Origin of the sequence: Halomonas aestuarii (genome assembly GCF_001886615.1) — a bacterium.
Lineage (GTDB): Bacteria > Pseudomonadota > Gammaproteobacteria > Pseudomonadales > Halomonadaceae > Halomonas > Halomonas aestuarii.
In genome coordinates, this window is sequence record NZ_CP018139.1 from 1,300,105 (window position 1) to 1,412,058 (window position 111,954).

At 67.8% G+C, this 111,954-nt stretch carries 99 protein-coding genes, 5 tRNA genes, 3 rRNA genes and 1 pseudogene (1 of these 108 only partly in view); 41 read left to right on the forward strand and 67 right to left on the reverse strand.

From position 1 onward, the window contains the following. Positions 1-515, forward strand: partial view of a DODA-type extradiol aromatic ring-opening family dioxygenase gene (locus BOX17_RS05925; RefSeq protein ID WP_071942674.1) — the 3' portion only. It extends 295 nt beyond the left edge of the window; the window shows 515 of its 810 coding nt (coding positions 296-810); its start codon lies beyond the left edge, outside the window; the stop codon is at positions 513-515. Between the two features lie 161 nt (positions 516-676). Here BOX17_RS05925 and BOX17_RS05930 read toward each other — a convergent pair whose 3' ends face one another. Next, positions 677-1,504, reverse strand: a complete 828-nt coding sequence (locus BOX17_RS05930; RefSeq protein ID WP_071942676.1) for a 3-oxoadipate:acetyl-CoA acetyltransferase — start codon at positions 1,502-1,504, stop codon at positions 677-679. Positions 1,505-2,142: 638 nt separating this feature from the next. On the opposite strand from BOX17_RS05930, the gene BOX17_RS05935 reads away from it, so the two are divergent. Both BOX17_RS05935 and BOX17_RS17150 read left to right on the forward strand, forming a co-directional pair. After that, on the forward strand, positions 2,143-3,303 hold the full coding sequence (locus BOX17_RS05935; RefSeq protein ID WP_125925531.1) for a DcaP family trimeric outer membrane transporter: 1,161 nt from the start codon (positions 2,143-2,145) through the stop codon (positions 3,301-3,303). 245 nt (positions 3,304-3,548) lie between these two features. Continuing rightward, a pseudogene (locus BOX17_RS17150) lies at positions 3,549-3,653 on the forward strand (IS481 family transposase); the annotation flags it as partial. A 34-nt stretch (positions 3,654-3,687) separates the two neighbouring features. Here the strand turns inward: BOX17_RS17150 and BOX17_RS05940 are convergent. The 8 genes from BOX17_RS05940 to BOX17_RS05975 all read right to left on the reverse strand — a co-directional run bounded on the left by BOX17_RS05940 (position 3,688) and on the right by BOX17_RS05975 (position 9,383). Continuing rightward, a complete protein-coding gene (locus BOX17_RS05940; RefSeq protein ID WP_071942679.1) occupies positions 3,688-4,089 on the reverse strand; it encodes a nuclear transport factor 2 family protein in 402 nt (133 codons plus the stop codon). Between the two features lie 29 nt (positions 4,090-4,118). Next, positions 4,119-4,319, reverse strand: coding sequence for a hypothetical protein (locus tag BOX17_RS05945; RefSeq protein ID WP_071942681.1), 201 nt, complete (start codon positions 4,317-4,319; stop codon positions 4,119-4,121). Positions 4,320-4,588: 269 nt separating this feature from the next. Beyond that, a complete protein-coding gene (locus BOX17_RS17155) occupies positions 4,589-4,852 on the reverse strand; it encodes a carboxymuconolactone decarboxylase family protein (RefSeq protein WP_164508627.1) in 264 nt (87 codons plus the stop codon). Between the two features lie 119 nt (positions 4,853-4,971). Next, complete coding sequence (locus BOX17_RS05955; RefSeq protein WP_071942683.1) at positions 4,972-5,766, reverse strand: alpha/beta fold hydrolase; 795 nt, start codon at positions 5,764-5,766, stop codon at positions 4,972-4,974. Between the two features lie 78 nt (positions 5,767-5,844). After that, positions 5,845-7,047 carry a 3-oxoadipyl-CoA thiolase gene (pcaF, locus tag BOX17_RS05960; RefSeq protein WP_071942685.1) on the reverse strand — a complete coding sequence of 401 codons (1,203 nt, stop codon included), beginning with the start codon at positions 7,045-7,047 and terminating at the stop codon, positions 5,845-5,847. Between the two features lie 13 nt (positions 7,048-7,060). Continuing rightward, positions 7,061-7,834 carry a CoA-transferase subunit beta gene (locus BOX17_RS05965; RefSeq protein ID WP_071942686.1) on the reverse strand — a complete coding sequence of 258 codons (774 nt, stop codon included), beginning with the start codon at positions 7,832-7,834 and terminating at the stop codon, positions 7,061-7,063. Further along, positions 7,834-8,664 carry a CoA transferase subunit A gene (locus tag BOX17_RS05970; RefSeq protein WP_071942688.1) on the reverse strand — a complete coding sequence of 277 codons (831 nt, stop codon included), beginning with the start codon at positions 8,662-8,664 and terminating at the stop codon, positions 7,834-7,836. Before BOX17_RS05970 ends, BOX17_RS05965 begins: the two co-directional genes overlap by 1 nt. 206 nt (positions 8,665-8,870) lie before the next feature. Then, positions 8,871-9,383 (reverse strand): lyase family protein, encoded by a 513-nt coding sequence (locus BOX17_RS05975; protein ID WP_244272248.1) that lies wholly within the window; start codon positions 9,381-9,383, stop codon positions 8,871-8,873. Positions 9,384-9,763: 380 nt separating this feature from the next. On the opposite strand from BOX17_RS05975, the gene BOX17_RS05980 reads away from it, so the two are divergent. From BOX17_RS05980 to BOX17_RS05990, 3 genes are all read left to right on the forward strand, one after another. Further along, positions 9,764-10,555: an IclR family transcriptional regulator domain-containing protein gene (locus BOX17_RS05980; protein WP_208858098.1), complete on the forward strand. Its 792-nt coding sequence runs from the start codon at positions 9,764-9,766 to the stop codon at positions 10,553-10,555. A gap of 27 nt (positions 10,556-10,582) precedes the next feature. Then, entirely contained in the window at positions 10,583-11,533 is a 951-nt protein-coding gene (locus tag BOX17_RS05985) for an AEC family transporter (RefSeq protein ID WP_071942690.1), read from the forward strand. Positions 11,534-11,906: 373 nt separating this feature from the next. Next, positions 11,907-12,710 (forward strand): SDR family NAD(P)-dependent oxidoreductase, encoded by an 804-nt coding sequence (locus tag BOX17_RS05990; RefSeq protein ID WP_071942692.1) that lies wholly within the window; start codon positions 11,907-11,909, stop codon positions 12,708-12,710. A 25-nt stretch (positions 12,711-12,735) separates the two neighbouring features. Here BOX17_RS05990 and BOX17_RS05995 read toward each other — a convergent pair whose 3' ends face one another. The 18 genes from BOX17_RS05995 to BOX17_RS06085 all read right to left on the reverse strand — a co-directional run bounded on the left by BOX17_RS05995 (position 12,736) and on the right by BOX17_RS06085 (position 32,430). Then, positions 12,736-14,511, reverse strand: a complete 1,776-nt coding sequence (locus BOX17_RS05995) for an ABC transporter substrate-binding protein (RefSeq protein ID WP_071946687.1) — start codon at positions 14,509-14,511, stop codon at positions 12,736-12,738. Positions 14,512-14,578: 67 nt separating this feature from the next. Then, positions 14,579-15,316 carry a sulfite exporter TauE/SafE family protein gene (locus BOX17_RS06000; RefSeq protein ID WP_071942694.1) on the reverse strand — a complete coding sequence of 246 codons (738 nt, stop codon included), beginning with the start codon at positions 15,314-15,316 and terminating at the stop codon, positions 14,579-14,581. Between the two features lie 121 nt (positions 15,317-15,437). Further along, positions 15,438-16,028 (reverse strand): malonic semialdehyde reductase, encoded by a 591-nt coding sequence (locus BOX17_RS06005; protein ID WP_071942696.1) that lies wholly within the window; start codon positions 16,026-16,028, stop codon positions 15,438-15,440. A gap of 50 nt (positions 16,029-16,078) precedes the next feature. Next, positions 16,079-16,942, reverse strand: coding sequence for an intradiol ring-cleavage dioxygenase (locus tag BOX17_RS06010; RefSeq protein WP_071942698.1), 864 nt, complete (start codon positions 16,940-16,942; stop codon positions 16,079-16,081). Positions 16,943-16,946: 4 nt separating this feature from the next. Further along, entirely contained in the window at positions 16,947-17,855 is a 909-nt protein-coding gene (locus tag BOX17_RS06015) for an NAD(P)-dependent oxidoreductase (protein WP_071942700.1), read from the reverse strand. Beyond that, a complete protein-coding gene (locus tag BOX17_RS06020; RefSeq protein WP_071942702.1) occupies positions 17,852-19,219 on the reverse strand; it encodes an amidohydrolase family protein in 1,368 nt (455 codons plus the stop codon). The genes BOX17_RS06015 and BOX17_RS06020 overlap by 4 nt, the downstream gene beginning before the upstream one ends. Beyond that, on the reverse strand, positions 19,216-20,295 hold the full coding sequence (locus tag BOX17_RS06025) for a maleylacetate reductase (protein WP_071942704.1): 1,080 nt from the start codon (positions 20,293-20,295) through the stop codon (positions 19,216-19,218). The genes BOX17_RS06020 and BOX17_RS06025 overlap by 4 nt, the downstream gene beginning before the upstream one ends. A 40-nt stretch (positions 20,296-20,335) precedes the next feature. After that, positions 20,336-21,910 carry a sugar ABC transporter ATP-binding protein gene (locus tag BOX17_RS06030; protein ID WP_071942706.1) on the reverse strand — a complete coding sequence of 525 codons (1,575 nt, stop codon included), beginning with the start codon at positions 21,908-21,910 and terminating at the stop codon, positions 20,336-20,338. Next, a complete protein-coding gene (locus tag BOX17_RS06035) occupies positions 21,907-22,866 on the reverse strand; it encodes an ABC transporter permease (RefSeq protein ID WP_071942708.1) in 960 nt (319 codons plus the stop codon). Before BOX17_RS06035 ends, BOX17_RS06030 begins: the two co-directional genes overlap by 4 nt. 11 nt (positions 22,867-22,877) lie before the next feature. Next, positions 22,878-23,888: an ABC transporter permease gene (locus BOX17_RS06040; protein WP_083582088.1), complete on the reverse strand. Its 1,011-nt coding sequence runs from the start codon at positions 23,886-23,888 to the stop codon at positions 22,878-22,880. Between the two features lie 200 nt (positions 23,889-24,088). Continuing rightward, positions 24,089-25,027: a sugar ABC transporter substrate-binding protein gene (locus BOX17_RS06045; protein WP_071942710.1), complete on the reverse strand. Its 939-nt coding sequence runs from the start codon at positions 25,025-25,027 to the stop codon at positions 24,089-24,091. Between the two features lie 470 nt (positions 25,028-25,497). Next, positions 25,498-26,289 (reverse strand): M48 family metallopeptidase, encoded by a 792-nt coding sequence (locus tag BOX17_RS06055; RefSeq protein WP_071942714.1) that lies wholly within the window; start codon positions 26,287-26,289, stop codon positions 25,498-25,500. A 14-nt stretch (positions 26,290-26,303) separates the two neighbouring features. Then, positions 26,304-26,735, reverse strand: a complete 432-nt coding sequence (aroQ, locus tag BOX17_RS06060; protein WP_071942716.1) for a type II 3-dehydroquinate dehydratase — start codon at positions 26,733-26,735, stop codon at positions 26,304-26,306. A gap of 35 nt (positions 26,736-26,770) precedes the next feature. Beyond that, entirely contained in the window at positions 26,771-29,752 is a 2,982-nt protein-coding gene (gene glnE / locus BOX17_RS06065; RefSeq protein ID WP_071942718.1) for a bifunctional [glutamate--ammonia ligase]-adenylyl-L-tyrosine phosphorylase/[glutamate--ammonia-ligase] adenylyltransferase, read from the reverse strand. 75 nt (positions 29,753-29,827) lie between these two features. Then, positions 29,828-30,199: a diacylglycerol kinase gene (locus tag BOX17_RS06070; RefSeq protein WP_071942720.1), complete on the reverse strand. Its 372-nt coding sequence runs from the start codon at positions 30,197-30,199 to the stop codon at positions 29,828-29,830. A 19-nt stretch (positions 30,200-30,218) separates the two neighbouring features. Continuing rightward, positions 30,219-31,652, reverse strand: a complete 1,434-nt coding sequence (dacB, locus tag BOX17_RS06075) for a D-alanyl-D-alanine carboxypeptidase/D-alanyl-D-alanine endopeptidase (protein WP_071942722.1) — start codon at positions 31,650-31,652, stop codon at positions 30,219-30,221. Positions 31,653-31,684: 32 nt separating this feature from the next. Next, positions 31,685-32,014, reverse strand: a complete 330-nt coding sequence (locus BOX17_RS06080; RefSeq protein ID WP_071942724.1) for a DMT family transporter — start codon at positions 32,012-32,014, stop codon at positions 31,685-31,687. After that, positions 32,011-32,430: a PACE efflux transporter gene (locus BOX17_RS06085; protein WP_071942726.1), complete on the reverse strand. Its 420-nt coding sequence runs from the start codon at positions 32,428-32,430 to the stop codon at positions 32,011-32,013. Before BOX17_RS06085 ends, BOX17_RS06080 begins: the two co-directional genes overlap by 4 nt. Positions 32,431-32,548: 118 nt before the next feature. On the opposite strand from BOX17_RS06085, the gene BOX17_RS06090 reads away from it, so the two are divergent. Next, positions 32,549-33,442: a LysR family transcriptional regulator gene (locus BOX17_RS06090; protein WP_071942728.1), complete on the forward strand. Its 894-nt coding sequence runs from the start codon at positions 32,549-32,551 to the stop codon at positions 33,440-33,442. A 6-nt stretch (positions 33,443-33,448) separates the two neighbouring features. Here BOX17_RS06090 and trmB read toward each other — a convergent pair whose 3' ends face one another. Then, the gene (trmB, locus tag BOX17_RS06095; RefSeq protein WP_071942730.1) at positions 33,449-34,138 is read right to left on the reverse strand and encodes a tRNA (guanine(46)-N(7))-methyltransferase TrmB; all 690 of its coding nucleotides are present in this window, start codon (positions 34,136-34,138) and stop codon (positions 33,449-33,451) included. 188 nt (positions 34,139-34,326) lie between these two features. Between trmB and BOX17_RS06100 the strand changes: the two genes are divergently transcribed. The 3 genes from BOX17_RS06100 to BOX17_RS06110 all read left to right on the forward strand — a co-directional run bounded on the left by BOX17_RS06100 (position 34,327) and on the right by BOX17_RS06110 (position 37,006). Then, a complete protein-coding gene (locus tag BOX17_RS06100) occupies positions 34,327-36,219 on the forward strand; it encodes a beta-ketoacyl synthase (protein WP_071946691.1) in 1,893 nt (630 codons plus the stop codon). Further along, a complete protein-coding gene (gene coaD, locus BOX17_RS06105) occupies positions 36,216-36,695 on the forward strand; it encodes a pantetheine-phosphate adenylyltransferase (protein WP_071942731.1) in 480 nt (159 codons plus the stop codon). The genes BOX17_RS06100 and coaD overlap by 4 nt, the downstream gene beginning before the upstream one ends. Before the next feature lie 62 nt (positions 36,696-36,757). Further along, positions 36,758-37,006, forward strand: coding sequence for a YfhL family 4Fe-4S dicluster ferredoxin (locus tag BOX17_RS06110; RefSeq protein WP_071942733.1), 249 nt, complete (start codon positions 36,758-36,760; stop codon positions 37,004-37,006). 129 nt (positions 37,007-37,135) lie between these two features. On the opposite strand, the gene BOX17_RS06115 is transcribed toward BOX17_RS06110, so the two are convergent. Continuing rightward, on the reverse strand, positions 37,136-37,459 hold the full coding sequence (locus tag BOX17_RS06115) for a hypothetical protein (protein WP_071942734.1): 324 nt from the start codon (positions 37,457-37,459) through the stop codon (positions 37,136-37,138). A 188-nt stretch (positions 37,460-37,647) separates the two neighbouring features. Between BOX17_RS06115 and BOX17_RS06120 the strand changes: the two genes are divergently transcribed. The 4 genes from BOX17_RS06120 (at position 37,648) to BOX17_RS06135 (ending at position 41,742) form a co-directional block, all read left to right on the forward strand. Beyond that, positions 37,648-38,274 carry a porin family protein gene (locus BOX17_RS06120; RefSeq protein WP_071942736.1) on the forward strand — a complete coding sequence of 209 codons (627 nt, stop codon included), beginning with the start codon at positions 37,648-37,650 and terminating at the stop codon, positions 38,272-38,274. A gap of 112 nt (positions 38,275-38,386) precedes the next feature. Beyond that, positions 38,387-39,748 (forward strand): MATE family efflux transporter, encoded by a 1,362-nt coding sequence (locus BOX17_RS06125; RefSeq protein WP_071942738.1) that lies wholly within the window; start codon positions 38,387-38,389, stop codon positions 39,746-39,748. A gap of 84 nt (positions 39,749-39,832) precedes the next feature. Beyond that, the gene (locus BOX17_RS06130; RefSeq protein WP_071942740.1) at positions 39,833-41,143 is read left to right on the forward strand and encodes a short-chain fatty acid transporter; all 1,311 of its coding nucleotides are present in this window, start codon (positions 39,833-39,835) and stop codon (positions 41,141-41,143) included. Positions 41,144-41,238: 95 nt separating this feature from the next. Then, positions 41,239-41,742: an acyl-CoA thioesterase gene (locus tag BOX17_RS06135; protein ID WP_071942742.1), complete on the forward strand. Its 504-nt coding sequence runs from the start codon at positions 41,239-41,241 to the stop codon at positions 41,740-41,742. 127 nt (positions 41,743-41,869) lie between these two features. On the opposite strand, the gene BOX17_RS06140 is transcribed toward BOX17_RS06135, so the two are convergent. Both BOX17_RS06140 and BOX17_RS06145 read right to left on the reverse strand, forming a co-directional pair. Next, on the reverse strand, positions 41,870-42,001 hold the full coding sequence (locus tag BOX17_RS06140) for an entericidin A/B family lipoprotein (protein ID WP_071942744.1): 132 nt from the start codon (positions 41,999-42,001) through the stop codon (positions 41,870-41,872). A gap of 98 nt (positions 42,002-42,099) precedes the next feature. After that, entirely contained in the window at positions 42,100-42,846 is a 747-nt protein-coding gene (locus tag BOX17_RS06145) for a sulfite exporter TauE/SafE family protein (RefSeq protein WP_071942746.1), read from the reverse strand. Between the two features lie 133 nt (positions 42,847-42,979). On the opposite strand from BOX17_RS06145, the gene BOX17_RS06150 reads away from it, so the two are divergent. Further along, entirely contained in the window at positions 42,980-43,411 is a 432-nt protein-coding gene (locus tag BOX17_RS06150; protein ID WP_071942748.1) for an HIT domain-containing protein, read from the forward strand. Here the strand turns inward: BOX17_RS06150 and BOX17_RS06155 are convergent. Both BOX17_RS06155 and BOX17_RS06160 read right to left on the reverse strand, forming a co-directional pair. After that, on the reverse strand, positions 43,400-43,756 hold the full coding sequence (locus BOX17_RS06155) for a hypothetical protein (RefSeq protein WP_071942750.1): 357 nt from the start codon (positions 43,754-43,756) through the stop codon (positions 43,400-43,402). The genes BOX17_RS06150 and BOX17_RS06155 overlap by 12 nt on opposite strands. Next, positions 43,753-44,301, reverse strand: a complete 549-nt coding sequence (locus BOX17_RS06160; protein ID WP_071942752.1) for a hypothetical protein — start codon at positions 44,299-44,301, stop codon at positions 43,753-43,755. Before BOX17_RS06160 ends, BOX17_RS06155 begins: the two co-directional genes overlap by 4 nt. Positions 44,302-44,426: 125 nt before the next feature. On the opposite strand from BOX17_RS06160, the gene BOX17_RS06165 reads away from it, so the two are divergent. Together BOX17_RS06165 and BOX17_RS06170 are read left to right on the forward strand one after the other, a co-directional pair. Next, positions 44,427-45,572: a glycerate kinase gene (locus BOX17_RS06165; RefSeq protein WP_071942754.1), complete on the forward strand. Its 1,146-nt coding sequence runs from the start codon at positions 44,427-44,429 to the stop codon at positions 45,570-45,572. A 120-nt stretch (positions 45,573-45,692) separates the two neighbouring features. Then, positions 45,693-46,166 (forward strand): Dps family protein, encoded by a 474-nt coding sequence (locus BOX17_RS06170; protein ID WP_071942756.1) that lies wholly within the window; start codon positions 45,693-45,695, stop codon positions 46,164-46,166. Between the two features lie 85 nt (positions 46,167-46,251). On the opposite strand, the gene BOX17_RS06175 is transcribed toward BOX17_RS06170, so the two are convergent. After that, positions 46,252-47,703: a DNA recombination protein RmuC gene (locus BOX17_RS06175; RefSeq protein WP_071942758.1), complete on the reverse strand. Its 1,452-nt coding sequence runs from the start codon at positions 47,701-47,703 to the stop codon at positions 46,252-46,254. A gap of 164 nt (positions 47,704-47,867) precedes the next feature. Between BOX17_RS06175 and BOX17_RS06180 the strand changes: the two genes are divergently transcribed. Continuing rightward, the gene (locus BOX17_RS06180; protein ID WP_071942760.1) at positions 47,868-48,188 is read left to right on the forward strand and encodes a hypothetical protein; all 321 of its coding nucleotides are present in this window, start codon (positions 47,868-47,870) and stop codon (positions 48,186-48,188) included. A 117-nt stretch (positions 48,189-48,305) separates the two neighbouring features. On the opposite strand, the gene BOX17_RS06185 is transcribed toward BOX17_RS06180, so the two are convergent. Continuing rightward, positions 48,306-49,769, reverse strand: a complete 1,464-nt coding sequence (locus BOX17_RS06185; protein WP_071942762.1) for an aminoacyl-histidine dipeptidase — start codon at positions 49,767-49,769, stop codon at positions 48,306-48,308. Between the two features lie 32 nt (positions 49,770-49,801). After that, positions 49,802-51,997 carry a tRNA(Met) cytidine acetyltransferase TmcA gene (locus BOX17_RS06190; RefSeq protein ID WP_071942764.1) on the reverse strand — a complete coding sequence of 732 codons (2,196 nt, stop codon included), beginning with the start codon at positions 51,995-51,997 and terminating at the stop codon, positions 49,802-49,804. A 349-nt stretch (positions 51,998-52,346) separates the two neighbouring features. Between BOX17_RS06190 and dctP the strand changes: the two genes are divergently transcribed. From dctP to BOX17_RS06210, 4 genes are all read left to right on the forward strand, one after another. Beyond that, entirely contained in the window at positions 52,347-53,450 is a 1,104-nt protein-coding gene (gene dctP, locus BOX17_RS06195; RefSeq protein WP_071942766.1) for a TRAP transporter substrate-binding protein DctP, read from the forward strand. A gap of 106 nt (positions 53,451-53,556) precedes the next feature. Continuing rightward, positions 53,557-54,060, forward strand: coding sequence for a TRAP transporter small permease subunit (locus BOX17_RS06200; RefSeq protein ID WP_071942768.1), 504 nt, complete (start codon positions 53,557-53,559; stop codon positions 54,058-54,060). Further along, a complete protein-coding gene (locus BOX17_RS06205) occupies positions 54,057-55,385 on the forward strand; it encodes a TRAP transporter large permease (protein ID WP_071942770.1) in 1,329 nt (442 codons plus the stop codon). The genes BOX17_RS06200 and BOX17_RS06205 overlap by 4 nt, the downstream gene beginning before the upstream one ends. Before the next feature lie 220 nt (positions 55,386-55,605). Continuing rightward, positions 55,606-57,237, forward strand: coding sequence for an ABC transporter permease (locus BOX17_RS06210; RefSeq protein WP_086830800.1), 1,632 nt, complete (start codon positions 55,606-55,608; stop codon positions 57,235-57,237). Here BOX17_RS06210 and BOX17_RS06215 read toward each other — a convergent pair. Continuing rightward, entirely contained in the window at positions 57,154-58,338 is a 1,185-nt protein-coding gene (locus BOX17_RS06215; RefSeq protein WP_071942774.1) for an ABC transporter ATP-binding protein, read from the reverse strand. The genes BOX17_RS06210 and BOX17_RS06215 overlap by 84 nt on opposite strands. A 238-nt stretch (positions 58,339-58,576) precedes the next feature. Here BOX17_RS06215 and BOX17_RS06220 point away from each other — a divergent pair, with 238 nt between their 5' ends. After that, entirely contained in the window at positions 58,577-59,608 is a 1,032-nt protein-coding gene (locus BOX17_RS06220) for a Fe(3+) ABC transporter substrate-binding protein (RefSeq protein WP_071942776.1), read from the forward strand. Positions 59,609-59,818: 210 nt separating this feature from the next. Here the strand turns inward: BOX17_RS06220 and polA are convergent, their stop codons facing one another. Then, on the reverse strand, positions 59,819-62,578 hold the full coding sequence (polA, locus tag BOX17_RS06225; protein ID WP_071942778.1) for a DNA polymerase I: 2,760 nt from the start codon (positions 62,576-62,578) through the stop codon (positions 59,819-59,821). 160 nt (positions 62,579-62,738) lie between these two features. Here polA and BOX17_RS06230 point away from each other — a divergent pair, with 160 nt between their 5' ends. The 3 genes from BOX17_RS06230 (at position 62,739) to speA (ending at position 66,039) form a co-directional block, all read left to right on the forward strand. Further along, positions 62,739-63,038: a DUF2782 domain-containing protein gene (locus BOX17_RS06230; protein ID WP_086830704.1), complete on the forward strand. Its 300-nt coding sequence runs from the start codon at positions 62,739-62,741 to the stop codon at positions 63,036-63,038. A gap of 122 nt (positions 63,039-63,160) precedes the next feature. Further along, the gene (locus BOX17_RS06235) at positions 63,161-64,120 is read left to right on the forward strand and encodes a homoserine kinase (protein ID WP_071942780.1); all 960 of its coding nucleotides are present in this window, start codon (positions 63,161-63,163) and stop codon (positions 64,118-64,120) included. Further along, on the forward strand, positions 64,117-66,039 hold the full coding sequence (gene speA, locus BOX17_RS06240; protein WP_071942782.1) for a biosynthetic arginine decarboxylase: 1,923 nt from the start codon (positions 64,117-64,119) through the stop codon (positions 66,037-66,039). The genes BOX17_RS06235 and speA overlap by 4 nt, the downstream gene beginning before the upstream one ends. 84 nt (positions 66,040-66,123) lie before the next feature. Here the strand turns inward: speA and BOX17_RS06245 are convergent, their stop codons facing one another. The 9 genes from BOX17_RS06245 to BOX17_RS06285 form a co-directional block, all read right to left on the reverse strand. Continuing rightward, positions 66,124-66,789: a fumarylacetoacetate hydrolase family protein gene (locus BOX17_RS06245; protein WP_071942784.1), complete on the reverse strand. Its 666-nt coding sequence runs from the start codon at positions 66,787-66,789 to the stop codon at positions 66,124-66,126. A gap of 103 nt (positions 66,790-66,892) precedes the next feature. Next, complete coding sequence (thpD, locus tag BOX17_RS06250) at positions 66,893-67,900, reverse strand: ectoine hydroxylase (RefSeq protein WP_071942786.1); 1,008 nt, start codon at positions 67,898-67,900, stop codon at positions 66,893-66,895. Between the two features lie 237 nt (positions 67,901-68,137). Further along, positions 68,138-68,213: transfer RNA gene (locus BOX17_RS06255), tRNA-Thr, on the reverse strand. Between the two features lie 43 nt (positions 68,214-68,256). Then, a tRNA-Gln gene (locus BOX17_RS06260) sits at positions 68,257-68,331 on the reverse strand. Between the two features lie 6 nt (positions 68,332-68,337). Beyond that, a tRNA-Phe gene (locus BOX17_RS06265) sits at positions 68,338-68,413 on the reverse strand. Positions 68,414-68,503: 90 nt separating this feature from the next. Then, positions 68,504-68,776, reverse strand: coding sequence for an oxidative damage protection protein (locus BOX17_RS06270; RefSeq protein ID WP_071942788.1), 273 nt, complete (start codon positions 68,774-68,776; stop codon positions 68,504-68,506). Between the two features lie 21 nt (positions 68,777-68,797). Then, positions 68,798-69,889 (reverse strand): A/G-specific adenine glycosylase, encoded by a 1,092-nt coding sequence (gene mutY / locus BOX17_RS06275; RefSeq protein WP_071942790.1) that lies wholly within the window; start codon positions 69,887-69,889, stop codon positions 68,798-68,800. An 85-nt stretch (positions 69,890-69,974) separates the two neighbouring features. After that, positions 69,975-72,320: an AsmA family protein gene (locus BOX17_RS06280; RefSeq protein WP_071942792.1), complete on the reverse strand. Its 2,346-nt coding sequence runs from the start codon at positions 72,318-72,320 to the stop codon at positions 69,975-69,977. Then, complete coding sequence (locus BOX17_RS06285) at positions 72,317-72,769, reverse strand: acetyl-CoA sensor PanZ family protein (RefSeq protein ID WP_071942794.1); 453 nt, start codon at positions 72,767-72,769, stop codon at positions 72,317-72,319. Before BOX17_RS06285 ends, BOX17_RS06280 begins: the two co-directional genes overlap by 4 nt. A gap of 192 nt (positions 72,770-72,961) precedes the next feature. On the opposite strand from BOX17_RS06285, the gene hisB reads away from it, so the two are divergent. The 4 genes from hisB to hisF all read left to right on the forward strand — a co-directional run bounded on the left by hisB (position 72,962) and on the right by hisF (position 75,831). After that, positions 72,962-73,555 carry an imidazoleglycerol-phosphate dehydratase HisB gene (gene hisB, locus BOX17_RS06290; protein WP_071942796.1) on the forward strand — a complete coding sequence of 198 codons (594 nt, stop codon included), beginning with the start codon at positions 72,962-72,964 and terminating at the stop codon, positions 73,553-73,555. Positions 73,556-73,586: 31 nt separating this feature from the next. Further along, a complete protein-coding gene (gene hisH, locus BOX17_RS06295) occupies positions 73,587-74,228 on the forward strand; it encodes an imidazole glycerol phosphate synthase subunit HisH (protein ID WP_071942798.1) in 642 nt (213 codons plus the stop codon). 79 nt (positions 74,229-74,307) lie between these two features. After that, a complete protein-coding gene (gene hisA / locus BOX17_RS06300) occupies positions 74,308-75,054 on the forward strand; it encodes a 1-(5-phosphoribosyl)-5-[(5-phosphoribosylamino)methylideneamino]imidazole-4-carboxamide isomerase (protein ID WP_071942800.1) in 747 nt (248 codons plus the stop codon). Between the two features lie 3 nt (positions 75,055-75,057). After that, a complete protein-coding gene (gene hisF, locus BOX17_RS06305) occupies positions 75,058-75,831 on the forward strand; it encodes an imidazole glycerol phosphate synthase subunit HisF (protein ID WP_071942802.1) in 774 nt (257 codons plus the stop codon). A gap of 84 nt (positions 75,832-75,915) precedes the next feature. On the opposite strand, the gene BOX17_RS06310 is transcribed toward hisF, so the two are convergent. Together BOX17_RS06310 and BOX17_RS06315 are read right to left on the reverse strand one after the other, a co-directional pair. Further along, positions 75,916-76,500 carry a YjaG family protein gene (locus tag BOX17_RS06310; protein ID WP_071942803.1) on the reverse strand — a complete coding sequence of 195 codons (585 nt, stop codon included), beginning with the start codon at positions 76,498-76,500 and terminating at the stop codon, positions 75,916-75,918. Positions 76,501-76,526: 26 nt separating this feature from the next. Then, positions 76,527-76,820 (reverse strand): MGMT family protein, encoded by a 294-nt coding sequence (locus BOX17_RS06315; RefSeq protein WP_071942805.1) that lies wholly within the window; start codon positions 76,818-76,820, stop codon positions 76,527-76,529. Positions 76,821-76,881: 61 nt separating this feature from the next. Here BOX17_RS06315 and BOX17_RS06320 point away from each other — a divergent pair, with 61 nt between their 5' ends. Next, entirely contained in the window at positions 76,882-77,574 is a 693-nt protein-coding gene (locus tag BOX17_RS06320; protein ID WP_071942807.1) for a type 1 glutamine amidotransferase, read from the forward strand. Between the two features lie 3 nt (positions 77,575-77,577). On the opposite strand, the gene mnmH is transcribed toward BOX17_RS06320, so the two are convergent. The 5 genes from mnmH to BOX17_RS06345 form a co-directional block, all read right to left on the reverse strand. Next, positions 77,578-78,699 (reverse strand): tRNA 2-selenouridine(34) synthase MnmH, encoded by a 1,122-nt coding sequence (gene mnmH, locus BOX17_RS06325; protein ID WP_071942809.1) that lies wholly within the window; start codon positions 78,697-78,699, stop codon positions 77,578-77,580. Then, positions 78,696-79,733 (reverse strand): selenide, water dikinase SelD, encoded by a 1,038-nt coding sequence (gene selD / locus BOX17_RS06330; RefSeq protein ID WP_071942810.1) that lies wholly within the window; start codon positions 79,731-79,733, stop codon positions 78,696-78,698. Before selD ends, mnmH begins: the two co-directional genes overlap by 4 nt. A 50-nt stretch (positions 79,734-79,783) precedes the next feature. Continuing rightward, the gene (gene radA / locus BOX17_RS06335) at positions 79,784-81,172 is read right to left on the reverse strand and encodes a DNA repair protein RadA (RefSeq protein ID WP_071942812.1); all 1,389 of its coding nucleotides are present in this window, start codon (positions 81,170-81,172) and stop codon (positions 79,784-79,786) included. 137 nt (positions 81,173-81,309) lie between these two features. Beyond that, complete coding sequence (locus tag BOX17_RS06340) at positions 81,310-81,756, reverse strand: copper resistance protein NlpE N-terminal domain-containing protein (protein ID WP_071942814.1); 447 nt, start codon at positions 81,754-81,756, stop codon at positions 81,310-81,312. A 105-nt stretch (positions 81,757-81,861) separates the two neighbouring features. After that, positions 81,862-82,755, reverse strand: a complete 894-nt coding sequence (locus tag BOX17_RS06345) for an AEC family transporter (protein ID WP_071942816.1) — start codon at positions 82,753-82,755, stop codon at positions 81,862-81,864. A gap of 121 nt (positions 82,756-82,876) precedes the next feature. On the opposite strand from BOX17_RS06345, the gene hisC reads away from it, so the two are divergent. Continuing rightward, the gene (gene hisC, locus BOX17_RS06350; protein WP_071942818.1) at positions 82,877-83,932 is read left to right on the forward strand and encodes a histidinol-phosphate transaminase; all 1,056 of its coding nucleotides are present in this window, start codon (positions 82,877-82,879) and stop codon (positions 83,930-83,932) included. Then, positions 83,923-84,366, forward strand: coding sequence for an SMU1112c/YaeR family gloxylase I-like metalloprotein (gene gloA2, locus BOX17_RS06355; RefSeq protein ID WP_083582090.1), 444 nt, complete (start codon positions 83,923-83,925; stop codon positions 84,364-84,366). The genes hisC and gloA2 overlap by 10 nt, the downstream gene beginning before the upstream one ends. A 215-nt stretch (positions 84,367-84,581) precedes the next feature. Here the strand turns inward: gloA2 and rrf are convergent. From rrf to BOX17_RS06400, 9 genes are all read right to left on the reverse strand, one after another. Continuing rightward, a 5S ribosomal RNA gene (gene rrf, locus BOX17_RS06360) occupies positions 84,582-84,697 on the reverse strand. Between the two features lie 83 nt (positions 84,698-84,780). Continuing rightward, positions 84,781-87,668, reverse strand: a 23S ribosomal RNA gene (locus tag BOX17_RS06365). A 194-nt stretch (positions 87,669-87,862) separates the two neighbouring features. Continuing rightward, positions 87,863-87,938 (reverse strand) — tRNA-Ala (locus BOX17_RS06370). Positions 87,939-88,058: 120 nt separating this feature from the next. Then, positions 88,059-88,135: transfer RNA gene (locus BOX17_RS06375), tRNA-Ile, on the reverse strand. Between the two features lie 94 nt (positions 88,136-88,229). Then, positions 88,230-89,767, reverse strand: a 16S ribosomal RNA gene (locus BOX17_RS06380). Together the 16S, 23S and 5S rRNA genes with 2 tRNA genes alongside form the textbook arrangement of a ribosomal RNA operon. 539 nt (positions 89,768-90,306) lie before the next feature. Then, positions 90,307-93,150, reverse strand: a complete 2,844-nt coding sequence (locus BOX17_RS06385; RefSeq protein WP_071942820.1) for an FAD-binding and (Fe-S)-binding domain-containing protein — start codon at positions 93,148-93,150, stop codon at positions 90,307-90,309. 2 nt (positions 93,151-93,152) lie between these two features. Continuing rightward, the gene (locus BOX17_RS06390) at positions 93,153-93,818 is read right to left on the reverse strand and encodes a LutC/YkgG family protein (protein WP_071942822.1); all 666 of its coding nucleotides are present in this window, start codon (positions 93,816-93,818) and stop codon (positions 93,153-93,155) included. Then, positions 93,815-95,308 (reverse strand): LutB/LldF family L-lactate oxidation iron-sulfur protein, encoded by a 1,494-nt coding sequence (locus BOX17_RS06395; protein WP_071942824.1) that lies wholly within the window; start codon positions 95,306-95,308, stop codon positions 93,815-93,817. The genes BOX17_RS06390 and BOX17_RS06395 overlap by 4 nt, the downstream gene beginning before the upstream one ends. Then, complete coding sequence (locus BOX17_RS06400) at positions 95,305-96,060, reverse strand: (Fe-S)-binding protein (RefSeq protein WP_071942826.1); 756 nt, start codon at positions 96,058-96,060, stop codon at positions 95,305-95,307. The genes BOX17_RS06395 and BOX17_RS06400 overlap by 4 nt, the downstream gene beginning before the upstream one ends. Positions 96,061-96,397: 337 nt before the next feature. On the opposite strand from BOX17_RS06400, the gene BOX17_RS06405 reads away from it, so the two are divergent. Genes BOX17_RS06405 through BOX17_RS06415 form a run of 3 tightly spaced genes read left to right on the forward strand, consistent with a single transcriptional unit; the run spans position 96,398 to position 100,470 of the window. Continuing rightward, positions 96,398-97,171 carry a GntR family transcriptional regulator gene (locus BOX17_RS06405; RefSeq protein ID WP_071942828.1) on the forward strand — a complete coding sequence of 258 codons (774 nt, stop codon included), beginning with the start codon at positions 96,398-96,400 and terminating at the stop codon, positions 97,169-97,171. A 10-nt stretch (positions 97,172-97,181) separates the two neighbouring features. Continuing rightward, positions 97,182-99,095 (forward strand): sensor histidine kinase, encoded by a 1,914-nt coding sequence (locus BOX17_RS06410; protein WP_071942830.1) that lies wholly within the window; start codon positions 97,182-97,184, stop codon positions 99,093-99,095. Further along, positions 99,088-100,470 (forward strand): sigma-54-dependent transcriptional regulator, encoded by a 1,383-nt coding sequence (locus BOX17_RS06415; RefSeq protein ID WP_071942832.1) that lies wholly within the window; start codon positions 99,088-99,090, stop codon positions 100,468-100,470. The genes BOX17_RS06410 and BOX17_RS06415 overlap by 8 nt, the downstream gene beginning before the upstream one ends. On the opposite strand, the gene BOX17_RS06420 is transcribed toward BOX17_RS06415, so the two are convergent. The 3 genes from BOX17_RS06420 to BOX17_RS06430 all read right to left on the reverse strand — a co-directional run bounded on the left by BOX17_RS06420 (position 100,446) and on the right by BOX17_RS06430 (position 103,117). Next, positions 100,446-101,117 (reverse strand): metal-dependent hydrolase, encoded by a 672-nt coding sequence (locus tag BOX17_RS06420; protein ID WP_071942834.1) that lies wholly within the window; start codon positions 101,115-101,117, stop codon positions 100,446-100,448. The genes BOX17_RS06415 and BOX17_RS06420 overlap by 25 nt on opposite strands. An 80-nt stretch (positions 101,118-101,197) precedes the next feature. Further along, positions 101,198-101,746: a gamma carbonic anhydrase family protein gene (locus BOX17_RS06425; RefSeq protein ID WP_071942837.1), complete on the reverse strand. Its 549-nt coding sequence runs from the start codon at positions 101,744-101,746 to the stop codon at positions 101,198-101,200. 30 nt (positions 101,747-101,776) lie between these two features. Then, the gene (locus tag BOX17_RS06430) at positions 101,777-103,117 is read right to left on the reverse strand and encodes a sodium-dependent transporter (RefSeq protein ID WP_071942838.1); all 1,341 of its coding nucleotides are present in this window, start codon (positions 103,115-103,117) and stop codon (positions 101,777-101,779) included. Between the two features lie 105 nt (positions 103,118-103,222). Here BOX17_RS06430 and prlC point away from each other — a divergent pair, with 105 nt between their 5' ends. The 5 genes from prlC (at position 103,223) to BOX17_RS06455 (ending at position 110,980) form a co-directional block, all read left to right on the forward strand. Further along, positions 103,223-105,271, forward strand: a complete 2,049-nt coding sequence (gene prlC / locus BOX17_RS06435; protein WP_071942840.1) for an oligopeptidase A — start codon at positions 103,223-103,225, stop codon at positions 105,269-105,271. Positions 105,272-105,433: 162 nt separating this feature from the next. Continuing rightward, positions 105,434-105,679 (forward strand): YheV family putative zinc ribbon protein, encoded by a 246-nt coding sequence (locus BOX17_RS06440; protein ID WP_071942842.1) that lies wholly within the window; start codon positions 105,434-105,436, stop codon positions 105,677-105,679. A gap of 7 nt (positions 105,680-105,686) precedes the next feature. After that, positions 105,687-107,405: a Na/Pi cotransporter family protein gene (locus tag BOX17_RS06445; RefSeq protein WP_071942844.1), complete on the forward strand. Its 1,719-nt coding sequence runs from the start codon at positions 105,687-105,689 to the stop codon at positions 107,403-107,405. 318 nt (positions 107,406-107,723) lie between these two features. After that, positions 107,724-108,707 (forward strand): TAXI family TRAP transporter solute-binding subunit, encoded by a 984-nt coding sequence (locus BOX17_RS06450; protein ID WP_071942846.1) that lies wholly within the window; start codon positions 107,724-107,726, stop codon positions 108,705-108,707. Between the two features lie 95 nt (positions 108,708-108,802). Beyond that, a complete protein-coding gene (locus BOX17_RS06455) occupies positions 108,803-110,980 on the forward strand; it encodes a TRAP transporter permease (RefSeq protein WP_071942848.1) in 2,178 nt (725 codons plus the stop codon). Positions 110,981-111,073: 93 nt separating this feature from the next. Here the strand turns inward: BOX17_RS06455 and metF are convergent, their stop codons facing one another. Further along, positions 111,074-111,922: a methylenetetrahydrofolate reductase [NAD(P)H] gene (gene metF, locus BOX17_RS06460; RefSeq protein ID WP_071942850.1), complete on the reverse strand. Its 849-nt coding sequence runs from the start codon at positions 111,920-111,922 to the stop codon at positions 111,074-111,076. Between the last annotated feature and the right edge of the window lie 32 nt (positions 111,923-111,954).

Here is a 111,954-nt window from a genome sequence, read left to right on the forward strand (position 1 = left end):
TGGAGAAGGTCGGGATATCAGCACGGCTCGATGACCGGCGGGGCTTCGACCACGGGCTGTTCGTCCCGCTCAAACTGATGTACCCGGAGGCGAACATTCCCTGCGTGCAGCTGTCACTGGTCAGCAGTCTGGATGCCGCGACCCACCTGGCCATCGGCAAGGCGCTGCAGGCGCTAGACGTCGACGACCTGATGGTGATCGGGTCCGGATTCTCCTTCCATAACATGCAGGCGTTCTTTGCCCCCAACACCCCGAACAGCCAGGCCCGCAACCAGGAGTTCGAGGACTGGCTCGAGGAGACCTGCTCCTCGACGGAGATCGAGGAGGCTGAACGCGCCGAACGCCTTATCCACTGGGAGCGCGCCCCGCACGCCCGTTTCTGCCATCCTCGAGAGGAGCATCTACTCCCGCTGCATGTCTGCTACGGCCTGGCGGGCCAGCCCAGCGAGACGCATATCGCCACCAAGGTTCTCGGGAAGACGTCGGGGATGTTTCATTGGCGTGTGGCCCCATGAGCAGTCCCCGTTAATCCGAGGGCCCTTACGCCTCACTCTGAAAGAACCCTCGATTGATGCGGACCAAACTCGCTGTGTGCCGTGCCTGTCGGGCCAGAGTCGACTGCCGGCGTCGATCGAGCGTGAGGTCCAGCGCACCGAACTCCTCGGATGACGCTCCATCATACGGGCAAACTGAGGATCTCCCGGGCCTGTTGCCAGGTGGCCACCGGCCGCTCGTATTGCTCGCACAGCGCCACAGTGCGCTCGACCAGGGCCGCATTGGAGGGGGCCAGGGTATCGCGGCCGAGGCGCACGTTGTCCTCGAGCCCCGTGCGGGTGTGGCCGCCCGCGGCAATGGACCACTCGTTGAGCACGATCTGGTTGGGCCCGATACCGGCGCCGCACCACTGGGCGTCAGGCGCGATCCGGTTCAGGGTCTCGATGTAGAAGTCGAAGGTCGGCTTGTCCACCGGCATGGCGTTCTTGACGCCCATCACGAACTGCACGTAGAGCGGTGCCTTAAGCTTGCCCTGCTTGGAAAGACTGACCGCCTGGTGGATGTGCGACAGGTCGAAGGCCTCGATCTCGGGCTTGATGTCGTACTTGAGCATCTCGTCGGCGAGCCACTCCACCAGCTGGGGCGGGTTCTCGTAGACCCGATTGGGGAAGTTGTTGGAGCCCACCGAAAGGCTCGCCATGTCGGGCTTGAGCGGCAGCATGCCGCCGCGCGCTTCTCCCGCCCCGGAGCGACCACCGGTGGAGAGCTGGATGATCATGCCCGGGCAGTGGGCCCTCAGGCCTTCCATCAGCTTGGCGAACTTGTCGGGATCGGAGGTGGGCGTCTGGTCATCGTTGCGCACATGGCAGTGGGCGATGGTGGCGCCGGCCTCGAAGGCCGCCTGGGTGCTCTCGATCTGCTCCTCGATGGTGACGGGGATGGCAGGGTTGTTTTCCTTGCGCCCCACGCTGCCGGTGATGGCGACACAGATGATGCAGGGAGTGGTCATGGGAACCTCGCGTGACGTCCGAGTGCTCGCTCGGAGCATCTGGATGAGTGGTAAGGATGGGGCAGTGGCCGACGTGAATGCCGCCCATGGGTGGGGCTTGCCCCGCCCCTGCGCAGCCCGGGTTGATGGATGATGGTATCGAAGGACTCCTGGTCTGCTGTATCAAGCCCCAGCGACAGGCAGCGCTCATGGAGGCTAACCTCGCCTGACGGCATATCCGTCTGACTAGAGGGATGGTGGGTCATGGGGCATTCCCTGATGCTTGACGTCCGTATCTTCAAGGTTCGGCGCGTCTCCGCGAAGCAGAAGTTGCCTCGACACCCGTTCAAGCTTAGTTCCGGAAGCAGCGATATAACATAACAGCTTACCGTTCCAGCACTGATCTTTTGGCTTAAGGGCACGAGCGCCACCGCCCGGGTGGCCAGGACGCAAGACATGAGCAGACCTGGCAGAACGGTTCCTCATCCTTTTGTCGTAAACCAGGGTAGGCCGATTGTCACCCGCGGTCGAGGTCGTTATGGTACGTTCTGACGCCGAACGCGTGTTCGTCATGCGAACACATTACGTTTACGTCAAGGTTACCACAACAATTGATCTGCCCTCTTGCAAGGGCAGCCACGCATAGAAAGGAACCGCTAGTGACAATTCAAAAAAGCGTAAAGCATGCCACCATTTTTACCGCCGGCGCCCTGGCTCTCGCCGTGGCCAGCGCTTCACACGCCGTCGATTTCGAGGTGGGTGACACCAAGGCCAGCGTCTATGGCTATGCCAAACTGGATATCATCTACGACGTGGATGCTGACCTGGGCAACTCCATCGGCCATAAGAATATTGCCCTGGATGGCGAGCCCAGCCAGGACGGCCATTTCAACATGCATGCTTACCAGAGCCGTATCGGCTTCCAGACCACCACGCCGGTCTCTGGCAGCGACCTGGTGACCCGGATCGAGGGTGATTTCTACGGCAGCGGCGGCGGCTCCTTCCGCCTGCGCCACGCCTACGGCTCCTGGAACGGCATACTGGCTGGCCAGACCTGGAACAACTTCTACGGCTTCGTCGCCGGCAGCCCGAGCATCGACTTCACAGGTCCTCCCGGCGTCGCCGACCAGGCCCGCCAAGCCCAGTTGCGCTATACCACCGGCAACTTCTCAGTGGCCATCGAGGATCCGGACACCCGTGGCGGCTCCGAAGATACCGTCGATGCCACTCAGGTCAGCGAGGATGTCGCCAAGAGCAGCATGCCGGACCTGACCGCGCGCTATACCGACACCTCCGGCCCCTTCAAGTACTCCGCGTCCGCCGTGCTGCGCAGGCTCGAGTTCGATGCCGAAGGCGACGCCACCGCTACAGTGGATGACGACTCCACCTTCGGCTGGGGCATGGCCCTGGAAGCCGCCATGGACGTCTCCGAGGCGCTGACCCTGCGCGCCGGCGTCACCCACGGCGACGGCATCGGCGGTTACATGAACGTCAGCCCGCAGACCTCTCCGGCCTACCTGGCCGCCGATGGTGAACTCGAGACCCTCGAGAGCACCGGCGGTACCATCGGTGCCAGCCTCAAGGCCGGCCCGGGCGCCATCAACGCCTCCTACAACGTGGCAACCGTCGACTTGGACGATGCCGACTACTATGACGATGACGCCGACGACACCTACGAGACCGTCTACCTGAACTATATCTGGTCGCCGGCCGAGCGCATCAGCTACGGCATCGAGACCAGCTGGGCCAGCCGTGAGACCAAGGGTGGCGACGAGGGTGACGCCGTCCGCATCCAGGGCATGGTGATGTACAGCTTCTAAGCCGACCCGATGGCGGGGCCTGCTCCGCCATCATTGCGATAGCGCTTTACAGTACAAGCCACTGTGTATTCGATCCTTGCGCCCCGGCCCTTAAGCCGGGGCTTTTTCGGGTCCATCGCATTTGCCGGGAAAGCTGACCTTTTCCCCAGAAACCGGCCCACCGGCAATGTGCGATGTCCGCTACGTTTACCCTGATAGCACCGGCTGGCTCAGCCAGCGGCATGCCTTTCGATTGCCGGGCCTGCCTTCATCAGTACAACTGGCACCGCCCGCATGCCCGCCTGGACTGCCAGCCTCCTGTCAGCCGGGTGGGGCTTTCCGTGAACAGCCCGGAGGGGTTACACATCTAGCCATGGTTCCGTGAAATCCGGCGATTCGTCACAACTACGGTTTCGCCCACGCAGCCCTACTGCTATGAGCCGCGGTCTTATTGGTGATTTTCCAGACCCCTTCGCTCTTCATCAGGGCGATCACGTCCACCCAGGAATCCGACAGGTCCTCAGTGTTATCGAACCCCAGCAGGACACTGGCGATATCTCCGGCCTGGGTCACCGCAATGAAGCGCCCCTTGACCGGCCGGTGGCTGGTTGCCCATCGCTCGAAGCGGTCGCTGACAAGGCCCTTACCCAACGCCCCTTGGGCATCGATGGCAAAAATCCAGGCGTCCTCATGGAAGGCTTCCCTGAGCTTTTCACTCCCTCCTTGAAAGCCATCCACATACAGCTGAACAACCCGAACGATCTGATCGTAATCAGGGGCTTGACCAACAGAAACTGTGCGATTCAAGACGCTACTCCTTTCATGTTTCAAAACGTTCATACGAAACCATGGGCTCTCAGTTCCGCCAGACTTATCGGCACACTTCGACTGCCTATGATTCGGCCGAAGCGCTCCGGGGACCAGAGCTTGGCCAGCACCGGCATGGCCGCCTGCACGAAGGCGATGCCCAGTCCGATGTTCACGGTGACCGCCATCATCGCCAGGAAGCTCTCCGGCAGGCTGGTGGAAATGGCCACTTCGCGCCGTTGAACCCCAGCACCGTCAAGCACAGGTAGAGCCCGAGGCACCGCAGCAGGCCGGAGACCAGCATGACCTGCCGCCATTGTCCCGACTCGCCCATCGTCGCTGCCTCACCGCTCAACCTGCTCCTCCTTGCCTGCCTGCAGTGGCGATTGCTCCTGCTGGCCCAATGTGAAACGAATGAAGCCGGCACTCGGGCCGGCTTCGTATCGCGCCATCACGGAGCCATCTTAGTGCCCGAATCAATGGTCAAGCCGCAGCGCGATCAGTCTGTCTTCCTGCCCCACCCCAGCTCCTTGGCCAGCGCGAAGGCATGGTTGGCCGCCGGCACGCCGCCATAGATGGCGACATGCATCAGCACCTGACGCAGCTCCGCCTCAGTCAGCCCGATACGCTTGGCGGTCTTGAGGTGCAGGGTCAGCTCCTCACGGCCCAGCGCGGCCAGGATGCCGGTCGTGATCATGCTGCGCTCGCGACGTGTCAGGTCGTCATTGCTCCACAGCTCGCCCCAGGCCAGGCGGGTGATCATCTGCTGGAAGGGGCATCCAGGCTGGTGGCATTCTCGGTGGAGCGTGCCACGTGCTGCTCGCCCAGCACCTGCTTTCGAGTCTCGAGGCCAGTGGCATAACCCACCCCTTTAGCGCCCACCTATCCCAAGTCAACTGCCATCACCGCCAGCAGTTTCTCGGCGAACAGGCTCGGCACCTCCACGGAGGGCACGTGGCCGACGCCCTCGAAGATCTCCAGCGGCGCGCCGTCACACTCGGCCGCCAGGGCCTCCAGCGTCGCCGGCGGGGTCGCCATGTCCTCGCTGCCACCGAACAGCTGGACCCTGACACCCTTCCCCGAGAGCTTCCCCGTGAAGGTATCGCGACCCAGCATCTCGCACAGCAGCGCGTAGGCGTCATCGTCGCCACGGCCCATCTGGGTGCACCAGCCGGCCTTGAGGGCCGGCTCGGCCTGGAAGCAGGCCGGGGCGAACCAGCGGGGCACGATCTCCTCGGACATCGCCGCCAGGCCTTCCTGGCGCACGCGCCTGGCGCGGGTGTTCCACAGCTCGGCGTTGCCGATCACCGCTCCGGTGTTGGTCAGGGTGGCTGAGAGCAATCGCTCGCCGTGCTCGGCCAACAACTGCTGGCCCACCACGCCGCCGACGGAGGTCCCGGCGAAGTGGAAGCGCTCGGCACCGGCATGGTCGGCCAGCGCTAGGGCCTCGCCCGCCAGGTCGGCCGGGGTGATCGGCCCCTCGCCCCAGGCCTGGCTGGCGCCGTGGCCGGGAAGGTCCCAGGTCAGCACGCGGTAACGCGGCAGCAGCATGGGCAGGACGTCGTCCCACACCGCCTGGCTCATGCCCAGCGGATGGGCCAGCATCACCAGGGGATTGTCCTCGGCGCCGAGCAGGCGATAGGCCACGCTGCGGCCATGGATGGTCAGAAATGCCATGTCAGTCTCTCCGTTCGTTGCAACTAGAAAAGCCGGCGAGTGCTGACTGCCGGCTTACATGCTGTCCTGCGGTATCGCCTAGGCCCGCTCGATCAGGGTGGCGATGCCTTGCCCCACGCCCACGCACATGGTGCACAGGGCATAGCGCTTGCCGCTCTTCTGCAGCTCATGGGCGGCGGTCAGCAACAGACGCGCGCCGGACATGCCCAGCGGATGACCGAGCGCGATGGCACCGCCGTTGGGATTGACCCGTGGGTCGTCGTCGGCGATGCCCAAGTCACGCAGGCAAGCGAGCGCCTGGGCGGCGAAGGCCTCGTTGAGCTCGATAACGTCGATCTCGTCGAGCGACACACCGGTGCGCTCGAGCAGCTTGTTCACCGCGGGCACCGGGCCAACCCCCATGATGCGCGGCTCGACGCCGGCGGTGGCCATGCCAAGGATCCTCGCCATGGGCGTGAGGCCGTGCTTCTGCACGGCGGCGGCGCTAGCGACCAGCATGGCCGCGGCGCCGTCGTTGACCCCGGAGGCGTTGCCGGCGGTGACGCTGCCACCCTCGCGGAAGGGAGTGGGCAGGCTCGCGAGCTTCTCCAGGCTGGTCCCGCGCAGGTGCTCGTCCTGGTCGAAGATCAGCGGGTCCTGCTTGCGGCGAGGGATCTCGATGGCGGTGATCTCCTCGGCGAACCGCCCTGCATTTTGTGCGGCCGCGGCCTTCTGCTGGGAGCGCAGGGCGAAGGCATCCTGGTCCTCGCGGGCGATGGCGAACTGCTCGGCCACGTTCTCGGCGGTCTCGGGCATGGAGTCCACACCATAGGCCTGCTTCATCAGCGGGTTGATGAATCGCCAGCCGATGGTGGTGTCCTCGATCTTCTGGCTGCGGGAGAAGGCGCTGTCGGCCTTGCCCATCACGAAGGGCGCGCGGGACATGGACTCCACGCCGCCGGCCAGGGCCAGCTCCATCTCGCCGGCCTTGATGGCACGGAAGGCTGTGCCCACAGCATCCATCCCGGAGCCGCACAGGCGGTTCAGGGTGGTGCCTGGTACCGAGGTGGGAAGCCCGGCAAGCAGCGCCGACATGCGCGCCACGCTACGGTTGTCCTCGCCGGCCTGGTTGGCGCAGCCTATGAAGACATCGTCGATGGCCGCCGGATCGAGCCCCGGGGCCTCTGCCAGCACCGCCTTGTAGATGCTGGCCGCCAGGTCGTCGGGGCGCACGCTGGAGAGGGTGCCGCCGAAGCGGCCCACGGCACTGCGCCGCGGATGACAGAGGAATACGTCGCTCATTGAGGATCTCCTGTTAGTCGCCGGCGTGCTGGCGTTCGGTGCGTGCCTTCAGCTCGCGCAGGACTTCGAGCTCGCGCTCGGAGGGCTCTGGGGTGCTCTCGAGCTCGCCGGCGAAACGGATCTCCCAGCCGGTGGCCTCGACCACGTCCTCGCGGCTGACGCCCGGATGCAGCGAGACCACCGTGAGCTCCTTGGTCTCGGGATCCGGCTTCATCACGCAGAGGTCCGTGATGACGCGAGTAGGCCCCTTGCCGATGTTCGGCACACCGTCGCGGCCCTTGCCGTCTCGACCGAAGCCCAGGGTGGTGACAAAGTCCACGTCCTTCACGAGGGCCCGCTTGGAGTGCTTCAGGGTGATGAAGACCTCGCCCGCGTTGGTGGCGATCTCCGGCGCCCCGCCACCGCCCGGCAGGCGAACCTTGGGATCATGGTAGTCGCCGATCAGGGTGGTGTTGAGGTTGGCGTAGCGGTCGATCTGCGCGGTGCCCAGGAAGCCCACGCTGATCTTGCCACCCTGCAGCCAGTAGCGGAACATCTCCGGCACCGCGACCGTGGTCAGGGCCGACTCGCAGAGCTCGCCGTCGCCGATGGAGAGCGGCAGCACTTCCGGCTTGGTCTGCAGGGTGCCGGACTCGTAGATCAGCACCACGTCGGGGGCATGGGTCAGGCGCGCCAGGTTGGCCGCCTCGGAGGGCAGGCCGATGCCGACGAAGCAGGTCATGCCGTTTTCGAGTGCCCGGGCGGCGGTGACGGTCATCATCTCCGAAGACGTGTACTCGATGCTCATCAGGCCTCTCCTCCTGCTTTGTAGACGTTCTCGTCGAGCCACCGGGTGAAGGCGTCGCGGTCGCGGGCGATAGCATCCCACTCCTTGTAGAAGCGGTTGTCGCGCGGGTAGTAGCCGTGGGCATAGGAGGGAAGCGCGCCCTTCTCGGCCACGGCGATGGCATCGATGGCCCAGCCCGGGATGATGCAGGTATTGGGATGGTAGTCTGACTCGACGGTCAGGTCCTCGACGATTTCCTCGACGGTGACGATGCTCTGTCTCGCCGCCAGCACAGCCTCCTTCTGTACGCCGACGATGCCCTCCACCAGCACGTTGCCGGCCCGGTCGGCCTTCTGGGCATGGACGATGGAGACATCCGGACGCACCGCCGGCACCGCCGCCAGGCGCTCGCCGGTGAAGGGGCACTCGATGAACTTGATCTGATCGTTGACATTGGGAAGCTCACTGCCCACGTAGCCGCGCAGCACGGCCAGCGGCAGCCCGGCGGCCCCGGCCTCGAAGGCGCAGGCCATGGCGGCGTGGCTGTGCTCCAGGATCTCGATCTTGCGCGGCCAGCCCTTCTCCACGGCGTCGCGCAGGCGATGCAGGGAGCCCACGCCCGGGTTGCCACCCCAGGAGAAGATCACCTTCCTCGCGCAGCCCGCGCCGATCAGTTGATCGTAGATCAGGTCGGGGGTCATGCGAACCAGGGTCAGATCGCGCTTCTTCTGGCGGATCACCTCGTGACCCGCGGCGAAGGGAATCAGGTGGGTAAAGCCTTCCATGGCCACGGTGGCGCCGTCCTCGACGTAGCGCGCGACCGCGTCATGCAGGCTGAGAAACTCGGCCATGATGGTTCGCCTCTTGCTGTTGCGTTCCGAAGGCCACCGACAGGACATCGGCCGGCCCAATTAAGTTCGTTATGTGAACATTGGTTTGTATGGCGAACAAATTACTCCCATCGAATTCGGTCGTCAAATCCTGCCGAGCGCGCAAGAAAAAGGGAGGCCAGGCCTCCCTCACGTTTACCCCGCGCAAATGTCTCACTTGCAGTTGATTACTTGCCCTCTAACCAGACGATGGCACGCTTTACCTGGGCGCGACTGCTACCAAGGTATAAGGCTGGATCACTGGCCCGCTCGAGGCCCGCCCGCTCGACACGCCCCGCCACCTCCTCGTGCTCCATCAGGACCTCGGCATAGGGACGGTCCGTCAGGCGTGCCGCTTCGGCGGCCTCGGCAATGATGCGCTTGGCGGCGTTCTGGCCCACGACCGGGGCCAGCTGACGTGAGACCGGCTCGGCCATGATGCCGCCGCCCGCCACCGCCAGGTTGCGCCGCATCGCCTCCGGTTGCACCGCCAGCCCTTCCAGCAGCACCGCGGTCTGCTCCAGCGCGCCTTCCAGCAGCAGGGCACTGTCGAGCATAGGTGCCCACTCGGCATGCCACTCTCCCAGGCCCCGCTCAAGGGGCTGAGCCGCTGAATTGAGGATCACCGTGACATGGCCATGCACCTGGCGGGCCGATCCGCGGATCAGCGCGCAGCGTACCGGATTGCGCTTGTGCGGCATCGATGAGGACTCCCCCATGCCGGGAGCCACCGGCTCGGCCACCTCGCCGATCTCGGTCTAGCTCAGCAGTGACACGTCCAGGGCCAGCTTCTCGGCGGCGCCGGCGGCGGCATCCAGCCCCGTGGGCCTCCTAGACCTCGGCCAGGGCCAGCTCGAAGGCCAGCATGGCGTCGACCATGGCTCGAGCATTGCACTCGGCCAGCGCCTGCTGGCTCATGAAGGGGTGCTGGATCAGGGCGTCAGGCATGGAGGTCTCTCCGGTAGTAGCATGAGGCGTAGGCCAGGGGGCTTCCCCTATGGTCGCACACATGTTCGCATTTCGAACAAATATGCTAGATTAGCCCCAGGTTTTCCGGCAACACGACCAAGGACAACGACGGATGGAAACGTCCCTGCAGGACGAGGCCCTGAGCCCCGACGATCGTGACTTCGTGACCGCACTGGCCAGCGGCCTCGAGGTCATCCTGGCCTTCGACGAGGCCCACACGCGCATGACACTCAGCGAGGTGGCTGCGCGCACTGGCATGAACCGTGCCCGGGCGCGACGCTTCCTGCTGACCCTGCATGCCCTGGGCTATGTCCGCAAGCAGCAGCGCCACTTCGAGCTGGCCCCCAAGGTGCTGAACCTCGGCTATGCGTTCCTCTCGGCCAACAACTATCGCAGCGTGGTCCAGCAGATCCTCGAGGACATCACCACCGAATGTGGCGAGTCCTCATCGCTGGGCATGCTGGACGGCGACGACGTCACCTATGTGGCGCGCTCCTCCTCACGCCACCGGCTGATGGCCATCACCCTCTCCGTGGGGACGCGCCTGCCCGCGGCCCATACCTCCATGGGGCGGGTATTGCTGGCCCAGCTGCCGGAGGCCGAGCTCGACGCTTTCCTGGCGCGGGTGGTCCTCGAGCCACATACCAACAAGACCATCACCGACAAGGCCGAGCTCAAGCGCTGCATCCTCGAGGTGCGCCAGCAGGGCTACGCCATCGCCGACCAGGAGCTCGACTCCGGGTTGCGCTCGGTGGCCGTGCCGGCCTTCGATGCCAACGGCCGGCTGCTGGGCGCTATCAACATCAGTACCAATGCTGCTCGTATCGATTACGACACCCTGGTCCGCCAGTACCTGCCACTGCTGCAGGAAAAGGCTCGCCAGATTCGCGCCAGCGTCAGCTGACCCCACCTGCAATCCAAGGACGGCCAAGTGCTTGAGATCCTGGCGATCACGCTGCCGATATTCCTGCTGATAGGTGCTGGTTACACCGCGGCGCGCACCGGCCTTTTGAGCCGCGACAACATGCAGGGCGTGGGCACCTTCGTCATGTACCTGGCCCTGCCATCGCTGATCATCCGCGCCTTGACCGACCACCCGCTGTCGGAGGTATTCAACCCGACCTACCTGCTCGCCTATGTGCTGGGTTCGCTGGCGGCGTTCCTGCTGGGACTGGCGATCTCCGTGGGGGTGCGTGGCAAGACCCTTGATGCCGGCGCCATCCACGCCCTTGGGATGTCGGCCTCAAATAGCGGCTTTATCGGTTATCCCGTGGCGATGATGGCGATCGGCCCTCCGGCGGCTATCTTCATGGCGCTCAACATGGTGGTGGAGACACTGATCATCATCCCTACGGCGCTGATACTTGCCGAGGCCAGCCGCCAGAACGGCAATGGAGTCGGGCAGGTGGCGCGCCAGACCCTTGCTCGCCTGACACGCAACCCGGTGCTGATCGGACTGTTGATCGGCATCCTCCTCGCCCTGACCGGTCTGAGGCTGCCGGGCCCGCTATCCCAGGCTGTCAGCATGCTGGCCGACGCGGCGGGCCCCGCGGCACTGTTCACCATCGGCGGCATGCTCCATGGCCTCAAGGTGCGTGGCATGGCCATGGATGTCAGCCAGGTGGTACTGGGCAAGCTGTTCCTTCACCCCCTGTCCGTGCTGGGCCTCTTCCTGTTGCTGCCCCACCCGGACCCGCTGCTGATCGCCGGCGGCATGCTGTTCGCCAGCGCCCCCATGATCAGCGTCTACCCGCTGTTCGGTAAGCAGTATGGCCAGGGCGACACCAGCGCCGCGGGCCTGATGGTCAGCACCCTCGCCTCCTTCGTGACCATCAGCCTGATGATCTGGCTGCTGACGCAATTCGGCCTGCTGCCGGTCTGATACCCGCTATCAGCAAGCTGACACCTCGCCTGGGACCATTACCGGACTCTGGCGGCCCGACACCCTGGCAGCCTGGCTGCTGTCCGTTTCTCCCCCGGCGGCAATGCAGCGTTCCTCTGTTCAGTCAGCATGACGAACATCGCCCGGTGCCCCCTGAAAAATCCAATCTGGTCAGATTGGCCATGGCGGCAACTGTCATTGCCGGACCGGCCTGCAGACAATACGGGGCAGCAAGGACACACAGCGCACCGCTCACGCGAAAGCTCGCCGTGGAGGACTCCTTGTAGACACCGGCTCCATGCGCCAAGAGATACGGGCCACCAGGTCAGCGGTGGTATGGAGAGACCCACAACAAGATTTCCGAGGTGACACGATGGACAAGACTCGACTTGCAGGAAAGAACTGCCTGATCACAGGCGCCGCGCGGGGCATGGGTGCCGCCGTTGCCGAACACTATGCGGCACAGGGTGCCAATGTGTGCGTGGCCGATCTCAACACCGACGGGTGCAATGAGGTCGTGGCACGCATCAAGGAGAAGGGTGGCAATGCCATCGCCGTGAAGCTCAACGTTACCGAGCGTGACCAGATGAAGGCGGCCGTCAAGGCCACCGTCGATGCCTTCGGCAGCCTCAACGTCATGGTCAACAACGCCGGCATCAACAAGCCACTGATGTTCATGGACATCACGGAAGAAAACTGGCACCAGATCATGGACGTCAATGCCCTGGGTTGCCTGATCGGGATGCAGGAAGCCGCCAGGCAGATGATCGACCAGGGCAAGGAGAACGGTCCCTACAAGATCATCAATGTCGGCTCCATCCTGTCCCGCCAGGCCTTCGATGATGTGGTGCCCTACTCCTGCAGCAAGCACGCCGTGCTGGCGATGATCAACGGCGGCGCCAAGGCGCTGGTGGACCACAACATCACCGTCAACGGCTATGGCCCGGGCGTCGTTCGCACCGAGCTGTGGGAGCAGCTGGACAAGGACCTCGTCAGCATCGGCAAGTTCGACAAGCAAGGCCAGTCCATGGACGAGCTCGCCGAGAAGATGATCCTGATGAAGCGCTACTCCTACCCGGAGGACGTGGTCGGTACCGCCTCCTTCCTGGCCAGCCAGGAGTCGGACTACATGACCGGCCAGCTGCTGATGATCGACGGCGGCATGATCATGCAGTGAGGCCACCGGCCTCCCGGCGGGTGGCTCAGTAGTATTCCCTGTCGCGCATCAATCGATCGGCCCTGTCCTGCGCAATGGACAGGGCCTTCTTGATGGAGCGGCGCCCGTCGAGCACCTCGAATATCTCGTGCCCGGCAATGCCGATCAGCTCCGTGATCCCCGGCACCGGGGGGCGTGGCCAGGCCTGCAGGATGTCCTTCCGCGCCATCTCGTCCACCACGCCGATGAGCGGTGAAAGCGAAGATACCTCCGGGTCGCGACTGACACTGAAGCGCGGGGTGACCAGGCTCCCGTTCATGACATAGAGCTTCGACAGGCCGGCCGAGGTCAGCGTCTTCAGGGCGCTCCAGGCGGCTTCGATGCGTGCCTCGGAGAGGTTGGCCGGAATGGCCAGCGCATAGCCGCCGATCGGGGTGATCGGGGCACCATGGTTACCGACCGGGTGGGGCAGGTACCCGGTATTGCCCCAGGCAGGCGACGTCTGGTTGAGCTCGAACAGGGGGGCCAGCAGCGTGTAACTGTAGGCCATGCAGGACTCACCCGAGGCATAGGACCTGGCACGCTCGTACCAGGCCATGTTGAGGATGTTCGGCGGCGAATATTTCAGGATATCCAGCATGTATTCACAGGCGCGAAAGGCCGCATCCGTCTGGAACATCGGCCGATACTCCTCGCCTGACACGTGCTGGAAGTCATAGCCGTTCCGGGTGCGCCGAAGGTTCATGATCGGCTGGCCGAACTTCGCCATCAGGAAGGTGAACGTATGGCCCAGCGGCGTTCCCCTGGCGGCGTTCCAGGCGATGCCGTAGCGCCCCTTGCCGGGATCATGCAGTCGCCTGGCGACCTTGATCAGTTCCTCGGTGGTCGTCGGGGGCGCCAGGTGTTCCCGCTCGAAGATATCCTTTCGATAGCACAGCAGCTCCGGCGTCGTCTGGACCGGAATGCCGTACTGCCTGCCGGCATACTGCGAGCTCTGGATGGCCATGGGGTGGAAATCGGACAGGTCATGGCCGTCCCGCGCCAGCAGGCGGTCCAGCGGCAGCAGCATGTCCTGGGATGCCAGCTCCCCGAACCAGGGGAGGTCACAGGCGATGACATCGTACCGGGAGTTGGGCAGGCAAGCGTTGGAGAGGATCTCCGCGCGTAGCCCGTCGATCGACTTCGCCTTGTTCTTGATCTCCACCCCGAAGACCGCCTCCAGCTGCCGCTTGAGGTTGTGCATGGCCATGAAGGTCGGGTCGGCATGGACCAGGACGCGCAGTCCCCCTCTCAGCTCGAGGCGCTGGGAGAGCACGGCGGGCGGCGGGATGACGGCGGAAGTCTCGTCGACCTTTCCCAGCAGGATGCGACTGTCCGGGCCGGCGCCCGCCTCCACCCCGAAGGTGTCACCCAGCAGGGACTTGATCCGGAGGGCATAGGCTTCCCACTCGTCGATCAGCGCCGCAGACGGGTGGAGGGACACCGTCTTGCCCGACTTGGTCCGGGGACGCGACAGCAGCAGCCCCCGCTTGAGGAGGCTCTCGATGCCGCGCTTGGCCGTGCCATAGGACAGGCTGGAGGCATCGGCCAGCGAGGTGGGCGTCGTGAGTCGTCCCGCCAAGTGGTTGCGCATGATGTGGATCATCATGCGCATCTCCCGATACCCATGGGTCATGGAGAGCGCCTGCTCGGTTTCCTCCTCGAGCTGCTCGATGAAATCGATGAACCGCGCAAGCTCCGTGTTCGAGAGCTTCGACATGGGAGTCTGGGGCAGCGTGTCGTAGGGTCCCTCCGGGTACTGCACACACTGATCGTCGATCATTCTCACCTCGAGGACCTCGATGGAATCGATATCCAAAGTACCCCTCGACTAGCCTGCCGAGCAACTGTTACCCGGCACCATCGACGATCAGCCGAATGCCCAGCAGGATCAGCAGGGTGAGAATGACCCGAAAGAACAACTCCCCGCTCAGACGCTTCTGGATGACGAGCCCCAGGCGGACCCCGAGCCAGGCGACGGGGATCATCAGCAGGGCCACCGTCAGGTTCTCGACGCTGAGCAGGCCGAGCAGCCCATAGGGCACCAGCTTGACGAGGTTGGTGGCGGCCAGGAAGACCACGGCGGTGCCCAGGAACTGTTCCTTGGAGAGCCGGCACTGCAGCAGGTAGAAGTTCAGCGGCGGGCCCCCGGCATGGGCGATGAAGCTGGTGAAACCGGCGATCCCGCCACAGAGTCCGCCGATCCAGCCCGGCATCACGCGACCACGGAAGGGCTTGAACAGGCCCCACAGGCCGAACAGGATCGAGAAGATGCCCAGCAGCACCTTGAGCAGGTCATCATCGAAGAGCCCGTAGGTCAGATAGCCGACGGCGACGCCCAGTATCGCCGGGGGGAACATCAGCCACAGCAGCGAGCCGGCACGATGTCGCCACCAGGCCCGCAGGCTGAAGACATCCATGACGATCAACAGCGGCAGCATGACGGCCACGGCGAAGGTCGGGCTCGCCTTCAGCGAGATCAGGGGGACGGCCACCACCCCGACGCCCCCGGCGAACCCCGACTTCGAGATGCCGGTGATCAGTACCGCCACGACCATCAGGACAATGAACTGCCAGTCATACACCATGTGACGCCTCGTGCTTTCCGGAGGAAATGAAAAAGGGCCGTGCGAACACGGCCCACATCCAAAGAACATGCAGAGTCCGGCGGCCGCACCGGATCAACGAGGCGGCCGCCGGTCGGACCTGTCAGAGGACCTGGCAGACCTCATCGAACTCGAAACGATCCTGGCGCGGGAAGAGCGCCGAGGCATCGCCGTATCCCAGGTTGCAGAGGAAGTTGCTCTTCACCTGGCCATCGGGGAAGAACTCCTCATCCACGGCCGCGTTGTTGAAGCCGGACATCGGCCCGGCATTCAGTCCCAGCGCGCGAGCGGCCAGGATGAAGTAGCCCCCCTGGATGGAGCTGTTGCGAAAGGCCGTGGTATTGATGAAGTCGGTCTTGCCCTCGAACAGCGACTTGGCATCCTTGTTGTGGGAGAACATGCGCGGCAGATGCTCGTAGAATTTCGTGTCGTAGCCCAGCACGGCCACCACCGGCGCCTTCATGGTCTTCTCCTGGTTACCGGGAAGCAGGGCCGGCTTGAGCCTTTCCTTGGCTTCCTGGCTCTTCAGGAAGATCACGCGAAGGGGCTGGCAGTTCATGGAGGTCGGGCCGAAATGCATCAGTCGATACAGCTCGCGCAGCTTTTCCTCGCTGACATCCTGATCCGTCCACACATTGTGGGTGCGTGCCTCGGTGAACAGGGTCTCGACCGCATGGTTGTCAATGACAGTCATCTAGCGTTCCTCTTTCTGGTAATGGATGGTTTCGTCTTGTTGCGATGCGACTAGCGACTCGCCTTCAGGCCGAAGTCGTATGTCAGATGGCGGTAGGGCACTTCCATCGACCGTCCATCCGGTGCCTTTCCTGGCGGCAGCAACTCATACTCCTTGACCAGGGAATCCTTGACGCCGAACACGGCATCGGAGTCCAGATAGGGGTCGTCCTCGGCGAAGACCTGGGTCACCAGGGTCTCGTAGCCCTCGGCCATCAGCATGAAGTGCACGTGGGCGGGCCGGTAGGGATGGCGTCCGGTGATCTCCAGCATCTTGCCCACGGGGCCGTCGGTGGGGATCGGATAGGGCGAGGGAGTCACCGTCCAGAAGGCGTATCGCCCCTGATCGTCGGTGGTGAACCGGGCCCGCAGCGAGGCACTCTCGAGCTCCTTCTGGACGTCATAGAAGCCTTCACTGTCCGACTGCCAGACGTCGACGACGACATTGGCCAGTGGCTCGCCGCGTTGGTCGTGGACCCGCCCCTCCACGAAGAAGGGCTCTCCCTCGACGTTCCAGTCGATGGACTCGCCCTGGGCGACCTCGGGCGGGTCGGCGACATAGAAGGGGCCCAGCACCGTGCTTTCCGACACCATCGGGTCCGACGTATGGTGATTGATGGCGTCGACCAGCATCGTCACGCCCAGGGTATCGGAGAGCAGGATGAACTCCTGGCGCTCATCGTCGCACATCTGGCCGGTCCGGGTCAGGAAGTCGATGGCCTGGGTCCACTCCTTCTCGGTGGGCTCCACCTCGCGGAGGAAGGCGTGCAGGTGGCTCACCAGGCCGTTCAGGATGGTCTTCAGTCGCTCATCCTGACACCCGGAGAACTCCTCGATCACGGCGTCGGTGATGTTCTCTGCATTCAGGTTGCGCATGGCATTACCCCTTTGTGGGCTCGATGGCCGACAGCCCAGAGAGGCGCTCGGTGTGATGGACGGTGGCGATGTAGTCGTCCTCACCGTGCCCCGTGCCGATCAGCGAGGTGTAGGCCTCGCGCATCTGCGCGGCGAGGGGCACCGGCACGCCGGCGCCATGGGCACAGCCGAGAATCAGGTCGAGATCCTTGGCCATCTGGGCGGCAGAGAACGTCGAGGTGAAGTCCCGCTCGCGCAGGGGCGGCACCTTGTACTGGACCATCGGCGAGCCCACCGCGCTGTCGGCGACCAGCTCGAGCATGTCGTCCCAACCGATGTTGCCCTTGCGGGCCAGGGTCAGGGACTCGCCCAGCATCCCGGCGCTGACCGCGATCATCAGGTTGATCGCCAGCTTGGCGTAGCGACCCTGCTCCTCGTCGCCCAGCCAGTACTGGGCCTTGGTGAAGCTCTGCATGACCGGAACGGCCGCCTCCAGGGCCTCCCGCGGGCCGGAGACCATGGCCGACAGGGTGCCGGCCTCGGCGGCGACCGGGTTGCCCGAGACCGGGCTTCGCAGGTAGGCGATGCCCCGCGCCTCGGTGGCCCGGGCCACCTGCGCGGAGGCCTCGATGCTCACGGTGCTGGTCTCGATCAGCGTGGCGCCGGGCGCCATGTGAGCGATCAGCTCCCCGGCCCCCAGGCAGAGCCCCAGCAGGGCCCGGTCATCGGGAATCGAGACCAGGACCAGGGAGCAGCCGTCGACGGCGGAGGCCAGGTCCTGGTGGACGACGATGCCGGCCTGCTCGGCCAGGGCCATGCGCTCGGCGCTGAGGTCGAACCCCTGCACCGCGTGCCCCGCGGCGGCGATGCGGGCCGCCATGGGCAGGCCGAGCTTGCCCAGTCCCACCCAGGCCACCTTGTGTGTGGTTGTCATTGGGCTGTCTCCTCGTGTTGTTGCCGTTTCTGCAGCTCGGCGTAGATGCGATGGCCGGACGCCTCCAGCTCGCTCAGGCCATCGGCGACATCGGCCAGCAGCCGACCGTGTCGCTTGTGGAACTCCCCCGCCACCATGACGCTGTCGACGTTGGCGAGACTCGCCTGCATGACGACGCTGGACACCGGGTCGCTGACCGGCTGCATGTTGAGCAGGTTGCTGTCCAGCAGCACGATGTCGGCCTGCTTGCCGGGCGTGAGACTGCCGATGCGGTCCTCGAGCCCGAGGGCGCGAGCGCCGTGGAGGGTGATCCACTCCAGCGCCTCGCGGGTGCGGATGGTCGAGGTGGCGGGGATGGTGCCCTGCTCCCGGCGCGAGGCGTCGTTGTCCAGCGAGCGCTGCATGCCCAGGGCCGCGCGCGCCACGGCGAACATGTCGCCCGAGATCACCGACTCGAGATCCACCCCCAGCGACACGACGCCGCCATGGCGGCGGACATGGCCGGTGATCGGGAAGCCGTGCCCCTGGGTCATCTCGTTCTCGGGAGCGATGGAGAAGGTCACGCCCTGCGCGCAGAAGCGGGCCAGCTGACCATCATCCAGGCTCTGGCCGTGCACGATGTTGATGTCCGGCCCCAGCAGTCCGCGCTCCTCGATGACGTCCCAGCCCCCGGGACTCACGGCCTGGCCGCCGCCCTGGTGCATGGAGGCCACCAGGCCGAACTCCTTGGCGAGCTCGAAGTCGTGCAGGGAGACGTCGAGGGTCGAGTAGTGCGGGCCCAGGATCGCGAGACCCAGGGTCACGCGCCCCTGCCGATCCGCCAACGGCCCGGCCAGCAGTCTCTCGACTTCGCTGCGGGGATGGGGAATCTCGCTGAAGTGGGGCTGGCCGGGCTTGGGGTCCGGCTTGGGAGAGCCGTGGAAGAAGACGGCGCGGATGCCCGACTCCTGCAGCCCCCTGACGGCGGCATCGGTATGCGCCGGCGTGGGGTTGTTATGACACCAGTCGCCCAGGGTGGTGGCACCGCAGTTGAGCTGGTTCAGTGCGCCCAGGCGGGTCGCGACATGGATGTCCTCGGGGGTGAACAGCGTCGCCAGGCCGCGATGCACGTGACCGAAGTATTCGAGCAGCGTCCAGTTGGCGGCGACCCCGCGCAGGGCCGTCTGCCAGGTATGCATGTGGGCATTGACCAGCCCCGGGATGAGGATGCCGCCGCGACAGTCGACGACCTCGGCACCCTCGGCGGACAGGTCATGCCCCACGGCCAGGATGCGGTCGTCTTCCACCAGGACCTGGCCCGAGGTCAGGTCCCCGATGTCCGGGTCGAGGGTCAGCACGGTGGCATTGGTCAGCAAGGTCTTCATGCGTCGGTGGCCTCCAGGGTTTCGGGACGACGGCCGGCATAGGCATCGTCCAGCAGCCGGTGGATGCCCTTGGCCTCGATCTCGCGGGGATTCCAGTAGGGGTTGGCGGTGGCGATCTCCGTGGCCCGGTCGATGTCGCCCTCCTTGAGGCCGATATCACGCAGGGCGAGGGGGGCCCCCACGGACCGCGCCAGGTCGTAAAGCCCCGCGGCGGCATCCTCCGCGCCCAGCGCCCGGGCGATGCGCGCCATCGCCTCCGGGGCGGCCTCGGCGTTGTAGGCCACGGCATGGGGCAGCACGATGGTGTGGGTCTCGGCATGGGGCAGGTCGAAGGAGCCACCCAGGGTGTGGCAGAGCTTGTGATGCAGCGACATCCCCACCGAGCCGAGACAGGCGCCGCACAGCCAGGCGCCATAGAGCGCGTCGGAGCGCGCGTCGACGTCTTCTGGGGTGCCGGCGATCGTCGGCAGGCTGCGCGCCAGGGCCGCGATCCCCTCCTCCGCCATCATCGAGACGATCGGGTTACGATCCTTGGCATAGAGGGCCTCCACGGCATGCGCGATGGCATTGATGCCGCTGGTGCCCGACATGCCCACGGGCAGCCCGAGCGTCAGGTCGACGTCATAGATGACCGTCTCGGGCAGTACCTTGAGGGTCCGCTGGGTGGTCTTGAGGCCGTCCTTCGTCTCCCCGAGGATCGGCGTCATCTCGGAACCGGCGTAGGTGGTGGGAATCACGATCTGAGGCAGGTCGGCACGCAGGGCGATCGCCTTGCCGAGCCCGATGGTGGACCCGCCCCCGATGGCCACGACGCCGTCGGCGCCCAGCGAGGCCAGCACGCGCATCGCCTCCTCGGTGGTCTCCACCGGGGTATGCATGCGGGCCCCGGCGAAGACATCGGCCCCCAGTTCACCGAGCTGGTCCAGCACCTGGCGTGCCTGGCCTTCCTGCTGGGGCGTGGAAAGCACCAGCACCCGTTGGCAGCCCAGCGCCTGGACCTCTTCCGCCACCCGGGCCAGGGTCCCCTGGCCGAAGATGACCCGGGACGGCAGGCCATTGTAGGTGAATGGCATCATGATGTTGTCCTCGTTGGTTGGGTGAGCACCAAGATGGGCATCAGGTGACGGGCCGATCGGCGGACGCATCGGCACCGGTCACGTACTGCCCGGTGATGGCCTGCACCAGCGCATCCTCGGAGACCGCATCGCCGTCGAACTCGGCGGTCACCTTCCCGTCGTACATGGCGATGATGCGATTGCTGACGCCCAGGACCTCGGGCATCTCCGAGGAGATCACCAGGACCGCGTACCCGGTCCTGGCCAGGTCCTTGATCAGGGCATGGATCTCCGCCTTGGAGCCCACATCGATGCCGCGGGTCGGCTCATCGAGGATCAGCAGCTTGGGATGGGTGTGCAGCCACTTGCCGATGACGATCTTCTGCTGGTTGCCGCCGCTGAGGTTGCCGACCTTCTGTCGCCAGCTCGGCGTCTTGATCTTCATCGCCTGCTGATACTTGTCGTAGACGCTCTTCTCGGCAGCGGGCTTCATGAAGCCGTTGGTGGAGACGGTCTCCAGGCCCGCGAGGGTCATGTTGTCGCGACAGTTCATCCCGAGGATCAGCCCCTGGTCCTTGCGATCCTCCGGCACCAGCGCGATCCCCTGGGCGACCGCATCGTGGGTGGAATGCAACCGGGCGACCTGGCCATCGAGCAGAATCTCGCCTGCCGAGATCTTGCGCAGGCCGAAGATGGTTTCCGCCACCTCCGAGCGCCCCGCTCCGACCAGGCCATACATGCCGACGATCTCGCCCTTGCGGACGTTGAAACTCACGTCACTGAATACCCCGTCGACGGTGAGGCCACGGAGCTCGAGCATGTTCTCGCCGAAGTCCTTCGGCTTGCTGGCATGGTCGAGCTCGAGGCTGCGGCCGATCATCAGCTTGGTGACTTCGTCCTCGTTGGTGTCGGCGGTGTTCACCGTGCCGTTGTACTCGCCGTCCCGGAGCACCGAGATCCGCTGGGAGAGATGGAAGATCTCGTCCATGCGGTGGGAGATGTAGACGATGCCCACCCCCTGCTCGCGCAGGGTATTGATGATCTCGTAGAGAACCGGTTTCTCGTGGTCGGTCAGCGACGCCGTCGGCTCATCGAAGACCACGATCTTGGGGGTGAAGACGAGCGCCCGGGCGATCTCGACCATCTGCTTCTTGGCGATGGAGAGTTCGCTCACCATGGCCTTCGAACTGAAGGAGCACTTCAGGCGGTCGAGGATTTCCGTACTCTCGCGGTGCAGGGTCTTCCAGTCGACCCGGTTACCCCACTTCTTGGGGAGGCTGCCCAGGAAGATGTTCTCGGCCACGGACATCTCCGGCACCAGCGACTGCTCCTGGTGGATCAGCACGATGCCGCTCTTCTTGGCCTCCTTGGGGTTCTCGAAGACCTTCTCCTCCCCCTCGAGCAGAATCTGGCCACCGTTGGGGGTGTGCTTGCCGGCCAGCACCTTCATCAGCGTGGACTTGCCCGCACCGTTCTCGCCCAGCAGGGCATGGACCTCGCCTGCCCGGACGTCGAGGCTGACCTTGTTGAGCGCGATCACGCCCGGGAACTTCTTGGTGATCTCGACCAGGGAGAGGATGGGAGTTTCCCCGTGTGCAGACGCTCCTGATGTGTGTGTCGCAGCTGCAGTGCTCATACCTGCACCCCCTTGGAAGACTTGACATTGATCTGCTGGTCGATGATCAGCACGGTGATCAGGATCGCCCCGAGGATGACCAGCACGTAGAAGGCCGGCACCTGCATCATGTTCATCCCGTTGCGCAGGACCCCGATGGCCAGCACGCCACCCAGGGTGCCGGTGATGCTGCCGTAGCCCCCGGTGAGCTTGGTGCCGCCGAGCACGACGGCGGTGATGGTCCAGAGTTCGTAGTCCCGACCGAGGTTGGGCGTCGAGGCCCCCATCTGGGTGGCCAGCAGGACACCGGCCAGGGCCGCGAAGAAGCCGACGATCATGAAGTTGATCATCATGTTGCGGCCGATCCGGATACCGGCATCCAGGGCCGCCTCGGGGTTGCCCCCCACGGCGAAGGTGTTGCGGCCATGACCGGTCTTCTTGAGCACCAGGTGCATCGCCAGGGTGCAGAGCAGGAAGATGATGGCCAGCACGGGGAAGGGGCCGATGGTGCTGGCACCGAAGTCAGAGAAGGCGAAGTTGCTGGCGTAGAAGGACTGTTCTTCGGTGTAGACGAAGATCAGCCCCCGCACCCCGATCATCGCACCCAGGGTGACGATGAAGGCGTTGACCCCGGTCTTCCAGACCAGCAGGCCATTGAGGGCACCCAGCGCCACACCCGTGGTGATGGCGACCAGCACCGCCAGGGTCAGGCTGTACTCCTGCAGGCCCACCGAGAGGGACGCCGCCAGACCCAGGGTCGCCCCCACGGAGAGGTCGATGTTGCCGTTGATCATCACGTAGGTCATGCCGAGGGCGATCAGCCCGATGGTGGACGTCTGGACGAGGATGTTCGTCAGGTTACCCACCGACAGGAAGTAGTCGGACATGACGCTGAAGAAGACGGTGATGACGATGACGAAGATCCAGATCGGCTGAATGGCCGCTCCGCCGCTCATGAAACGTTTCATATCGATCATGGTGTTCCCCCTCAGGAGTGGCGGGTCAGCAGATGCTTGCGCTTGTTGGCAAGATCCAGCCATACCGCGAGGATGATGATGACCCAGGTCACGAGCCACTGGGTGTAGTAGGGGTAGCCCAGCAGCAGCAGGCCGTTCTGGATGAAGCCAAGGATCAGCACGCCGATGACCGTCTTCCAGATACTGCCGGCGCCGCCCAGCAGGCTGGTGCCGCCGAGGATGATCCCGGCCAGCACGAGCAGCTCGTAGCCCTGCCCCACGTTGTTCTGGGAGCCCATCACCCGCGAGCCGAGCACCAGGGCGGCACAGGCCACACAGAAGGCCGAGATCAGGTAGGTGCTGAACACGCACCAGTTCTTGCGAATACCGGAATAGACGGCTGCCACGGGATTGCCCCCGATGGCGAAGATACGCCGTCCGTAGCCGGTGAAGGACATGACGACCTGCACGATGATGGCCAGCAGGGCGAAGATGATGACCGGTACCGCGATGCCCAGCAGGTAGCCCTGCCCGAACACGCTGAACCAGGTCTCGCTCTGATTGGCGATGTCGACGTTCTGGCCACCGCTGTAGATCAGCACCAGGCCCTGGATCGCCGAGAGCATCGCCAGGGTGACGATGAGCGAATTGAGCCTCATGAACCCCACCAGGAAGCCGTTCACGGCCCCGAGCATCAGGGTCAGCGCGAACATCACCAGGATGGCGCCGACCGGGCCGATCTTGTCATGGAGATCCACCACCAGGACGGTGGAGAACGACAGCATCGATCCCACCGAGAGGTCGAGGTTCCCGCCGATGATCACCACGGTCACGCCGACCGCGATGATGCCGATGATCGAGGCCTGTCGAACCACCGTCATGATGTTCGACTGGGAAAGAAACTGTTCGGAAAACAGCGAAAATGCAAACATGCAGATCAGGAAGAACACCAGGATTCCCTGGGCCGATAGGAAGTTCAGGAGACCGGCCTTGTGTTTCTTGCTGAGCATGAAGCCTTGCTTGGTCTGTTCTGCAGAAGCCATGTCACTCACCTGTATGGGCGCAACCTTGTTCCGAAGGTCACCGGATGTCCGTCCAGTGAGCTGACCTCCACGATACGGCGTCGATGCCGGAGAAAAGGGCAGAGCACTGCGGGACCATCCACCATGGCCAACGGACTGTCTTTGAAGAAGCACCAGAGCGCATGAGGCCCGAAGGCCTCATGCGACTCGGCGGGGGACCTTCAGAACACCGGCTTGTCGAACTCGGAGATATTGTCGGCCGTGATCTTGGGGGTCTCGAAGAAGTTCATCTTCGGCACCTCCTTGCCCTCCAGGACATCGAGTGCCGTCTGGAGCGCCGCCTCGGCGTCATCGACCGGGGACTGGTAGATGGAGCCGTAGTACTCGCCACGCTCGATGGCCTCGTAGCCCACGGCGAAGTTGGTGGCGCCGATGAAGGCGATATCCCCCGCCCTGCCGGCACTCTTGGCCGCGTTCAGCGCGCCGACGCCCATGTTGTCGTCACCGGAATAGACACCATCGATGTTGTCGTACTTGGTGAGGAAGTTCTCCATGACCCGCTGGGCCTTCTCGCGGTTCCAGTCCGCGGGCTGGGTCTCGAGGATCTCGACGCCGGGACAGGCCTCGGCCAGCCGCTCCTCGAAGCCCCCGGAGCGCTCCATGGCCGTGGTATAACCGGGCTGCCCGGCGATCTGGACGATCTGCCCCTCACCATCGAGGGCATCGCACATCATCTCGGCGGAAGAGGCGCCCTGCTGGACGTTGTCGGGACCCGAGAAGGCGGCGATATACTCCATGCCCGCATCGGCAATCTTGGAGTTGGTCACCACGACCGGGATGCCCGCCTGGTGGGCCTGTCGAATGGCGGGGATGACCGCCTGGCCGTTGGTGGGCCAGATGATGATCGCATCGACCTGCTGCTGGATCAGGTTGCGAACCTGGCCGATCTGGCGCGCCACATCGCCGCCGGCATCGAGGACGACGACGTCGACGTTCTCGTTTTGTGCAGCGGCATTTTCGAAGGCGCTTTCATAGGTGGTCTGGTAGCTGTCGACGCCGACATTGTTCTGGGTGATGCCGATCCGGTAGGTCTCTTCCGCGTGGGCAAGACCCGCCGAGAGCATCATGACACTGGTGGCTAGCGCTGTTTTGTAGAACATGGTGACTCCTGCTTTGTTGTAGTAGCTTTCACCGACTCACCGAGGGGGCGGTGAGAGTACGTGGAGCTTAGGGCCGCCCCCTGATTTGGCGCAACGCGACCACGAGAGAGAAATGACCAATCTGGTTATTTTGTCTCCCTGCCCATCGCCACAGGCTGGCCTCGCTCGACCAAGAAACAACACAACCAATTGAAATAAAAGATATTTTAAAAACTTCCGACCAAGAGGCCGCACGACAAGTAAAGTGCCGCGCCCCACCGGTCGTGATCCGGGGGAGGCGAACCGGCGGGCGGGATGGGCGGTGAATCCCGCTCCATGGGCGGCGGTAAGGCAGGCGAGGAAGGCCTCGTGCAGGCGTCGGCGAGGACTGACGCGAGCAGCAGGTGCTTGAGGGCGACGACGAGGTCAGGGACGAGGAAGCCGGAGACGGCCAGCGCCCCGGGAGTGAGGGGCGAGGCACACGATGACGGCTAGCCGGCGCAGCGTGCCGGGGGAGCGTCACGGAAGGCGGCCATGGCCTCCGGCATGCGGCGCTCGAGGGCCTCGATGCGGGTGTCGTGGGCCGGGTGGGTGGAAAGAAATTCCGGCGGCTGGCCGCCGCCCGCGGCGGCCATGTTGCGCCACAGGGCCACGCTCTGGCGGGGGTCGAACCCCGCCGTGGCCATGATGGCGAGGCCCATCTGGTCGGCCTCCTCCTCGTGGGCGCGGCTGAACGGCAGGGCGATGCCCAGGCGGGCCCCCAGCCCCAGGGCCTGCATCAGCCCCTCCCGGGCCAGCTCCCCCTCGCTGACGAGCCCCACCACCAGCAGCACCGCCCTGATACCGAGCTGCTGGGTGAACCGCTCGTTGCCGTGGCTGGCGAGCACGTGTCCGACCTCATGGCCGAGCACGGCGGCCAGCTGGGCGGGGGTCTCGGCCACCCGCAGCAGTCCGGCATGCACCCCGATGCGCCCGCCCGGCAGGGCGAAGGCATTGGGGGTGGGGTCGTCGAACACGACCACCTCCCAGGCCTCGGGCATCGCCGCGCCGGGGTAGCGCGCCTCGGCGGCATCGACCACGGTGCGCGCCACGCACTGCACGAGCCGGTTGGCGGCCGGGTCGCGCGCGATGGGCCGCTGGCGGCGCATCTGCGTGAAGGCGTCGCCTCCCATCTCGTCCATCAGGCCCTCGGGCACCAGGGCCAACTGGGAGCGGCCGGTCGGCGTCTTCTCGCAGCCGGCCAGCAGCAGCGTGGCCAGCAGGAGCAGCAGGCAACGCCTCATCCGCCACATCGACCCTAGCCCGCCATCACCGCGTCAAGGGCGGCCCGATACCCCTGGCTGCCGAGGCCCGCGATCACGCCGTCGGCGCGCAGCGAGACATAGGAATGGTGACGGAAGGGCTCGCGCCGGTGCACGTTGGAGAGATGCACCTCGATCACCGTGCCGTCGAAGGCGTTGAGGGCATCGAGGATCGCCACCGAGGTGTGGGTGTAGGCGGCGGGATTGATGATGATCGCCGCCGTGCCGTCCAGGCGCGCGGCCTGGATGAGGTCGATCAGCTCGCCCTCGTGGTTGCTCTGCCGGCAGGCGATCTCCCAGCCGCCCAGGGCCGCCTCCTGGTAGAGCGCGTTGTTGATGTCCTCGAGGGTCTGATGGCCATAGACCTCGGGCTGGCGGGTGCCGAGCAGGTTGAGGTTGGGGCCGTGCAGGACCAGTACCTTGTTCATGTCGTCTCGTTCCTTGATCGCTGTCGCAGTGTCAGTCAGGACGCCGGCTCGAGCAGGCGCTGCCAGAGCGCGATGACGGCGTCGCGATGTTGCTGGAAATCCGCCTTGAGCCCGCGGGCGGGCTCCCCGGTCAGGGCCGCGCGATGGGCGGCGGTGCGACAGGCGAGGTAGGCCTCGCGCAGCCGCCGGCACTCGTCGGCGGGCAGCCGCCCGGTCGCCTCGAGGGTCTCGAGGATGCGCATGTTGTCGCTGTAGGTCAGCAGGTCGGGGGTCTCGTGGCCCATGGAGAGCACCGCGAACTGGCAGAGGAACTCGATGTCGACCATCCCGCCGGGGTCGTGCTTGAGGTCGAAGTCGTCGCCCGCGCCCTTGCTGCCCAGGTGGTCGCGCATCTTGTGGCGCATCTTCACCACCTCCTCGCGCAGGGCCTCGAGGTCGCGCTCGCGCCCGAGGATCTCGCCGCGGATCTCGCCGAACCGCTCGGCCAGCCGGGAATCCCCGGCCACCACTCGGGCCCGCACCAGCGCCTGGTGCTCCCAGGTCCAGGCCTGCTCGCGCTGGTAGTCGGCGAAGGCCTCCAGGGTGGAGACCAGCAGCCCTGAGTTGCCCGAGGGACGAAGGCGCATGTCCACCTCGTAGAGGCTGCCCGCGGGGGTCACGGCGGTGAGCAGGTGGATGATCCGCTGGCCCAGCCGGGTGAAGAAGACCGCGTTGTCGATGGGCCGCTCCCCGTCGGTGGTGCCCTGCCCCGCGCCGTCATGGAGGAACACCAGGTCGAGGTCGGAGCCGTAGCCGAGCTCGATGCCGCCGAGCTTGCCGTAGCCGACGACCAGGAACTCGGCCTCGCTGCCGCAGCGCCCCTCCCCGCGACGCTCCGGGAAGCCGTGCTTGCGGGTCAGGTGCTTCCAGGCCATGGCCAGCACCGCCTCCAGGACCACCTCGGCGATGTAGGTGAGGTAGTCGCTGACCTTCATCAGGTGGCGGGTGCCGGCGATGTCGGAAGCCGCCACGTGCAGCACCTGGGCGTGCTTGAAGACCCGCAGCGCCTCCAGCGCCGCCTCCTCGTCGTCCTCGGGGATGCGCCCCAGGGCCTGGCGGAGCTCGTCGGCCAGGCGCGCCTTGTCGGCGGGGGTATAGAGGGTCTCCGGGGTCAGCAGCTCGTCGAGCAGGATGGGATGGCGGGCGAGCTGGGCGGCGATCCAGGGACTGGCGCTGCACAGCTTCATCAGGTGTTCCAGGGCATCCGGGTTCTCCCGCAGCAGCGCCAGGTAGGCGGTACGCCGCAGCACCGCCTCGATCAGCGGCAGCACCCTTTCCAGGGCGATGTCGGGGGTCTCGCTGGCGGCCACGGCATCGAGCAGCAGCGGCATCAGGGCATCGAGGCGCTCGAAGCCGATGCGCTGCATGCCCTGCACCTGGCGGGAGTGGCGCAGCGCCCGCAGCCGACGCATGGCGACCTCCGGCTCGGCCAGCCCGGCCTCCTCGAGCAGCGACGTCGCCTCGTCCTCCTCCAGCTCGCCACGCCACAGCGCTCGCCACTCCTCCAGGCCGGTGGCGCCCGAGGCCTCGACCTCGTCGGCGTTCTCCACCTCCTCCTCGGGTTCGGCGATGACGGCATCGAAGTGGCGACGCACCCGCTCCCGCACCTCGTCGAGCCGCGCCATCACCGCGGGCCAGTCCTCCATGTCCAGCGCCAGGGCGACCCGCTCCCGGTCGGTGTCGTCGGCGGGCAGTGTCTGGGTCTGGCGATCCTCCAGGGCCTGCAGCACATGCTCCAGGTCGCGCAGGAAGACGTAGTCGGGGGTGAGCTCGTCGACCACCTCGCGGGGCAGCAGGCCGAGCTCGGGCAGTCGCTCAAGCGCGGTCTTGAGGGAGGTGACCTGCAGTTCGGTGTCGCGCCCGCCGCGGATCAGCTGGAAGGCCTGGACCACGAACTCCACCTCACGGATGCCACCGGGGCCGAGCTTGATGTTGCCCTGCATGCCCTTGCGGCGGACCTCGCGGTTGATCATCGCCTTGAGCTCACGCAGCGACTCGATGGCACCGAAGTCCAGGTAGCGGCGATAGACGAAGGGACGCAGGCTGGCGAGCAGCTCCCTCCCCGCCTCCAGGTCGCCGGCCACCGGCCGCGCCTTGAGCATGGCGTAGCGCTCCCACTCGCGCCCCTGGTCCTGGTAGTAGCCGGCCAGCGAGGAGAAGGCGCCCACCAGGGGACCGCCGTCGCCCAGCGGGCGCAGCCGCATGTCGACGCGGAAGGCGAAGCCGTCGGCGGTCACGGCATCGAGGGCGGTGATCAGCCGCTGGCCGATCTTGGTGAAGTACTCCTGGTGCTCCAGGGACTTGCGCCCGTCCTCGGTCTCGCCCTTCTCGGGGAAGGCGAAGATCAGGTCGATGTCGGAGGAGAGGTTGAGCTCGCCGGCGCCCAGCTTGCCCATGCCCAGCACCACCAGCCGCTGCTCGCTGCCGTCGCGACGCAGGGCGGGCCGCCCCCAGCGTGCAGAGAAGTGGGCCTCCAGCCAGGCGAGGGCCGCCTCCAGGCAGGTCTCGGCGAGCCGCGACACGGCCGCGGCGGTCACCCACATGTCGATGCCGGGCGGGCGGGTCAGGTCTCGCCAGACGATGCCCAGCATGCGAGCGCGGCGAAAGCGGCGGATGGCGGCGTGCAGGGCCGCCTCGTCCTCGGCGGCCTCCAGCCGTTCGTCGAGCCAGCTGCGCAGCGATTCTGCGGCGGGGGTCTCGTCCAGCTCGCCGCTGGCATCCAGATGGAGCAGCCAGTCGGGATAGCGCACCAGGGTCTCGGCGGCAAAGGAGGAGATGGCCAGCACCCGGGCCAGCTGACGGCGCCGCACCTCCGACAGCGACCGCCAGTCCTCCAGCGGGGAGTCGCTGCCGGTCATGTCGGCCAGGTTGTCGGCCTGCTCCAGCGAGCTCGCCACCCGGTCGCGGGCATGCGCCAGGGGAGCCCTCAGGGGCTCGGGGATGTCATCCAGCGGCAGGAAGTCGTCGGGCAGGGCCATGGGCGTCTCGCATCCGGTTCTCGAATGCCTCCAGCATAGCGAAGCCGGCCCCGCCCCATAACCCGGCCGGGCGCCTCAACCGAGGAATTTCTCCCAGGCCAGCAGCCCCCAGGTCAGCCCGGCGATGAAGAGCGCCATCATCACCGCCGCCGAGCCGATGTCCTTGGCCCGGCCGGAGAGCTCGTGACGTTCTGGGCCGATGCGATCCACCACGCACTCGATGGCGCTGTTGACCAGCTCGACGACCAGCACTAGCAGGCAGCTGCCCGCCAGCAGGATCCATTCCACCGGGCCATCGCCGATCCAGGCGGCCAGCGGCAGCAGGAGCACGCAGATCGCGACCTCCTGGCGAAAGGCCTCCTCGTGGCGGAAGGCCGCCCTGAGCCCCATCAGCGAGTAACGCGTCGAGTGCACCAGGTGGCGCCAGCCGGTGTGTCCCGGTTTCATATCGGGCTTCCCGGGGGATTCAGTAGGCATCGATCATCTCCTCCAGGTCCGCGGCCAGCGGGTCGAGCACCTGCCGCCAGTTGAGCCACGGCGTCGTGGCGGTGCCGTTGACCAGCACGCTGAACACGCCCCACTGCCCGGACCGGGTGCGGAAGTAGCCGCCCACGGCGCGCACGGCCACCGGCCGGTTGAGGGTGCCGGTCTTGAGCATGACGTGCTGCTGAAAGGTGGGCGAGCCGCGACGAATGAAGCGCATCACCCCGTTGCCCGGCGACTGCAGGGCGGCGACGAAGCTGGGGAACAGCGCCGGACGGTGGTACATGCTCTCCAGCAGGGCATTCACGCCGGCGGCGGAGGTGCGGTTCTCGGGGGTGAGGCCGCTGCCGCTGCGCAGCGTGACGGGGCCATGCCCGGGGATGCCTGCCGCGAAGGCCTCCAGCGCCACGCCCCCCTGTTCCAGGCTGGCGCGCGCCGTCTCGACCAGGTTCAGGGCCAGCACGTCGGCCATGAAGTTGTTGGAGTAGTTGAGGGTCCTCAGCAGCAGCTCTTGCAGCGGCTCGCCCTCCACGGCGGCGAGCTCCCGGGCCGACTCGGGCGGTTCGGTGACCGCCACCGAGGCCCCCTCGCGCACCGCGATGCCCGCCTGCTCGAGCATCGCCAGCAGGGTGTCGGCACTCTGCCGCGCCGGGTCGGAACTCGCCCGGTAGACCTGTCTCGGCCGGGCATTGGTGGAGATCTGGCCGCGAATCACCATGACGTCACCGGTGTCGCGCAGCACCCGCTCGGCATTGAGCTCGGTACCGCTGTCATCCGGCTTCGTCTCGACACGGTTGTCGATGCCGACGATCGGCGCCTGGCTCGCGCAGCTGTTGATGCGGGCCGGCTCGCCGGCGGCCGCGGCGGGGGCCACGGAGACGCACCAGCTGCCGAAGTTCACCCCCGCCGAGGAGAGCAGGGCACTGTAGGCGTTGGCCACCCGGGAGTGGGCCTGGCAGCGATCGGTGGTCAGGCACTCCACCGGACCGTAGCGCCACTGGCTGACCACCAGCCGGCCGTCGACGCGTCGCACCCCGGTCTGGTGCAGTCGCTGCACCAGCCGCCAGAGGTCCTCGCTGGTCAGGGCCGGGTCGCCGCCGCCATCGAAGACCAGGTCGCCATGCAGCACCCCCTCGGCATCGGGAGCGGCCGTGCTCACCAGCCGGCTGGTGAACCGGTGCTGGGGCCCCCAGCGGTCCAGCGCCGCCGCCGCCATGTAGACCTTGGAGACCGAGGCCGGCGAGAGCTGTCGCTCGGGCTCGATGGCCCCCAGGAGCTCGCCGCTGCCGAGCAGCCGCGCCTCGGCACCGACCCGGAAGCCCTTGTCGGTCAGCTCGGCGATCCTGGAAAAGCCACTCGCCTGGGCGAGGAGCGGCAGCAGCGTCAGCAGCACGCAGAGCAGGGGGCGACGGAACATGGGACCTCCGGGAAACGGCGAAGCCACCCAGCTTAATGGGGCGAGACGGAAGAGAACACCTGAATCACCACCACGCCGCCAACGATCATGGCCAGGCCCAGCAGGGCCGGCAGGTCCGGCTTCTCGCCGTAGACCAGGATGCCCACCAGGGTCACCAGCACGATGCCGAGCCCCGCCCAGAAGGCGTAGGCGATGCCCACGGGAAGGGTGCGCAGCACCAGGGCGAGCAGGTAGAAGGCCAGCCCGTAGCCCACCATCACCGTGACGCTGGGCCAGAAGCGGGTGAAGCCTGCCGAGCTCTTCAGCGCACTGGTGGCCACCACCTCGGCGATGATGGCGAGTGCCAGGTAGAGATAGGTCATCGTCCTCCCTCCTGCGCCAGCCGTCGGCGCATCACGTGATCGAACGTCGTGTTGAACAGCAGGGCATAGATCAGGAAGAACAGCATGAAGCCGAGGTCCAGCCAGAAGGCCTCGACCAGGCCGATCCCGAGCCACCAGGCCACTACCGGCAGGGTGGCGACGAGCAGCCCCAGCTCGAAGCCGGATGCCTGGGCGATGCGCTGGGCCAGGCTGCGTCGCCGGGTCGGCACCCAGGCATCGAACAGCCGGTTCCAGACCAGGTTCCAGAGCATGGCGGCACCGGCGAGCCCCACCGCCAGCACGCCGATGGCCCCGGCATCATGGCCGCTGAGCACGCTGCTCAGGGGAATCACGATGGCCAGGCCGGTCGCCTCGAACAGCACCATGTGGGTCACGCGCTCTTTCCAGGAACGCATCATGCACCTCCTCACCTCGAACGGCCGAGGCCCGTGTCCTCGACGACGGGCCCCATTCTAGCCATGATGACGATGGAAACGAGTTGGAACCCATCAGAAAAACAGATAGGTCAGCATCATGCGCTGGAGCCTCGACCAGCTGGAGATCCTCGTCGCCTGCGCCGAGCGGGGATCCTTCTCCTCCGCGGCGCGCCACCTCGGCCGCGCCCAGTCGGCGGTCAGCACCGCCATCGCGCACCTGGAGGCCGACCTCGATTGTCCGCTGTTCGACCGCAGCGGCCGCCTGCCTCGCCTGACCCAGGCCGGCGAGGCCCTGCTGCACGAGGCCCGGGCGGTGATTCGCCAGTGCCAGCGGCTGGACGCCCGTGCCCGGGCCATCGCCCAGGGCGAGGAGGCCCGGCTGGTGCTGGCCATCGACGAGGCCCTGGTGGAGATGCCGCCGGTGGACGAGACCCTGGAGGCCCTGGCGAGGCACTACCCCGCCCTGCAGCTGACCCTGCTCTACGGCGCCCAGGGCGACATCGCCGGCTGGGTGGAGGACCGCACCGCCGACCTCGGCATCCTGCTGCGCCAGCAGGGCCAGGGACCGGTGCTGGAGGGGATCGGCATCGCGCACCTGCAGCAGGCGCTGGTGGTCGCCCGCGACCACCCCCTGGCCGCCCTTGCCTCGCCGACCGTCGGGGACCTCGCCGCCCATCGCCAGCTGATGATCGCCTCGCGCGGCGAGGACGACCGCCAGGCGCCGCTCACCGCCCAGTTCTGGCGACTCAACAGCTTCTACTCCATGGCGGAGCTCGCCACCCGCGGCCTCGGCTGGGCGCTGGTGCCGCGCCATATCGCCCACTATCCGCCCTTTCGCGACGACCTGGTGGAGCTGGCCGGCGAGGCGCTGGGCACGCCGCCGGTCATCGAGGTGGAAACGGTCTCGCGACGCGACGCCGACCGCGGGCCCATCGCCCGCTGGCTGCGCCACACCCTCGGCGAGCGCTTTCGCGACCGCCGGTGGCGCTGATGCCCCTCAGCCGGCGGGCACCAGGCCGGGGTCGTGGGGAAGCTCGACCACCAGTCGCCAGAGCGCCTGGCCGCTGGCGTGGTACTTCTGCTCGAAGGGGGTCAGGCAGGTCTCCCCCGGCACGAAGGGCTCGGCCGAGGCCGGCACCCCGGTGGCCTGGGTCACCGCCAGGGCGAACTCCTCCACGTAGATCCGCCAGTTGGAGCGCAGCTCCAGCCGACCGCCCAGCGCCAGCATCACCGGCAGCACCGGGTGGCCCTGCCAGCGCATCTTGAGATGGGCGGCCTTGGGGTAGGGATTGGGGTAGAGCAGGTAGTGGCCCGCCGGGCGCCAGTCGGCGTCCAGGGCCAGGCGCCAGAAGTCCACCAGGTCGGCGCGCACCAGCAGGGCGTTGTCCGGCAGCCGCCCGTGGTCGCGGGAGAGGCGGTCGGCACTGCGATCCACGCCGATCACCGAGGCGTCCGGGAAACGCCCGGCCAGCCGGCGGGTCGAGAGGCCCACCCCGCAGCCCGCATCCAGGATCAGGGGGCCCCCGCCACGACGCCCGAGCCAGTCGCTGGCCCCGGCGAAGGCCTCGCGGGTATGCTCGGCCAGGGGCTTGCGCAGGGGGTGCGCCAGGGCCCTGGCCACGCGGCGGGCCAGGTCCTCGTGGGGGCCGGTCTGGCGGCTGACGATGGATCGCGAACGGGCAGTCATGGCAGCGGGCTCGGCGGGAGGAGGAAGGCGTGGCATTCTACCAGCAGCGCGTCCATGGCGCAGGGGCGCCGGCATGACGCCAACGCGGGCCGGGTGCTATCATCGACGGCCTGACAATGACAATGCAGCCACGACATCAACCGCACAACGAGGAACCCGGCTTGCCACACTTACCGGTGATCGTCGGCATGGGCGGCGTGAATCCCGCCGGCCGAACCTCGGGCCACCAGGCATTTCGCCGTACCGTGCTCGATGCCCTGCCCGATGACGTTCAGGCCCGCACCCTGCTCGGCCTCGCGGCCATGATGCGCCTGGCCGACTGCCAGGCCGATGGCGCCTGGCATGACGCCGAGGGCCGCACCCTGGATGCCGCCGGGATCGTCGAGCAGACCCGCCAGCAGGTGCTCGACCACACCCTGGTACGGCGCATCGAGGATGCCCGCTTCAACGAGGAGGGCCTGCCGGCCAACCGCAAGGCGAGCCTCGCCCTCGACGCGCCGCTGACCTTTCGCATCCGCCGCCGCCAGTTGCCCGACGACCTGCCACCCACCTGGCAGGTGCGCGAGCTGGACCGCCAGAACCTGGAAGTCACCGTGCCGGCCGGCACCATGGACGTGATGCTGCCCGAGACGCGCCAGGCTCAGGTACGCGCCGCCGGCCAGCTGCCCTCGGGATTCGAGCCCAGCCGCCTCTATCGCAGCGTGCACCACCCCCGTGGCCTCGCCATGACCATCTTCGCCGCCAGCGACTGCCTGGGCGACAGCGGCCTGGAGTGGGACACCCTGCGCGACCGCCTGGACCCCGACGAGGTCGCCGTCTATGCCGGCAACTCCATCGGCCAGCTCGATGACGATGGCTGGGGCGGCCTGCTCAAGAGCTTCACCTCCGGCAAGCGCGCCACCTCCAAGCAGATGCCGCTGGGCTACGGCCAGATGCCCGCCGACTTCCTCAATGCCTACGTGCTGGGCAGCGTCGGTGGCACCGGGGCGGCGCTGGGCGCCTGCGCCAGCTTCCTCTACAACCTGCGACTGGGGGTCGACGACATCCGTGCCGGCCGCCGGCGGGTGGTGCTGGTCGGCACCGCCGACGCCCCGATCACCCCCGAGGTCATCGAGGGCTTCCGCACCATGGGGGCGCTGGCCGATGACGACGGCCTCAAGGCTCTGGATGCGCTCGAGCTGCTCACCGATGCCGACTACCAGCGCGCCTGTCGCCCCTTCGCCCGCAACTGCGGCTTCACCATGGGCGAGTCCAGCCAGTTCGTGATGCTGATGGACGACGACCTGGCCCTGGAGACCGGCGCCGACATCCTCGGCAGCGTGCCGGGCGTGTTCGTCAATGCCGACGGCTGGAAGCGCTCGATCTCCGCGCCGGGCATCGGCAACTACATCTCCCTGGCCAAGGCCGTCGCGCTGGTGCGCGACATGCTCGGCGAGAAGGCCCTGCGCGAGCGCACCTTCCTGCACGCCCATGGCACCAGCACCCCCAAGAACCGCATCACCGAATCCCATGTCTTCGACCGGGTGGCCCAGGCCCACGGCATCACCGACTGGCCGGTGGTGGCGGTCAAGGCCTACGTCGGTCACTCCCAGGGCACGGCCGCCGGCGACCAGCTGACCAGCGCCCTGAGCAGCTTCGCCCATGGCCTGCTGCCCGGCATCTTCACCCTGGATGCCGTGGCCGATGACGTCCATGCCGAGCGCCTGAGGCTGTTCCGCGACCCCCTGCCCTTCACGGCGGATGCCGCCTTCATCAACGCCAAGGGCTTCGGCGGCAACAACGCCACGGGCGTGGTGCTCTCCCCCGCGGTCACCGAGCGACTGCTCCTGCAGCGCCACGGGGAGGCCGCCATGGACGCCTGGCGGAGGCGCCGCGCCGCCACCCGCGAGGTCGCCGCGGCCTATCACCAGGCCGCCGACCTAGGCCACTTCCAGGCCCGCTACCGCTTCGGCGAGGGCGTGCTGGAGGGCCCCGAGCTCGAGGTCGGCAGGGACGAGATCCACATCCCCGGCTATGCCCGGTCGGTGTCGCTGGCCGTGGACAACCCCTTCGGGCGCCTGGAGGACGAGGACGACTCATGATCACCGCCGTCTATCCGGGCACCTTCGACCCTATCACCAACGGCCATCTCGACCTGATCGAGCGCGCCTCGAAGCTGTTCGACAAGGTGGTGGTGGCCATCGCCACAAGCCCCGGCAAGGGCCCGGCGCTGGACCTCGATACGCGCATCGCCCTGACCAGGGAGGTAGTGGCCGGTCTGGACAACGTCGAGGTGGTGGGCTTCTCGGGACTGATGACGGAGTTCATGAAGCAGCAGCAAGCACGCGTGCTGCTGCGCGGCCTGCGCGCGGTGTCCGATTTCGAGTACGAGCTGCAGCTGGCCAACATGAACCGTGCCCAGATGCCGGAGCTCGAGACGGTCTTCCTGACGCCGGAGGTCGAGAACTCCTATATCTCCTCCACGCTGGTGCGCGAGATCGCCCGCCTCGGCGGTGACGTCTCGAAGCACGTGCATCCCAGGGTCGCCGAGACGCTGAAGAGTCATTACAATACCTGACTCTGCAACTCGGAATTGAGCCCGAGACCGCTTGCCGGCCAGCGACATCCGTGAGGTACCCCATGGCCCTGATGATCACCGACGAGTGCATCAACTGCGACGTCTGCGAACCCGAATGTCCCAACGGCGCCATCTCGCCGGGGGAAGAGATCTACGTCATCGACCCCAACCTGTGCACCGAGTGCGTCGGCCACTACGACGAACCGCAATGCCAGCAGGTGTGCCCGGTGGACTGCATCCCGCTGGACCCGGGGCACAAGGAGACCCACGACGAGCTGATGGAGAAGTACCGCGTCATCACGGCGGCCTGAGCCCGCTCGCCGCCTCCCCATTCCCGACCTCCCCTCCTGCTGACCCCCCAGGCATGAATACGGCGCCCCGCTCATCGAGCGGGGCGCCGTGTCGTCGTGGGGCCGCCGGTGCGGCCTGGCGCACGTGCCCTACATCTCGTCGGCGCGCCGGCTGATCTCGCAGCCAAGGCATCGCCGGAAGGCGGCCTCGGCCGGCGTCTTGATCAGGGTCTCCGCCGCGACGTCCACGTTGCCGCCCAGGGCAGAGAACGGCAGCGACACCAGGAAGATCGCCGCGCCCCCCACCGTGGCCACCGCCAGCAGCGGCCGGGCGATGACCGCATCGGCGATCATCGCGCCACCGCTGGGCCTGACCTCCGTGCGCTCACCTTGCGCCACGGCCGGCAGGCTTCCCAGCAGCAACACCAGTGCCAGCATGGCGAATACCGTGCTCTTGCCCAATTGCTTCTTCATGTTCTCGCTCCCTGCCCTGTCGCCCATGTGATTGCCCGGCCGGCCCTAACCGGACCATGGCATGCCGTCATGTTCGCGCCTAGACTCAACTTAGTTACACCCCTTCACAGGATCTTACATCAGGGTAGTCCGCTTTCCGGGGATGCCCAAGCCGAGGGGGCCTGCCCCACCATGCAAAGGAGCGCATGATGAAACGCCTGATCGCCACCGCCGCCCTGGCCTCCCTGGTCGCCAGCCCGGCCTTTGCCCAGAGCTACCAGTACACGCCTATCGAGGGCCCCTACCTGGGTGGCGCGATCGGCCATGCCAGCCTGGACAGCGACACCCTCAACGAGTTGGAGGAGCTTGGGCTCGACACCGACGACAGCGATACCGCCTACAAGCTGTTTGCCGGCTACCGGTTCACCCCCAACTTTGCCATGGAGGCCAGCTATCTGGACTTCGGGGACTTCTCCGCCGACGCCACCTTCACGAACGGCACCGATACGGCCACGGCAGACCTCGAAGGAGGCCTCGATGGGGTGGGTCTTGCCCTGGTCGGCAAGCTGCCGATCCAGGGCGGCCTGAGCGTGCATGGCAAGCTGGGCATGATCGCCTGGGACGGGGATGTCTCGGGCACGGCCCGGTTGAATGGCGAGGTGATCTACGATGGCGCGGCAGGTGAAGACGGCACCGATCCCTTCTATGGCATCGGCGCCGAGTACGAGATCCAGCAGGTCATGATCCGTGGCGAGTACGAGCGTTACGACATCAGCGACAGCGGCGAGGACTTCGAGATCGACCTCTTCTCCGCGAGCCTGGGCTACCGCTTCTAGGGCCTGACGCACCCTCCTCGACGGCCCCGCCCATCGGCGGGGCCGTTGCGTTACGGGGCGAAACGCGCCACCCTGCCCGGCCTTTCCGCCACCGGACCGCCGTGACGCCCCCATGACCCGCCCGCCTGCCGACACGCGATCGCGCATCCTCTCGCTGGCCTGGCCGATCATCGTGTCGAACATCACCGTCCCGCTGCTCGGGCTGGTGGATACCGCCGTGGTCGGCCACCTTCCGGACTCGCGCTACCTCGCCGGGGTGACCCTGGGGGCGACGCTCTTCAGCTTCCTCTTCTGGGGCTTCGGCTTCCTGCGAATGGGCACCACCGGCCTCACCTCCCAGGCGGTGGGACGCGAGGCCGATGGCGAGGTGCGCAACCTGCTCGGCCAGTCGCTGCTGCTCGCCATGGTCATCGGCCTGGGGTTGATACTGGCCGGCGGCCCGCTGGTGGATCTGGGGCTGTGGCTGCTCGACGGCAGCGAGGTGGCCACGGAACTGGCCGCGGAGTACGCCCGCATCCGCCTGCTCTCGGCCCCGGCGGTGCTGGCCAACTATGCGATCCTCGGCTGGTTTCTCGGCCAGCAGAACTCGCGGGTGACCCTGGCCATCCTGGTGCTGACCAACGGCGTCAACATCGCCCTCGACCTGCTGTTCGTGGTGGGGCTGGGCATGACCAGCGATGGCGTCGCCTGGGCCACGGTGCTCGCCGACTACACGGCGCTGGCCTTCGGCCTCTGGCTGGTGTCGCGCCAGCTCAGGGTGCTGTCGGGATGCTTCCTGCGCCAGCGGCTGCTCCGGCTCGCCGCCTACGGCGAGCTCTTCCGGGTCAACGCCAACCTCTTCGTGCGCACCCTGGGCCTGCTGTTCGCCATGGCCTTCTTCACGTCCCGCGGCGCCGCCCAGGGCGACACGGTGCTGGCGGCCAACGCCGTGCTGCTGCAGTTCATCATGCTGACCAGCTACGCCCTGGACGGCTTCGCCCATGCCGCCGAGGCACTGGCCGGCCGCGCCGTGGGCCGGCGGCGCTTCGACGAGTTCGGACAGGTCGTCGCCGACGCCGCTCGCTTCTCGCTGGTCACGGCGGCAGGGGCCTCGCTGGCCTTCGCCCTGGGCGGCGACTGGCTGATCGCGGCACTGACCGGCCTGCCAGAGGTGCGCGCCACCGCCGGCGACTACCTGCCCTGGATGGTCGTCATGCCGCTGGTGGCCGTGTGGAGCTACCTGCTCGACGGCGTCTTCATCGGGGCCACCGCGATCCGCGAGATGCGCAACAGCATCTATGCGGGGCTCGTGGTCTACCTGCCGCTCTGGTGGCTGACCACGCCACTGGGCAACCACGGCCTGTGGCTGGCCTTCCTGGCCTTCGCCGTGGTGCGCTCGGGGGTGCTCGCGGCCTACTACCGGCACCACCGCCGCACCCGCTGGCGCCACCGGGACGCGAAGGTCTCCGTTGACGAGGAGCCCCGTCCCGGGTAGCGCAACCCTCTGAGGTTGCGCTACTTTCTCTGAGGCACGCCAACATCGACAATCGACAACTGACAACAGAAGAAGGGAACCCCCATGCTCAAGGCCCTATCGAGACCGGCCGTCAGGCTGGTCGAGAAGTACCTGCCCGACCCCTACATCTTCGTGCTGCTGCTGACGGTCATCGCCGCCGCCGCGGCCATTGCCGTGGAGCGACAGACCCCGCTGGCCGTGCTGCGGTTCTGGGGGGACGGCTTCTGGAACCTGCTGACCTTCTCGATGCAGATGCTGCTGGTGCTGGTGACCGGCTTCATGCTGGCCAGCTCCCCCCCCGTCAGCCGTCTGCTGCAGAAGCTGGCCGGCCTGGCCAACAATGCCGGCGCCGCCATCCTGCTCGTGACCCTGGTCTCGCTGGCCGCCAGCTGGATCAACTGGGGCTTCGGCCTGGTGGTCGGCGCCCTGTTCGCCAAGGAGCTGGCCCGCCAGGTGAAGGTGGACTATCGCCTGCTGGTGGCGAGCGCCTACTCCGGTTTCGTCGTCTGGCACGGCGGGCTCGCCGGCTCGATCCCGCTGACCATCGCCACCGAGGGCCATTTCACCGTCGAGCAGATCGGCGTGATCGGCACCGGCGAGACCGTCTTCTCGCTGTTCAACATCGCCATCGTGCTCTGCCTGTTCGTGGCGGTGCCCCTGGTCAACCGGATGATGCTTCCGGACGAGAAGGACAGCGTCTACATCGATTCCAAGCTGCTCGGCGAGACCGAGACGCAACGGCCGCGCATCACCCGCCCGGCGGAGCGCCTCGAGAACAGCATGACGCTGGCCTGGCTGGTCGGCATCCCCGGCCTGCTGTTCCTGTTCGACCACTTCGTGCTTCGCGGCGGCGGCCTGAACCTGAACGTGGTGAACTTCCTGTTCCTGTTCCTGGCCATCGTGCTGCATCGCACGCCCCAGAGCCTGCTCAACAGCCTGCAGGAGGCCATCAAGGGCGGCGCCGGGATCGTGATCCAGTTCCCCTTCTACGCGGGGATCATGGCGATCATGGTGCAGTCCGGGCTCGCCGAGACCCTGTCCGGTGCGCTGATCTCCTTCGCCACCGAGACCACCCTGCCCTTCTGGTCCTTCATCAGTGCCGGCGTCGTCAACATCTTCGTGCCCTCCGGTGGCGGCCAGTGGGCCGTGCAGGCCCCGGTGATGCTGCCGGCCGCCCAAGCCCTGGGCGTGGACATCCCCCGAGTGGCCATGGCCGTGGCCTGGGGCGACGCCTGGACCAACCTGCTGCAACCCTTCTGGGCCCTGCCGGTCCTCGGGATCGCCGGCCTCAAGGCCAAGGACATCATGGGCTTCTGCCTGATCCAGCTGCTCATCACCGGCATCATCATCGCCGTCGGCCTGACCTGGTTCTGACAGCGGCACGAACCGATACCCGCCCGACAACGCCTTGCTCCCCCTTTGCGGGAGCAAGGCGTTATGCTGTGGAAAACCTTCATGGGGACACTTCGATGGACGACCAGACCCTGACGGGCCAGCACGAGCTCTCGATGACCGTGCTGATGACCCCGGACATGGCCAACTTCAGCGGCAAGGTGCATGGCGGCGCCATCCTCAAGAAACTCGACGAGGTGGCCTATGCCTGCGCCAGCCGCTATGCCGGTCATTACGTGGTGACGCTGTCGGTCGACCAGGTGCTGTTCAAGCAGCCGATCCATGTCGGTGAACTGGTCACCTTCCTGGCCAGCGTCAACCACGTGGGAAGCTCCTCCATGGAGATCGGCATCAAGGTGGTCGCCGAGGATATCCGCCAGAAGATGATCCGCCACACCAACAGCTGCTACCTGACCATGGTCGCCGTGGACGACCACGGCAAGCCGGCCAGGGTGCCGCCGCTCAGGCTGGACACCCGCGTGCAGAAGCTGCGTTTCGAGAAGGCCGCCCTGCGCAAGAAGCTGCGCAAGCAGGCCGAGGAGGAGGAGCGCCTCACCCAGGCCAGGCACGAGGATCCCTGAACGGGTAGAGACGGGGAATGGAGGGGCAGAGCGACAGGCGTCGACTGCCCGACCCTGCCGGTATCGTCACACGCCGGAGCGGGACTCCGGCGCCACGTGGGAGGGGGCTTCGATCATGCCCCGGGCATCAACTGGCGGCGTCCTGCACCGCCTGACCACCCTGCTCGATGTCCTCTCCGGCGCCACGCATGGTATTGCAGCCACCGAGCAGCGACAGGGTGAACAGCGCGACCAGCACCAGTGCAAGTGTCCTTTTCATGCTCGCCTCCTCGTCCTTTCGGATATGCAGTAAGGGGATGCTACATCCTTAATTTAGCACGTGATGGCCACAGCGACAGGCCGACTGAGTCGACGCCCCTAGCCCAGCAGCAGCCGCAGGATGATCGCGGCGATGACCGCGACGGTCAGCCACTTGACGACGAAGGCCCCGCGCGGGCTCATGTTGACCTTCACCGCCAGCCAGGCCCCCAGCATGCTGCCCCCCGCCAGCACCAGGCCATAGCTCCAGCGCACCTGGTCATTGACCAGGAAGATCGCCAGGGCCGGCAGGGTATAGATCAGCACAATCAGCACCTTGAAGACGTTCACCTGGGCGAGGTCGATCTTCAGCATGCGATAGAGCACCACGATGAACAGGACGCCCACCCCGACCTGGATGAACCCGCCGTAGAGGCCGATGGCGAACATCGCCAGATAGACCGCGGGGGTGAGGCGCTCCGGGGTCAACGGGCGGGTATCCAGGCGCGGCTGGGGCAGAAGCATCAGCACCGCCGAGCACGCCATCACCGTGATCAGGATCGCCTCGAACAGCGCATCGCCGGTCTGCAGGGCCAGCCAGGCCCCCAGAAGCGAACCGACCACCGCCGGCACCGACAGCCGCAGCGAGAGGCCCACGTGACGGGCGCCGGCACGGAAGAAGCTGGTCACCGCCGAGATGCTCTGCAGGGCAATGGAGACCCGGTTGGTGCCGTTGGCGGCCTGGGGCGGCAGTCCCAGGAACATCAGCAGCGGCAGCGTCAACATCGACCCCCCGGCGGAGAGCACGTTGATGAAGCCGGCCAGGGTCCCGATGGTCAGCAGGGCGAGTGCCTCGAGCAAGGTCATGCGGCATCCGTGAGTGGTGAGCGAAGGGCGCCCAGCATACCGACCTCGCCCCACCGGGGGAATCTGTCCGCTCCCCGCAGGGCTGTGCCATGATGGGCTGGACAGGGACCCCAATGCCGAAAGGAGACGCGCGATGCAGGATTTCGAGCCCGATGGCCGCCTGGTGGCGGACACCTACCCGGTCACCGAGCTACCGCTGTGTCAGCTGCGGCTGATGGATGATGCGCGCTTTCCCTGGCTGGTGCTGGTGCCCCGTCGCCAGGCGATCAGCGAGGTGTTCGAGCTCGAGGCCTCGGCCCAGCAGCAGCTGTGGCGGGAGGCCACGGAGGTGGGCAGGGCCCTGCTCGAGGTCATGGAGGGCGACAAGCTCAACATCGCCAGCCTGGGCAACGTGGTCGCCCAGCTGCACGTGCATGTCATCGTGCGCCGCCGCGAGGATGCCGCCTGGCCGGCGCCGGTCTGGGGCCACGGCAGGGCCGAGCCCTACGACCCGGACGGCCTCGCCGACATGCGTGACACGGTGCTGGCCGTGCTGGAGGGACTGGACCTGGCGTCAGGGGAGTAGCCCCAGGCGTGACTGGAGGTCGGTCAGCAGGGGGTCCAGCACGGTGGGCGGCAATGCCCGCCCGCCCCGCGTGGCGATGAAGGCGACCCGGCTGTCGTCACCCTGGCCCGTCACCCGCAGGGAGACGGCATAGCCCGGCATCCGGGCCAGCACGGCATCCAGCCGCCCCAGTTCGCCATCGGCATGACGGATCACGTACCCGCGCTCCATCAGCAGGTGCATGGCCTTGCGCAGCGTCTCCCCGGGAGACGCGGCCAGTTGCAGCTCGTGAGGCTGCGGCGGGGCCGGCGTGGCGCAGCCGGCAAGCCACCCGGCCAGCAGCAGGATCAGGATCGAGCGCTTCATGGGGCCTCCCCTGTCGGTACGGCCTCGATGGCGTGGCGGAGGTCTCGGCAGAAGCCGGCGTCGCTGGCGCTGCGCGACTCGCGCAGGTCACCCCGCCAGTCGATCATGCGAATGTCACGGGCCACCTGCAGCTGCCCCTGGTCGAGCATCACCGAGACCCGCTCGACCCGGGTAGCCTCGTCGACGCCCACCCCGAAGCCCGTGCCGAGCCCGATCATCACACCGGAGGACACATGACCGCCGCTGCCCCCCAGCACGAAGCCGCCGAAGTGCGGCAGGCGATCGACGCCGTTGTCGTGGTAGATAGTGGTCCTGGCGCGCTCGGCACTGACCAGCCCCAGCGGGACATCGGTGTGGCGCACCAGGAAGCCTTCCGCCTCCAGGGCGGTGACCACCCGGTCCAGGCTGTCGCCCGGCCCGGCGGACCAGCGGCATTCGGCGGACGGGGCGGGCTCGGCCACGGGCAACGTCGTCGGCGTCACCTGGCAACCGGCCAGCACCCCCGTCAGCCCCCCGGTCAGCAACAACAGCAGCCATGCTCGCATGGGGCAATCTCCATCAGCGGTTACCGTCATTCTAGGCCGGAAGCCGACGGTGATGAAGCGCCGGGGTTCTGTCCGGGCCTCGCGGCCGCTAAGCTGGAAACCCCTTCCACACGACGAGACAGGCCATGAAGATCCTGATCTGCCCGGACAGCTTCAAGGATGCCCTGCCCGCGGCCGATGCCGCCCGGGCCATCGCCCGCGGGGCCCGTCGCGCCGGCGGCAGCCTGGAACTCCGGGAATGCCCGCTGGCCGACGGCGGCGAGGGCAGCCTCGATGCCCTGCTGGCCGCCACCGGCGCCGAGCGCCGCACTGCCCGCGTCCACGACGCCCTGGGACGCCCGACCCGGGCCGACTGGGGCTGGCACGCCAGGAGCCGCACCGCCTACGTGGAACTGGCCGAGGCCAGCGGCCTGCAGCAGCTCACGCCCAATGAGCGCACCGCCCTGCACAGCACCACCCTGGGCGTCGGCGAGCTGATCCGCGAGGCGCTGGACGCCGGGGCCGAGCACCTGCTGCTGACCCTCGGGGGCAGCGCCACCAACGATGGCGGGGCGGGGATGCTGGCCGCCCTGGGGGCCCGGCTGCGCGACGCCGAGGGCCGCGAGCTGGCCCAGGGCGGCGCCGCCCTGGCCGGGCTTGCCGAGCTCGACCTGTCCGGCCTCGACCCGCGCCTGGCGGGGCTGCGGGTCGAGGCCGCCGTGGACGTTGATAACCCGCTGCTGGGCGAGCGCGGCGCCAGCGCGGTCTTCGGCCCCCAGAAGGGCGCCACGCCGGAGGATGTCGACCGCCTGGACGTGGCGCTGGCTCGCCTGGCCGATGTCACCGCCGAGGCGCTGGGCGAGGATCATCGCGAGCTGCCGGGGGCGGGGGCCGCGGGCGGCATGGGCTTCGCTGCCCGGGCCTTCCTGGGCGCCGGGCTGCGCCCCGGCATCGAGCTGGTGATGGCCCAGGCCGAGGTCGAGACGCTGATGGCGGACGCCGACCTGGTGATCACCGGCGAGGGCCAGCTCGACGGCCAGAGCCTGTCCGGCAAGACGCCGGTCGGGGTGTCACGGGCCGCGCGCCGGCACGGCGTGCCGGTGGTCATCCTGGCCGGACGCCTGGCGCCGGGCTGGCAGGCCGCCTTCGACGAGGGGGTCACCGCGGCCTTCGCCCTGGCCGACGGTCCCATGGCCCTCGACGAGGCCCTGGCGCGCTGCGCCGACCTGCTGGCCGATCGCACCGAGAGCCTGGTGCGATGCTGGCTCGCCGCGGCCGGCGGCCGGCCTTGAACTTCGCCTCTGGCGCCCGCAGGACATCGACACTGGCTATGGTGGCCATGGAGAAAATTGGCTTAGCCGCGTCCACCGGGCCGCCGTATCATGAGCAGACCGCGATCAAGGAGGCATTGCATGAGCGATACCAACACCATCGGCCTGCACGAGGCCAGCGCCAGCCAGCTGGCCGAGAAGCTCAACGAGCTGCTGGCCAACTACCAGATCCTCTACATGAACGTGCGCGGCTATCACTGGAACGTGAAGGGGCGGCAGTTCTTCCAGCTCCACGAGAAGTTCGAGGAGTTCTACACCGACCTGCTGGTCAAGGTCGACGAGGTCGCCGAGCGCATCCTGACCCTGGGCCACACCCCGGTGCATGCCTACAGCGACTACGTGAAGCTCTCCCGCATCGAGGAGGACAAGGACGTGCATGACGGCGAGGCCTGCGTGCGCGGCGTGCTCGTGGGCTACCAGACCCTGATCGAGCTGCAGCGCGAGCTGCTCTCCCTGGCCTCCGACGCCGACGACGAGGGCACCGCCGCCCAGGCCGGCGACTACATCCGCGAACAGGAAAAGACCGTGTGGATGCTGGGCGCCTACCTCGGCTGATCGCCCCCGGCATCGCCGGGGAGCCTGCACGCACGACGCCGCCTACGGGCGGCGTCGTCGTGTGGGGCCCTGACGCTGGGCGGCCTCAGCCGCGCCCCGACGCCGGCTCCTCCCTGTCTTTCACCCCTTCGCCTGCCGCGTCGTCGCCTGTTGCTTCGTCGCCGCCGGCGGCCCGCACCAGCTCCGTCGGCAGCGGCTTCTTCATGCGCACCCCCAGCCGCTGCAGCTCAGTGGCCTGGGCCACCAGGCTGCCCTGGCCGCTGGAGAGCCGACCCATGGCCCGGCGATGGCTGTCGCTCGCCCGCTCCAGGTGACGCCCCACGTCCTCGAGGCTCTCGACGAAGCCACCGAACTTGGCCAGCAGCTTCTCGGCCCGGTCGCCGATGAGGCGCGCGTTCTCGTTCTGTCGCTCCAGGCTCCACAGGCCCGCCACGGTACGCAGGCTCGCCAGCAGGGTGGTCGGGGTGACCACCACCACCTGGCGGTCGAAGGCCTCCTGAAAGAGCGTGGGGTCGCGCTCGAAGGCCGCGGCGAAGGCCGGCTCCACCGGCACGAAGAGGAACACGAAGTCCGGCGAGTGGAGCCCCGGCAGGGCCGGGTAGTCCTTGCCCGCGAGGCCGGCCACATGGCTGCGCAGCGACTGCAGGTGAGCCTTCATGGCCGCCTCGCGCTCGCCCTCCTCCTCGGCGTTGACCACCCGGGTCCAGGCGACCAGCGACACCTTGGCATCGACGATCAGGTGACGGTCGTCGGGCAGGTAGATCACCGCATCGGGACGCTGGCGCCCCTGCTCGCCCTGGAGGGAGACCTCGCGGCGGTACTCGATGTCCCGGCGCAGGCCGCTGCGCTCGAGCACCGTCTCCAGCATCAGCTCTCCCCAGTGGCCCTGGGCCTTCTGGTCCCCCTTGAGCGCCCGGGCGAGGCCCGCGGCCTCCTCGCCGAGGCGCGCGTTGAGCCCGGCGAGCTGCTCGAGCTGGGCCTTGAGGGAGCCGCTGTCCCGGCTCTGCTGGCCGTGGAGCTCCTCGACCCGTCGGCGGAACTGGTCGACCTGCTCGCGGAACGGGCGCAGCGTCGCCTCGAGGCCGTCGCGGCTCTGCGCCGAGAAGGCCTGCTGACGCTCCTCGAAGATGCGACCGGCCAGCTGGCGGAACTCCTCCTTGAGCCGCTCCCGGGCCTCCTCCAGCAGGGCCAGCTGCTCGCGATGACGCAGCGCCATCTGCTCGCGCTCGGTCTCCAGCCGGGCGGACCGCTCACGCTGCTCGGCCAGCCGGTCGCGCGTCCCGGCGAGCTCAGTCTCGAGGGCCGCCAGGCGCTCGCGGCTGGCGTCCAGCTGGGCGTCGCTCTGGGAGAGCTCCTGCTCCAGCCGGCGCACGGCGGCCTCGAGATCGGGGCGCTCCTGTTCCAGGGCGTGCCGTCGTGCCTCGGCGGTCGCCAGCCGCTGCCGCCAGCGCAGCGCCATGGCCACCACCACCGCCAGCAGCCCCGCCAGCCCCCACGACACCCAGGCCGGAGCGGCCCCCTGCAGCAGTTCGTTCATGGCAGCCTCGAATGTGGAGAGAATCGGGAAAAGCCTGACATATCAGCGAACAGTGTTCGAGTACCGTCGAGCGCTGTTTATACTTCGGGTCAGGGAACACGAGGGGTGCACCGGGACACCGCCACATCACGCGTCATCCACGTCACGTCTGAGAGAGAACCCCCATGAAACGACTCCTGATCGCCGCCTCGATCGCGGTCCTGACCCTGGCGATGAGCGTGCCGGCCATGGCCGACCGCGACCGCCACCACGGCGCTTCGTCGCACGACTACGCCCACGACCGGCACCATGATCGTGGCAAGCACCACAGGAAGCATCATCACAAGCGTCACCACAAGGCCCATCGCCGGGTGGTGGAGCATCACTATTACGGCCGGGATTACGACCGTCGATCGCGTCATCGCGACGACCGCCGCCATAGCAGCGACATCCCGCTGGTCACGGTGGATGGCTATCCCGTGGTCAGGATCCAGGTCAACCACTGATCCCTTGCCGCCGCCGCCCGGTGCGGTGGCGGCGGCGCACTGCCATCGGGACGCCTCGCCGAGCGGCGAGGCGTCCCCGGCCAGGTCCTCCGCTTGATCGGTGACCAGGTCCTCACCTTATTCGGTGGCCAGATCCTCCACCAGTGCGCGCAGCAGCGTCCAGAACTCCTCCACCGAGTCCAGCTCCACCCGCTCGTCCGGCGAATGGGCGCCGCGGATCAGCGGCCCGAAGGAGATCATGTCCAGTTGCGGATACTTGCCGCCCAGGATGCCGCACTCCAGGCCGGCATGGATCACCTTCACCTCCGGGTCGCTCCCCAGCCGCTCCTGATGCAGGCGACGGAAGCGCGCCAGCAGGGGGCTGTCCGGGTTCGGCGTCCACCCCGGGTAGGCGTTCTCGACCCGGGTCTCGGCCCCGATCAGCTCGAACAGCGCCCGGAAGCGGTCGGCGATGTCCGCCGTGGCGCTGTCACGCAGCGAGCGCACCAGGGCACAGAGGTGGAAGCGGCCCACCTCCAGGCTGACCACCCCCAGGTTGTTGGAGGTCTCCACCACGCCGGGCACCTCGACGCTCATCCTCTCGACGCCGTAGGGCGCCGCGTGCAGGGCGCGGACCAGCCGCTGGCTGGCCTGGACCGTCAGGGCCTCCGCCGGTGCCTCTTCCCGGGGCTCCAGGGCCAGGGAGAGTCCCTCGTCGACGCCGGCCAGCTCGGTGCGCAGCTCGGTTTCCAGCGACGCCACCCGTGCCCAGGCCTGCTCCAGGACGTCATCCGGCAGGAGCAGGGTGGCGAAGGCCTCCCGCGGCAGGGCATTGCGCAGGGTGCCGCCATGGTAGTCGACCAGTCGCGCCCCGAGGGGCTCCAGGGCGCGCAGCACCCTCACCAGCAGCCGGTTGGCATTGCCTCGCCCCTTGTGGATGTCGATGCCGGAGTGGCCGCCGGAGAGCCCCGTGAGCGACAGCGTCAGCGCCTGCTCCCCGGTCGCCGGCGGCGCGGTGGGCAGCTGGGCGTCCACGTTGACGTCGGCCCCGCCGGCACAGCCGATGTAGACCTGGCCGCGATCCTCGGAGTCCAGGTTGAGCAGCACGCGCCCCTCCAGCCAGCCCTCGGCCAGGTGGAGGGCGCCGCCCATGGAGGACTCCTCCTCCAGGGTGAAGAGCGCCTCCAGCGGACCGTGGACCAGGGCGTCGTCCTCGAGTATCGCCAGCGCCGCCGCCACGCCGAGGCCGTTGTCCGCGCCGAGGGTGGTGTGGCGGGCGTGCAGCCAGCCGTCGTCACCCACCCGGGTCTCGATGGGATCGCGGGTGAAGTCGTGGGGATGGTCGGCGTTGGCCTGGGCCACCATGTCCAGGTGGCCCTGCAGGATCACCCCGGGCGCCTGCTCGTGGCCCGGCGTGGCGGGCTTGCGGAGCCGCAGGTTGCCGAAGGCGTCGCGGTCATGGGCCAGGCCCTGGCCGTCGGCCCATCGCTCCAGGGTCGCCACCAGGGCGGCCTCGTGCCCGGAGGGGCGGGGCGTGTTGCAGAGGGTGCGGAAATGGCGCCACAGGGGCCGGGGGGAGAGCTGTTCGAGATGTGCGTTCATGGGGGCTCTGTCTCGCGTTTGATCCCGGCACTCTACCGGCCGGCCTCGCCGGGGGAAAGCCCGTCACCACGGGCGAGGAGTCGCGCCACGATCGCTCGCAACCCGGCCTGGACGCCCTTCCTGCCCGACACCCCCAGGCGCAGCGCCAGCCAGGTCGCCCCACGCCCCTGGAAGGCCCAGGCCGCCAGCAGCGCCAGCCCCTCATCCCGCCCGCTCACCCCACCTGCCGCACGGTACCTGACCAGCGCCTGGATCGCCGGGCGGGCCAGGGCCGGCTCACGATGGCAGAAGGCCACATCGGCGAGATCGCGACGGTCCGCCTCGTCGAGGGGGGCCGCCGGCCCCTCGGCGAGCAGGGCCAGCACCACCGCCGGCGCCAGCTCGGCCAGCTCGAAGGCCAGCAGGCCGGGGAGCTGGCGCTGGAAGCGCGTCCGCAAGCGCTCGGCGAGGGCCTCCCCCGCCGAGCTGGTGGGCCGCACCACCATCAGCGCGTGCTCCCCGGTGGCGGTCTCCCGCGTCAGCCCCAGGCGGACGGCCCGGAACCCGGTCGACTGCCAGAAGGCCAGCAGACCCGGCTCGGCACCGAAGCTCGCGCCCAGCAGGTCGACCCCCTCGTGGCGGGCCTGTTCGACCTCGGCCGCGAGCAGGCAATGCCCCAGCCCGTGGCGGCGACAATCGGCGGGCACGGCGATACGCAGCACCCGCCGCAGGCGCGCGGTCAGCGCCTCGCGCTCCCCGGCATGGGCGGCGAGCGACTGGGCGAGCAGGTGGCCGCGGGGGCGACGCTCGCCCCGCGCCACCCGCTCGGCGAGGTCGGCCGGAAAGCCGCCCTCGTCGCCGCTCACCGCCACGCCCTGCAGATGCCCCCCCGCCTCGAGGGTCGCGATGCCGACCCCCGGCCCGTCCAGCAGCCGACGCAGGTCGGCGGGCGTAGTGCGGTAGTGGGCCTGCACCAGCAGGCCGAACAGTGCCCGCAGCCGTGGCTCGTCGATCGCCAGGGCATCGCGGTCCAGGCGGCGACGGGTGGGCACCCCGGCGGAGGACGAGGGTGTCGCCGGCTCGGCATCCAGCAGCAGCAGGCTCGCGGTGAGCGCCTCCAGAGGATCGCCCCGGGCCCAGCGGATCGGCTCGGCCAGGTGGCACTCTCGCCAGTCGGGTGTCTGCCGCTCGAGCCGTTCACGGAAGCGCAGCGCGAAGCCGCGCCCCGACCCCTCGTAGCCATGCACGGTGGTGGCGAAGGCGATGCGCGGGAAGGCATCGAGCCAGTCCCCCAGCAGGGGGGCGGGGATCGCCGCCGCCTCGTCCACCAGCAGCAGCCGGCCGGGGCCGCCGACCTCGCCACGTTCGGCCAGGTTTGCCAGCTCGTCGGGGGCCAGGAAGCGCACCCGACCCTCGGCCGTCTCGAAGGCATTGCCCCGCCGGACGCCCTCGGGGCAGAGCGCCGCCAGGCGCTCGAAGAGCCCGGCCACCGCCGCCGGGCGCGGGGCCGTGACCAGGATCTCGGCCTCTCCCGACGCCAGCAGCCGGGCGCAGGCGATGCCCAGCGCCGCCGTCTTGCCGCGGCCACGATCGGCGGTCAGCACCAGCGGGCGGCGACGGCGCAGCCGGGTCAGCCGCGACACCGCCTCGGCCTGGTCAAGGGTCAGGCAGGCCTCGTCGCCGGGCGGTGGCGGGGCGGCGGGCAGGGCCTGGTCTGATGAGGCCACGGGCAGGTCAGGCAGGCACGGCACCTCGCCCGCCGTCCAGCGGATCACGCGCGCATCGCGGTGCAGCAGCCGGGCGAGGCGCGCCAGGTAGCGGGCGGTGAGCTGTTCCGCCCGCCAGGGGTGGTCGGCCAGGCGGCGATAGTCGGCATCGGGGCGATGTCCCCAGTCGTAAGGAGTCATCAGCGCCAGCAGGCCGCCGGCCCGCAGCGTGCCGACCAGCGCCCCGAAGGCCTCGGGGTCGAAGCCGCTCGCTGCCGATACGGCATCGACGACCACCAGGTCCTGCTCGCCCCCCAGCCGCGTGCGGGCCTTCGCCGCCGGCAGCCAGGCCGAGGCCTCGAGGCCATCGGGCGGCTCGGCGGCGATCCACAGCGGCGCTTGCCAGGCCTCCTCCCGCCACAGGGCCAGGGCCTCCCGGCGGCAGGCCTCGGCCTCGCCGGTCAGCCATACCAGGCCGCGCCAGCGGCAGCGGGCGAGCCGGCGGCGGGTTTCCTGCAGGGGGGCGAGGCGGCTGGAGGTCATCCGGGGCTCCGTCAGAGGCTCAACTTTGGTCTAAGAACGGCCGGCCTTTTCAACGATGGCGGCCATTTCGGGACTGCAACACTACCCTCATACGATCGTTTCAAGATGCTGATCTATATGACATTATACTCATGAGAACGGCGTTCTATCGCCACCGGTCCGGACCCTCGGCGCGGCAACGCTCCCGGTCGAACATTGCCGCCGGCCCATGCTAGCTTGATTCCTGTTGCCGAGTTGCCCGGCCGGTCAGGCCGGTGCCCGGGAGCCCGAAAGGATCCCGCACCGGCACCCGACGGCCGTTCACCCATCGACTTCTCCAACAACAGAACAACCCATAGGGAGCACCTCCATGAAGAAGATGACAAGGTTTGCCCTCACCGGGCTGGCGGCCGGCGTCGCCATCGCCGCCATGAGTTCCACCGCCCAGGCCCAGGAACAGTGGACCATGACCACCACCTGGCCGGACAACCTGGACCTGATCCAGATCGACCGCCACTGGGCCGAGCTGGTCAACACGCTCGCCGGTGACGAGGTGAAGATCAACTTCCGCGCCGGCGGCACCCTGATGCCCGGCACCGAGGTGTTCGACGCCACCCAGACCGGCAGCATCCAGGCCGCCGGCGACTGGCCCGGCTACTGGGCCGGCTACAGCCCGGCCTTCTCGCCGCTGGCCACCACCACCAGCCTGTTCAACGGCGTGGACTACCTGAACTGGATCAACGAGTGGGGCGGCTTCGAGCTCTACCAGGAGGTCTACGGCGACTACAACATGGTCTACCTGCCCTACGGCATCACCAACAACGAGTCCGGTTTCCGCGGCGGCACGCCGATCGAGAGCCTCGCCGACCTCGAGGGCAAGCGCCTGCGCCTCTCCGGCCGTGACCAGGGCCGGGTGCTCGAGAAGCTGGGCGGCTCCCAGGTCACCCTGGCCGGCGGCGAGATCTACCAGGCCATCGAGCGCGGCGTGGTCGACGGCGCCGAGTTCTCCACCCCCGGCGTGGACTACAAGGCCGGGTTCTCCGAGGTGGCCGACTACTGGTCCGTGCCGGGCTGGCACCAGTCCGCCAGCGTGTTCGGCGTGATGATCAACAAGGATTCCTGGGACGCCCTCTCCGAGGAGACCCAGGAGAAGCTGAAGATCGCCGCACAGGCCACCATGGCGTGGTCCCTGGCCTGGTCCGAGCGCGAGTCCACCGAGGGCACGGTGAAGTTCCTGGAGGACGGCACCGAGATCAACCAGCTCTCCGCGGAGGATCTCGCCGAGATCCAGCGCATCACCAACGAGGTGATCGTCCAGGGGGCCTGCGAGGACCCGATGCACGCCAAGGTCTACCACTCCATGATCAGCTACCTGGAGCACTACGCCAACTGGCGCGACGTCTCGGTGCCCTACAACATGAGCCGCGTCACCGACGACCTGCCCTCGCTGGAGGAGATCGAGGCCTGCATGTAAGGCCTCACCCTGGCCTCCCGCCCGGGAGGCCCTGCCGGCCGGCCATCGCCCTCTGGGGATGGCCGGCCGATCGTCGTGTTCCCACTGATTCACGAGAGCCTCGCTCATGAACGCCATTGCCAAGGCCATCGATGCCCTCAACGAGGGGTTCGGTCGCCTGATCGCTCCGCTGATCGCCGTGGTCACCCTGATCGTGATCTACGACATCGGCATGCGCTTCTTCATCGGACGGCCCAGTGACTGGGCCTTCGACATCACCAAGATGCTGTTCGGCGTCCACTTCATGCTGATGGCCGCCTACGGGCTGCGCCACCATGCCCATGTCGAGGTCGACGTGCTCAAGCGCCTGATCTCGCGTCGCAAGCAGGCGGCGCTCGAGATCATCGGCTACCTGATCTTCTTCGTGCCCTTCATCTGGATGCTGATCACCCTGGGCTGGAGCTTCTTCGAACGCTCCTTCAGCCGCGGCGAGACCACCTACGGGATGGTCGCCATCCCCGTCTACCCGGTGAAGGCGGTGATCGTCATCACCGCCGTGCTGCTCCTGCTCCAGGCCGTGGCCATCGTCATCCGTGCCATCCAGCAACTGCGCGAGGAGGAGGCCGCATGAGCCCCGAAATGCTCACCCTGTTCATGTTCAGCGGCCTGCTGATCGGCCTGTTCATGGGCCATCCGCTGGCCTTCGTGCTGGGCGGCATGGCCGTTCTGGGTGCCTGGCTCGGCCCCGGCGCCAACACGCTCGGCATCATCATCAACAACATCTACGGCAACGCCATGGACAACTATGTCCTGGTGGCGATCCCGCTGTTCATCCTCATGGCCCGCTTCCTCAACGACTCGGGGGTCACCGAGAAGATGTTCGACACGATGCGCCTGCTGCTCGCCAACCTGCGCGGCGGCCTGGCGCTGACGGTGGTGGTCGTCTCGGTGCTGCTGGCCGCCACCACCGGCATCGTCGGCGCCTCCATCGCGGTGATGGGCATGATCGCCCTGGTCCCGATGCTCAAGTACGGCTACAACAAGCAGCTCAGCACGGGCGTGATCATGGCCAGCGGCTGCCTGGGCATCCTGATCCCGCCGAGCATCATGCTCATCCTGATGGCCAGCTACTCGCCGGTCTCGGTGGGGGCGCTGTTCGCCGGCGCCCTGGTGCCCGGCCTGATGCTCGGGGTGATGTACGCCCTCTACGTGCTGGTGATCTGCCACATCAAGCCCTCCTACGGCCCGCTGGTGCCGGCGGAGGAGCAGGCGGAGAACAGCACCCGCGAGCTGCTGGTCATGCTGGGCAAGTACGTGCTGCCGCCCATGGCGCTGATCCTCGGGGTGCTGGGCTCGCTGTTCACGGGCATCGCCACCGCCACCGAGGCCTCGGCCATCGGCGTGACCATCGCCTTCCTGCTGTTCCTGATCTTCGGTGACCGCAAGGCCTCGACCTGCTACAACACCCTGATCGAGGCCAGCAAGACCACCACCATGGTGATGCTGGTGCTGGTCGGCGCCACCGCCTTCACCGGGGTCTTCTCCATCGGCGGCGGCATGGAGGTGATCCACGAGGTGGTGATGGCCATGCCGGGCGGCAACGTCGGGGCGCTGATCCTGATGTTCTTCCTGGTCTTCATCCTGGGCATGTTCCTGGACTGGACCGGCATCGTCCTGCTGAGCTTCCCGATCATGCTGCCGATCATCGACAGCATGGGCGTCGACGTGCTGTGGTTCGTGGTAATGGTCGCCGTGGTGCTGCAGACCTCGTTCCTCACGCCGCCGTTCGGCTATGCGCTCTTCTACCTGAAGGGGGTGGCCCCCAAGGGGGTCGAGACCCTCGACCTCTACCGGGCGGTGATCCCGTTCTGCGCGCTGATCGTGCTGGCCTGTCTGCTGATGGCCTTCTTCCCGGTGCTGGTGACCGGCCTGCCGTCGATGCTGATCGGCTACTGACCCCTCCCCCGAGGCACGCCCACGACGCCCGCCGCTCCCCGAGCGGCGGGCGTCGTGCTTGACGGAGGTCACGACGGCAGTGGCTGCAGTGGCACGGGCCAACTGATACAATTCTCAGTCGCAAATATCTCGCATCCCTGCATCCAACGCCCCGGCACGGAAGGAGACCTCGTTGACCAGTCCGGCCAGTTCCCGCGCGCGTGCCCCCTCTCGCCTGTCGATGCCCTTCACCGTCTGGAATGCGCTGACCATCGGCATCGCCCTGATCGTCGCGCTGCCGGTCATCGTGGTGCTGGCGCACCTGTTCATGCCCACCGACGGCATCTGGCAGCACCTGGGCAGCACGGTGCTGCCCCGCTACCTGGGCAATACCCTCTTCCTGGTGGTGACGGTGGGCCTCGGCACCTTCGTCATCGGCACCGGCACCGCCTGGCTGGTGGTGATGTGCCGCTTTCCGGGACGCCGGCTCTTCGAGTGGGGGCTGCTGCTGCCGCTGGCGGTGCCGACTTACGTGATAGCCTATGCCTACACGGACTTCCTGCAGTTCGCCGGCCCGCTCCAGACCTGGCTGCGCGAGACCTTCGGCTGGTCGGCCGGCGACTACTTCTTCCCGGACATCCGCTCGCTGTGGGGGGCGGCGACCCTGATCACCCTGGTGCTCTACCCCTACGTCTACATGCTGGCCCGGGCGGCCTTCCTGGAGCAGTCGGTGTGCGTCCTGGACGTGGGGCGGACCCTGGGACGCGGCCCCTGGCGGCTGTTCACCAGCGTGGCCCTGCCGCTGGCGCGCCCGGCCATCGTCGGGGGGGTGTCGCTGGCGTTGATGGAGACCCTCAACGAGTTCGGGGCGGTGCAGTACTTCGGCGTCGACACCTTCACCACCGGCATCTACCGCACCTGGTTCGGCATGGGTGAACAGGTGGCCGCGGCCCAGCTCGCCGCCTGCCTGCTGGCCTTCGTGATCGCCCTGGTGCTGCTGGAGCGCTGGTCCCGGGGCAAGCGGCGCTACTTCCACACCACGGGCCGCTACCAGCACCTCCCCGAGTTCGTGCTCCACGGCTGGCGGGCCTGGGCCACCACCCTCGCCTGCCTGGTCCCGGTGCTGCTCGGCTTCTTGATCCCCTGCGCCCTGCTGGGCTACCTCTCGTTCCAGGGTGGGGATTCGCTGTTCGGTGCCGCCTTCCTGGAGTTCGCCGGCAACAGCCTGCTGCTGGCGGCGCTCGCGTCGGTGGTGGCCGTGAGTCTCGCCCTGCTGCTGAGCTACGGGGCAAGGCTCAACCCCGGCAGGGTCACCCGGGTGGCCACGCGCGTCGCCGCCATGGGCTATGCGGTGCCGGGCTCGGTGGTGGCGGTGGGCATCCTGATCCCCTTCGTGTGGATGGACCACCAGATCAACGACCTCATGAAGGGGCAGTTCGGGATCGTCGTGGGGCTGCTGCTCAGCGGATCGGCGTTCATCCTGATCTACGCCTACCTGGTGCGCTTCCTGGCCGTCTCCTTCAACGCCATCGAGGCGAGCCTCGGCAAGGTGACGCCGAGCATGGATGCGGCCTCACGGACGCTGGGGCAGACGGCGAGCGGCACCCTGCGCAAGGTGCATACTCCCATCATGCGCGGCAGCCTGATCGCCGCTGGCATCCTGGTCTTCGTGGACGTGATGAAGGAGCTGCCGGCCACGGTGATCCTGCGCCCCTTCAACTTCGATACCCTGGCCATCCGGGCCCACAGCCTGGCCGCCGACGAACGCCTGGCCGAGGCCTCGACCTCGTCACTGGCCATCGTGGCAGTAGGCATCCTCCCGGTGGTCCTGCTCAGCATCGCCATGCGCCGCTCCCGCCCCGGCAGCCGCTGAGGGCTCGAGGGGAAAGACGAACACCTGGGAGGCATCCAGGCCGATCATGATCGGCTGGCCCTCCCGGGGCAGGAAGACCCCCGGGGCGCGGGCGTGCAGGTGGGATTCCTCGCCGTCGGGGGTGTGGGCACAGATGTGCAGCATGCTGGTGCGGCCCAGCAGCTTGGCCATGATGATGTGGCTGTGGTGGTGCTCGGGAGGCTCGTCCAGCGGCACCACCCGCAGGGCCTCGGGCCGGATCATCACCCGCACCCGACTGCCCTCCGGCAGGTCCTGGCCGGAGACGTCCCCCACCGGGGTCACCACCCTGCCGTCCACCACCCGTCCCTCGAGTTCGTTCACCTCGCCGAAGAAGGTGACCACGAAGGGGTCGGCCGGAGTGCAGTAGAGCTCCAGCGGCGTCCCGGCCTGGACCACCCGTCCCTCGCGCATCAGCACGATGCGATCGGCCATGAACATGGCCTCCTCGGGATCATGGGTCACCAGCAGCACGCCCGCGCCGACCTTCTTCAGCACGTGCAGGGTATCGTCGCGGATGCGGTCGCGCAGGCGGGCGTCGAGGCTGGAGAAGGGTTCGTCGAGCAGCATCAGCTGCGGGGCTGGCGCCAGCGCCCGGGCCAGGGCGATCCGCTGCTGCTGCCCCCCCGACAGCATGTGCGGGAAGACCCGCGCATAGCGCTCCATGCCCAGCAGCTCCAGCAGTTCGTAGGCCCGGCGACGGCGCTGCTGCGCGGGCAGCGACTCGAGACCGAAGGCCACGTTGTCGAGCACCGACAGGTGCGGGAACAGGGCCGAATCCTGGAAGGCGAGGCCGACGTTGCGCTTCTCCGGCGGGACATGGGAGCGGCCGCTCCCCATCGACTCGCCGCCCAGCGCCACGCTCCCCTGCTGGACACGCTCGAGCCCTGCGGCGATCCGCAGCAGGGTGGACTTGCCGCAGCCAGAGGGGCCCAGCAGACAAACGATCTCCCCGGGCTTGACCTCCAGGGAGACGTCCTCCACGGCCAGGTGCTGCTGGTAGGCATGGCGGATCTGGTGCATGGCGAGCACGGGCGCCGCATCCGCCGTCGCGTCGGGGGAAAGGATCGGTTGGCTGGTCATGGGGTCTCGACTGCCGATGAAGAGTGTCTGGATTGCATGGTAACGCGAAAGCCTCCTGAATGCGTTGTACTATCGCTCGCATTCCCCCCGGTGCCCCGCGAGGCATGGCCGACCCTGATCTGGGTCAGGTCTCTCGAGCCCCGGCCTTGACGGCGGATGCGGGAGGCGCTTCAATAGCGAAAGTTTAATGCAAAGCATTATCATTTGAAACCGCACTACGATCACACGAGGCCTCTCCATGCCACTGAACCGTCGCATCGCCCTGCCCCTCGCCGCCCTGATGGCCGGCTCCGCCATGGCCTCCCAGGCCGCTGCCGCCGAGGAGCTCAACATCTACTCGGCACGCCACTATGACTCCGACGCGGCGCTCTACGCGGCCTTCACGGAGCAGACCGGCATCGAGGTCAACGTGCTGGAGGGCGACTCCGACCAGCTGATCCAGCGTCTCAAGCTGGAGGGCGAGGCGGGGCCAGCCGACGTGCTGATCACCGTGGACGCCGGCCGCCTGTGGCGCGGCGAGCAGGAAGGCGTCTTCGCCAGCGTCGAGTCGGCGGTGCTCGACGAGCGACTGCCGGCCTACATGCACCACCCGGAAGGCAAGTGGTTCGGCTTCAGCCAGCGCGTCCGGGCGATCTTCATCGACCCCACCGAGGTCGACGCCGACGCCATTACCCGCTACGAGAACCTGGCCGACCCGGCGTTGAAAGGCGAGGTCTGCATCCGCTCCTCCAACAACATCTACAACCAGTCCTTGCTGGCCTCGATGATCGCCCACCACGGCGAGGAGGAGGCCGAGGCGTGGGCCCAGGGCGTGGTCGACAACTTCGCGCGAGACCCCGAGGGCGGCGACACCGACCAGATCCTCGGCGTCGCCAGCGGTGAGTGCAACGTCGCCGTGGCCAACCACTACTACTACGTGCGCCTGCTCAACTCCGACAACGAATCCGACCGCGAGGCCGCCGAGAAGGTCCAGATCGTCTTCCCCAACCAGGAAGATCGCGGCGCGCACGTCAACGTGGGCGGTGCCGGCATGGTGAAAGGCGCGCCCCATCCGGAAAACGCGGTGCGCTTCCTCGAGTTCCTCGCCTCCGACGAGGCCCAGGCCCTCTTTGCCACCGGCAACTACGAGTTCCCCGCTGTGGACTCCGTGGAGCTCGACGGCGTCATCGCCGCCTGGGGCGACTTCAAGAAGGACGACCTGAACGTCAGCGTGCTGGGCGAGAACAACCCGGAAGCGGTGCGCATCTTCGATCGAGTCGGCTGGCGGTAAGCCATCAGGCCAGCCTCAGACGAACACGCCACCGCAACCGCGGTGGCGTTTTTTTTCAACCCTATGGTTGGTGAAGGTGGGAGCTGCGTCACGAGCGAATATAGGCTGGCCGCCGCCGGAGCACAGCTCCCGGAATGTAGCCTGCTACATGAGGAGAGCGCGCACCGCCGGCGGCCAGATTATCGAGCGCAGTAGCAGCTCGCCCTTCGCCTAGTGGGCCTCGTCCCAGTTGGCCCCCGACTCGGCCTCGACGGTCAGCGCCACGTCGAGCGCCGCGGCCCCTTCCATGCGCGTCTTCACCTCCGCGATGAACTCATCGACCTGCTCCTCGGCCACCTCGAAGACCAGTTCGTCGTGGACCTGCATCACCATCACCGCATCGAAGGCCTCGCTCGAGAGCCAGGCATCCACGTCGATCATGGCCCGCTTGATGATGTCCGCCGCGGTGCCCTGCATGGGGGCGTTGATGGCGGTGCGCTCGGCGCCCTGGCGGCGGGCGCGGTTCTGGGAGCGGATCTCCGGCAGGTGGAGGCGGCGGCCGAAGACCGTCTCCACGTAGCCGTCCTCGGCGGCCTGGGCACGGATGCGCTCCATGTAGCGGGCGACGCCGGGGTAGCGGTCGAAGTAACGGTCGATGTAGGTCTGGGCCTGGTTGCGCTCGATGTGCAGCTGACGGCCGAGCCCCCAGGCGCTCATGCCGTAGATCAGCCCGAAGTTGATCGCCTTGGCGCTGCGGCGCTGGTCGCCGGACACCTTGTCGAGGGCCACCCCGAACACCTCGGCGGCGGTGGCGGCATGGATGTCGCGGCCCTCGGCGAAGGCCTCGAGCAGCCCCTTGTCGCCGGAGAGGTGGGCCATGATGCGCAACTCGATCTGGGAGTAGTCGGCGGCGACGATGCGATAGCCGGGCCGGGCGATGAAGGCCTGACGGATCCTGCGCCCCTCCTCGGTGCGGATGGGGATGTTCTGCAGGTTGGGATCCGACGACGACAGCCGGCCGGTGGCCGTGACCGCCTGGTGGTAGCTGGTATGCAGGCGTCCGGTGGCCTTGTTGACCAGCCGAGGGAGCTTGTCGGTGTAGGTGGACTTCAGCTTGGCGAGCCCGCGATGCTCCATGATCACCTTGGGCAGCGGGTAGTCCAGCGCCAGCTCCTCGAGCACCGCCTCGGCGGTGGAGGGCGCCCCCTTGGGGGTCTTCTTGATCACCGGGATCTTCTGTTCCTCGAAGAGGATCTGGCCGAGCTGCTTGGGCGAGCCCAGGTTGAACTCGCGGCCGGCGAGATCATAGGCCCGGGTCTCCAGCTCGCGGATGCGGGCCTCCAGCTCCTGGCTCTGGGTGTGCAGCCGCTCGGGGTCCAGCGCCACGCCGGTACGCTCCATGCGCGAGAGCACCGGGATCAGCGGCAGCTCGATGGCCTCCAGCACCTCGCCGAGCCGCCCCTCGGCCTCGACCCGGGGGCGCAGCAGCCGGTGCAGGCGCAGGGTGATGTCGACGTCCTCACAGGCATAGGGCGTGGCCTGCTCCAGGGCGACCTGGTTGAAGGTGAGCTGCTTGGCCCCCTTGCCGGCGATCTCCTCGAAGGAGACGGTCTTCTCGCCCAGGTACTTCAGCGCCAGCGAATCCATGTCGTGGCGGGTCGCCGTGGAGTCGAGCACGTAGGACTCCAGCATGGTGTCCTCCAGCGGCCCGGCCACCCGGATGCCGACGTTGGCCAGCACCGAGATGTCGTACTTGAGGTTCTGGCCGACCTTGGTGCGCTTGGCGTCCTCCCAAAGCGGGCGCAGCGCCTCGAGCACGGCATCGCGGTCGAGCTGCTCCGGGGCATCGAGGTAGTCGTGGGCCAGCGGAATGTAGGCCGCCTCGCCCGGCTCGAGCGCGAGCCCCACGCCGACCACCCGGGCCTCCATATAGTCGAGGCTGGTGGTCTCCAGGTCGAAGCAGAAGGTGTCGCTGGCCTCGAGGCGCGCGAGCCAGGCGTCGAGGTCGGCCTGCGAGAGGATGACGTGGTCCTCGCGGGCCGCACTGCCGCCGCCCCCTTCGGCCTCGGCCGGGGCCGGCGTGCCACCGGCGGCGTCATCGACGCCCTCGTCCTTGCCCTCCAGCAGCTCCGAGAGCCAGGCCCGGAACTCCAGCCGGCGATAGAGCTCGACCAGGGCCTCGCGGTCGGGATGGGCGATGTCCAGGTCGTCGAGCCCCACCGGCAGCTCGCAGTCGGTCTTGATGGTCGCCAGGCGGTACGAGAGGAAGGCCTGGTCGCGGTGCTCCTCGAGCTTCTTCGGCAGCGTCTTGGCACCGCGAAAGCCCAGCTCCTTGATCGCGTCGAGGTCGGCATAGAGGGTCTCGAGCCCGCCCTGCATGCCCTGCAGCAGGCCCAGCGCGGTCTTCTCGCCCACGCCCGGCACGCCGGGGATGTTGTCGACCTTGTCGCCCATCAGCGCCAGGAAGTCGATGATCAGCTCCGGGGGCAGGCCGAACTTCTCCTTCACGCCGTCGACGTCCAGGGTCTCGTCCTTCATGGTGTTGACCAGCGTGATGTGCGCATTGACCAGCTGGGCCATGTCCTTGTCGCCGGTGGAGATCACCGCATCGCGACCGGCCTCGGTGGCCTGTCGCGCGAGGGTGCCGATGACGTCGTCGGCCTCCACGCCTTGGATACACAGCAGCGGCAACCCGAGGGCGCGCACGCAGTCGTGCAGCGGCTGCACCTGCGAGCGCAGGTCATCGGGCATCGGCGGGCGATGGGACTTGTACTCCTCGAACAGCTCGTCGCGGAAGGTCTTGCCGGGGGCGTCGAAGACCACGGCCATGGGGCTGTCGGGATAGTCCTTGATCAGCCGCTTGAGCATGTTGAGCACCCCCTTGATCGCCCCGGTGGGCTGCCCCTCGGAGGTGGTCAGCGGCGGCAGGGCATGGAAGGCGCGGTAGAGATAGGAAGAACCGTCGACGAGAACGATGGGCGTGTCGGCCATGTATCGGCATCCATTGAGGCGTGGCGTGATGTGATCCTGGTCGCCCATGATACGCATTGCGGGCGTCTTTTGCCGGGGGTGGTAGGCCGGGAGGCGGCAAGCCCCTACACTGGGGGGTATCCAACGTCCTGTCCGGCCCCGTGCGGCCATGGAGGTCACCATGAAGAAGATCCTGCGATGCGAGCTGCCCGCCCTGGGACTCGCCCTCATCCTGGCCCTGGTCGGCAGTGCCGGCGCCCTGGCCCAGTCCTCCAGCGACCTCGAGCCGGACATCACCATCCGCCAGGAAGATGATCGCATGATCCGCGAGTACCGGGTCAACGGCGAGCTCTATGCCATCGAGATCCGTCCCTCGGCCGGCCCCTCCTACTATCTCGTCGACCATGACGGCGACGGCGACTTCGAGCGCCGGGAGGGCGACCGCATCGCCGTTCCCGAGTGGGTCCTGAAGACATTCTGAGCCCCCGGCCGACCTGCCGCCGGCTTCCTGCCCCGGCGGACCCACCGCCGAGGTCGGGGTGCGTGCATCGGAGTGCCAAGTCGCTACAATAGGCGGCTTGGCATTTCCCGGGCGAGAGACACATGGCCGTATTCACACCGCTTACCGAACCTCAGGTCGCCGAGTTCCTCAGCCGCTTCGATGCCGGCTCGCTGGTCTCCCTCGAGGGCGTGCCCGCCGGCACCGAGAACACCACCTTCTTCGTCACCACCGACCGGCGCGACCTGGTGCTGACCCTGTTCGAGCAGGGCGAGCACGAGGAACTGCCGTTCTTCGTCGACCTGCTCGACTACCTGGACGAGCACCGCCTGCCGGTCCCCGGCCCCCTTCACGATCGCGACGGCGTGGCCCTGCATGCCCTGGCCGACAAGCCGGCACTGCTGTTCCCGAAGCTGCCCGGCAAGCACCCCAAGGCCCCGAACCTGGCCCAGTGCCGCGAGTTGGGCGACGCCCTGGGGCGCATGCACGCGGTCTCCCGGCATTTCCCCGGCCATCGCCCCAACCCGCGGGACCTCCACTGGCTGCTGCCCATGCACCACAAGGTGCTGGTCTACCTCTCGCCGGAGGACCAGACACTGATGAAGGACGAGGTGGAGACCTACCAGGACTTCTTCGGCAACGCCCCGGACCTGCCCCAGGGCGCGCTGCATGGCGATCTATTCCGCGACAACACCCTGTTCGACGGGGACCGCCTGGGCGGGCTGATCGACTTCTACAACGGCTGCACCGGCGACCTGCTGTTCGACCTGGCCATCGTCATCAACGACTGGGCCACCGAGGCCGACGGCCGCCTGGATGCCGCGCGCCACGACGCCCTCCTCGGCGCCTACCTGGCGCGCCGGCCGCTCAACGCGACCGAGCGTGATGCCTGGCCGATGATGCTGCGCCTGACCGCCCTGCGCTACTGGCTCTCCCGGCTGCTGGTGGTCTACGTGGACCCGCCGGCCCACGACCTCACGCCCCACGACCCCGACCAGTTCCGCACCATCCTCAAGGCGCGCCTGGAACATGGCGCCCTGCCGCTACCGGAAGGAGGCGCATGAGCCTGTCCCCGAGAAGCAAGGCCGGACCGGCCCAGCGAGCCCGTCGCACCTGGAACATCGACCAGTGGGGCAGCGGCTACTTCGACGTCAACGACAGCGGCCAGGCCCTGGTGCGACCCCTGGGCAGCGACGACGACGGCCCCGCCCTGCCGCTGCAGCCGCTGGTGAACAAGCTGCGCGAGGCGGGCCTGCGCCTGCCGGTGCTGGTGCGCTTCACCGACATCCTGCACGACCGGGTCGAGCAGCTCTGCGCCGCCTTCGACACCGCCATGCGGGAGGAGGCCTTCTCGGGCGGCTATACCGCCGTCTACCCGATCAAGGTCAACCAGCAGCGCCGGGTGGTCGAGGAGATCCTCGGCACCCAGGAGCGCGGCCGCGGCCAGGTGGGCCTCGAGGCCGGCAGCAAGCCGGAGCTGCTGGCGGTGCTGGCGCTCTCGGCCGACGGCTCCTCGCTGATCGTCTGCAACGGCTACAAGGACCGCGAGTACATCCGCCTGGCCCTGATGGGCGAGAAGATCGGTCACCGGGTCTACCTGGTGGTGGAGAAGCTCTCCGAGCTGCCGCTGATCCTCGAGGAGGCCAGCCGCCTCGGCGTCACGCCGCGGATCGGCCTGCGCGCCCGGCTCTCCACGGTGGGCCGCGGCCGCTGGCAGAACACCGGCGGCGAGAAGTCCAAGTTCGGCCTCACCGCCAGCCAGATCCTGGCGGTGGTGGAGCAGCTGCGCGATGCCGATGCCCTGGAGAGCCTGCAGATGGTGCACTTCCACCTCGGCTCACAGATCGCCAACATCCGCGACATCCAGCGCGGCCTGCGCGAGTGCGCCCGCTTCTACCAGAGCCTGGTGGCCCTGGGCGCCCCGGTGGACACCGTGGATGTCGGCGGGGGCCTGGGCATCGACTACGAGGGCACCCGCTCGCGCAGCTTCTGCTCGGCCAACTACTCGATGCTGGAGTACGCCCGCAACGTGGTGGCGGCCTTCGCCCAGGCCTGCGTGGAGCAGGAGCTGCCGCAGCCGCACATCATCAGCGAGTCCGGCCGTGCCCTGACCGCACACCACGCGGTGCTGATCTCCAACGTGATCGGCGAGGAGCGGGTCAGCCACCTCTCGCCGGAACGGCGCGTGAAGGACGAGCCCCAGGTCGACGAGCTGTGGCGGGTCCACGACCTGCTGCACGACCAGGCCGAACCCCGCGGCCTGGTGGAGGCCTGGCACGACCTGGTCCACGCCATGGGCGAGCTCCACGAGCGCTTCGTCATCGGCATGACCGACATCGACGCCCGGGCCGAGGGCGAGAGCGTCTACTTCGCCGCCTGCGCAAGGCTGCGCGGCCTGCTCGACACCCGCAACCGCGCCCATCGCGAGATCGCCGACGAGCTGGCCGAGAAGCTCGCCGACAAGCTGTTCGTCAACTTCTCGCTGTTCCAGTCGGTGCCGGACGTCTGGGGCATCCAGCAGATCTTCCCGGTGCTGCCGCTGGAGGGGCTCGACCGTGGTCCGGAGCGGCGCGGCGTGATCCAGGACATCACCTGCGATTCCGACGGGCGCATCGACGGCTACGTGGACGGCCAGGGGGTCGAGACCACCCTGCCCCTGCCCGAGTGGCGCGAAGGCGAGGAGAAGCTGCTGGGCTTCTTCCTGGTGGGGGCCTACCAGGAGATCCTCGGCGACCTGCACAATCTGTTCGGGGACACCGATTCGGCGGACGCCGCCCTGGACGGCAACGGCGACTGGGCGATCACCCAGGTCCAGCAGGGCGACCGCGTGGCCGACGTGCTGGGCTACGTCAACTTCGACGTCTCCGACCTGCGCGAGCACCTCGCCGAGCAGCTCTCCCGCAGCGGGCTGGACCACGCCCAGCAGCAGGCCTTCCTCGACGACCTCTCGGACGGGCTGGAAGGCTACACCTACCTCGAGTGAGCGCGGCAAGGCCCACGCCCCACACGCTAACGCCCCGTCGCCATGGCGACGGGGCGTTCTCGCTTGAGGGGATGGACGGGGCGGTCAGTCCACCACGCGGGTCGTGACCTCCAGGCCACCGGAGAGGGTGAAGTGCAGCGCCGCGCCGCGGGGCAGCGGCCCCACCCCGGCCGGGGTGCCGGTGAGCACCACGTCGCCGGGCTGCAGGGTGAAGTGGCGACTCATCTCCGCCACCAGCGCCGGCACCGGGAAGAGCATGTCCGAGCCCCGGCCCTGCTGGCGGACCTCGCCGTCCACCTCGAGGGTGAAGGAAAGCGAGGACCAGTCCGGCGCATCCACCAGGGGCAGGAAGGCCGAGAGCGGGCAGGCGCCGTCGAAGGCCTTGGCGACCTCCCAGGGATGGCCCTTCTCCTTCAGGCGCGACTGCACGTCGCGCAGGGTCAGGTCCAGCGCCAGCCCGATGCCGACGATCCCCTGCTCGGCCTGCTCGGCCGTGACATTCGAGAGCTCCTCGCCCACCAGCAGCGCCAGCTCCGTCTCGAAGTGCACCTCGCCCCGGGCGAAGGGCGCACTGACCGGCTGCTCCAGCGGCACGGCGGTCGTGGCTGGCTTGATGAACAGCAGCGGCTCGCTGGGCACCGGGTTGTCGAGCTCCCGGGCGTGCTCGGCGTAGTTGCGGCCGACGCAGATGATCTTGCCCAGGGCATCGGGGAATGCCCGGCCATCGGTGAAACGGGGCACGAAGCGCATGGGGTCCTCTCCTTCTCGTGGGTGCCGTCGGGGGGCAGGCGACTGGCGCCCCAGTCTACCCCAGCGGCACCGCGGGTCCAGCGCCCCGGTGCCGGGGACCGTCTCACGAGGGGACGTCGGGCGACCAGGCCTCGCCCGGCTCGTGGGCCAGGAAGCGCGGCCGGCGCCGGCTCGCCCCGAAGGGCGCCACGCAGCGGTTGTCGAGACGGTTGTAGACGAAGAAGGCGTTGCTGCGCGGATCCGGTGACATGTTGGCGTTGGAGCCGTGCAGCACGTTGCAGTCGAACAGCAGCAGGCCGCCGGCCGCCCCGGTCGGCGCCTCGATGCCGTGCCGGTCGATCAGCTCGCGCAGTGCATCGCGGCCCGGCACGCCGATCTCCTGCCGCTTGAGGGACTGGCGGTGGTTCTCCTCCGGGGTCTCCCCCAGGCAGGGCACGAAGACCCGATGGGAGCCCGGCACCAGCATCAGCGGCCCGTTGAAGGCGTGGTTGTCGGTGAGCACGAGGGAAGCGCTAACCGCATGCATGGCCGGCATGCCGTCCTCGGCGTGCCAGGTCTCGAAGTCCGAGTGCCAGCTGAAGCCCTTGCCCTCGAAGCCGGGCTTGTAGTTGATCCGCGACTGGTGCACGTAGGCCTCGCCGCCGAGGATCTGGCGCGCCCGTCCCACCAGGCGGTCGTCGTTGGCCAGGCGCGAGAAGAGCCGGGAAAGGAAGTGCACGGCGAACAGCGAGCGGATCTCGTTGCCCTGGGGCTCGGTGATGCTGAACGCGCGGCCGCGGAAGTCGTCGTGCTCGAGCAGGGCCGTGAGTTCCCGACGCAGCTCGGCGAGCTCGTCACCGGTGACGACCCCGGGCTCGAAGAGGAAGCCCTTGCGCTCGAACTCATCGAGCTGCGCCTGGCTCAGCGGCCCGTCCTCGGCGCGCCCCTTGACCACCGCCTCGTGGCGAGCGAGCCAGGGCATGTCCACCGGCTCGGCCAGTCGCGTGGGATAGGGATCCTTACCGGGGCGCGGCGCGCTCCTCACCCGGCTCTGGGGGTCGGGGGAATCGACGACGGCATGGCGAAGACGTGTCTGTTCCAGCGTGCGGCAGGACGATGTCTGCACTGACATCCAATCACCTCCTGTGTTTCCGTGATCAATCTCAGTTCAACTCGCTCCGACGGCGGGACAGCCGCGGCAGACCCGCAGGGTCCGGGTGGTATGTAGCGTCAACACGGGATGGTTTCAAGAGGGGGCCTGCGTGCCCGCATGGCTGGCCACGATGATCACGACCGACGGACACAAAAAAGCCACCTCGATGGGTGGCCTCTTTACTGCTGCAACTCGTCTTGCATCCCGATGCGATGGTGGTGCCGGCACCAGGAGTCGAACCCGGGACCTACTGATTACAAGTCAGTTGCTCTACCAACTGAGCTATGCCGGCTCGGGAACCGACTCGAGTCACAGAATCGGAAACAGGGTTGGCGTGGCTGGGGTACCAGGATTCGAACCTGGGAATGCCGATACCAAAAACCGGTGCCTTACCACTTGGCTATACCCCAGCAGATTGGTGGCCAGAGACGGAATCGAACCGCCGACACGGGGATTTTCAATCCCCTGCTCTACCGACTGAGCTATCTGGCCGCTGCCAACGGTGCGTATTAAACCTCAGCAGGCCGTTTCCGTCAACCCCTTCCTTTTCAGAAAGATGGCGAGGGTTGCGGCCATGGCGGGCTAGTCGTCCCTGGGCACATAGCCCTCGGCCTGGTCGGTCTCGCGGTTGTCGAGGAAGCGTTCCATCTGCTCCATCAGGTACTCCCGGGAGGCGGCGTCGAGCATGTTCAGGTGCTTCTCGTTGATCAGGCGGGTCTGCAGCGCTTGCCACTCCTCCCAGGCCTGCTTCGAGACGCTGGCCTGGATCTCCTGGCCCTTCTTGCCCGGCAGCGGCGGGAACGGCAGGGCGTCCATTTCCTTCTGGTACTTGCGGCAGAAGACGGTCTGGCTCATAGAAGTCTCTCCTCGTGGGGCTCATGGCCCCGCGGTGGTGGTCAGTGAAAAGGGCGCAAGGGACGCCAGCAGCGCCTTGACCGGGGCCGCCAGGCCGATGCTGGCGGGATCACAGGGATCGTACCAGCAGCGCGCCTCGCCCACCGAGTCCAGCCGGCCGATCCGCGCCGGCTGCGGGGTGATCTCGAGGCGGAAGTGGCTGAAGACATGGGTGAAGGGCGTCCAGGCGGGCGCGAGCTCGCTGCCCGGCGCATGAACGTCCAGCCAGGCCTGCAGGGCCTCGACGTCGTCGAACTGGGGCAGGCTCCAGAGCCCGCCCCACAGTCCGCTCGACGGGCGCTGCTCGAGCAGCACGCACCCGTCGCGGTCCTGCAGCAGCAGCATGGTGGTGGCGCGGGTCGGCACGGCCTTCTTCGGCTTCGATTCGGGAAAGCGTTTCTCCTCACCGCGGGCATGGGCGACGCAGGCCGCCTCGAAGGGACAGCGGTCGCAGGCCGGTTGACCGCGTCGGCAGAGGGTCGCCCCGAGGTCCATCATCGCCTGGGTGAAGTCGACCAGCCGCTCGTCGGGAGTATAGTGCTCGGCCAGGGCCCAGAGGCGGCGCTCCACCGCCGGCCGCCCCGGCCAGCCCTCCACGGCGTGCAGGCGCGTCAGCACCCGCTTGACGTTGCCGTCGAGGATCACCGCCCGCCGCCCGGTACTCTGGGCGATGATCGCCCCGGCCGTCGAGCGGCCGATGCCGGGCAGGGCCGCCATCGCCTCGAGGCTGTGGACGGGGAACGCGCCGCCGTGCTCCTCGACCACCACCCGGGCGGCCTTGTGCAGGTTGCGCCCCCGGGCGTAGTAGCCGAGCCCCGTCCAGAGGTGCAGCACCTCGTCCTGGTCGGCCGCGGCCAGTGATGCCACGTCGGGAAAGCGCGTCATGAAGCGCTCGAAATAAGGGATCACCGTGGCCACCTGGGTCTGCTGCAGCATGATCTCCGAGACCCAGACCCGGTAGGGGCTGCGATCATGCTGCCAGGGCAGGTCGTGGCGGCCGTGCTCGTCGAACCAGTCCAGCAGGCGCTGCTGGAAGCTGGCGGGTGGCAGGATAGCGGGCGGCATGTCCGTCATGGGGCGCTCCCGTCACGAAAGTCTCACGGCGCGAAAAAAAGCGCCGACTGGGGAAGTCGGCGCAGGGACTGGTCGTACGTGTTGCTCAGTTGAAGAGACCCTTGAGGGCGTCGCGAAGTTCCCCGCCGGCCTTCTCGCCGAGGCGCTCGTCGAGCTTCTTCACGGCACCCTCGAGGCGCTTCTCGACCTCCTCGCCGGCCTTCTGGGAGGCCTCGTCGCGCAGCAGCCCGGCGAGGGTCCCCTGGAAGGCCTCGCGGTCGAAGCGGCACCATTCGGCGCTCACCCCGCCCAGGGCCCCTTGGCAGCGGACCGGCAGCGGCACCTTCGCCAGGCGCGGATTGACCTCGCAGGGCGCATTCTCGGCACTCACCAGGCGCACCGCGGCACGCAGGTCGAACTGCTCGCTCACGAGGTCGAGGCTGCCCTTGCCGCCCACTTCCATGCCGGGCAGCGTGACCAGCAGGTCGTCACTCTGGACCTCGCCCTCCTCCAGCATCAGGGTGGCCCGGATCCGCTCGAAGCGGGTCTCGTCGGCCCACTCGCGGTCGAGGGTCTCGCCCTGCAGGGTGGCGGCCGTGGTGCACAGCTCCCGGGAGACGTTGATCTCGGGAATCGCCCCCTCGTCGATGCGGGTGGTGAGGCGCCCTCCCAGGTGGCGCCGGAGCTCCATCAGGGTGTTGCCTCGGGAGGCGAGTTCGCCCTCGCCGCTGAAGCGTCCGCTCAGGGGCGCGGGCTCCTCGCCGAGGGACTCGAGCAGCGACTCGAGACGCACCCGCTGGGCCTTGGGCGCGAGCTGCCAGCGTGCCGGCGTCTCGCGCAGGTCGAGGGCGCCGTCGGCGGCCAGGGTCCCCTCGTAGAAGCCGGACTCGAAGCCGATCAGGCGGTGGCGTCCGTCGCTCCCCTTGAGCGTCATGTCCACGTCCTGGAAGTCCAGCCCCGCGAGGCGCAGCTGTCCCAGGGCGAGGTGGGCATCGAGCTCGAGGGTGGAGAGCCACTCCGTGGGGACCAGCCCGGCGGCGTCCTCGGCATGGGCCCGGCGGATGCCCGGCAGCTGCCAGCGCGAGGCGGACGCCTCGCCGGCGCCGGGCGGCGGCAAGTAGCCGTCCAGGTCCAGCCGGTCCCCCTGGAGGTCCGCGGCGATCAGGCCGCCGTCGAAGCGACCCGCCAGGCGGCCGGTGAAGGTAGCGTCGTCCAGCACCAGTGTCAGGCCGGCGAACTCGAAGCGCTCGAGGTCTCCGCTGACCGGACTGGTCAGCGCCACGTCGGTGAGCGCCTGACCATCGGCCATGGGGGGCATCATCCCGAGGCGCGTCAGCCAGGGGCGCAGCGACAGCGGGGTCAGGCGCAGCTGGCCGGTGTAGGCCGGCGCCTCCCCGAGGTGGCTGAGGTTGAGGTTGCCGTTGAGCTTCAGGGCATCCGGGCCGGTCAGCTCCAGCTCGCGCAGGCGGGCGCTTTGCTCGTTGAGGTCGGCATCCAGCTTGAAGGCCAGCGACAGGGGCATGACCTTCTCGCCCAGGCTCGGATGGCTGAGGCTGGCGTCGAGCTTGCCCTCCTCCAGCTGCAGGCTGCCCTCGCCGACGTTCACCACCAGCGGGCCGCCCTGCAGGTTGAGCTTCTGCTCGTTCTCGAGCGCGGCGAGCCGGTTGACCGTCTTGAGGTTCAGCCCCTCCAGCACGTGCCTCCCCTCGGACAGCCCCAGGTCCACCCGGGTCTCCAGGGTGATGTCGCTGACGAGACGCGGCTCGCGGTTCTCTTCCTGCCAGTCGAGGCCCTCGTGGAGCGTCAGCCGGAAGGCGGACTCGAGGGGGAAGGCGCTGCCGGGGTTGACGTTGCTGCCGTTGATCTCGAGGTCCTCGACGAGCAGGTCACGGTCGGCGAGGGCGTCTCGGTAGCGCACCTCGCCGCCACGGACCTTCACGCTGGCGATATTGAGGGCCACCGAGAGGCCGTTGCCGAAGTCCGGGTCGGGGCCGGCGCTGGCCGGCGCCAGGGCGGCCTCGGCCTGCTCGCCGCGCTCGCCCAGCCGTTCCAGCAGCGCCTCCCAGTTGCCCTCTCCCTGGGCGTCACGCTCGAGGTCGAGGTAGAGGTCGTCCAGGGTCAGGCCGTCGATGGCGATCTCGCCGCGCAGCAGCGGCGTGAAGGCGAGGCTGACCTCGGCGTGGGAGAAGGCGGCGAAGGGCGTCTCGTCGTCCGCCTGGTCCGGCAGGCGGGCCTCGGCCTCCTGCACGCCCACCCCCAGCCGGGGGTAGAAGGACCAGGAGAGGGTGCCGTCCAGGCTCAGCTCCAGTCCGCTGTGCTCACGGACCACCTCGATCAGTCGCGGTTTGAGATCGTTGGGGTCGAAGAAGGTGGTGACGTACACCACGGCGCCGACCATCACCAGGCCGAGCACGCCGATGGCGGCGAGCAGGGTGCGCAGCAACCGCTTCATTGATGGCCTCCCTGTGTCGTCAGGTTGAGCTCGAAGTAGTCGCCGTCCTGGGTGAGCCGATAACCGAGCCGCGTGAGCAGCAACTGGTCGGCCACGGGCAGCTGGGAGGAGTCGGCAAAGAGGCGGCGCCCCTGGGCATGGGCGGCCTCGCTGACCAGCGCCAGCAGGCGCGAGCCGACGCCGCGTCGCCGCGTCGTCTTGCGCACGCAGAGGTTCGACAGCCACCAGGCATCCTGGTCGAGCTTCACCGCCACGGCGCCCAGCAGCCGGTCGTTGAAACGGGCACAGCTGAACAGGTGGCCACTCTCCAGATGGGTGCGGATGAACTCCTCGACGGGCAGGGGCAGGCGCTCGGGCGGAGCGTCCGTGAAGATGCGTATGAGGTCGAGGCGTATCTGGGCATCCGCTTCCCAGGCGTCCTGGTCGACCTGTTGAAGGGTCACCGGCATGCGTGGATCTCCTTGAGCCGGGGCGGCAGGCGTGCCACCACTGTAATGGCCCGCATTGTAGCGGATGGGGTGAGCGATTCACTATAATGGCAGCCTCTCGGCGTCAGGCACAGCACCCGACGCCCTTTTGCATTGCCGGCCGGTGGAATCACCGGCCCCTCTCGACACGCGCCCAGGCGCTGGAGATCCGACATGTCCGAGCGTATCGCCACGGTCACCCGGAACACCCGGGAAACCCAGATCACGGTGACCATCAACCTCGACGGCGAGGGGCGCCTGGCCTGCGAGACCGGCGTACCCTTCCTCGACCACATGCTCGACCAGGTGGCCCGCCACGGCCTGATCGACCTGGATATCGAGGCGGTGGGCGACCTGCACATCGACGACCACCACACCGTCGAGGACCTAGGCATCACCCTGGGCCAGGCCTTCCACCAGGCGATCGGCGACAAGCGCGGCATCTACCGCTACGGCCATGCCTACGTGCCCCTGGACGAGGCCCTGTCGCGGGTGGTGGTGGACTTCTCCGGCCGCCCGGGGCTTTTCATGGACGTGGCGTTCACCCGCGCCAGCATCGGACGCCTGGATACCCAGCTGTTCTGGGAGTTCTTCCAGGGCTTCGTCAACCATGCCCGGGTGACCCTGCACATCGACAACCTGAAGGGCTTCAACGCCCACCACCAGGCGGAAACGATCTTCAAGGCCTTCGGCCGCGCGCTGCGCATGGCCGTGGCGCCCGACCCGCGCATGGCGGGCCAGATGCCGTCCACCAAGGGCAGCCTCTGAGGCCGCCGAACGATCACACGAGGAGCGCCCCATGACCATTGCCGTCATCGACTACGGGATGGGTAACCTGCATTCCGTCGCCAAGGCACTGGAACACGTCACTCACGAGAACGTGGTCGTGACACGGGATGCCCGCCGCATCCGCGGCGCCACCCGCCTGGTCCTGCCCGGCCAGGGGGCCATCCGCGACTGCATGGGCGAGCTGGAGAAGACCGAGCTGCGCGGCCTGGTCGAGGAACTGCTCGCCAGCCAGGCCAAGCCGCTGCTGGGCATCTGTGTCGGCCAGCAGATGCTGCTCGACCACAGCGAGGAGAACGGCGGCATCGGCTGCCTGGGCTTCCTGCCCGGCGAGGTGAGGAAGTTCCCGGGCGACATGCACGATGACCGCGGCCATCGCCTGAAGGTGCCCCACATGGGCTGGAACCTGGTGCATCAGCACCATGACCACCCGCTGTGGGCCGGCATCGACCAGGACGAGCACTTCTATTTCGTGCACAGCTACTACGTCGAGGCCGCCGACGACGCCACGGTGTTCGGCACCACCGAGTACGGCCGGGTGAGCGCCCACGTGGCCATCGGCCGAGACGCCACCTTCGCCGTGCAGTTCCACCCGGAGAAGAGCTCCCGCGCCGGCCTCAGGCTGCTGGAAAACTTCGTCCAATGGGCGCCCTGAGCGGCCCCGCCCCCGAGGGCGTACGACACCGTGCCCATGACAACAGGGCGCGCGATACCGCGCCGACTGGAGACCTGACATGCTGGTAATTCCCGCCATCGACCTCAAGGACGGCAAGTGCGTCCGCCTCAAGCAGGGGCGCATGGACGACGCCACCACCTACGGCGATGACCCGGTGGCCATGGCCGCCCGCTGGGTCGAGGCCGGCGCCCGCCGCCTGCATCTGGTCGACCTCAACGGCGCCTTCGAGGGCGCGCCGGTCAACGGCGAGGCGGTCACCGCCATCGCCCGGGCCTATCCCGACCTGCCGATCCAGATCGGGGGCGGCATCCGCTCGGCCTCGACCATCGAGCACTACCTCGAGGCCGGGGTCTCCTACGTGATCATCGGCACCAAGGCGGTCAAGGAGCCGGACTTCGTCGGCGAGATGTGCCGCGCCTTTCCCGGCCACGTGATCGTCGGCCTGGACGCCCGGGACGGCTTCGTCGCCACCGATGGCTGGGCCGAGGTCTCCACGGTGAAGGCCACCGACCTAGCCCGTCGCTTCGCCGACGACGGCGTGTCGAGCATCGTCTATACCGACATCGCCCGGGACGGCATGATGCAGGGCGTCAACGTGGAGGCCACCGCCGAGCTGGCCCGCGAGGGCGGCCTGCCGGTGATCGCCTCGGGCGGCGTCACCGACCTCGAGGACCTGCGGGCGCTGGCCAGGGTCGCCGACGACGGCATCCTCGGCGCCATCACCGGGCGCGCCATCTATGAAGGCAGCCTCGACGTGGCCGAGGCCCAGCGCCTGTGCGACGAACTCAACCAGAGGGGGAGCTGACCCATGGGACTCGCCAAGCGCATCATTCCGTGCCTGGACGTCGATGCCGGCCGCGTGGTCAAGGGCGTCAACTTCATCGGCATCCGCGACGCCGGTGACCCGGTGGAGATCGCCCAGCGCTACAACCAGCAGGGCGCCGACGAGATCACCTTCCTCGACATCACGGCGAGCCACGAGGACCGCGACACCACGGTGGAGATGGTCGAGCGCATCGCCGGCGAGGTGTTCATCCCGCTCACGGTGGGCGGCGGCATCCGCACCTGCGACGACATCCGCACCATGCTCAACGCCGGCGCCGACAAGGTGTCGATCAACACCGCCGCGGTGACCAACCCCGACTTCGTGCACGAGGCCTCCGAGCGCTTCGGCAGCCAGTGCATCGTGGTGGCCATCGATGCCAAGAAGGTCTCGAAGGAGGGCGAACCCGACCGCTGGGAGATCTTCACCCACGGCGGGCGCCGCCCCACCGGCCTGGATGCCGTGGAGTGGGCGAAGAAGATGGTGGAGTACGGGGCCGGCGAGCTGCTGCTGACCAGCATGGACCGCGACGGCACCAAGGCCGGCTTCGACCTGGGCGTGACCCGGGCCATTGCCGAGGCCGTGAGCGTGCCGGTGATCGCCTCCGGCGGCGTCGGCAACCTCGACCACCTGGTCGATGGCGTCATCGATGGCGGCGCCGACGCGGTGCTGGCGGCCAGCATCTTCCACTTCGGCGAGTACACCATCCCCGAGGCCAAGCGCTACATGGCCGAGCACGGCATCGAGATGCGGCTCTAGCGACGACGCCACCGACGTCACGAAACAGGGCCCGCCGAGAGACGGGCCCTTGTCGTTGACGGCCATCGCGCGACGCTGCCGGCGCTACTCCTCGACGCTCAACCCCAGGTTGCTGACCCCGTCGTTGCGCCCCAGTCGACGCAGGGCCTTGAGCGCCTCGCGATCCAGCGGTCCTGTCTCCACGGCCTCGAGCACCGCGTCCTGGAAGTCGTTCTCGTCCGCCATCAGCGGATGGTCGCGCACCAGGGCGGCGAGCCTCTCGGCATCCTCCTCCCCCTCGGTGAGCTCGATGTAGGCCCGCACCCCGCTGCGCGAGGCCCGGCTGACCTCCAGCACCGCCTCCGAGGCCTCGCCGCGCAGGGTGTCGAGGATCGCCGAGAGCGCCACCACCGCCTCCAGCGCCCGACGGGCCCCGAAGCTGTCGTCGGCGGCGGGGGGCTCCAGCTCGGCCAGCTTCTCGACCTGGCGATCGAAGTCGATGCGCGCCTCCTTCACCGCCAGCTGCTCCCAGACCAGGTCCAGGATCACCCTCAGGCCGTGGGGATTCCCCTCGCCGGTGGTCGCCGCATAGAGGCCGTAGTTGGGCAGCAGGCGCTCGCAGAGGGCCGCCATGAAGGCTTGCTGGCGACGCGGGTCGAGCTGCTGGAGGCGCTGGAAGAAGCCGCTCATGGAGTCTCCTCGGGATATGGGTTGTCTCAGGGCCAGAGGCGGTCGGCCGCCACCCGCCCCCGGTTGTCGAACAGCACGCCCTCGGCCACCAGGCGCCGGCGCTGCTCGTCGGCACCGCCGTGGTCGGCCAGCTTGCGCGAGGCGGTGATCACCCGGAACCAGGGCAGGCCATGGCCAGCGGGCAGCTCGCGCAGGGCGCGGGCCACCAGGCGGGGCGTCGCGCCGTCGGTCATCGCGGCGATGCGCCCGTAGGTCGTCACCCGGCCCAGCGGGACCTCGGCCAGGATGGTCAGTATCTGTTCCCTCAGGTCGGGCTTCATGTACCCTTGCGCTCCGTCCTGTCCGTCACCACCGCGCATTTTTTACCATGGCGAGGCTCGCATGCATGTTCACCTTCTCCAGCACAGCCCCCACCAGGGGCCGGCCCGGATCGCCGACTGGCTCGCCAGCATGGGCCATAGCCATACCGTCTTCCACCTCGACGCGGGCGAGCTGCCGCCCCGGCTGGCCGACGGCGACGCGCTGATCGTGCTCGACGGCCCCGAGGGCAGCGACGAGGGGGCGCGTCCCTGGCTCAGGGGCGAACGCAAGCTCATCGCGCAGGCGCTGGACGGCAACAAGCCGCTGCTGGGGATCGGCTACGGCGCCCGGCTGATCGCCGAGGCCCTGGGGGCGATCGTGGACCGCGGCACCGTGGCCGAGACCGGCTGGCATCGGGTGGAGCTCGCCCCGCTGAGCCCCGTCGACCTGCCCGAGACCTTCGAGGCCTTCATGTGGCACCGCGAGGTCTTCTCCCTGCCCGACTATGCCCTGGCGCTGGGCCGCAGCACGGCGAGCCCCCTGCAGGGCTTCACCTGGGACGACGGACGGGTGGTGGCTCTGCTCTGCCACCTGGAGGCCACCGCCGCGAGCGTCGCCGAACTGCTCGACCATCAGCCGCCGCCCGAGGGAAGCGAGACGAGCCCCCACACCCAGGACCGCGCGGCCATGCTCGACGATCCCAAGCGCTTCGACCGGCTGGCCCCCTTGCTTGACCGGCTGCTGTCGCAGTGGCTGAGCCACGCCGCGAACTGAGGCTCAGGCCGGCTCGTGCGCCTGCCGGCCTTCCTTTCGAGCTTCGGCCGACCACTCCCGGGCGACCGCCAGGCAGCTCTCCCAGTCCCCCACATGGAGGAAATGGCGCTCCGGGTGCTTCTCCAGCTGGTGGCGATAGAGCGGGTCGTAGTATTCAGTGAGCAGCGGCGCCAGCCAGGCCTCGTGGGCGCTGGTGTTGCCGCGCTCATGCTCGCGGAAGGCCAGCGCCTGGAGGCGCTGAAGGCGCGCCAGGCGCTCCTGGCCCAGGCGCTTCCTCAGCCGCCCCAGGGCGGTGGTGAGCTGCCGGCGCATCAGCGCCCAGCCCAGCCAGTCGCCGAACTGCCGGCGATGGACCTCCCAGAGGTCGTCGATGTAGTCCTTGCGGATCTGCGCCAGGCGCCAGTCCAGCGGCATCTCGATGCGGATGCGCGGGGCCTGGACCATGCCCTCCCAGAAGGTCAGCGGGATGTTGGCCGCCCCGATGCGCCGGGACTCGTCCTCCACCACCAGCGGCCCGGGCAGGTCCAGCAGGCGCCGTCCCATGGCGTGCTCGAAGTCGATCTGGCTGGGCGCCGGCAGCGGATGGCGGCCGAAGGCCGAGCCCTTGTGGCGCGCGCACCCCTCCAGGTCGAGGCCGTTCTCGAGCCGCAGGATCAGCGGGGTCTTGGCGCAGCCGGTGAGGCCGCCCACCACCAACTGCGGCTGCTCGGCCGCCGCGTCGATGCGCGCGCAGAGGGCCTGGCGCATCGCCTTCCAGCCGCCGCGGATGCGCGGACGGGTGATGCCGGCCTCAGCCAGCCACTGCTGGGCGGTCCGGGAGCGCAAGCCGCCGCGGAAGCAGTAGATGACGGCGTCGGGGTGGGCCTCGACGAGCCGTTGCCAGGCGGCGACCCGGGACGCCTTGAGGGCGCCGTTGACCAGCCGCTCGCCCAGGGCGATGGCCGCGTCCTGGCCACGCGCCTTGTACTCGATGCCCACGAGGTGACGCTCCTCGTCGTCCATCAGCGGCAGGTTGACGGCACCGGGCAGCGCCCCCTGGGCGAATTCCACGGGCGCCCGCACGTCGATCAGTACGCGTCCTTCCCTGAGCAGCGCGAGATCCGGCTCGACCAGCGGCAGGCTCATCCGCGCACCTCGATCAGCGCCGGGCCGCTGGCCCTGACCACCTCGCCGAAGGGCGTGAGCTCGATGCCGTGGTCACGGCCGATGCGCTCCACGTCGTCCTCCCAGGAGGGGTGCACCGCGAGCAGCAGGCCGCCCGAGGTCTGGGGGTCGCAGAGCCACTGCCAGTGGGCCTCGTCCATCCGCGGCAGGCTCGCCCCCAGTGCCTCGAGGTTGCGCCGGGCGCCGCCGGGCACCGCGCCCTTGCGGCGGTAGGACTCGGCCTCGGCGAGCCGTGGCAGGCGCCGGAAGTCGACCCGGGCGGCGACGCCGCTGGCCGTGCAGATCTCGGCGAGATGGCCGGCCAGTCCGAAGCCGGTGACGTCGGTCATGGCGTGCACCCCCTTGACCTTGGCCAGCTCCATGCCGATGGCATTGGACTTGAGCATGGTCGAGCGCGCCAGCTCCTGGTGGCCGGCCTCCAGCAGCCCCTGCTTCTCGGCGGTGGTGAGCAGGCCCACCCCCAGCGGCTTGGTGAGGAACAGCAGGTCACCGGGCTGGGCGCCCTTGTTGAGCTTGAGGTGCTCGAGGTCGACGAGGCCGTTGACCGCCAGGCCGAAGATCGGCTCGGGGGCATCGATGGAGTGCCCGCCGGCCAGCGCCAGGCCCAGCTCGCGGCACACCGCCTGGGCGCCGCCCACCACGTCGCCGGCGATGTCCGCGCCGAGCTTGTCCAGCGGCCAGCCGAGGATGCCCAGCGCCAGGACCGGCTTGCCGCCCATGGCGTAGACGTCGCTGATGGCGTTGGTGGCGGCGATGCGGCCGAAGTCGAAGGGGTCGTCGACGATGGGCATGAAGAAGTCGGTGGTGGCGATCATGCCGCGACCGTCGCCGAGGTCGTAGACGGCGGCGTCCTCGCGGCCCTGGTTGCCGACGATCAGCCGCGAATGGCTGGCGCCGGGACCGGCCTTGGCGAGGATCCCGTCGAGCACGTCGGGGGCGATCTTGCATCCGCAGCCGGCGCCGTGGCTGTACTGGGTCAGGCGGATGGCGCTCATCTCGTTCTCCTTGGCGTTCGATACCCGCATTCTACAACAGAGTGCCGGGCCTAGAGGGCATCGAGGGCCTCGGCGAGCTTGTCCACGGCGACCACCTCCATGCCCTCGGGGCTGCGCCTGGGGGCGTTGGCCCGGGGCACGATGGCACGCGTGAAGCCGTGCTTGGCCGCCTCGACGATGCGTTCCTGGCCGCTGGGCACCGGCCGGATCTCGCCGGAGAGCCCCACCTCGCCGAACACCACCAGTTCCCGGGGCAGCGGGCGGTTCTGCAGGCTGGAGACCACCGCCAGCAGCACGGCCAGGTCGGCGCTGGTCTCCAGCACCTTGACCCCGCCGACCACGTTGAGGAAGACATCCTGGTCGCCGGTGAAGAGCCCGCCGTGGCGGTGCAGCACCGCCAGCAGCATCGCCAGGCGGTTCTGGTCCAGGCCCACGGCGACTCGCCGCGGGTTGCCCAGCGCCGACTCGTCGAGCAGCGCCTGGACCTCCACGAGGATCGGCCGGGTACCCTCCCAGACCACCATGACCAGGCTGCCGGCACTCTGCTCCTCGTTGCGCGAGAGGAAGATGGCGCTGGGGTTCTTCACCTCCTTGAGGCCGTGCTCGAGCATGGCGAAGACGCCCAGCTCGTTGACCGCACCGAAGCGGTTCTTCTGGCCCCGCAGGGTGCGAAAGCGCGAGTCGGCCCCGCCCTCGAGCAGCAGCGAGGCATCGATCATGTGCTCGAGCACCTTGGGGCCGGCCAGGCTGCCGTCCTTGGTGACGTGGCCGACCAGCAGCAGCACGGTGTTGGACTGCTTGGCGAAGCGGGTCAGCACGGCGGCGGACTCGCGCACCTGGGCCACGCCCCCCGGCGCCGAGGCGATATCCTCCAGGTGCATGGTCTGGATGGAGTCGATCACCAGGATGTCGGGAGTCTCGCGCTCGGCCACGGCGAGGATGGTCTCGACGCTGGTCTCGGCGAGCATCTTCAGCCCCTGGGAGGGCAGCTGCAGGCGGTGGGCCCGCATCGCCACCTGGGAGAGCGACTCCTCGCCGGTGACGTAGAGCACCCGGCGCCCCTGGGCCAGCTTGCAGGCGGTCTGCAGCAGCAGGGTCGACTTGCCGGCGCCGGGGTGGCCGCCGAGCAGCACCGCGGAGCCCGGCACCAGGCCGCCGCCCAGCACCCGATCGAACTCCGCGAAGGTCGAGGAGAGCCGGGGGACCTCGCTGAGGTCGACGCTGCCCAGGTCGACCACCTCGCGGGACAGGCTGCCGGCATAGCCTCCGCGCCCGGCACCTCCGCTCGCCGCGGCGCCTGTCCCGGCACCGGGACGGGCGGGGGCCAGGCGTACCTCGCTCAGGGTGTTCCACTCCTGGCAACTGGTGCACTGCCCCTGCCACTTGCGGTACTCGGCACCGCACTCGGTGCAGACGAAGGCACTCTTCACTTTGGCCATGGGGCACTCTCTCGATCGATGGCGGGGCCGATGAATGGACGGGGCCTATTCTAGCAGCCGCGGGCCTCGCGCCGATGGCCGTCCCGCAACGAGAAGGGGCGACCCCGAGGCCGCCCCTGTACTGCTCGCTCGCGCGGTCAGAGACGCTTGAGCTGCAGCATCTCGCTGTTCTGGAAGCGGCGCAGGTTGGGATCGATCAGCTCCAGCGTCTGGAGGTCGACGCGCAGGAAGTAGTAGGTCTGCCCCTCGCCGTCGGGAACCAGCTCATAGACGGTGGCGGTGGGATCCTGCTCGGTCCCCTGGAGGACCTCCCAGTTGCCCGCATAGCTCTCGTCCGGCGGATTCTGCGGGTGCGCCCGATAGGAGGCCTCCAGCTCGAAGGTCCGCTCCTCGGTGGCGTCCTGCTCATCGCCGTTCAGGGTCACGTTCAGGTCGATGCCATCGCAGTTGCGGCAAGGCAGGGTACCCTGGTACGTCACCGTGGTCGCTTCCATCTCGGGAGCGGCCTGGTCCGTGGGGCCGGCGGCACAGCCGGCCAACAGGGCGGCCAGGGCAGAGCCAGCCAGCAAGGTCCTGATTTGCATATACGTCCTCCTAACCAATGGGCACAACGCCGTGAGGCACGGCAACCTGAACACAGCATAACCTCTCACGCCCTCACCGGACAGCCTCGCCTGGCCCCGCGCTCCTCAGCCCGGCGGCTGGACATGGGTGAAGACCAGTACCAGCACGGCCGGCATGACCACCAGGCTGCCCAGGTTGCCGATCAGCACCAGGGAGGCCACCTTGTGGGGCTCCTGACGATACTGTTCGGCCACGAGGTAGTTCAGCACGGCCGGCGGCAGGGCCGCGAAGACCCACAGGGCCGCCGCCTGCAGCCCCGACAGCTCGAGCCACCAGATCAGCGGCAGGGCGAGCACCAGCCCCGATAGCGGACAGAGCACCGCGCCGAGGATCCCCGTCTTCCAGTCGCCGAAGTCGATGTCCAGCATGCGCACCCCCAGGGCGAAGAGCATCAGCGGGATACAGACCCCGCCCAGCATGTGCATGGCCTCCAGGCCCCATCCCGGCAGGGGAATCCCGCCCAGGTTGACCGCCAGGCCGGCCAGGCTCGCCAGCACGATGGGCATGCGCAGCAGCCGCCACAGCGGGGTATGCGGACTGAGCATGTAGAGCCCCACCGAGAAGTGCAGCAGCATCTCGACGATGAACAGCACCACCGCCGCCGGCAGGGCCTGCTCGCCGAAGGCCAACACCAGCAACGGGATGCCCATGTTGCCGGAATTGTTGAACATCATCGGCGGCAGGAAGGTCTTTACCTCCAGCTTCAGCCACCTGGCCACCGGCCAGAGCACCAGCCCCGAGCCCAGCACCACCACGGCCCCCGCCAGGGCCAGCTTGGCATACTCCGCCAGCGGTGCCTGGCGGTCGGCCAGCACGGCGAACACCAGCATGGGCACGAAGAGTTCCATGTTGAGGGTGTTCAGCCCGCGGATGTCTGGCGTGCGAAAGCGGCCATAGAGGGTACCGCATCCGGCGATGAGGAAGACGGGCAGCAGGGTGGCGATGATCTGGGCGGTCATTGCATGGATCCGTAGGCAGCGAATGATCGAAACGGAGTCACGAGACTAGCATGGTCGCGGCTTGCGCGGTCAGGTCGCTCGGGTCACCATGACCCGAGTCCCATCCCCCGAGCGAGAGACCATGAGCAAGTTCTGGAGCCCCGCGGTTCGCGAGCTGACCCCCTATGTCCCGGGTGAGCAGCCCCGCGAGCGTCTGATCAAGCTGAACACCAACGAGAACCCCTATCCGCCGGCCCCGGGCGTCGAGGCAGCCCTGCGGGAGTTTCCCGCCGACCACCTGCGCCGCTACCCGGACCCGACCTCCTTCTCCCTGCGTGAGGCCCTGGCCGAGGAGCTCGGGGTGGACACGGACCAGGTGTTCGTCGGCAACGGCTCCGACGAGGTCCTGGCCCTGGCCTTCCAGGCCTTCTTCCGCCAGGACCGGCCGCTGGAGATGCCGGCCATCTCCTACAGCTTCTATCCGGTCTACTGCCAGCTCTACGGTGTCGAGCGTCGGCCCCACCCGCTGGACGACCAGTGGCGCGTCGACCTCGATGCCTTCGGCCAGGAGGCCGGCGGCGTGATCTTCGCCAACCCCAATGCCCCCACCGGCCACGGCCACGGCCGAGAGGCCATCGCCGGCCTGCTCGAGCGGGTCACCGAATCCGTGGTGCTGGTCGACGAGGCCTACGTGGACTTCGGCGGCGAGAGCGCGGTGCCCCTGGTCGATCGCTTCCCCAACCTGCTGGTCACCGGCACCTTCTCCAAGTCGCGTAGCCTCGCCGGCCTGCGCCTCGGCTACGCCGTGGGCTCCCGGGAGCTGATCGAGGGCCTGGAACGGGTCAAGGACTCCTTCAACTCCTACCCCGTCGACAGCCTGGCCAGCGCCCTGGGCATCGCCTCGCTGGACGACCCCGAACACTTCGACGCCTGCCGCGAGGCGGTGATCACCACCCGCGAGCGCACCCGGGTCCGCCTCGAGGCCCTGGGGTTCCAGGTGCTTCCCTCGCAGACCAACTTCGTGCTGGTCAGCCACCCCGGGTTCGACGCCGCCCAGCTCTTCGTGGGCCTGCGCGAGCGCGGTGTGCTGGTGCGCCACTTCAACAACGAGGTGCTGCGCGACCACCTGAGGATCTCCATCGGCACCGATGACGAGATGGACAGCCTCATCGAGGCCCTGGAGAGCCTGTGCCGCTAGCCGGAACCCCGGGCAGCCATCGCGACCGGCTGCCCCTGTCCCGGGTGCATCACGTGGCGCTGATCACGGCCGACTATGCCCGTGCACGGCGCTTCTATCTCGAGGTGATGGACGCCGAGATCCTCCATGAGACATGGCGCGCCGAGCGCCACAGCCACAAGCTGGACCTGAGGCTCCCCGGCGGCATCCAGATCGAGCTGTTCTCCTTTCCCTCGCCACCCCCGCGGCCGAGCTACCCCGAGGCCTGCGGGCTTCGCCACCTGGCGCTCGCCACCCCGGACCTCGAGACCTGCGTCGCACTGCTGGAGTCCCGCGGCGAGAGGCCCGAGCCCATCCGGCTGGACGAGATCACCGGCGCGCGCTTCACCTTCCTGGCCGACCCCGACGGCACGCCCATCGAGTTCTATGAAGAGGCCGCCGGCGCGAGCGAGTGACCGATCGCCGACGGCCAGACATGAAAAGACCCCGTGCTCTTTCGAACACGGGGTCTTTTCGGAATAGGTACCTGACGAGGATCGCGCCGGGCTCCGGGGGGCGGCGCGCCGCTACGCTCCAGGAGGAGGCCCTGACCTTTCCCCTGACATGACCTGATCCTCAGACATGAAAAAACCCCGAGCTCTGATGAACACGGGGTTTTCTCGGAATAGGTGCCTGACGATGACCTACTCTCGCATGGGGAGGCCCCACACTACCATCGGCGCTGAGCGGTTTCACTGCTGAGTTCGGCAAGGGATCAGGTGGTTCCCGCACGCTATGGTCGTCAGGCGAAAAACGGTGAATCATGCTGACGAGATCGTCTCATCGTATCCGTCATGTCGGTCGCCATCGGCAGACCGCTTGGGTGTTATATGGTCAAGCCTCACGGGCCATTAGTATCGGTTAGCTCAACGCCTTGCAGCGCTTCCACATCCGACCTATCAACCAGCTGGTCTCGCTGGGCCCTTCAGGAGGCTCAAGGCCTCGGGGATGTCTCATCTTGAAGGGGGCTTCCCGCTTAGATGCTTTCAGCGGTTATCCCGTCCGCACATAGCTACCCGGCAATGCCACTGGCGTGACAACCGGAACACCAGAGGTGCGTCCACTCCGGTCCTCTCGTACTAGGAGCAGCACTTCTCAAACATCCAACGCCCACGGCAGATAGGGACCGAACTGTCTCACGACGTTCTAAACCCAGCTCGCGTACCACTTTAAATGGCGAACAGCCATACCCTTGGGACCGACTTCAGCCCCAGGATGTGATGAGCCGACATCGAGGTGCCAAACACCGCCGTCGATGTGAACTCTTGGGCGGTATCAGCCTGTTATCCCCGGAGTACCTTTTATCCGTTGAGCGATGGCCCTTCCATACAGAACCACCGGATCACTAGAACCTACTTTCGTACCTGCTCGACGTGTCTGTCTCGCAGTTAAGCACCCTTATGCTCTTGCACTCAATGCACGATTTCCAACCGTGCTGAGGGTACCTTCGTGCTCCTCCGTTACGCTTTGGGAGGAGACCGCCCCAGTCAAACTACCCACCACACACGGTCCTCGATCCAGATCATGGACCTGAGTTAGAACGCCAATGATGCCAGGCTGGTATTTCAAGGTTGGCTCCACCGTGGCTGGCGCCACAGTTTCCAAGCCTCCCAGCTATCCTACACAAGCAACATCAGCGTCCAGTGTGAAGCTATAGTAAAGGTTCACGGGGTCTTTCCGTCTAGCCGCGGGTACACAGCATCTTCACTGCGATTTCAATTTCACTGAGTCTCGGGTGGAGACAGCGTGGCCATCATTACGCCATTCGTGCAGGTCGGAACTTACCCGACAAGGAATTTCGCTACCTTAGGACCGTTATAGTTACGGCCGCCGTTTACCGGGGCTTCGATCAGGAGCTTCGCCGAAGCTAACACCATCACTTAACCTTCCGGCACCGGGCAGGCGTCACACCCTATACGTCCGCTTGCGCGTTTGCAGAGTGCTGTGTTTTTAATAAACAGTTGCAGCCACCTGGTATCTTCGACCGCCTCGTGCTCCGGCCGCAGGGCCTTCACACTAACGCGGCGTGCCTTCTCCCGAAGTTACGGCACCATTTTGCCTAGTTCCTTCACCCGAGTTCTCTCAAGCGCCTTGGTATTCTCTACCTGACCACCTGTGTCGGTTTGGGGTACGGTCCCACTGTATCTGAAGCTTAGAGGCTTTTCCTGGAAGCGTGGCATCGATGACTTCCAGACCGTAGTCTGTTCGTCTCGTCTCTCGGCCTCAGGGAACCGGATTTGCCTGATTCCCCAGCCTACTGACTTTCACCAGGACAACCAACGCCTGGCTCACCTAGCCTTCTTCGTCCCCCCATCGCAATACAGTGAGGTACGGGAATATTGACCCGTTTCCCATCGACTACGCCTTTCGGCCTCGCCTTAGGGGCCGACTCACTCTGCTCCGATTAGCGTCGAACAGAAACCCTTGGTCTTCCGGCGGGGGAGTTTTTCACTCCCCTTGTCGTTACTCATGTCAGCATTCGCACTCGTGATACCTCCAGCAGACTTCTCAATCCACCTTCATCGGCGTACACGACGCTCCTCTACCGCTCGTCATTCGACGAACCCGTAGCTTCGGTACCTGGTTTGAGCCCCGTTACATCTTCCGCGCAGGCCGACTCGACTAGTGAGCTATTACGCTTTCTTTAAAGGATGGCTGCTTCTAAGCCAACCTCCTAGCTGTCTGAGCCTTCCCACATCGTTTCCCACTTAACCAGGATTTCGGGACCTTAGCTGACGGTCTGGGTTGTTTCCCTTTTCACAACGGACGTTAGCACCCGCTGTGTGTCTCCCACGCTTGCACTCACCGGTATTCGGAGTTTGCCTCGGGTTGGTAAGTCGGGATGACCCCCTAGCCGAAACAGTGCTCTACCCCCGGCGGTGATACGTGAGGCGCTACCTAAATAGCTTTCGAGGAGAACCAGCTATCTCCGGGCTTGATTAGCCTTTCACTCCGATCCACAAGTCATCCAAATCTTTTTCAACAGATCCTGGTTCGGTCCTCCAGTTGATGTTACTCAACCTTCAACCTGCTCATGGATAGATCGCCCGGTTTCGGGTCTATTCCCAGCGACTGGTCGCCCAGTTAAGACTCGGTTTCCCTACGCCTCCCCTATACGGTTAAGCTCGCCACTGAAAATAAGTCGCTGACCCATTATACAAAAGGTACGCGGTCACAGAACAAGTCTGCTCCCACTGCTTGTACGCACACGGTTTCAGGATCTATTTCACTCCCCTCTCCGGGGTTCTTTTCGCCTTTCCCTCACGGTACTGGTTCACTATCGGTCAGCCAGGAGTATTTAGCCTTGGAGGATGGTCCCCCCGTCTTCAGTCAAGGTTTCTCGTGCCCCGACCTACTCGATTTCACACCAATCAGATTTCGACTACGGGGCTATCACCCTGTATCGCGTGGTTTCCCAACCACTTCGTCTATCGGTCATGGTGCTTAAGGGCTGGTCCCCGTTCGCTCGCCGCTACTAGGGGAATCTCGGTTGATTTCTTTTCCTCGGGGTAATGAGATGTTTCAGTTCCCCCGGTTCGCCTCCTGACACCTATGTATTCAGTGCAGGATACCCACGTTACCGTGGGTGGGTTTCCCCATTCAGAAATGCCCGGGTCACAGGTTGTTTGCCACCTCGCCGAGCCTTATCGCAGGCTTCCACGTCTTTCATCGCCTCTGGCTGCCTAGGCATCCACCGTGTGCGCTTCATCGCTTGACCATATAACCCCAAGAGGTCTGGTCCGCGATGACAATCGACAATTGCCGGATACGCTTGAGACGTATCTCGTGTCACCTTCCTCTCGGAAGGTAACGTTTGTCAGCATGATTCACATTGTTAAAGAGCACTGTTCAGAGAACAGTGGAAAGCCGTCTGGCTTGCCGCTGGTCTCTGTTCTGGACTGTCGGGAAGGATGGTGGAGCCTAGCGGGATCGAACCGCTGACCTCCTGCGTGCAAGGCAGGCGCTCTCCCAGCTGAGCTAAGGCCCCTCTGATCCTGCAAATTGGTGGGTCTGGGCAGACTTGAAGAACCCCGCGACCTCACCCTTCTCTTTATCGAACATCCGGGGGTGCGCTCTAACCAACTGAGCGATCCGGCCATTCGGAGAATGGTGGGTCTGGGCAGACTTGAACTGCCGACCTCACCCTTATCAGGGGTGCGCTCTAACCAACTGAGCTACAGACCCATTGGTCACGCTGGGCCTATACCCAAACAGTCTTTGCTCTGGTCGATCAGGTAATTCATTGTGGACACTTGCCGAGTGTCGATGATTCGTCGTTTAAGGAGGTGATCCAGCCGCAGGTTCCCCTACGGCTACCTTGTTACGACTTCACCCCAGTCATGAACCACACCGTGGTGATCGCCCTCCGAAGTTAGGCTAACCACTTCTGGTGCAGTCCACTCCCATGGTGTGACGGGCGGTGTGTACAAGGCCCGGGAACGTATTCACCGTGACATTCTGATTCACGATTACTAGCGATTCCGACTTCACGGAGTCGAGTTGCAGACTCCGATCCGGACTGAGACCGGCTTTGTGGGATTAGCTCCACCTCGCGGCTTTGCAACCCATTGTACCGGCCATTGTAGCACGTGTGTAGCCCTACCCGTAAGGGCCATGATGACTTGACGTCGTCCCCACCTTCCTCCGGTTTGTCACCGGCAGTCTCCCTAGAGTTCCCGACCGAATCGCTGGCAAATAGGGACAAGGGTTGCGCTCGTTACGGGACTTAACCCAACATTTCACAACACGAGCTGACGACAGCCATGCAGCACCTGTCTGTGCGCTCCCGAAGGCACCAATCCATCTCTGGAAAGTTCGCACGATGTCAAGGGTAGGTAAGGTTCTTCGCGTTGCATCGAATTAAACCACATGCTCCACCGCTTGTGCGGGCCCCCGTCAATTCATTTGAGTTTTAACCTTGCGGCCGTACTCCCCAGGCGGTCGACTTATCGCGTTAACTGCGCCACAAAGGTCTCTAGGACCCCAACGGCTAGTCGACATCGTTTACGGCGTGGACTACCAGGGTATCTAATCCTGTTTGCTACCCACGCTTTCGCACCTCAGCGTCAGTGTCAGTCCAGAAGGCCGCCTTCGCCACTGGTATTCCTCCCGATCTCTACGCATTTCACCGCTACACCGGGAATTCTACCTTCCTCTCCTGCACTCTAGCCTGACAGTTCCGGATGCCGTTCCCAGGTTGAGCCCGGGGCTTTCACAACCGGCTTATCAAGCCGCCTACGCGCGCTTTACGCCCAGTAATTCCGATTAACGCTCGCACCCTCCGTATTACCGCGGCTGCTGGCACGGAGTTAGCCGGTGCTTCTTCTGTGAGTGATGTCGTCCCTTGGGGGTATTAGCCCCAAGGCTTTCTTCCTCACTGAAAGTGCTTTACAACCCGAAAGCCTTCTTCACACACGCGGCATGGCTGGATCAGGCTTTCGCCCATTGTCCAATATTCCCCACTGCTGCCTCCCGTAGGAGTTCGGGCCGTGTCTCAGTCCCGATGTGGCTGATCATCCTCTCAGACCAGCTACGGATCGTCGCCTTGGTGAGCCATTACCTCACCAACAAGCTAATCCGACATAGGCTCATCCGATAGCGCAAGGTCCGAAGATCCCCTGCTTTCTCCCGTAGGACGTATGCGGTATTAGCCTGAGTTTCCCCAGGTTATCCCCCACTATCGGGCAGATTCCTATGCATTACTCACCCGTCCGCCGCTCGACGCCTCCTAGCAAGCTAGGATCGTTTCCGCTCGACTTGCATGTGTTAGGCCTGCCGCCAGCGTTCAATCTGAGCCATGATCAAACTCTTCAGTTTAAAGTCTGATAGTTCCTAAGGTGGAACCAAACCTGGCTCAAGGTTCAAACGTCTCATTTGACGAGTCGCTTGCCTTGAATGTTTCAGTGACTGGTCACCGACATCCCGACAAGCGCCCACATGAATTACCTGATCGATTGTTAAAGAGCTCTCGCTGTTGCCGTCGTGCCCGGCTCACTTCCGTGAAGTGGCGGTCTCGCCGGCGCCCTGCGAGGAAGGCGTATTCTACGTGATCGGCGTGTCGTGTCAACCCTGCGATGCGTTCCGAAGGAAGCGATCCGGGTGGCCGAACCCTCGATTCGCTCAAGCGATTCGAGTGCCGATGGAGCCCTCAGCGGGTCTCCGTAAAGCGTGGTGCGCATTCTACCGAATGCGGCCTGTTCGTCAAGCGGGAATTTCCAAAAACGCTTCGAAAAACCCAAGTGGAAACAAGCACTTCACCCACTTACCACCGCCTGCAACGTGTGCCCGTCGCCGGCAGCGGATGCGTACTTTACGGATTTCCCCGGAACGGTGCAAGGCCTCGCGGGAGAAAAATCTCACGACGCCCGACTGGCCCGATCGAGCAGCGAGAGGATCGACCGGTAGGGGATCCCGCCGTGCTCCGTCAGGCCGATCTCGCAGGTACGCGAGTTCGAGTAGCCGGCGCTGCAATCGGCCACCTGTTCGGCCAGTCCCGCCAGGGCGGAGGCGTTGAGCTCCGGCGTATTGAAGCCCTTGTCCCCGGCGAAGCCGCAGCAGGTGATCTCTGCCGGCACCACCACGTCCCGGGCACAGGCCCTGGCCAGGCCCACGAACTTGTCGGCGAGCCCCATGCGGGTGCTCGAGCACGTCACGTGCACGGCGACCCGCTCCTCCAGCGGGGTGACCGACAGGCGCGGGAGCAGATGATCGTGGGCGAAGCTGACCGGCTCCAGCATCTCGAGCCGCTCGTCCAGGTACTCCTGCATCTGTAGGGTGCAGGGACTGGTGTCGCAGAGTATCGGGTAACGGCCGTTCTGGCTGGCCACCAGCAGCTCGCGGTTGAGCTCGCGCCCCTTGTGGGACGCCTCCTCGAACTGTCCCTTGGAGCGAAAGGCCATGCCGCAGCAGAGGTGGCCGATCATCTCCGGCAGGATCACCTCGAAGCCGGCCTTGTCGAGCAGCGCCAGGGTGATCTCCATCACCGAGCGCGTCTCGTCGTCCTGATGGTCGGCCCCGAAGATGCGGGTCGCGCAGGAGGGCAGGTAGACCACCTTCTCGCGGTGCGCATCGCCGGAGGGCGACTGCGCGAGGACCCGGATCGGGGCGGACCGGGGCAGGGCCGGGCTCCACTGGGGCAGCCGATCGCCGCTCAGGCGGCGCGCCCCGGTACTGGCCTTGGACATCAGGTCGGTGCCGAGCAGGCTCCTCGCCACTCCGGCCGCGTTGAGCCCGCCCCGTGCCAGGCGGGTCGCGCCCGAGAAGTGGCGGCCGATGCGCCGCGCGATCCCGGCCATGCCAGCGGCCCGCTCGTGTCGCATCTCGCGCACCAGGTCCCCGGTATTGATGCCCACCGGACACTGGGTGGAGCAGAGGCCGTCGGCGGCACAGGTCTCGTCGCCCGCATAGCGGTAGTCCTCGCGCAGGGCGCCCAGGCGCGTCGTGTCCTCCGCGGTGCGCGCCTCGCCCAGGGCCTCGAGCCTCGCCATCTCCCGAGCGATGACGATGCGCTGTCGCGGGGTGAGCGTCAGGTCCCGCGAGGGGCAGACCGCCTCGCAGAAGCCGCACTCGATGCACTTGTCGACGAGGGGATCCGCCTCCGGCAGGGGCTTGAGGTTCTCCAGGTGCAGGGTGGGGTTGCGACTGAGGATGACCTCGGGATTGAGCAGGTTGTCCGGATCGAAGAGGGCCTTGATCTCCCACATCAGTTCATAGGCCTCGGGTCCCCACTCGAGCTCCACATAGGGCGCCATGTTGCGACCGGTGCCGTGTTCGGCCTTCAGCGAGCCGCCGTACTCGACTCCCACCAGCTGCGCCACCTCGTCCATCAGCGCCTGGTAGCGCTCGACCTCGCCGGGCTTCTCGAAGCCCTGGGGGAAGACGAAGTGCAGGTTACCCTCCAGGGCATGGCCGAAGAGGATGGCGTCCCGATAGCCGTGGCGGTGGAAGGTCTCGGTCAGCGCCAGCACGCCCTCGTCGAGGCGCTCCACGGGAAAGGCCACGTCCTCGATGATCACCGTGGTGCCGGTCTCGCGAACGGCCCCCACCGCCGGGAAGAGCCCCTTGCGGATCTTCCAGTAGAGGGCATAGGTGGCGGGGTCGCGGGTGAAGGTGACCACCTCGAGGGTCTGGATGCCCTCGAGGACCCGCTGCACCGCCTGCATGCGCGCCTCGAGCTCGGCGGCGTCGTTGCCGCGCACGTCGATCAGCAGCGCCGCCGCCCCCTCGGGCAGTCGCCCGAGGGCGTCGGGCATGCCCGGCTGGTCCTGCACCGAGCGCAGCGCGGCGCGGTCCATCAGCTCGACGGCCGAGACCGGTGCCTGCTTCAGGGCGATGGTGGCGCGACAGGTGGCACCCATGTCCGGGAAGAAGGCCAGCGCCGCGGCCTTCTCCGGCTCATCGACCACGGTGTCGTAGGTGATGGTGCTGATGAAGCCGAGGGTGCCCTCGGAGCCGATCATCAGGTGCTTGAGGATCTCGATGCCGTCCGCGAAGTCCACCAGGCTGTTGAGCGCATAGCCGGTGGTGTTCTTGAGCCGGTACTTGTGGCGGATCTTCTCGGCCAGCGCCGGGTTGCCTTGCGCCTGTTCCGCGAGGCGCTCGAGGCCGGCCAGCAGCTCGCCATGGGAGGCCCGGAAGGCGCTGACGCTGTCGGGGTCGGCGGTGTCGAGCAGGCTGCCGTCGGCCAGGATCACCCGCAGGTCGCGCACCGTGCGATAGCTGTTCTGGGCGGTGCCGCAGCACATCCCCGAGGCGTTGTTGGCGGCGATGCCCCCGATCATGCAGCTGGCGATGGAGGCCGGGTCGGGGCCGATCTTGCGCCCGAAGGGCGCCAGCAGCTGGTTGGCGCGGGCCCCGATGACCCCGGGCTGCAGGCGGATGGCCTGCCCGTCGTCGAGGATCGCGTGGTCGCGCCAGCCGCGGCCGAGCTGGATCAGCACCGAGTCGGTCAGCGCCTGGCCGGAGAGCGAGGTGCCGGCGGCGCGGAAGGTCACCGGCAGCCGGCGGGCCCGGCACTCGGACAGGACCCGCTGCAGCTCCGCCTCGCTCTCGGGACGCACCACCAGCCGGGGCACCAGACGGTAGAAGCTGGCATCGGTGCCGTAGGCGAGCGTGCGCAGCGGATCGTCGATCAGGCGCTCGTCGGGGATGACCTCCGCCAGCGCCCCCTTCAGTTCCTGCCAGGCAGTCTCGCTCGTCATGCTCAGGCTCCCTTCGGGTGGCGCACCAGTACCACCAGCTCCCGGGGGCCGTGGACGCCGTAGGCCAGGGTCTGCTCGATGTCGGCCGTCTTGCTGGGCCCGGAGATCAGCAGGGCGTTGGTGGGCATGCCGCCGGCCCAGTCGTGGGCCTCGACGACATCGAAGAAGGTGTCCTCGATGGTGTCGGCATCCAGCACGGCGACATGCAGGGGCGGCACCAGGCTGAGCCGGCGCGGCTCGTCCGGCGTCGGCCAGAGCCACAGGCTGCCGGTCTCTGCGATGGCCCCGCGCACCGAGGTCAGTCCGGCATCGACCCGGTCGAACTGCTCGCGCTGCCAGGACTCGATGGCGCGATCGACGTCCACCAGTTCGACCTCGGCGTCCGCCAGGGCCGCCCGGGCCTCGGCGGCCACCGGGTGCTCGCGCCCCAGCGCCAGGCGGTTCACGCCCTTGTCGGACAGCAGCTGGGCCAGGGCCTGGGTCCAGTCGTCCCGGGTGACGTGCAGCACCTCGCCATGCACCGAGGTGATGAGACGCTCGAAGCGCTCGAGGCGCTCCTCGGCGCTCCAGCCGCGGTGGGTCACGACGGCGAAGTCGCTCTCGGGGGCGCTCAGCGGGCCGTCGGTGCGCTCGCGCAGACGCCGCAGGATGGTATCGCGGGCACTCATGAGTCGTGCTCTCCCCTGTTGCCGCCCGTGGTATTGCCGGTGTCCTTCCCTGCGCGGTGCCGCTTCACCAGGGCATGCAGCGAGGTACCGGCCGGCTTGGGCGCGGAGCGATAGTCGGTCCAGGGCCCCAGACGCGCCGGCGCCAGCGCCCGGAGCTTGCCGGCCACCGCCGTGCCGCCCCGCCAGGCGCTCGGGTGGGTGGCCAGCCACTGGAAGCCCTTCCAGGCCGCGGCCTCCGTGCGGGTGCGCTTCACGCCGGCACCGGGCACGTTGCCACGCCCCTCCCCCACCGACTCCCGGCGCAGGCGCACCAGCAGGTCAGGAATCGGGATCTTGACCGGGCAGACCTCGCCGCAGGCGCCGCACAGGCTGGAGGCCGTGGGCAGGTCCTTGGTCTCCTCCAGCCCCATCAGGTGGGGCATGAGGATGCTGCCGATGGGGCCCGGGTAGGTGGTGCCGTAGGTGTGGCCGCCGACCCGGGTATAGACCGGGCAGTGGTTCATGCAGGCGCCGCAGCGAATGCAGCGCAGGGTGTCGAGCAGCTCGTCGTCCTGGTAGATGTTCGACCGGCCGTTGTCGACCAGCACCAGGTGCACCTCCTCGGGACCGTCGTGCTCGCCGGCCTTGCGCGGCGAGTTGATCATGTTGAAGTAGGTGGTGACGTGCTGGCCGGTGGCCGAGCGGGTCAGCAGGGCGTAGAGCGGAGGCACGTCGCGCAGCTGCTCCACCACCTTCTCGATGCCGGTCACCGCGATATGCACCGGGGGCACCGTGGTGGTCATCCGGCCGTTGCCCTCGTTCTCCACCAGGCAGAGGGTGCCGGTCTCGGCCACCGCGAAGTTCACGCCCGAGATGCCGACGTCCGCCGCCATGAAGCGCTCGCGCAGCTGGTGGCGGGCCGCCGCGGTCATGACATCGACGTCCCGGGTCCGCTCGAGGCCGGTCTTGTCGTGCATGATGCCGGAGATCTCGTCGGTGTTGAGGTGGATCGCCGGCATGATGATGTGCGAGGGCGTCTGCTCGTTGAGCTGCACCAGGTACTCGCCGAGGTCGGACTCCAGCGCCTCGATGCCCGCCGCCTCCAGGTGGGCATTGAGGTGCATCTCCTCGGTGACCATCGACTTGCCCTTGATCACCGCCTTGGCATCGCGCGCCTCGCAGAGCTCGCGGATGATCCGGCAGGCCTGCTCGCCGTCCTCGGCCCAGTGCACCCTGATGCCGTTGGCCTCGCAGTTGGCCTCCAGCTGCTCGAGCAGATCGGGCAGCTTGGCCAGCGCGCGCAGCCGGATGTTGGCGCCCAGCTCGCGCAGGGTCTCCAGGTCCCAGTCGCCGAAGACGTCGCGGCGCTTGTCCATCAGCCCATCCATGGCCTTGCGGAAGTTGGCCCGGATCTGGGGATTGCCCAGGGCATCATGGGCCTGGCGATGGAACTCGCGGGGCGTATAGGTCTGCACCGTCGGGGTCTGTACGGTGGGGGTCGCGTCCATCATGAGGTCCTCCGCCACAGGTAGCTGGCGATGTGCTCGCCCTTCACGGCCTTCTTCTGGTGCTCGAAGCGCCCGCCGATGTTCATCAGGCAGCCGCAGTCGGAGGTGACGAAACGCTCGGCACCCGCCGCCTCGATGGCCTGGGTCTTGTCCTCGACCATGGCCGCGGACACCTCGGGATGGCGGACGGCGAAGGTGCCGCCGAAGCCGCAGCACTCTGCGGGGCGTGCCTGCTCCACCAGCTCGACCCCGCCCAGCTGGGCGAGCAGGGCCGGGCCGGTCTCGGCCACGCCCATCTCACGGCGTGCGCTGCAGGAGGTGTGCATGGCCACCTTCTCCGGCTGCCCACGATCCGAGAGCTTCAGGTGGCAGACATGCACCAGGAACTCGGTCAGCTCGAAGACGCGGCCGGCGACCTCGGAGGCCTGTGCCTCCTGCCCGGTGCCGGCGAACAGCTGGGGGTAGTGGGTCCGCATCATGCCGCCGCAGGACCCCGAGGGCACCACGATCGGCCAGGGCTCGGGGAAGAGGTCGAGCTGGGCCGCGGCCACGGCGCGGGCCTCGTCGTGGTAGCCTGAGGTATAGGCCGGCTGACCGCAGCAGGTCTGGTCCTCGGGGAAGAGCACCTCGATGCCCTCGCGTTCGAGCAGGCGGATGCCGTCGAGGCCGGCCTCCGGATAGAAGAGGTCGATCAGGCAGGTGCCGAAGAAGTAGACCTTCTCGGGCTTCGGCGGGTAGAGCTTGACTGGTGTCATGGGCAAGGTCCTGGGTGGCGCAGCGCCATGCTGGGGTCGTCGATCCAGACCGTGTCAATCCGGCGGGCGGTAAATTGGTAAGACCAATTGACACGAGAGCGTTGCCGAACAGTATGGGGCAGTGCCTGCAGTGTCAAACCCATGGCCATTGCTTCACAGTCCCAGCCCCCTATACTTTGGTCTAGTCCTTTCAACGCTTGCCACAACCTCCTGATGCGGCAATGGAAATTCTCCACCCTGGGCGCCCCGAGCGTCACGCGTTGACAGTGCCGTTTGGTAATACCAATTCGGTCCCTTTACCATGCCGACTCTCGCCACGCGTTCCGGAGCTCCCGCCATGGCCTATCAACCCGTTCAGCAGCCGCGCCTCGCCGACGTCATCACCGAGCGTCTCGAGGCCCTGATCCTGGAGGGCAGCCTGCGGCCCGGCCAGCGCCTGCCCCCGGAACGGGAACTGGCCGAGCGCTTCGGCGTCTCGCGGCCCTCCCTGCGCGAAGCCATCCAGAAGCTCTCGGCCCGCGGCCTGCTGACCAGTCGCCAGGGCGGCGGCACCTTCATCAGCGAGGAGCTCAACGGTGGCTACAGCGACCCGCTGCTGGAGATGCTCTCCCGGCACGGGGAGTTCCACCTCGACCTGCTCGAGTTCCGCGATGCCATGGAGGGCATCTCCGCCTACTACGCCGCCCTGCGCTCCACGCCCACCGACAAGGCCCTGCTGATCTCGCGCTTCGAGGAACTCGAGGCGTGCTTCAAGGGGCGCGACCCGGTGCTGGAGGCCCGCGCCGACGCGGCCTTCCACATGGCCATTGCCGAGTCGGCCCACAATGTCCTGCTGCTGCACACCATCCGCGGGATCTTCCACCTGCTGGAGAAGAGCATCGTCGACAACCTGGCCCACCTGTTCGAGAAGGCCGACTCGCGCCCGCGGCTGATGGAGCAGCACCGCGCCCTGCTCGACGCCATCCTCGAGGGACGCGCCGAGGACGCCCGGGCCCGGGCCCATGAACACCTGGTCTTCGTCGAGGAGGGACTGCTCGAGGTCGAGCGTGCCGAGACCCGGGCCCAGCGCGCCCTGCGCCGGTCCCAGGTCATGCCTCCGGACGCCCGTTGAGGCGCCGGCCATGGCGACATCGACCCGAGGCCGCCGCGTTCGTCGACTGCTCTGGGTACTGGCGACCCTGGGCCTCGCGCTCGCCATGTGGCAGGCCGCCCAGCTGGCCCGTGACCAGGCCCTGCAGGGGCTGCGCCAGGACGCCGAGAACGAGCTGAGGCTCTCCGCCGAGAGCCTGTTCGGCCACCTCTCCCGCCACGACTACCTGCCCGAACTGCTCGCCTCGCGGGAGATGGTCAAGCGCTTCCTGGCCGCGCCCGACGCCCAGGATGCCATGCCGCTCAACCGCCTGCTGGACCACTTCCGGGCCACGGCCGGCGTTTCCGACATCTACCTGATCGACCGCGACGGCGACACCCTGGCGGCGAGCAACTGGCATCGCCCCAACACCTTCATCGGCCAGAACTATGCCTTCCGCCGCTACTTCCAGGAGGCGATCGCCGGTCGTCCGGGCCGTTTCTTCGGGCTCGGCGTGCAGTCGCACGAGCGCGGCTACTACTTCTCGGCCCCGGTGTGGCTGGATGCCACCGACCCCGACGCCCGTGCCGATGGCGTCATGGTGGTGAAGGTGCTGCTCGACCCCGTGGAGGCGGGCTGGGCCGAGCAGGACGCCGAGCTGCTGGTCATCGACGGGGACGACATCATCTTCATGGCCAGCCGCCCGGAGCTACGCATGAAGGCCCTGCGACCGATCTCCGACGCGGCACGGGAGCAACTGCTTCAGACCCGCCGCTACGCCGACGAGTCCCTCGACGAATCCGGCATCGCCTTCCTGGGCGACCTCGAGAATTACGGCCAGCGGGTCGGGTTCCGCCGGGGACCGCTGGCCGACACCGACTACCTGGGGCTCTCGCGCCCCATGCCCACCTTCGGCTGGGAGATGCAGATCCTCAAGTCGCTGGCCCCGGTGACCCAGGCCCAGTGGCTCGCCGCCCTGCTGGCCGGCGGCCTCTACGGGGTGGTGGTCCTGGCCGGCGGCATCGGCTGGCAGCGCCTGCGGCTGCGCCGCGAGCGCGAGCAGTTCGCCGAGCGCGAGCGCCGCACCCTGGCCCGGGCGCGCGACGAGCTGGAGCGCAACGTGCAGCGCCGCACCCGCGACCTGGTCGAGACCAACCGCCGCCTCTCCGGGGAGATCGACGAGCGTCGCCTGGCCGAGGAGCGGCTGCGCCAGACCCGCGACGAGCTCATCCAGGCCGCCAAGCTGGCCGTGCTCGGCCAGCTCGCCGCCGGCATCAACCACGAGCTCAACCAGCCGCTGGCCGCGATCCGCGCCTATGCCGAGAACGCCGCCACCTTCCTGGAGCGCGGCCGCACCGAGGCGACCCGCGGCAACCTGGCGCAGATCATCGAGCTCACCGACCGCATGGCGGAGATCAGCGCCCAGCTGCGACAGTTCTCGCGCAAGAGCGGCGACCGGCCCACCAGCGTGTCGGTGCCGGCCTGCTTCGACTACGCCCTGCGCCTCTTCCAGTCACGGCTGCGCGACGCCGGGGTCAGGATCGAGCGCGACTGGCCCGACGACGAGGTCTGGGTGCGCGCCGACCTGGTGCGCCTGGAACAGGTGCTGGTCAACCTCATCGGCAACGCCCTGCAGGCCATGAACCAGACGCCGGACCCGCTGCTGCGCCTGGGCATCGAGCCGGCCGGCGAGACGGTGAGGATCCGGGTCACCGACAACGGCCCGGGCATCGCCGAGCAGCACCTCGGACGGATCTTCGAGCCCTTCTTCACCACCAAGTCGCCGGGCAGCGGCCTGGGCCTCGGCCTCTCGATCTCGGCGCGCATCATCGACGACCTCGGCGGCCAGCTGGCGGCGGACCACGGGCCTGGCGGTGGCGCCCGCTTCACCATTACCCTGCCCCTCTCCCCCGGTCCCGATGCGTCCGGCGAGCCGCGGACCAAGGAGCACGACACCCATGCATGACCCGGCGACCCTCCCGGTGATGATCATCGACGACGAGGCGCACCTGCGCATCTCCGCCGGCCAGACCCTGGAGCTCGCGGGGTACGCCCCCTGCGCCCATGCGTCGGCCGAGGAGGCCCTGGCAGCCCTGACCCCGGACTTCCCCGGGGTGGTGGTCAGCGACATCCGCATGCCCGGCATGGACGGCATGGCCCTGCTGCGCGAGGTGCGCAGCCGCGACCCCGACCTGCCGGTGATCCTGATCACCGGCCACGGCGACATCTCCACGGCCGTGGAGGCGATGCGCGAGGGCGCCTGGGATTTCCTGGAGAAGCCCTTCCCGGGGGAGCGCCTGGTGGAGATGGTCCGCCGCGGCATCGACAAGCGCCGCCTGAGCCTGGAGAACCGCGCGCTCAAGGCCGAGCTGGAGGCCCAGCAGTCGGCGCCGGGGCCCCGCCTGGTGGGCCGCACCCCGGCCATCCAGCGCCTCGCCTCCATGGTCCAGCGCATCAGCCAGGTCGAGACCGACGTGCTGCTGTTCGGCGAGACCGGGGCCGGCAAGGACCTGGTGGCCCGCGCCATCCACGAGCGCAGCCGGCGCAGTGGACGCCCCTTCGTGGCCATCAACTGCGGCGCCGTCCCCGAGAGCATCATCGAGTCGGAGCTCTTCGGCCACGAGAAGGGCGCCTTCACCGGCGCCGTGGAGCGGCGCATCGGCAAGTTCGAGCACGCCGAGGGTGGCACGGTGTTCCTCGACGAGATCGAGTCGATGCCGCTGGCCCTGCAGGTCAAGCTGCTGCGGGTGCTGCAGGAGCGCTCCGTGGAGCGCCTCGGGGCCAACGTGCCGGTGCCCCTGGACCTGCGCGTGATCGCCGCCACCAAGGTCGACCTCAAGGCCGCGGCCGAGGCGGGCCGCTTCCGCGAGGACCTCTACTACCGGCTCGAGGTGGTCACCCTGCCGATCCCCCCGCTGCGCGACCGCCGCGAGGACATCCCGCTGCTGTTCCAGCATTTCGCCGTGGTGGCTGCCAACCGTAGCGGGCTGGAGGCCCCACCCCTGGATGCCGGCGGCGTCTCGGCGCTGCTCGCCCACGACTGGCCGGGCAACGTGCGCGAGCTGCGCAACCTGGCCGAGCGCTACGTGCTGCTCGGCGCCACCTGCGACTATCGCCTCGACGCCCTGCTGCGGGGCGTGGGCAGCGATACCGGCGACCTGGCGCTGCCCCAGCAGGTGGAGCTGTTCGAGAAGAGCCTGATCGACCAGGCCCTGGCCCATCATCGCGGCCGGGTCAGTGAGGCCTGCGAGCAGCTCGGCCTGCCGCGCAAGACCCTCTACGACAAGCTCCGCAAGTACGACCTCAAGGCCGAGGACTACCGCCAGAGCGACGTTCCTTGAAGGAGCAGGTCGCGCAGCGGGCCCCAGGGCGGCAGCCAAGGCACGAGGCTGGCCGCCGCCAGCAGCATCACCAGGGAGTTGCCCGGCTCGCGCCAGTCGAAGGGCTTGAAGGCCGTGCCGAAGGAGCGCTTGAGGCGCGCCCCGGTGAGGTCGACGCTGTAGAGCTCGTCGAGCAGCAGGTGGATGACGAAGCCCAGCGTCAGGGCGGTGCCCTGGGCCCAGGCCAGGTGGTCGGGCTGGCCGAACAGGCGGTGGCTCAGCGCCGTGGCCACCAGGCCGCAGAGCCCGCCCGCCAGCAGCGAGTGCCACAGCCCCCGGTGGACGGTGAAGCGGGCGAACAGCGCCCCCGCCAGGTAGCGCACGGCGAGGTAGATCGCGCCGCAGGCCATCAGCAGGCTGCCGGTGGGCAGCCGTGCCTGGAGCACCAGGGCGCCGGCCACCACGGCGGGCACGGCCAGCAGGTTGAAGATCAGGCGGATCGCCCGGGAGCGGTCGGCATCGATGTCGGGCAGGATGCCGCCGAAGGTCACCAGCGCCAGCAGGGGCAGGCTCTCCATGGCGCCCCAGAGGCCCGCCTGCCAGCCGCCATGGGCCAGCACGGCGCCGCCGGCGGCGGCCACGCCGAGGTGGGTGCGAAAGTTGGCCATGCCGGGGCGCGCCCCTCGATTACTGGATAAATGACCAGATTATCGCGCGCCACGACAATGGAAAACAATGGGTTAGGGCATCATTCCCCGGCGGACAGGTACTCGTCCTTCAACTTTACATAGTTTCCGGCGGTATAGGGGAAGAAGGCCCGCTCCGACGCCTTGATCGGGCGCAGCGCCCGGGCGGGATTGCCGGCATAGACGTGGCCGCCCTCCAGGCGCTTGCCGGGCGTCACCACGGCACCGGCGGCGATGATCACCTCGTCCTCGACCACGGCGCCGTCCATGACGATGGCCCCCATGCCGACCAGGATGCGGTTGCCCAGGGTGGCCCCGTGGAGGATCGCCCGGTGGCCGATGGTCACGTCGTCCCCGATGGTCAGCGGGAAGCCGTCGGGGTTGAAGTCGCTGGCGTGGGTGATGTGCAGCACGCTGCCGTCCTGGACGCTCGTGCGCGCGCCGATCCGGATGCGGTGCATGTCGCCGCGGATCACCGCCATGGGCCACACCGAGCAGTCGTCGCCCAGCACCACGTCGCCCAGCACCATGCAGGCCGGGTCGATGTAGACCCGCTCGCCCAGCTGCGGCTCATGCCCCTTCCAGGGCCGCAGGCACCTTGTCTCGCTCATCGCTCACCTCTTCTCGTCGGGTCAGGCGTCTCAGATCAGTCCGGCTGCCAATACTACCAGCGTCAGCGGGATCGACACCCAGCGCACCAGGTTGCGCCAGAGCCGGAAGCCGCCCGGGCCGGCATCCAGCGCCCGCAGGCTGGCCTGCTCGGGCATCACCCAGGCGGCGAAGATCGCGATCAGCAGCCCGCCCAGCGGCAGGAAGATCTCCGGCGGGATGGTGCTGACCAGCTCGAAGGGGTTCATGCCGAACAGCACCCGGGTCTCGGCCAGGCTCGAGAAGGAGAGCACCGAGAGCATCCCCAGCCCCCACACGGCCAGGCCCACCACGGCGGAGGCCTGGCCGCGGCCCAGGCCCCAGCCCTGCAGGGTGGCGACCATGGGCTCGGCGAGGTTGATCGAGGAGGTCCAGGTGGCCAGCAGCAGCAGCAGGAAGAACAGCGAGAGCCACAGCGGGCCCCCGGGCAGCTCGGCGAAGGCCACCGGCAGCGTCACGAACATCAGCCCCGGCCCCTCGCCGGGGTCCATCCCCTGGGCGAACACCACCGAGAAGATGGCGATGCCGGCCAGCAGCGCCACCGCCACGTCGAGCATCGCCACCGCGGCGGCGGCCCGAGGCAGGCTCTGGTGGTCCGGCATGTAGGCCCCGTAGGCCATCAGCGCGCAGGCCCCTACCGCCAGGGTGAAGAAGGCGTGGCCCATGGCCTGCAGCATCACCACGGGCGTCACCGCCGAGACGTCCGGCAGGAACAGCCAGGAGAGCGCCGGACCGAAGCCCTCGGTGGTCGCCGCATAGCCCGCCAGCACCAGCAGCAGCCCGTAGAGCATCGGCATCAGCAGGTTGTTGAGCTTCTCGAGCCCCTTGGCCACGCCGGCAGCGACCACCAGCATGGTCATCGCCAGGAAGAGGGTGTGGTTGAGGGTCAGCCGCCCGGGGTCGGCGAGGAAGGCATCGAAGCCGGCCCCGATCTCGGCCGCGCTGCGCCCCACGAAGTCGCCATTGACCGAGGCCACCAGGAATTCGATGGACCAGCCCGAGACGACCGAGTAGAAGGAGAGTATGCAGAAGACGGTGAGCGCGCCGAACAGCCCGAGCCAGCGCCAGTGACGTGACGCTCCCGCCTGATGGGCCAGGTGGCCGAGCGACTGCATGGGACTGCGCCGCCCGGCACGGCCGACCAGGATCTCGGCCATCATCATCGGCAGGCCCAGAAGCAGCACGAAGGCCACGTACAGCAGCAGGAAGACGGCACCGCCGTTCTCCCCGGTGATGTAGGGAAAGCGCCAGATGTTGCCCAGCCCGACCGCCGCCCCGGTCACCGCCAGGATGAAGGCACGTCTCGTGCTCCAGCGTTCCAGCGTCTCGTTCATCGGTCCACCCCCCTGCCTGAAAAGGGGCGCAAGCCTAGCATATTGAAACGCGGCGCGACCGCCCGCATCTTAGAGACACTTCACCATCCCCGACCCGAGGTGTGCATGTCCCGCAACCCACTGCTCGATCCCCACGACCTGCCCCCCTTCGATGCGATCCGGCCCGAGCACGTGGTGCCGGCCGTGGAGGAACTGCTGGCGGAGAACCGTGCCGCCATCGAGGCGCTCGTGGCCCGCGCCGAGCAGGCGCCCCCGAGCTGGGAGAGCCTGGCCGCGCCGCTGGAGGCCCTGAACGACCGGCTGGCACGGGCCTGGTCGCCGGTCTCGCATCTCAACGGCACCATGAACAATCCCGAGCTGCGCGAGGCCTACCAGGCCTGCCTGGGCAAGCTCTCCGACTACAGCACCTGGGTCGGCCAGCACGAGGGACTCTTCCGCGCCTGGCAGGCCCTGCGTGATGGCCCCGCCTGGGAGACCCTCGACGAGGGCCAGCGCCGCACCGTGGAGAATGCCCTGCGGGACTTCCGCCTGGCAGGCGTCGACCTGCCCGCCGAGCAGAAGCAGCGCTACGGCGAGATCAAGTCGCGCCTCTCCGAGCTCTCCAACACCTTCTCCAACCAGCTGCTGGACGCCACCCAGGCCTGGCACCTGGACCTCGAGGACGACGGCCGGCTGGCCGGGCTGCCCGAGAGCGCCCTGGCGACGCTCAAGGCCAACGCCGAGGCCAAGGGCCTGTCGGGCTACCGCATCACCCTGGACTTCCCCAGCTTCTTCCCGGTGATGACCTATGCCGAGGACCGCGAGCTGCGCCGCGAGGTCTATACCGCCTTCGTGACCCGCGCCTCGGACCAGGGCCCCCATGCCGGCGAGTACGACAATGCCCCGGTGATGGAGGAGATCCTCGCCCTGCGTCACGAGCTCGCCGAACTGCTGGGCTTCACCGACTACGCCGACTACTCGCTGTCCACCAAGATGGCCGAGTCGCCGGAGCAGGTGATCACCTTCCTCGAGGACCTGGCCGCGCGCGCCGTGCCCCAGGCCCGCGAGGAGTACGCGGAGCTGGCCGCCTATGCCCGCGACGAGCTGGGCATGGCGACGCTCGACCCCTGGGACGTGGGCTTCGCCAGCGAGAAGCTCCGCGAGGCGCGCTACGCCATCTCCGACGAGCAGCTGCGCCCCTACTTTCCTGCCCCGCAGGTGGTGGACGGGCTGTTCCGGGTGGTCGAGCGCCTCTACGAGGTCACCTTCGTGGAGGACGAGGAGGCACCGCGCTACCACCCCGACGTGCGCTACTTCCAGATCCTCGAGCAGGGCGCGCCCATCGCCGGCTTCTACCTCGACCTCTATGCCCGCGAGGGCAAGCGCGGCGGCGCCTGGATGGACGAGTGCCGGGTGCGCCGCCTGGAGGAGGGCGAGGTCCAGCTGCCCGTGGCCTACCTGACCTGCAACTTCACGCGCCCGGTCGGCGACGCCCCGGCCCTGCTGACCCACGACGAGGTCACCACCCTCTTCCACGAGTTCGGCCACGGCCTGCACCACATGCTGACCCGCCAGACCGTTGCCGACATCTCCGGCATCAATGGCGTGGCCTGGGACGCCGTGGAGCTGCCCAGCCAGTTCATGGAGAACTTCTGCTGGGAGCGCGAGGGCCTGGACCTGATCGCCGCCCATGTGGATACCGGCGAGCCGCTCCCCGAGGACCTGTTCGAGAAGCTGCTGGCGGCCAAGAACTTCCAGTCCGCCATGGGCATGGTGCGCCAGCTGGAATTCTCGCTGTTCGACTTCCGCCTGCACCGGGAGCGGGCCGCCCCCTCGGCCGCCGAGGTCCAGGCGCTGCTCGACGAGGTGCGCGATGCGGTCTCGGTGGTGCCGCGAGCCGCCTTCAATCGCTTCCAGAACGGCTTCGGGCACATCTTCGCCGGCGGCTATGCGGCAGGCTACTACAGCTACAAGTGGGCCGAGGTGCTCTCGGCGGATGCCTGGAGCGCCTTCGAGGAGGCCGGCATCTTCGACCCCGAGACCGGTCGGCGCTTCCGCACCGAGATCCTCGAGCGCGGCGGCTCGCGGGATGCCGCCGAGCTGTTCCGCGCCTTCCGCGGCCGCGAGCCCAGCGTCGAGCCGCTGCTGCGCCACTGCGGCATCCGGGCTGCCTGAGCGACCTTGACCGCCGGCCCCGTCCGGCGGTCACCCGGGGAGACGACATGACCGTCCTCCCCCGCTTTTCTTCCGGCGCAGCCTTCCCACGCTGCGCCGAGGTAGAATGGCACCGCATCCGCGCAGCCTGAACGCGCCACTCCCCACCGACCAGGAGGCCTCATGACCGTCCAGAAACGCTTCATCGCCGGCGCCATCTGCCCGCGCTGTGCCGAGATGGACCGCATCCGCGCCTGGGAACAGAACGGCGTCCGCTACCGCGACTGCGTCAGCTGCGACTTCTTCGAGCAGCTGCCCATCGAGGACGAGGCACTCCCCGAGCTCGAGACCCGGGTCAACCGCGAGCGCGAGGAGCAGAAGGCCTCCGACCTGCAGACCGTGAAGATCCTCGACCCCAGGGGGCAGTGAGGCGCGCATGGTCCAGGCAGCCACCGCCGCCCTGTTGCCGAAGCGGCGCGTGCTCGAGCTGCTGGGGCTCGCCGCGGCGACGGCCCTGCTGGTCGCCCGACTGGACCTCGCCACCCTCGCCGCCGGACTCGGCTTCTTCCTGTGGGGGATGACCCACCTGGAGGAGGCCATCAAGCGCCTCTCCGGCGGCACTCTGGACCGCTGGTTGCACACCGCCACCCGGCGCACCTCCCGGGCCATCGGCGTCGGCGCCCTGGCCACCGCCCTGGTGCAGTCCAGCTCCCTGGTCACGCTGCTGGCGATGTCCTTCGTCGGCGCCGGCCTGGTGGCACTGCCTGCCGGCATCGCCCTGCTCTTCGGCGCCAACCTCGGCACCACCACCGGCGCCTGGCTGATCGCCGGCCTCGGCCTGAAGGTCGACCTCGCCCACTACGCCATGCCGCTGCTGGCCCTGGGCCTGCTGGGCTCCCGGCTCCTGCAGGACAACCGTGCCGGGCTCGCCGGCCTGCTGCTCGGGGTGGGGCTGCTGCTGCTGGGCATCGACTTCATGAAGCTCGGCTTCGAGACCTGGCAGAATGGCCTGTCGCTGGACGGCCTGGCCGGCGAGCACCTCTGGCACTGGCCGCTGCTGGTGCTCTTCGGCGTCGCGGCCACCGTGGTCATGCAGTCCAGCCACGCCACCCTGCTGATCACCCTGACGGCACTGGCCTCCGGCCAGCTGCCCTACCTGCCGGCCCTGGCCATCGCCATCGGCGCCAACATCGGCACCACCGTGACCGCGGTGATCGGCGCCTTCGGCGCCAGCACGGCCGGTCGTCGCCTGGCCGGGGCCCATGTGATCTTCAACCTGGTCACGGCGGCCGTGGCCCTGGCGCTGCTGCTGCCGATGGCCGGCCTGGTGGACCGGATCGCCCTGCTGATCGGCCTGTCGGCCACCGACTGGCCGCTCAAGCTGGCGCTCTTCCACACCCTCTTCAACGGCCTGGGCATCATGCTGATGCTGCCCTGGATCCCGAGGCTCGCGGCGCGCCTGGAGCGCCTCTTCCCCGAGCCGGGGCGGCTCCCGCCGTCCGAGGCGCGCTACCTGGACGCCACGGCGCTGCAGCACGCCGACACGGCCGTCTCGGCCATCGAGCAGGAGTGCAACCGCCTGGCGCGGCGCACCTACCACCTGCTCGGCTCGGCCATCCTGGTGCCCAGCGGCGAGGTGATCGGTCACCCGCCCAGCCGGGCCGTGATCGAGGCCCCCATCGATCCCGAGGCCTGGCCGCCGGTGAACACGCGCTACCACGAGCGGATCAAGCCGCTGATGGCGGAGATCCTCGACTTCTACTCGCGCATCGACACGCCCCTCACCGACGCCCAGGAGGCCCATCTCGAGGCCCTCTATGCCCGCTCGCTGCGGCTGGTCGAGGCGGTGCGCTTCGGCGAGGTGCTGCAGCGCAGCCTGCTGCGCCACGCGTCACCATCGAGCCCCCTGCGCGAGGCCCACGACGACCTGCGCATGGCCGTCGCCGAGGGCCTCACCCGCCTGGCCAACGACCCGACCGCCACCGACATCGGCGCCCCCCTCGAGGAGGTCCGCCGACACTGGCAGCATGAGCTGGCCGAGCGGCTGCGCCACCAGCGACTGGACCCCTGGCTCGCCTCCTCGCTGATGAACGACCTCCACCAGGCCAGCCGCCTGACCGCCGCCCTGACCTCGCCCCCCGACGCCCAGCCCTGACCCCGGGGCCTGGCCCTCGCCCTGTGCGGAAATCCGCACGCCCTCCCATCCGCCCCGTGCGGAATCCCGGCCCCTGGCCACCACCGACTCTTCGACCAAGGTCGAACGATATGGCGGCAACATATTGATCAATGGAAATTTTCTGGAAACGGGCACGGGCCTTGCTATTTCAGGGGGTGTGGATGCCACCACGACCCGGAACCCGGCCGGCGCCTTCATCGGCCGAACCTCACGCGTCGACGGCATGCAGCGGGGAAGCCCCCGGACCTTCCACATGAGCACAAACACAAGAGCACAACCGCAGACAGGAGAGACGCCATGCGCAACGCAACCTCACGGATCCTCACCGGCACCCTGGCCGGCACCCTGATGATCGCCGCCGGCGGCGCCCAGGCCGACCGCTCCGAATGGCCGGAGAGCTTCACCGTGGGCACCGCCAGCCAGGGCGGCACCTACTTCGTGTACGGCTCCGGCTGGGCCAACCTGATCGCCGACGAGCTCGGCGTCTCCGGCGGGGGCGAGGTCACCGGCGGCCCGACCCAGAACCTGGCCCTGGTGCACGGCGGTGACGTGGCCTTCGGCCTGGCCACCATGGGCCCGGCCTCCGACGCCGTCTCCGGCAAGAGCCCCCTCGCCCCGGGCGTGGCCATGGACAACGTCTGTGCCCTCTTCCCGATGTACGAGACCCCGTTCTCCATCACCGCCCTGTCCGGCAGCGGCATCACCTCGATCTCCGACATCCCCGATGGCGCGCGGGTCGGCTTCGGCCCGGCGGCCTCCACCTCCGACACCTACTTCCCGGCCATCCTGGAGGAGCTGGGTGTGGACTTCGATCGTCGCAACGGGGGCTGGTCCGACCTGGGCGGCCAGCTGCAGGACGGCCTGATCGACGTCATCGCCTTCGCCGCCGGCATCCCGATCCCGGCCGTCAGCCAGCTCGAGGTGCAGACCGACGTGAACATCATCGAGTTCACCGAGGAGGAGCAGGCCACGGTGCTCGAGAACTTCCCGGTCTCCGAGTTCCAGATCCCGGCCAGCACCTACGAGACCCTCGAGGAGGATGCGCGGGCCGTCTCCATGTGGAACTTCTCCATCGCCGGCTGTGACCTGCCGGAAGACTTCGTCTACGAGGTCACCAAGCTGACCATGGAGAACAACGACCGCATGCGCGACGTCCACCGCAGCGCCGCCACCTCCATTCCGGAGAACATCAAGTACAACACCGTGCTGCCGTTCCACCCGGGTGCCGTGCGCTGGTACGAGGAAAACGGCTACGAGATCCCGGACGCCCAGCAGCTGTAATCCGTTGACCTGACCGTCGGCCCCGCACCGCGCCTCGAGAGGGCGGTGCGGGGCCGCTTCCCAGCTCCTCCGTCATGCCTTCAAGGGTGTCTCCCATGTCCCATACCCCCGATCCTCGCCCGGAAGACGACACGGTCGAGGCCGTCGTCGCCGAGGGCGTCGACGACGCCGCGGTGGAGTCCAATCGCCGACTCTATACCGGCTGGCAGTGGCTGCTGTTCGGCGCCCTGGCCATCGCCTACTCCGCTTTCCACCTGGTCTCGCTGAACGTCTATCCGCTGGAGACCTGGTCGTTTCGCATCGTGCACATCGCCGGTGCCCTGATTCTCGGCTATGGCCTCTATGCCGGCACCCGCTTCGCCGACGAGGACCATCGCCGCTCCGCCACCTGGCTCGCCTGGGTGAGCTATGCCCTGCTGATCCCGGCCGTCTACGCCCTGGTGCGAGTGGTGATGATGTACCAGGCGATGAGCGGCGGCGCCATGCGCATCGCCCCGGAGATCGAGGCCTGGCATTACGGCTACCCGCTGATACTGGCCACCGTGGCCGGCATCCTGCTCTCCTGGAGCTATCGCCAGGTCCGCCAGCGTCTGTCGCCGGCCGACCTGGTGCTGATGGTCTGCTCCCTGGCCGTGGCGGGCTACCTGCTGGTGATGTTCAACAGCCCGCTGCGCGCCGCCACCGGCACCTCGTTCGCGCCCATGGGCATCTCCTACGCCGCCATCGCCGGCTCGCTGCTGATCCTCGAGCTGACCCGCCGCGTCGCCGGCCTGGCGCTGGTGGTGATCTCCGCCATCTTCCTGGTCTACGTCTTCGCCGGCCCCTACCTGCCGGGCTTCCTCGGCTACCCCGGGCTCTCGGTGGGACGCTTCTTCAGCCAGGTCTATACCGACGCCGGCATCCTCGGGCCGACCACCGCGGTCTCCTCGACCTACATCATCCTGTTCATCATCTTCGCCGCCTTCCTGCAGGCCTCGAAGGTGGGGGACTACTTCGTCAACTTCGCCTTCGCCGCCGCCGGCCGGGCCCGGGGCGGCCCCGCCAAGGTCTCGATCTTCGCCTCGGGCCTGATGGGCATGATCAACGGCACCAGCGCCGGCAACGTGGTCTCCACCGGCTCGCTGACCATCCCGCTGATGAAGAAGGTCGGCTACCCGGCCCGGAGCGCCGGGGCCATCGAGGCCGCCGCCTCCACCGGCGGGCAGATCATGCCGCCGATCATGGGCGCCGGCGCCTTCATCATGGCCGAGATCACCGGCATCCCCTACACCGAGATCGCCGTGGCGGCGCTGATCCCCGCCATCCTCTACTTCGCCTCGATCTACTTCATGGTGGACTTCGAGGCAGCCCGCAAGGGCATGCGCGGCATGCGCAAGGAGGAGATCCCGCTGTTCTCGAAGCTGGTCAAGCAGGTCTACCTCTTCGCGCCGATCATCATCCTCATCGCCGCGCTCTTCATGGGCTACTCGGTGATCCGCGCCGGCACCCTGGCCACCGCCTCCGCGGCCATCGTGAGCTGGCTCTCGCCCCACAAGATGGGCATCCCCGCCATCCTCCGGGCGCTGCAGCTGGCCGGCACCATGGCGATCCAGATCATCGCCGTCTGCGCCTGCGCCGGCCTGATCGTCGGCGTGATCTCGCTGACCGGCGTCGGCGCCCGCTTCTCCTCGCTGCTGCTGGGCCTGGCCGGCGTCAGCCAGCTGCTGGCGCTGATCTTCGCCATGCTCATCTCGATCCTGCTGGGCATGGGCATGCCGACCACCGCCGCCTATGCGGTGGCGGCGTCGGTGGTCGCCCCGGGCCTGATCAACATAGGCATCCAGCCGCTGGTGGCGCACTTCTTCGTGTTCTACTTCGCGGTGGTCTCGGCGATCACCCCGCCGGTGGCGCTGGCCTCCTATGCGGCGGCGGGCATCTCCGGCGACAACGCCATGGGCACCTCGGTGGCCTCGTTCAAGATCGGCCTGGCGGCCTTCATCGTGCCCTTCATGTTCTTCTACAGCCCGGCCATGCTGATGGAGGGCAGCGCGATGCAGATCCTGCGCGTGGGCGTGACCGCCACCCTGGGCATCGTGATGCTGGCGGCCACCGTGCAGGCGTGGTTCTTCGGGCCGGTCAAGGCCTGGCAACGACTGGTGATGCTGATCGGCGCCGTCTGCATGATCTACGGCGGCATCTACTCGGACATCGCGGGGCTGGTCATCGGCGCCCTGATGTTCGTGATGCAGCGCGGCCGCCCCGGGGGCGAGGGAAAGCCAGTGACCTCCGGCTGATCCTCCACCCTGTCACGGACCATGAAGGAAGCACCATGCAAAGGGCCCCGCCACTGGCGGGGCCCTTTTCGTGCCGACCCGAGAGAAGGGGGCTCAGCCGGTGATGTTGTCGAGGATGCGCAGGCAGGGAGCGGACTGGTTGAGCGTGTAGAAGTGCAGCCCCGGGGCGCCGCCGTCCAGCAGGCGCTGGCAGAGGCGCGAGATCACCTCCTCGCCGAAGGCGGCGATCGCCTCGCTGTCGTCGCCGTAGGCCTCGAGCTGCTTGCGGATCCAGCGCGGGATCTCCGCCCCGCAGGCATCCGAGAAGCGCGCCAGCTTGGTGTAGTTGGTGATCGGCATGATGCCCGGCACGATGGGCGCCTCGACGCCCAGGGCGCGGGCCCGCTCGACGAAGTGGAAGTAGGCCTCGGCGCTGAAGAAGTACTGGGTGATGGCGATGTCGGCGCCGGCCTTCATCTTGCGGGCGAAGTTCTCCAGGTCGCGCTCGAAGTTCGGCGCCTGGGGGTGGGACTCCGGGTAGGCGGCCACGGCGATCTCGAAATGGTTGCCGGTCTCCTCGCGGATGAACTCGACCAGTTCGTTGGCGTAGCGCAGCTGGCCGACGCCGCCCCCGCCCATGCCGGAGGGCAGGTCGCCGCGCAGGGCCACCAGGCTGTCGATGCCGTCCTCCCGGTAGCGGGAGAGCAGCTCGCGCAGCTCGCCCTTGTCGCTGCCGATGCAGGAGAGGTGAGGGGCGGTGGTGACGCCCGACTCACGCACCATCCGCACGGTGTTCAGGGTGCGGTCCTGGGTGGAGCCCCCGGCGCCGTAGGTGACCGAGAAGAAGCGCGGGGAGCGGCTGGCCAGGGCGTCGCGGACGCCGACCAGCTTCTCGCGCCCGGCGTCGGTATTGGGCGGAAAGAACTCGAAGCTGATCCCCAGCGGATGTTCCTGCGTGCTCATCGGCCTGCCTCATGAAATCGGTGCATATTGCC

Excerpts from the sequence above, each read along its gene's own strand:
- BOX17_RS06015 (WP_071942700.1), bottom strand. The coding sequence starts at position 17,855 with ATGACAACCACACACAAGGTGGCCTGGGTGGGACTGGGCAAGCTCGGC.
- dctP (WP_071942766.1), top strand. The coding sequence starts at position 52,347 with ATGAAGAAGATGACAAGGTTTGCCCTCACCGGGCTGGCGGCCGGCGTC.
- BOX17_RS06230 (WP_086830704.1), top strand. The coding sequence starts at position 62,739 with ATGAAGAAGATCCTGCGATGCGAGCTGCCCGCCCTGGGACTCGCCCTC.
- pcaF (WP_071942685.1), bottom strand. The coding sequence starts at position 7,047 with ATGAGCGACGTATTCCTCTGTCATCCGCGGCGCAGTGCCGTGGGCCGC.
- BOX17_RS06155 (WP_071942750.1), bottom strand. The coding sequence starts at position 43,756 with ATGAAGCGCTCGATCCTGATCCTGCTGCTGGCCGGGTGGCTTGCCGGC.
- BOX17_RS06000 (WP_071942694.1), bottom strand. The coding sequence starts at position 15,316 with ATGGTGTATGACTGGCAGTTCATTGTCCTGATGGTCGTGGCGGTACTG.
- BOX17_RS06425 (WP_071942837.1), bottom strand. The coding sequence starts at position 101,746 with ATGAGCGAGACAAGGTGCCTGCGGCCCTGGAAGGGGCATGAGCCGCAG.
- BOX17_RS06200 (WP_071942768.1), top strand. The coding sequence starts at position 53,557 with ATGAACGCCATTGCCAAGGCCATCGATGCCCTCAACGAGGGGTTCGGT.
- BOX17_RS06160 (WP_071942752.1), bottom strand. The coding sequence starts at position 44,301 with ATGCGAGCATGGCTGCTGTTGTTGCTGACCGGGGGGCTGACGGGGGTG.
- hisH (WP_071942798.1), top strand. The coding sequence starts at position 73,587 with ATGACCATTGCCGTCATCGACTACGGGATGGGTAACCTGCATTCCGTC.
- hisA (WP_071942800.1), top strand. The coding sequence starts at position 74,308 with ATGCTGGTAATTCCCGCCATCGACCTCAAGGACGGCAAGTGCGTCCGC.
- BOX17_RS05965 (WP_071942686.1), bottom strand. The coding sequence starts at position 7,834 with ATGAGCATCGAGTACACGTCTTCGGAGATGATGACCGTCACCGCCGCC.
- BOX17_RS06185 (WP_071942762.1), bottom strand. The coding sequence starts at position 49,769 with ATGAACGCACATCTCGAACAGCTCTCCCCCCGGCCCCTGTGGCGCCAT.
- BOX17_RS06245 (WP_071942784.1), bottom strand. The coding sequence starts at position 66,789 with ATGCGCTTCGTGCCCCGTTTCACCGATGGCCGGGCATTCCCCGATGCC.
- BOX17_RS06035 (WP_071942708.1), bottom strand. The coding sequence starts at position 22,866 with ATGATCGATATGAAACGTTTCATGAGCGGCGGAGCGGCCATTCAGCCG.
- BOX17_RS06450 (WP_071942846.1), top strand. The coding sequence starts at position 107,724 with ATGCGCAACGCAACCTCACGGATCCTCACCGGCACCCTGGCCGGCACC.
- BOX17_RS06310 (WP_071942803.1), bottom strand. The coding sequence starts at position 76,500 with ATGAGCGGCTTCTTCCAGCGCCTCCAGCAGCTCGACCCGCGTCGCCAG.
- BOX17_RS06385 (WP_071942820.1), bottom strand. The coding sequence starts at position 93,150 with ATGACGAGCGAGACTGCCTGGCAGGAACTGAAGGGGGCGCTGGCGGAG.
- BOX17_RS06020 (WP_071942702.1), bottom strand. The coding sequence starts at position 19,219 with ATGAAGACCTTGCTGACCAATGCCACCGTGCTGACCCTCGACCCGGAC.
- BOX17_RS06205 (WP_071942770.1), top strand. The coding sequence starts at position 54,057 with ATGAGCCCCGAAATGCTCACCCTGTTCATGTTCAGCGGCCTGCTGATC.
- BOX17_RS06115 (WP_071942734.1), bottom strand. The coding sequence starts at position 37,459 with ATGAAGAAGCAATTGGGCAAGAGCACGGTATTCGCCATGCTGGCACTG.
- BOX17_RS06125 (WP_071942738.1), top strand. The coding sequence starts at position 38,387 with ATGACCCGCCCGCCTGCCGACACGCGATCGCGCATCCTCTCGCTGGCC.
- metF (WP_071942850.1), bottom strand. The coding sequence starts at position 111,922 with ATGAGCACGCAGGAACATCCGCTGGGGATCAGCTTCGAGTTCTTTCCG.
- BOX17_RS06420 (WP_071942834.1), bottom strand. The coding sequence starts at position 101,117 with ATGGCCAACTTTCGCACCCACCTCGGCGTGGCCGCCGCCGGCGGCGCC.
- BOX17_RS05995 (WP_071946687.1), bottom strand. The coding sequence starts at position 14,511 with ATGATCGACGATCAGTGTGTGCAGTACCCGGAGGGACCCTACGACACG.
- BOX17_RS06135 (WP_071942742.1), top strand. The coding sequence starts at position 41,239 with ATGGACGACCAGACCCTGACGGGCCAGCACGAGCTCTCGATGACCGTG.
- BOX17_RS06345 (WP_071942816.1), bottom strand. The coding sequence starts at position 82,755 with ATGACCGCCCAGATCATCGCCACCCTGCTGCCCGTCTTCCTCATCGCC.
- BOX17_RS06025 (WP_071942704.1), bottom strand. The coding sequence starts at position 20,295 with ATGATGCCATTCACCTACAATGGCCTGCCGTCCCGGGTCATCTTCGGC.
- aroQ (WP_071942716.1), bottom strand. The coding sequence starts at position 26,735 with ATGAACAAGGTACTGGTCCTGCACGGCCCCAACCTCAACCTGCTCGGC.
- BOX17_RS05930 (WP_071942676.1), bottom strand. The coding sequence starts at position 1,504 with ATGACCACTCCCTGCATCATCTGTGTCGCCATCACCGGCAGCGTGGGG.
- BOX17_RS06055 (WP_071942714.1), bottom strand. The coding sequence starts at position 26,289 with ATGAGGCGTTGCCTGCTGCTCCTGCTGGCCACGCTGCTGCTGGCCGGC.
- BOX17_RS06005 (WP_071942696.1), bottom strand. The coding sequence starts at position 16,028 with ATGACTGTCATTGACAACCATGCGGTCGAGACCCTGTTCACCGAGGCA.
- mutY (WP_071942790.1), bottom strand. The coding sequence starts at position 69,889 with ATGACGGACATGCCGCCCGCTATCCTGCCACCCGCCAGCTTCCAGCAG.
- BOX17_RS06210 (WP_086830800.1), top strand. The coding sequence starts at position 55,606 with ATGCCCTTCACCGTCTGGAATGCGCTGACCATCGGCATCGCCCTGATC.
- BOX17_RS06285 (WP_071942794.1), bottom strand. The coding sequence starts at position 72,769 with ATGCCGGTGACCCTTCAACAGGTCGACCAGGACGCCTGGGAAGCGGAT.
- BOX17_RS17155 (WP_164508627.1), bottom strand. The coding sequence starts at position 4,852 with ATGATCACCCGCCTGGCCTGGGGCGAGCTGTGGAGCAATGACGACCTG.
- BOX17_RS06085 (WP_071942726.1), bottom strand. The coding sequence starts at position 32,430 with ATGCGTTCCTGGAAAGAGCGCGTGACCCACATGGTGCTGTTCGAGGCG.
- selD (WP_071942810.1), bottom strand. The coding sequence starts at position 79,733 with ATGAGCGCCATCCGCCTGACCCAGTACAGCCACGGCGCCGGCTGCGGA.
- BOX17_RS06045 (WP_071942710.1), bottom strand. The coding sequence starts at position 25,027 with ATGTTCTACAAAACAGCGCTAGCCACCAGTGTCATGATGCTCTCGGCG.
- BOX17_RS06070 (WP_071942720.1), bottom strand. The coding sequence starts at position 30,199 with ATGAAACCGGGACACACCGGCTGGCGCCACCTGGTGCACTCGACGCGT.
- dacB (WP_071942722.1), bottom strand. The coding sequence starts at position 31,652 with ATGTTCCGTCGCCCCCTGCTCTGCGTGCTGCTGACGCTGCTGCCGCTC.
- hisC (WP_071942818.1), top strand. The coding sequence starts at position 82,877 with ATGAGCAAGTTCTGGAGCCCCGCGGTTCGCGAGCTGACCCCCTATGTC.
- thpD (WP_071942786.1), bottom strand. The coding sequence starts at position 67,900 with ATGTCAGTGCAGACATCGTCCTGCCGCACGCTGGAACAGACACGTCTT.
- hisF (WP_071942802.1), top strand. The coding sequence starts at position 75,058 with ATGGGACTCGCCAAGCGCATCATTCCGTGCCTGGACGTCGATGCCGGC.
- BOX17_RS06080 (WP_071942724.1), bottom strand. The coding sequence starts at position 32,014 with ATGACCTATCTCTACCTGGCACTCGCCATCATCGCCGAGGTGGTGGCC.
- prlC (WP_071942840.1), top strand. The coding sequence starts at position 103,223 with ATGTCCCGCAACCCACTGCTCGATCCCCACGACCTGCCCCCCTTCGAT.
- BOX17_RS06165 (WP_071942754.1), top strand. The coding sequence starts at position 44,427 with ATGAAGATCCTGATCTGCCCGGACAGCTTCAAGGATGCCCTGCCCGCG.
- BOX17_RS05980 (WP_208858098.1), top strand. The coding sequence starts at position 9,764 with ATGGAAACGTCCCTGCAGGACGAGGCCCTGAGCCCCGACGATCGTGAC.
- radA (WP_071942812.1), bottom strand. The coding sequence starts at position 81,172 with ATGGCCAAAGTGAAGAGTGCCTTCGTCTGCACCGAGTGCGGTGCCGAG.
- BOX17_RS06445 (WP_071942844.1), top strand. The coding sequence starts at position 105,687 with ATGGTCCAGGCAGCCACCGCCGCCCTGTTGCCGAAGCGGCGCGTGCTC.
- BOX17_RS06175 (WP_071942758.1), bottom strand. The coding sequence starts at position 47,703 with ATGAACGAACTGCTGCAGGGGGCCGCTCCGGCCTGGGTGTCGTGGGGG.
- BOX17_RS06180 (WP_071942760.1), top strand. The coding sequence starts at position 47,868 with ATGAAACGACTCCTGATCGCCGCCTCGATCGCGGTCCTGACCCTGGCG.
- BOX17_RS06410 (WP_071942830.1), top strand. The coding sequence starts at position 97,182 with ATGGCGACATCGACCCGAGGCCGCCGCGTTCGTCGACTGCTCTGGGTA.
- BOX17_RS06415 (WP_071942832.1), top strand. The coding sequence starts at position 99,088 with ATGCATGACCCGGCGACCCTCCCGGTGATGATCATCGACGACGAGGCG.
- speA (WP_071942782.1), top strand. The coding sequence starts at position 64,117 with ATGAGCCTGTCCCCGAGAAGCAAGGCCGGACCGGCCCAGCGAGCCCGT.
- BOX17_RS06455 (WP_071942848.1), top strand. The coding sequence starts at position 108,803 with ATGTCCCATACCCCCGATCCTCGCCCGGAAGACGACACGGTCGAGGCC.
- mnmH (WP_071942809.1), bottom strand. The coding sequence starts at position 78,699 with ATGAGCCTGCCGCTGGTCGAGCCGGATCTCGCGCTGCTCAGGGAAGGA.
- BOX17_RS06140 (WP_071942744.1), bottom strand. The coding sequence starts at position 42,001 with ATGAAAAGGACACTTGCACTGGTGCTGGTCGCGCTGTTCACCCTGTCG.
- trmB (WP_071942730.1), bottom strand. The coding sequence starts at position 34,138 with ATGACTGCCCGTTCGCGATCCATCGTCAGCCGCCAGACCGGCCCCCAC.
- BOX17_RS06110 (WP_071942733.1), top strand. The coding sequence starts at position 36,758 with ATGGCCCTGATGATCACCGACGAGTGCATCAACTGCGACGTCTGCGAA.
- BOX17_RS05975 (WP_244272248.1), bottom strand. The coding sequence starts at position 9,383 with ATGCCGCACAAGCGCAATCCGGTACGCTGCGCGCTGATCCGCGGATCG.
- BOX17_RS06400 (WP_071942826.1), bottom strand. The coding sequence starts at position 96,060 with ATGACACCAGTCAAGCTCTACCCGCCGAAGCCCGAGAAGGTCTACTTC.
- BOX17_RS06270 (WP_071942788.1), bottom strand. The coding sequence starts at position 68,776 with ATGAGCCAGACCGTCTTCTGCCGCAAGTACCAGAAGGAAATGGACGCC.
- BOX17_RS06395 (WP_071942824.1), bottom strand. The coding sequence starts at position 95,308 with ATGATGGACGCGACCCCCACCGTACAGACCCCGACGGTGCAGACCTAT.
- BOX17_RS06220 (WP_071942776.1), top strand. The coding sequence starts at position 58,577 with ATGCCACTGAACCGTCGCATCGCCCTGCCCCTCGCCGCCCTGATGGCC.
- polA (WP_071942778.1), bottom strand. The coding sequence starts at position 62,578 with ATGGCCGACACGCCCATCGTTCTCGTCGACGGTTCTTCCTATCTCTAC.
- BOX17_RS06405 (WP_071942828.1), top strand. The coding sequence starts at position 96,398 with ATGGCCTATCAACCCGTTCAGCAGCCGCGCCTCGCCGACGTCATCACC.
- BOX17_RS06390 (WP_071942822.1), bottom strand. The coding sequence starts at position 93,818 with ATGAGTGCCCGCGATACCATCCTGCGGCGTCTGCGCGAGCGCACCGAC.
- BOX17_RS06340 (WP_071942814.1), bottom strand. The coding sequence starts at position 81,756 with ATGCAAATCAGGACCTTGCTGGCTGGCTCTGCCCTGGCCGCCCTGTTG.
- BOX17_RS05970 (WP_071942688.1), bottom strand. The coding sequence starts at position 8,664 with ATGGCCGAGTTTCTCAGCCTGCATGACGCGGTCGCGCGCTACGTCGAG.
- BOX17_RS06120 (WP_071942736.1), top strand. The coding sequence starts at position 37,648 with ATGAAACGCCTGATCGCCACCGCCGCCCTGGCCTCCCTGGTCGCCAGC.
- BOX17_RS05990 (WP_071942692.1), top strand. The coding sequence starts at position 11,907 with ATGGACAAGACTCGACTTGCAGGAAAGAACTGCCTGATCACAGGCGCC.
- BOX17_RS06010 (WP_071942698.1), bottom strand. The coding sequence starts at position 16,942 with ATGCGCAACCTGAATGCAGAGAACATCACCGACGCCGTGATCGAGGAG.
- BOX17_RS06190 (WP_071942764.1), bottom strand. The coding sequence starts at position 51,997 with ATGACCTCCAGCCGCCTCGCCCCCCTGCAGGAAACCCGCCGCCGGCTC.
- BOX17_RS06030 (WP_071942706.1), bottom strand. The coding sequence starts at position 21,910 with ATGAGCACTGCAGCTGCGACACACACATCAGGAGCGTCTGCACACGGG.
- BOX17_RS06040 (WP_083582088.1), bottom strand. The coding sequence starts at position 23,888 with ATGGCTTCTGCAGAACAGACCAAGCAAGGCTTCATGCTCAGCAAGAAA.
- BOX17_RS06215 (WP_071942774.1), bottom strand. The coding sequence starts at position 58,338 with ATGACCAGCCAACCGATCCTTTCCCCCGACGCGACGGCGGATGCGGCG.
- coaD (WP_071942731.1), top strand. The coding sequence starts at position 36,216 with ATGATCACCGCCGTCTATCCGGGCACCTTCGACCCTATCACCAACGGC.
- BOX17_RS06315 (WP_071942805.1), bottom strand. The coding sequence starts at position 76,820 with ATGAAGCCCGACCTGAGGGAACAGATACTGACCATCCTGGCCGAGGTC.
- BOX17_RS06440 (WP_071942842.1), top strand. The coding sequence starts at position 105,434 with ATGACCGTCCAGAAACGCTTCATCGCCGGCGCCATCTGCCCGCGCTGT.
- BOX17_RS05955 (WP_071942683.1), bottom strand. The coding sequence starts at position 5,766 with ATGGCATTTCTGACCATCCATGGCCGCAGCGTGGCCTATCGCCTGCTC.
- BOX17_RS06430 (WP_071942838.1), bottom strand. The coding sequence starts at position 103,117 with ATGAACGAGACGCTGGAACGCTGGAGCACGAGACGTGCCTTCATCCTG.
- BOX17_RS06145 (WP_071942746.1), bottom strand. The coding sequence starts at position 42,846 with ATGACCTTGCTCGAGGCACTCGCCCTGCTGACCATCGGGACCCTGGCC.
- glnE (WP_071942718.1), bottom strand. The coding sequence starts at position 29,752 with ATGGCCCTGCCCGACGACTTCCTGCCGCTGGATGACATCCCCGAGCCC.
- hisB (WP_071942796.1), top strand. The coding sequence starts at position 72,962 with ATGTCCGAGCGTATCGCCACGGTCACCCGGAACACCCGGGAAACCCAG.
- BOX17_RS06280 (WP_071942792.1), bottom strand. The coding sequence starts at position 72,320 with ATGAAGCGGTTGCTGCGCACCCTGCTCGCCGCCATCGGCGTGCTCGGC.
- BOX17_RS06090 (WP_071942728.1), top strand. The coding sequence starts at position 32,549 with ATGCGCTGGAGCCTCGACCAGCTGGAGATCCTCGTCGCCTGCGCCGAG.
- BOX17_RS06235 (WP_071942780.1), top strand. The coding sequence starts at position 63,161 with ATGGCCGTATTCACACCGCTTACCGAACCTCAGGTCGCCGAGTTCCTC.
- BOX17_RS06100 (WP_071946691.1), top strand. The coding sequence starts at position 34,327 with ATGGGCGGCGTGAATCCCGCCGGCCGAACCTCGGGCCACCAGGCATTT.
- BOX17_RS06320 (WP_071942807.1), top strand. The coding sequence starts at position 76,882 with ATGCATGTTCACCTTCTCCAGCACAGCCCCCACCAGGGGCCGGCCCGG.
- BOX17_RS06130 (WP_071942740.1), top strand. The coding sequence starts at position 39,833 with ATGCTCAAGGCCCTATCGAGACCGGCCGTCAGGCTGGTCGAGAAGTAC.
- BOX17_RS06150 (WP_071942748.1), top strand. The coding sequence starts at position 42,980 with ATGCAGGATTTCGAGCCCGATGGCCGCCTGGTGGCGGACACCTACCCG.
- BOX17_RS06170 (WP_071942756.1), top strand. The coding sequence starts at position 45,693 with ATGAGCGATACCAACACCATCGGCCTGCACGAGGCCAGCGCCAGCCAG.